Consider the following 95,077-nt stretch of genomic DNA (forward strand, 5'->3'; position numbering starts at 1 on the left):
CGAACGCCGCGGGACTGATCATCGACCCGTGCCGCTCGGTGAACAGGGCGGGCAGGTTGCCGCCCGGCGAGCTCAGGTTCAGCCGGACCGTGGTCGGGTCCGGGGTGTCGATCGAGGCGATCGCCCGCAGCGCGCCCTTGACCGCACTCGTCTCCAGGGTCTTGGCGCGTTCGAGGTTCGCCTTGACCGCGGCGGAGTCGAACTTCGTGCCGTCGTGGAAGGTCACGTCGTCGCGCAGGGTCAGCTGCAGGACCGTGCCGCCGTCGAGGAACTCGTACCCGGTGGCGAGCATCGGGACGATCTCGCCGTTCTGGTCCTCCTGCAGGAGCTGGTCGTAGACCAGCCGCAGGTTGACCATGTCCCAGGCGTTGCTGGAGCGGTGCGGGTCGAAGCTGGAGACGTTCTGCACGAACGCGTAGCGCAGGATCGCGTTCGGGTCCGGCTGCGCGGCGGCGCCGGAGCCCGCGCCACCGCCTCCGCACGCGGTGACCAGCAGCGCGAACACGGCGATCAGCCCGGCGATCAGCCGCCGGGACGAAGGAGCCCTCACCGGGCGCTCCTCTCGGGTCGGGGCGTCAGCCCGTGAACTGGCCACCGGCGGGGTGCAGGATCTGCCCGGTGGTGAACGACGACTCGTCGCTCGCGAGGTACAGGCACGCGTCGGCGGACTCGGTCGCGGTGCCGAGCCGGTTCATCGGCGTGATGCTCATGGCCATCGCGTAGGCGGGCTCGTCGTCCTCGAGCCCGGCGATCATCGGCGTCGCCGTGTAGCCGGGGCCGACGGCGTTGACCCGTACCCCGGTCTGCGCCAGCTCCAGGGCCATGACCTTGGTGAGCATCCAGACCCCGGCCTTCGACACGCAGTACGGCGACGCGCCGGCCAGTGGGATCTTCGCCGCGGTCGAGGCGATGTTGACGATCGACCCGCCCGTGCCCTGCTCCAGCATCTGCCGGGCCAGGGCCCGGTCGGTGAACAGCACGCCGAGGACGTTCACGTCGAGCACGCGGCGGAAGTTGTCCGGCTCGAGGTTGACGACGTGCGTGGCGTCGCCCCGCGCCGCGCGGGTCTGGATGTTGCTGGCCCCCTGTGCCGTGGCGACGCCCGCCGCGGCCACGCCGACGTCGACGCGCCCGAAGGCCTCGACCGCGGCGGCGACCAGCGCCTCGCAGTCGGTCTCCGAGGTCGTGTCGGTTCGCACGTACCGCGCGGAGCGGCCGGCCTTCTCCACCAGCGCGACCGTCTCGGCACCGTCCCGGAGATCGCCGACGACGACGTCGGCGCCCTCCTCGGCGAACCGCACCGCGGTCGCCTGCCCGATGCCGCTCGCGCCGCCGGTGATCACGGCGACCTTGCCCGTCAACCTCATCGAGGGTCCTTTCCGAAGGTGAGCACGAGTCGGCCGCGGGTGCCGCCCGCCTGCAGCCGGCGGTGCGCGGCGGCGGCCTCGGCGGCCGGGTAGGTGTCGGCGACGCGCAGGGTCAGCCGCCCGTCGAGCACGAGCTGGGCGAGCTTGGCGATCTCCGCGCCGTCGGTGAGGTGGTCGCGGACCATGACCGGGTGGACGCGGATGTCCCGCTCGGTCGGGCCCGCCCAGAACCGGACGGTGGTCAGGGCGCCGCCGTCGCGCACCATCGGCAGGGCCCCCGCGTCGAGGACCGCCGCGTCGATCAGCCCGTCCACCCCGTCGGGCACGGCGGCCCGGAACGCGGCGACCTCCTCCGCCACGTCGCGCGAGGCCGGCACCACCACGTCGGCGCCCAGGCCGCGGACGAGCTCCGCGTCCTGCGCGAACGCGTCGGCGACGACCCGCAGGCCGGCGATCCGGCCGAGCTCGATCGCGTACCCGCCGACGGCCCCGGCCGCGCCGGTCACGCCGAGCGTCTGCCCGGCGGTGAGCCCGAGGTGCAGCAGTGCGGAGTAGACGGTCAGGCCGTTCATCGGGAGCGTGGAGGCCTCGACGTCGCTGATGCCGTCCGGGATCGCCGCGGCCGCGTTGTCCGGCACCACGACGTACTCGGCCTGGGCCCCGCCCAGCGCGCGGCGCGGCATGACGATCGCCATCACCCGCTCGCCGACGGCCCAGGCGCTGTCGGGGCCGACGGCGTCGACCACGCCGGCCATCTCCATTCCCGGCACCCACGGGGCGGGCAGGCCCTCCGACTCCCGCGGGCCCCACTGTCGGAAGGCGGTGTCGGTCGGGTTGACCGCCGCGGCGGTGGTGCGGATCCGGATCTCCCGCGGACCGGGCTCGGGGGTGGGCAACTCGACGAGCCGCAGCACCTCGGGACCACCCGGGTGCGGGATGCCCACGGCGTACATGTCAGGACTCCTCGGGAGCGACGGGGTCGGGCAGGACGAGCACCTTCACCGAGCCGTCGACGGCGTGCTGGGTGTCGAAGGCGTCGGCGACCCGGCTCAGCGGGACGCGGTGGGACACGAGCGGGGCGACGTCGACCAGGCCGTCGGTGAGCAGCCGGAAGGCCTCGGTCGCGTCGGGTCCGGTGTAGGCGAAGCTGCCGAGCAGCCGGATCTCCTTCTGCACCACCGTGTCCAGGTCGACCGGCGGGCGCGCACCGACCAGGCCGGCGACCGAGACCGTCCCGCCCGCCCGCACGACCTCGGTGGCGAGCGCGGTCATCGCGGGGGCGCCGGAGCACTCGAAGAAGGTGCCGACGTTCCCCGCGACCTGGTACGGCGAGGTCGACGTGCCCCACCGGTCCAGCAGGTACGTCCGCGGGTCGTCGGTGCGCGCGTCGAGGACCGTGGCGCCGAGTCCCGTTGCCGCGGCGAGCCGCGCGGGGGAGACGTCGATCCCGACGACGTCCCGCGCGCCGTAGGCCAGCAGCACCCGCAGCACGCACTGCCCGATCGAGCCGAGCCCGGCCACGACGAGCGGCCCGTCGAGCTCGGGCGCGGCGGTCGCGACGGCCCGGGTCGCGACCGAGAGCGGCTCGAGGAAGGCGCCCTCCTCGACGCTCATCGAGTCGGGCATCCGGTGCAGCCGGGCGCCGGACTCCGCGTTCGGCACGAGGACCTTGTCCGAGAGCCCGCCGCGCGCGCTGGAGGCCGGCGCCGCACAGAGGTTGGTGCGGCCGAGGGAGCACTGGCGGCAGGAGCCGCAGGGGCCCATGGGGTTCACCGCGACCCGGTCCCCGACCTCCAGGCCGCGGATCCCGGACCCGGCCGCGGAGACCGTGCCCGAGAACTCGTGGCCCATCGGCGCGCCCGGCGTGATCCAGACGCCCTCGGCGAAGGCGTGCACGTCCGACCCGCAGATGCCGCAGGCGGCCACGTCCAGCACCACGTCCTCGGAGCCGGGGACGGGATCCTCGACCTCGACCAGCCCGATCCGCCCCACGCCCTCCCAGACCGCGCTCCTCATGCGGACACCCGGGCCAGGGTCCGGACCGATGCGCCCGCGAGGCGAGGACCGGCCGTGTGCAGGTGGCAGGCCACCTCGCCGGAGCCCTGGGCGGGCGTGAGCGGCGGGACCTCGGTGCGGCAGACGTCCATCGCGTAGGTGCACCGGGTGTGGAACCGGCAGCCCGGCGGCACCCGCGACGGGTCCGGCGGGTCGCCGGACAGCACGATCCGCTCGCGGCTGCGCTGGGTCCGGGGCGACGGCACGGGCACGGCGGACAGCAGCGCCTCGGTGTAGGGGTGGGCGGGGGCGTCGAACACCCGGGCGGCGTCGCCGTGCTCGACGATCTGCCCGAGGTACATCACCGCGACCCGGTGGGAGATGTGCCGGACGACGGACAGGTCGTGCGCGATGAACAGGTACGTCAGGCCGATCTCGGCCGAGAGCTCCTCCAGCAGCCCGATGACCTGGTTCTGGGTGGAGACGTCGAGGGCCGAGACGGCCTCGTCGAGCACCAGGATCTTCGGGTCCGCGGCGATCGCGCGGGCGATCGTGAGCCGCTGGCGCTGGCCGCCGGAGAACTCGTGGGGGTAGCGGGTCATGTACTCCGGCGGGAGTCCGACCCGGCGCAGCAGCTCCGCGACCCGCTCCACGCGCTCGGTGCGGCCCAGCTTGACGTGCACGTCGAGCGGCTCGCCGATCGAGTCCCGGACCAGCATCGACGGGTCCAGTGAGGAGTAGGGGTCCTGGAACACCATCTGGATGTCCCGGCGGGCGCTGCGCAGCTCCTTCGCGGGCAGGCCGAGGAGCTCGCGGCCCTCCAGCCGCACCGACCCGCCGGTCGGCTCGACCAGGCGCATCAGGCCGCGCGCCGTCGTCGACTTGCCGCAGCCGGACTCGCCGACCAGGCCGAGGGTCTCGCCCTCGGTCAGGTCGAAGCTCACCCCGTCGACGGCCTTCAGCTCGATCCGCTCGCGGAACAGCCGCTTGCGCGGGGCGAAGGTGACCTCCAGGTCGCGGACGGTCAGCAGCGGATCCGCCCTCCCGGGCAGGGACTGGGCGGTCACGGGTTCCCCTTCAGGGTCAGCTCGGCGTGGCGCAGGCAGCGGGTGGTGTGATGGGCGGCGACGAGCTCCAGCGGCGGCGTCGGCCCGCCCGTGCAGGCCTCGGCGGCGTACCGGCACCGCGGGTGGAAACGGCAGCCCTCCGGCATCGCGCCGACCCGGGGCGGGTGGCCCGGGATGCTCGCCAACGCCTCGGACGGGTTGTCCATCCGGGGCATGGCGGCGAGCAGCCCCTCCATGTAGGGATGCCGGGGGTCCTCGAAGAGCTCGTCGAGCCCGGCGCTCTCCACGATCTGCCCGGCGTACATCACCAGCACCCGGTCGCAGATGTCCGCGACGACGCCGAGGTCGTGGGTGATGAAGATGACCGACATCCCGTGCTCGCGCTGGATCTCCCGCAGCAGCTCCAGGATCTGGGCCTGCACGGTGACGTCGAGGGCCGTGGTCGGCTCGTCGGCCACGATGACGTCGGGGTTGCAGGCGAGCGCGATCGCGATCATCACGCGCTGACGCATGCCGCCCGAGAACTCGAAGGGGTACTGGGTGGCGCGCCGGGCCGGGCTGGGCACCCCGACCCGGTCCAGCAGCTCGACCGCCCGGCGCTTCGACTCCCGCCGGCTCGCGCCCTCGTGCCTGCGCAGCACCTCGGCGATCTGGTCGCCGACCGTGAACGCCGGGTTCAGGCTGCTCATCGGCTCCTGGAAGATCATCGAGATCGTCGGCCCGCGGACGTCGGACATCTCCTTCGGGGAGAGCCGGGTCAGGTCGTGGTCGAGCAGCCGCAGGGTGTCGGCGCGGACGCGGGTCTGCTTGGGCGGCATCAGTCCGGCGATCGACAGGCAGGTCACGCTCTTGCCGGAACCGGACTCGCCGACGATCCCGAGCGTCTCCCCGCGCCGGACGGAGAAGCTCACCCCGTCGACGACCGTCGCCCACCCGGACTCGGTGAGGACGTCGACGACGAGGTTGTCGACCTCGAGGGTGGTGTCGGTCAGGGTGGCTGCGTTCTGGGTCGCCGTCACGACTCGGTCCTTTCCTCGCGGCCGAGGGCGTCGCGGAGGCCGTCGCCGAGCGTCACGAACGTGAACACCGTCAGCGCGATCAGCACGCCCGGGAAGATGCCCAGCCACGGCGAGCGTCCGAAGTAGAGGAAGCCCTCGCGGATCATGGATCCCCAGCTCGCGTCGGGCGGCTGGACGCCGAGGCCGAGGAAGCTCAGGCCCGCCTCCGAGAGCATCGCGTAGCCGGCGGTCACGGCGATCGCGACGGTCAACGGGGACAGGGTGTTCGGCAGGATGTGCCGGAGGATGACCATCCAGGTCGGGGTGCCGATGCTGCGCGAGGCCTCGACGAAGGTCTCCTCCTTGAGCCCCAGGACCACGCCGCGGACCAGCCGGAGGAACCGCGGCGCCATCAGGATCCCGACGGCGAACATGGCGTTGCGCAGGCTCGGGCCGAGGACGCCGACCAGAGCGATCGCGAGCAGCAGCGGCGGGAAGCTCATCGCCGCGTCGTTGAGCCGCATGACGACCTGGTCGAAGCGGCCGGACAGGAAGCCGGAGAGGAAGCCCAGCGGCACCCCGATCGCCATCGCCACGGCCAGCGCCAGCGCGATGGCGAGCAGGGACACCCGGGTGCCGACGATCAGCCGGCTCAGGATGTCGCGGCCCAGCTGGTCGGTGCCCAGGAGGTGGCCGGGGGAGAAGGGGTCCAGCAGCACGGCGCGCAGGTTCTGCGCGTTCGGGTCCGCCGGGGTGATGAACGGTCCGATCAGGGCCACGACGACCAGCAGGGACAGGACCCCGAGCGCGATCATCGCGCCCCGGTTGCCGCCGACCCGGCGCCGGAAGTCCGCCCACGCCCCACCGCCGTGGGCCAGTGCCTCGGCCGAGACCGACGCGGGGGCGCCGGCCGGCATCGCCGAGGCCGCGGGTGCCTCCGGCGCGACCTGTGCCGACGGCTCCCGGGCGGCCTCCGACTTCTTCTCCACATTGGTCATCGGGGCCGCACCTTCGGGTTGAGGTAGCCGTACGTGAGGTCGACGAGCAGGTTCGAGAGCATCGCGACGAGCACCGCGACCAGCACGATCCCCTGGATCACCGGGATGTCGCGGGTGGTCACCGCGTTGAGCGCGACCTGGCCGAGGCCGGGGACGCCGAAGATCTGCTCCACGAGCACGGCGCCGCCGAGCAGCGCGGTGATCTGCAGGCCCAGGACCGTGACGAGCGGGACGCTCGCGTTCTTCATGACGTGCTTGCCGATCACCACCCGCCCCCGCAGGCCCTTCGCCCGCGCCGTGCGGACGTAGTCCTGCTGCAGCACACCGATGATCGAGCCGCGCAGCTGCCGGGCGCTCTCCGCGGCGCCGGCGATGCCGAGGGTCAGGGCCGGCAGCAGGATGTGCGAGGCCCAGGCGGCGGGATCCTTCTCGATGGGGACGTAGCCCGTCGCCGGCAGCCACCCGAGAGTGAGGCTGAACAGCAGCACGAACATCAGGCCGAGCCAGAAAGACGGCAGGGCGATGCCGAGCGACGAGCCGATGCTCGAGATGCGGTCCAGCCAGGTCCCGCGGCGCAGCGCCGACACGATCGCGGTCGGCACTGCGATCAGCAACGAGATGACCAGGGCGGACCCGGCGAGGGCGAGCGTGACGGGGAGCCCGTCCCCGATCGAGGTGGCGACCGGACGGCTGGTGAACAGCGAGGTGCCCAGATCGCCCGACAGGGCGGAGGTGATCCAGTCCCAGTACTGCACGACCATCGGGCGGTCGAGCCCCAGCCGTTCCCGCACGGCCGCCACCTGCTCGACCGTGGCCTCCGGGCCGGCGATCGTGACGGCCGGGTCGCCCGGGATCAGCAGCACGAGGCCGAAGACGACGAAGGTCACCAGCAGGAGTACGGGAACGGTGGTCGCCACGCGCGTCAGAAAGAACTTCAGCACGGGATGCTCAACCTCCTCGTTGAAGTCGGCGCATCGATTCTCGGGAAATTCCGGGCAGCACGCGGCCCCGTTCCGGGGGTCGCCCGGGAAGGGGCCGGCAGAACCCGTCGGCGGGTTCTTCGGGCCGGTCTCAGCAGGGGGATCGACGGTCGGCGTCGGCTTCGGACGCTAAGCGAGGCGGCCCGTGGCGGGCAATGGGCGGCGCGTCCGATTTCGCCGGGAAATCGTCCGGGCGCCGTTTCCCGCTCGATCCGGCCCGCGCATTGGGACGATGTCCACGACGGCGCCGGAACTGCTGTGCGGATCCCCATTGTCTCCCCCGCCGACGGCCGCCCACGCTGGCCCCGGGCCCGGCAGGTGCCGGGCGCCGCGGTGAGGTCAGGAGGCGGAACGGTGAAGTTCCACTGGTTCGCGGAGGTCACGTACGACGGACTGCCGCCCGGGTTCCCGGCGGCGGGGCAGGGCGGCTGGGTCGACAGCCCGATCGCGATGGCCGACGCCGAGCGGGTCGGCGCCAACTACCGGATGTTCATCCGGCTCATGCAGCAGGCCGACCGCGACGGCTTCGACGGGCTGGCCGTCAACGAGCACCACCAGACCCCGTTCGCCATGACGCCCTCGCCGAACCTGCTCGCGGCCAGCGTCGCGAGCAGCACCGAGAAGGCCGCGATCCTCGTGATCGGCGACTCCCTGGCCCTCTACAACCCGCCGACGCGCGTCGCCGAGGAGATGGCCTACCTGGACTGCCTGTCCGAGGGGCGGCTGATCGCGGGGTTCGTGTTCGGCACCCCGATGGACTCGACCCACGCCTACGGGCGGCCGCCGATCGAGCTGCGCGAGCGCTTCCACGAGGCGCGCGAGCTGATCCTGCGCGCCTGGGTGGAACCGGAGCCGTTCACCTTCAACGGCCGCTACACCCAGCTCCGCCAGGTCAACCTCTGGCCTCGGCCGATCCAGCGCCGCCCGCCGATCTGGGTCCCCGGCTCGACGAGCCCGGAGACCTGGGAGCTCGTGACCCGCGAGAACTACTGCTACGGCCACCTGTCCTTCTCCGGCCTGAAAGCCGCCAAGCCGCTGGTCGACGGCTACTGGGACTACGTGGCGGCGCACGACGGCGACATGAACCCGCACCGGATGGCGTTCACGCAGATCGTCTGTGTCGCCGACACGGACCGGGAGGCCGAGGAGAAGTACGCCGAGGCGGTGCGCTACTTCCAGCGCGTCCGGGATCCCGCCGTGCGGTGGGCGACGCCACCGGGCTACCACTCGTCCGCGGCCCTGCGCGGCATGCTCGGCCGGACGACGTCGCCGCAGGCCGTGGAGGACAAGCGGCGGGCGGTCACCGGCGAGATGGGCTTCTGGGAGTACGACGAGAAGGGCTACATCGTGGCCGGCACCCCGGACCGGGTGGCGCAGCGGCTGCGCGAGCTGGCGACCGAGCTGCGGGTCGGGCAGCTGATCGCGTCGCTGCACATGGGCAACCTGCCGGAGGAGACGGCCGCGATGAACACACACCTGTTCGGCACCAAGGTGATCCCGCAGCTGCGGGACCTGTGGGCGGACCAGCCGGACCACTGGACCCCGGCGGTCAGCCAGGCCCGGGTCGGGGCGCCCTCGCTGGTGGCGGGCGCATGAGCACCTCGACGGTCAACGGCGTCCGGCTCCGCTACGACGTCCAGGGCGACGGCCCGCCGCTGTTGCTGATCGCCGGACTCGGTCTGAGCTCCCTCGCGTGGGCCGCTGTCGTGCCGCGGCTCCGCGAGGACTTCACGGTGATCACCTTCGACAACCGGGGGACCGGGTTGTCGGAGGTGCCGCCCGGCCCGTACCCGATCGACACCCTGGGCGACGACGCAGCCGCGCTGGTCCGGCACCTCGGGCTCGGCCCGGTCGCGGCCGTCGGGTGGTCGCTGGGCGGTTCGGTGCTCCAGTCGATGCTGGTCCGGCACGGCGACGTGTTGTCGAAGGCGGTGCTGCTCAACGCCTTCCCCTCGTACACCGGCGTGCAGGACGCCTGGCTCGACGCCGGCCTCGCGCTGCGCCGGGCGGGCGTGGATCCGGTGTCCGTCGGGATCCACGGGATGCCCTGGGCGTTCACCCCGCGCCTGCTCGCCGACCACGCCGCCGCGCAGGCGCAGGCCGAGCTGGCCCGCAAGGACCCGCACCCGACCACGCTCGCCGGGTTCGAGGCGCAGGCCGCGGGCCTGCGGGTCTACGACTCCTGCGCCGACCTGCCCTCGGCGACCACCCCCACCTTGGTGCTCGCGGGCGCCGAGGACGTGCTGACGCCGGTCGCGCAGTCCGTGGAGATGGCCGAGCTGCTGCCGCACGGCACACTGCAGGTCCTGCCGCGGGGTGGGCACGGCATGGTCGTGGAGTACCTCGACGACACCCTCGCGGCGATCACCGCCTACCTCGGGGCCGACCGGTGAGCGCGCCGGCCCTCGGCCCGGTCAGTGCGGTCGATCGGGCCGTCGAGGCCATCGCGGCGGGGCGTCCGGTCGTCCTGCTCGACGACCTGGCGGCCACCCCGCAGGTCGTGCTCGTCGCCGCCGCGGAGCTCGCCGACACGTCCACTGTGGCGCTCGTCGTCCGGGAGTCCGGCGGGCTGCTGTGCGTCGCGTTGCCGGGGGAGCGGCTCGACGCGCTGCGGATCCCCCCGATGACGGCGGGCTGGTCGGCCGAGCGGCCCGCGGCGGCGGTGTCCGTGGACCTGGCCGTGGGCGTCTCCACCGGGATCTCGGCCCGGGACCGGGCCGCGACGGTCCGGGCCCTCGCGGACCCGGCCACCACGGCCGCGGACCTCGTGCTGCCGGGTCACGTGCTCCCGCTGCGCGCCCACCCGGACGGGCTCGCCGCCCGGACCCGGCCCGCCGAGGCGGCCGTCGACCTGTGCCTGCGGGCCGGGCTCGCACCGGCGGGCCTGGTCGCGGCGGCACCTGACCTCGGGCCGGGAGTCGCCGGGCCGGCGCGCGCCCTCGCCCGCCGGCTCGGGGTGCCGGCCCTGCCGATCTCGCGGCTCGCCGCCCTGTCGCTCCCGCGGCCCGCCGGGGTGGTCCCGGCGCCGCCCGCTCCGCCGGACCGTACGGCGGCCCGGGTCGCGCGGGCCGGCTGACGGGTGGGCCCGATCTCCGCGGCCCGGTCCGGCACGGCCCGATCCGCTGCTGCCCCGCCCGGCGCGACGCCGGTCGTCGCCCGGCGTGGCGCCTTCCTGGTCCTGATGTGCAGCGTGCAGTTCATGATGCTGGTCGGCGGCACCGTGGTGACGGTGTCGCTGCCCGTCATCCGCCGTGAGCTCGGGCTCGGGGCCGGCGAGCTGCAGTGGGTGCTGACCGCGTTCCCCCTGACTTTCGGCTGCCTGCTGTTGCTCGGCGGCCGGTGCGCGGACGTCTTCGGCAGGCGCCGGCTGTTCCTGACCGGGCTGCTGGTGTTCGGGGCGGGTTCGCTGCTGTGCGCGGTCGCGGACCGGTCCTGGGTGCTGATCGGGGCGCGGGCGATCGCGGGGCTCGGAGCCGCGATGGCCTCGCCCGCCGCGATGGCGCTGCTGACCTCGGTGTTCGTCGCGCCGCGCGACCGCAGCACCGCGCTCGGCGCGTGGGCCGCCGTCGGCGCGATCGGCGCCACCCTGGGCAACGTGCTCGGCGGCCTGCTGACCTCCGCGGGCGGCTGGCAGTGGATCTTCCTGGTGAACGTGCCGGTGTGCATCGTCGCGGCGGCCGCGGTGCTGCTCCTCGTCCCCGCCGGGGTCCCCGAGGGACGCCGGCCGCGGCTCGGCCTGCTCGGCGGGGCGACGTGCACTGCGGCCGTCGCTGCGCTGGTCCTGGGGCTCGGCGAGCTCCGCGTCCCCGGCGGGCTCCCGGTCGCGACGGTCCTGCTCGGGACGGCCGTCGCGCTCGCCGCCGCGTTCGTGGTCTCGCAGGTGCGCAGCCCCGAGCCGCTGCTGCCCCTCGGTCTGTTCCGCAGGCGGACCTCGTTCGCGTTCGCGCTGGTCCTGGTCACCGCGGGCACCGGGATCGGCGCCTACTTCACCACCTCGCTGTTCATGCAGGAGACGCTCGGCTGGTCGGCCTTGCGGGCGGGCCTGGCCTTCGTGCCGTGGGCCGCGCTGACCGCGGTGGTCGCCCAGGTCGCGTCGCGCACCCTGCACCTGATCGGCCCGCGGGTCCTGGTGCCGGTCGCGATGCTGGTCTCGGCGGCCGGTGCCCTGCTGCTGTCCCGCGCCTACGGCCCGTCGGTCGCGTTCGTGCCCGACCTGCTGGTGCCGTTCCTGATGCTCGGCGCGGGGACCGGGGCCGCGAGCGTGAGCTGCACGGTGACGGCGATGTCCGGCGTCCCGCGGTCCCGGCACGGTGTCGGCGCGGGCGCGTTGAACAGCACGCAGGCCATCGGCGCGGCGGTGACCATCGCCGTCGTCACCGTGCTGACGGCGACCGCGACGACACGCGCCCTCGCGGCGGGCAACACCCCGCTCGGCGCGTCGGTCGAGGGGCAGCGGTTCGCCGTGCTCGTGCTGGCCTTCCTCGCGCTCGGCGGTGCGGTCGCGGCGGCGGTCCTCCTCCCCGGCCGCACCCCGGCCCCCGACGGCCGCGACCTCGATCCGGGCGCCGCGCTGCCGGCCACCGGCCCTCTGCCCTGACACGGCACACCCGGCCGTGGCACTTGCCGCGCCCCGCCCGAACCATCAGGCTCGGGGCGTGAGCGACAAGTTGGTCGAACTGCAGCTCGACGACGCCGGCCTCTCCGGCGACCTGCCCCGGCCCCACGGCGGGGAACAGGACGAGATCCAGGACGTGCCCTTCCGGCCCGTGGTGTTCCGCGACGACGACCTCCCGTCGGCGCTGGCCCGCTCCGCGGAGTGGCTGCGCGGGGCGCAGGAGTGGCTCGGCGAGCCGCTCGACGTCATCGCGATCCACCTCGACTACGACGACCGCGCCGGGGCGCCGTACTACGAGGTCAAGCTGCTGTGCAACGAGGAGGACCTGGCGGGCGCCCCGCTCGCGCGACGACGGGAGGAGCGCGGCTGAGCGCGCCCGGCATGCCCGAGAAGGTCGCCCCGCCGCGCTGGCTCAGGCCCGTGAACGCGGTCCTGCTGGTGGCGCGCCGGTTCGGGCTGGGCTGGGCCCGTGAGCTGCCCGTGCTCGTCCTGCCCGGCCGGCGCACCGGCAAGCTCCGGCACACGCCGGTCTCGGTGCTGGAGTTCGAGGGCGGCCGGTACCTGCTCGCCGGCTTCCCCGGGGCGGACTGGGCGGCGAACGCGCGGGCGGCCGGGGTCGGGACGCTCGCCGTCGGGCGGCAGGAGGAGCGGGTCCGGCTCGTGGAGCTCTCCGCGGACGAGGCCGTCCCGGTCCTGCGCGCCTGGCCGGTCCGCATCCCGCAGGGCGCGAAGATCATGCGCGACGCCGGGGTCGTCCCCGACCTCGAGCCCGACACCTTCGCCGCGCTGGCAGGGCGCTGCGCCGCGTTCCGCCTCGAGCCCGCGTGACCGGGGCGGGCCCCGTGATCGCCGGCCGGCGTTAGGCTGCGCGGGTGCCCCGCCCCAGTCGCTGGTCGGAGATCCTCGCCGCCGCCGGCGAGGAGTTCCGCGACCGCGGCTACGAGAACGCGACCCTGGAGGGCATCGGCGCCCGGGTCGGGATCCTCAAGGGCAGCATCTACAACTACGTGGCCAGCAAGGAGGAGCTGCTCCTCGCGGTCGTCGAGCAGCCCGCCAAGCAGCTGCTCGCCGACCTCGAACGCCTGCAGGCCGACACCGGCCAGACGGTAGCGGTGCGGCTGCGCGAGCTGATCCGGATGCAGGTGCGGATCTTCGGCGACTTCTACCCGGCGGCCTTCGTGTACCTGCAGCACATCGGCCGGATGACGGCGCCGCTGTTCGCCGAGTTCCGCGAGATGGACGCGCGCTACATGGCCGCGATCGAGGCGCTCGTCGCCGAGGGCGCCCGGACGGGGGAGTTCTCGCTGGCCGGGAGCCCGCGGACGGTCGCGCGCGCGGTCGTCGGGATGCTGGACTGGATGCAGCACTGGTTCGTGCCGCGGGGACCCGAGGAGGATCGGGAGCTCGCCGACCAGCTGTTCGCGTTCGCGTTGGGCGGCCTGGTGTCCGGCGGCGGGATGCGCGGGATCGCCCGGTCCCTCCCGGAGCCCCGCCCGGAGTCCCGGTGAGGCTCGACGGCCGGGTCGCGGTCGTCACCGGCGCCTCGTCCGGGCTCGGGCTGCGGTTCGCCCGGGTCCTGGCGGAGGCCGGCGCGGACGTGGCCGTGGGTGCCCGGCGCGCCGAGGGGCTGGCCCGGGCCCGGGAGGCCGTCGAGGGAGCCGGACGGCGGTGCGCGGCGGTCCCCACGGACGTCTCGGACGACGCCCACTGCGCCGCCCTCGTCGCGGCCGCCGTCGAGGAGCTGGGCCGGGTGGACGTCCTGGTCAACAATGCCGGTATCGGCTACGCCGCCCGGTCGGAGAAGGACGACCCGGCGCGGGCGGCGGAGCTGTTCGCGGTCAACCTCCTCGGCGCCTACCAGATGGCGGTGCACATGGGCCGCGCGCTGATCGCGCAGGGCGAGGGCGGGTCGATCGTCAACATCGGGTCGGCGCTGGGCAGCACGACCGGGCCGCTCCCGGAGGCCGCGTACTCGGCGTCGAAAGCCGGGGTCGCGGGGATGACCCGGGACCTGGCCGCGCAGTGGGCGCGGCACGGGATCCGGGTGAACACCCTCGCGCCCGGGTGGTTCGCCTCGGAGATGACCGGACCGCTGCTGGAGCGCGAGCACCGGGCGGCGCAGCTCGCGGAGTCCGCCGCGCTCGGCCGGATCGGCCGCCCCGAGGAGCTCGACGGCCCCCTCCTGCTCCTCGCCTCCGACGCGGGCTCCTATATCACCGGCAGCACGCTCACGGTCGACGGCGGCTGGTCCATGAAGTAGGCGGTGTCCGATCCGGCGCGGTCCGTTCGTCGAAGGGATGACCGAAACGACCGATTCCGGGAGGATCCCCCGATGGCCCGCTACGTGTTCCTGATGTACGACGCCGAGGACTGGTACGACACCGCGGACGCGCAGTCCGTCGCGGACGAGATGCGGCTCCACGAGGAGTTCATGGAGGCCGTGAAGGCCGCGGGCGCGACCGTGCTCGGCGGCGAGGCCCTCGAACGCTCGTCGACGGCGAGCACGGTCCGCAAAGGTTCCGGCGAGCCGCTGGTGACGGACGGGCCGTTCGCGGACACCAAGGAGGCGCTCGGCGGCTTCTACGTCCTCGACGCCCCGGACCTGGACGTCGCGTTGCGGCTCGCGACGCTGTGCCCGGCCGGGAACGTCGAGGTCCGGCCGATCATGGACCTGCCGGAATGATGCCGGTGGAGACGGTGTACCGGGACACTGTGTTCCGGGAAGCCGTGTTCCGGGAAGCATGGCCGCTCGTCGTCGCCTCCACCGCCCGGCTCACCCGCGACCTCGACCTCGCCGAGGACTGCGTGCAGGACGCGGTCGAGCGCGCACTGCGGGCCCGGCCGGACAACCTCGCCGCCTGGCTGACGACGACGGCCCACCGGATCGCCCTGGACCGGCTGCGACGGGAGGCGACCCTGCGCCGCAAGCTCCCGCTGCTCGTCGTGCCGGAGGACCCGGACCCGGGGCCCGGACCGACCGACCCTCTCCGGCTCGTGTTCACCTGCTGTCATCCCGCGCTGGCCCGCGCGTCGCAGGTCGCGCTGACGCTCCGGCTGGTGTGCGGGGTGGAGGTCCGGACGGTCGCAGACGTGCTGCTGACCGGCGAGGCGGGCGTGGCGCGGCGGATCACGCGGGCCAAGCGCAAGATCGCCGCGGCCCGGATCCCGTACCGCGTGCCGCCGGACGACGAGCTGGCCGGCCGGCTCGACGTCGTGCTGACGGTGGTGCACCTGCTGCACACCGCCGGGCACGTCGGGCCGGGGACGGGACTGACCGACGCGGACCTGACCGCCCGGGCGTCGGGACTGGCCCGGATGCTGGTCCGGCTGCTGCCCACCGAGCCCGAGCCGCGGGCACTGCTCGGGCTGATCCTGCTCACCGAGGCCCGCGGACCCGCCCGCACGGACGCGGCGGGGGAGGCGGTGCTGCTCGCCGACCAGGACCGCACGCAGTGGGACCGCGATCTGATCCGTGAGGGACTGCAGCTGGTGACCGCGGCGCTGCGGGCCGGTCCGCAGGGGCGGTTCGCGCTCCAGGGCGCCGTCGCCGGCCTGCACGCCGTGGCGCCGAGCTGGGCGGAGACGGACTGGGCGCAGGTCGTGACCACCTACGACGCGCTCCTGCGCACCTGGCCGAGCCCGGTCGTGGCGCTCAACCGGGCCGCCGCCCGGAGCCGGCTCCCGGGCGCCGACCTGCGGGCGATCCTGCACGAGGTCGACACCCTGGACCTCGGTGACTACCGCTACCTTCCCGCGACCCGGGCCGATCTCCTCACCCGGCTGGGTCGCACCGCAGAGGCCGCCGCGGCGTACGAGGACGCCCTCGCCCTCACCACCAACCCGGTGGAGCGCGCCCTCCTCCTCCGACGCCGCAGTGAGATCGATCCCCGCGTCGTTCGATCATGAACCGACGACGATGCCGGCAGCCGCTCAGGTCGTGACGACCGGGAGGCGCAGGAGGCCGCGGGAGAGCAGGACCGGGTGCCAGGACAGCGGGTCCTCGGTCAGGCGGAGCTGCGGGAAGCGGTGCAGCGCAGCAGGTATCGCGATGGACGCCTCGAGCCGCGCCAGGGGTGCGCCGAGGCAGTAGTGCAGCCCGATCCCGAATCCGAGCTGCCGGCCGGGCCTGCGCGAGACGTCGAGCCGGTCCGGGTCCGGGAACACCGCCGGGTCGCGGTTGGCGGCGGCCGGGCAGAGGAACACCCGCTCGCCCCTGCCCAGGGTCCGCCCGCCCAGCTCGACGTCCGTGGCCATCAGCCGCGCGATCGTCTTCGCCGGGCCGTCCCAGCGCAGCAGCTCCTCGACGGTCCCGGGGGCGTCGGGCGCCTCCGCGGGGTGCCGGAGCAGCGCGAGGATCCCGTTGCCGATCAGGTTCGTGGTGGTCTCGTGCCCCGCGAAGAGCAGCAGCACCCCGGTCGCGACGACCTCGTCGTGGGACAGCGCGTCGCCCGCGTCCCGCGCCCGGATCAGGGCCGTGAGCAGATCGTCCGCGGGGTCACGCTCGTGCTGCTGCACCAGCGCGCCGAGGTACGCGGTCAGCTCCGCCATCCCGTCGGCGCCGTCCGCGTGCCGGTCCGGGTCGCCCATCCCGCCGAACACCAGTCCGGTGATCCGGTCCGACCAGTCCTTGAACCGCGACCGGTCCGCGCGCGGCACCCCGAGCAGCTCGGCCACCACGGACGAGGTCAGGGGGTAGGCGTACTCGCCGATCAGGTCCGCCTCCGGCCCCAGGTCGGCGAGGAGCCCGTCCGCGATCTCCGCGATCCGCGGGCGCATCCGCTCGACCGCCCGCGGCGTGAACGCCCGGCTCAGCAGCTTCCGCAGCCGGGTGTGGTCCGGCGGGTCCTTGAACACCATCCAGTCCTCGAGGACCCCGAACGCCGCCCGAACGCCGGGGTCGGCGTCCGGGCCGTCGAGCCGGGCACGCCGGTAGGGCGAGATCCGGTCGGAGGAGAAGCGGGGATCGCGCAGCGCGGCGTCGACGTCGGCGTACCGGGTGACGAACCAGGACCGGTAGCGCTCGCTCCAGTGCACGGGGTCGTGCTCGCGCAGCTCGGCGAGCAGCGGGTACGGGTCGGCGACGGCCTCGGGGGAGAGGAGGTCCGCCTGCGTGCCCGGTCCGAGCACGGTCACGGGGCCTCCAGGACGGCGACGACGCAGGCGTTCCCGTCGAGCACCGACACCCCGCCGCCCATCGTCTCCACCAGCCCGATCCGCGCCCCGTCGACCTGCCGGGCGCCGGCCTCGCCGCGCAGCTGCCACACGATCTCGGCGAGCTGGGCGAGGCCCGTCGCGCCGAGCGGATGACCGCGGGAGAGCAGCCCGCCGGAGGGGTTGACGGGCTGCTCCCCGCCGAGGGCGGTGCGACCGGCGGCGGCCGCCTTCCCACCCTCCCCGGGGCCCGCGAGCCCCAGCGCCTCGGTGGTGACGATCTCGCCGATGGTGAAGGCGTCGTGCACCTCGGCGACGTCGACGTCCTCGGGCCCGACACCCGCGGCCGCGAAGGCCGCCACCGCGGTGTCCCGGACGACGTCGTGGCCCCAGACGTGGGGTGACCGGTGGTTCCAGGGCGCTCCCGAGCGCAGCGCGACCGACCGCACGGTGACCTGCCCGGGCGCCGCGGGCCCGACGATCGCCGCGGCCGCGCCGTCGGAGGTCGGGCAGCACTGCAGGAGCGTGAGCGGATCGGCGATCATGCGGGACGCCTGCACCTCCTCGACCGTGTACCGGCCGGCGTACTGGGCGCGCGGGTTGTGCAGGGCGTGCGCGTGGTTCTTCACCGACACGGCGGCGAGCTGCTCGGGCGTCACGCGGCCCTCGTGCAGCCAGCGGGCGGCGGCCATCGCGTAGAGCGCGGGCAGGGCCAGGCCGGAACGGCCCTCGGGGTCGGTCGGCTCGGGCGTGATCGCGCCGTCGCCCATGCGCTCGATCCCGAGCGCGAGCACCCGCCCGTACCGCCCGGAGCGGACGGCCTCGCAGGCCTCGGCGAAGGCGGTGGTGCCGCTGGCGCAGGCGTTCTCGACGGTCAGCACCGGCATCCCGGTCAGACCCATCGCACGCAGCACCCGCTGCGCCACCCCGGCGGGGCCGAAGACCGTGCCGACCCACACCGCGTCGACGGACCGGGGTCCGCCGGCCGCGCGGAACGCCTCGTCGACGGCCGCGAACGCGAGATCGACCAGGTCGACGCCGGGCTGCCGGCCGAAGTGCGAGGTGCCGACGCCCTCGATCCCGACCCTCATCCGACGACCTCCACCCGCACGTCGCCGTCGTCCCCGCCCGGGACGAGGCGCACCCTGGCGCCGATCGGGACCGGCCCGCCGGTGTGGGCGAGGACGCGGGGCCCGTCGTCGAGATCGACGTAGGCCATCCCGTACGGCGGGGTCCGGCCGGGCACCGGGACGCGCACGACGGTCGCGCTCCACACGGTGCCCTCGGGCCCGAACCGGGCGGGCTCGACGGGGCCGCCGCACGCCGGGCAGGCGGGCCAGGCGAAGGCGACGACCTCGGCGCACGCCGTGCAGCGGCGGCCCTCGACCAGGCCGCCGCCCTCGGCTCCGGCGACGACCCGGGGACGCGGGTCGGGGGTGGTCACGCGGGTCATGAAACCAAACCTCGGTTCGGCTATCAACGGTTGCCGGGGAGTCCAACTCGGCCCGGGGACCGCCCTTGACACGGATCGTGGCCCGCGACACAGTGATTTCGCCTGCGATCAGCAAACCCGTGTTCGTCCTTGATGTCGTGTTCCGGGCGTCGTCGTGCCTGCGTGCGCCCGGTCCGCGGCCGGACCCCGAGAGGACCCGACCGATGAAGTTCGGCTTCTTCACCATGCCCGAGCACCCGCCGCGCGAGAACTGGACGTTGTCCTACGACCGCGACATCGCGGGCATCGTGGAGGCGGAGCGGCTGGGCTTCGACGAGTACTGGATCGGCGAGCACCACACCGGCGGCTACGAGAACGTGCCGGTGCCGGAGTACATGATCGCGAAGGCGTCGGCGGTCACGCACCGGATCCGGCTCGGCACCGGTGTGATCAACCTGCCGTACCAGGACCCGTTCATGGTCGCCGAGCGGATGGCGTTCCTCGACCACCTCACGCACGGCAGGCTGGAGTACGGGTTCGGCGGTGGCGGCCTGCCCACGGACAAGGCGCTGTTCGGGCTGGAGCCCTCCGAGGCCTCGCCGCGGACCAACGAGGCGCTGGAGATCATCTGGCAGCTGCTGACCTCGGAGGACCCGGTCACCTACGAGGGCGTGTACTGGAAGTACGAGAACCGCCAGCTGCAGGTCGGGCCGTACCAGGACGTCCCGCCGTTCGCGATCGCCGGCCTCACCGGCGTGCACAACTACGCCAAGTGCGGCGAGAAGGGCTGGAAGCCGCTCTCGGTGCACTTCGCGCCCACGGACAACGGCACCTACACCGACGCCCCGGACCTCAAGGCCATGGCCGCCGCGATGCTCCGGGCGGGGGCGTCGGCGGGCATCGACCCGGCCGTCACCAGGGACAACTGGCGGATCGTGCGCGAGGTCTACGTCACCGACGACAAGGACCAGGCGCTCCGCGACATCCGCGAGGGCGTCAAGCTCTCCTACGACTACCTCTTCGGCCTCGGCCTGGGCGCGCTGATGAAGATCGGCGACGGCATGACGGACGCCGACCTCACGCTCGACTGGATGGTCGAGAACATCCCGTGGATCATCGGCAGCCCCGAGGACTGCGTCTGGCAGATCAAGGAGCTGGAGGAGGAGGTCGGCGGCTTCGGCACGCTGCTGATCAACGTCCGGGACTGGGTGACCACGGACAAGTGGAACCGGTCGCTGGAGATGTTCGCCCGGTACGTCATGCCGCACTTCACGAAGCGGGAGCGGCTGGCCCGGCGCCAGAAGCTGGCGAACGTCGCGCTCGGGCTCGCCTGATGGCCGGGTCGACCTCCGCGGGGCTGTCCTCGCCGGTCCCGGAGCTCGCCGGCCGCACCGTGGTCGTCACGGGCGGCGGCAGCGGGATCGGCAAGGGGATCACCGCCGCGGTGCTCGAGAAGGGCGGCAACGTCGTCGTCCTGGAGATCGAGCCCACGAACATCAAGGCCGCCGCCGAGGAGCTCGGGGGCGGGGACCGGATCGCCTGGCGCGAGGGCTCGGTGTGCGTGGCCGCGGATGTCGAGGCGGCGTTCGCGCTGGCCGTCGAGCGGTTCGGCACGGTCGACCACCTGGTCAACAACGCCGGCACCGCGACGGTCGCGCTCGTCGAGGACACGACGGAGGAGGACTGGGACCTCATCGTCGACACGCTGCTCAAGGGGACCTTCCTGTGCACCCGTGAGTTCGCGCGGCGGCTGCCCGACGACGGGGCGCCCCGCTCGATCGTCAACATCTCCTCGCTCAACGCGATCGCCGCCACGGACGGGATGGGGAGCTACTGCGCGGCGAAGGCCGGGGTCAAGAGCTTCACCGAGGTCTGCGCGGGGGAGCTCGGGCGGCGGAACGTGCGGGTCAACGCGATCGGCCCCGGCCTGGTCAACACCCCGCTCGGCGAGGGCTTCTCCGTGGGGCAGATCGGGCAGGAGTTCACCGACCGGACCCTGGTCGCCGACAGGCGCAACCAGGAGCCGTCGGACATCGCCGACGTGGCGTTGTTCCTGATGTCCCGTGCGGCGCAACGGATCACGGGGCACTTCATCCCGGTCGACGGCGGCCAGCACGTCCGCGGGCTGCACTCGTACTGGGACGTCGCGTTCGCGCAGGGCCTGGTCGAGAGGCCGACCTGAGCGGTGCGCCGGAATCTCGGGGACGAGTTCGAGGCCGCGTTCGCCCGGTACCGGGAGCGGACCGCGGTCGAGGTGGGGGAGCGGAGCTGGAGCTTCGCCGACCTCGACCGCTGGTCCGCGGCCGTGGCCGCCCAGCTGCGCGGCCGCGGTGTCGGGGCGGGCGACGCCGTCGCGCTGCACCTGACCAACGGCGTCGAGTTCGTGGTGGCGGACGTGGCGGTGGCGCGGCTCGGGGCCGTGAAGGTCCCGGTCAACCCGCTGCTGCCCGAGGCCACGGTCGCACACATCCTGCGGGTGTCGCAGGCCCGCGCGGTGATCGGCGCGACCAGCCTCGGCGGGCGCGCCGACCTCTGGGTGTCCGACGACGGCCGTGACCCGTCCGGCGAGCCCCTGGCCGCTCCGCAGGACGCGGCCCCTCCCGAGCGGCCGGGTGTCGGGCAGGGGGACCGGGCCGCGATCTACTTCACCGGTGGCACCACCGGGCTGCCGAAGGGGGTCGTGCACACCCAGGCCTCCGCCGTCGCCGTGCACTACGCGCAGATCGTCGAGGCGGAGATCGCGCAGTCCGACCGGCTGCTGCTGTCCACGCCGCTCGCCCACGCGGCGGGCCTGTTCGCGCAGTCGGCGCTGATCCGGGGCGCGACGAGCGTGATCGAGCCCGGGTTCGACGCCGCCCGCACCCTGGAGCTGGTCCGCACCCGCGGCATCACGTGGACCTTCCTCGTGCCCACGATGATCTACCGGCTGCTGGACCTCGCCGCTGCGCCGACGGTCGGCTCCGCCGGGGACGTGGAGCTCCGGACCGTCGTCTACGGCGCCGCACCGACCGCGCCGTCCCGACTGGCCCAGGCCCTCGAGACGTTCGGCCCGGTCTTCGTGCAGCTCTACGGCCAGACCGAGTGCCCGAACTGGGGCACGCGGCTGGCGAACTCCGACCACGACCCCGCCCGGCCGGAGCTGCTCGGCTCCTGCGGGCGGGCGTCGATCATGGCGGACGTGCAGGTCGTCGCCGAGGACGGCACCCCGCTGCCGGTGGGGGAGACCGGCGAGATCTGCCTGCGCTCGCCCTACACCCTGGAGTCCTACCTGGACGATCCGGCGGCGACCGCGGCGAAGTTCGTGCCCGACGGCTGGATCCGCACCGGGGACGTCGGGTTCCTCGACGCGGCGGGCTACCTGCACCTGCGCGACCGCACCAAAGACATGGTCATCTCCGGCGGCATGAACGTCTACTGCCGGGAGGTGGAGGACGCGCTGGCCCGGCATCCCGCCGTCGCGCGAGTGGCGGTGATCGGGGTGCCGCACGAGGACTGGGGCGAGGCGGTGCACGCCGTCGTCGTCCCGCGGGCCGGCTTCGATGCCGACGAGCTGGTCGCCTGGTCGCGCGGCGAGCTGGCCGCCTACGCCCGGCCCAAGTCCGTCGAGGTCGTCGCCGACCTGCCGGAGACGCCGTTCGGGAAGATCGACAAGAAGGTCCTGCGCGCGCCGCACTGGGCGGGCCGGGACCGGGCCATCGGCTGAGGAGTGTCCATGACCGGCCCCCGTTCCGTACGGACCGACGCCCGCGGGTTCCCCCGGTTCTGGGACGAGGAGCGCGAGACCCTCGACCCGGCCAAGCGGGACGCGCTGATCCTCGACCGGGTCCAGCACCAGCTCCGCTACGCCTACGCCGAGCTGCCCTTCTACCGCCGCCACTACGACGCGCACGGCTTCCACCCCGACCAGGTCCGGTCGCTGGAGGACTTCACCACCAAGGTCCCGGTGATCACCAAGAAGATGCTCGTCGCGGACCAGGCCGCGCACCCGCCGTTCGGCAGCTACGCCCGCGACCTGCCCCCCGGCGGGATCGCGCGGATCCACGGGTCGTCCGGGACCTCCGGCGTCCCGACCATGTACGCGGTGTCCAAGGCGGACTGGGAACGCGCCGGCGAGGTGCACGCGATGGCGCAGTGGTGCGCGGGCGTGCGGCCGGACGACATCGTGCAGGTCGGATTCCCGTTCGGCCTGTTCTTCGGCGGCTGGGGCGTGGTGCAGGGCGCCGAGCGGATCGGCGCGACCCTGTTCCCGCTGGGCATCACCGAGTCGCAGAAGCACCTGGAGCTGATCAGCCGGCTCGGGTCCACGGTGTTCAGCGCGACGCCGTCCTACTGCATCCACCTGCTGTCCGTCGCCGAGCAGATCGGGATCGACCTGCGGGAGTCGACGATCCGGCACCTGCTGGTGGGCGGGGAGCCCGGCGGCTCGCTGCCCGGGACCGCCCGGATCATCGCCGAGGGCTGGGGCGCCACGGTGGCCGACGCCGGCTCCACCTCGGAGATGTACCCCTTCCAGACGAGCGTGGGGTGCGAGGAGGGGACCGGCACGCACCTCTACACCGACGAGGTGTTCACCGAGGTCGTCGCGCCGGCGGACCTCAACGCGCCGGTCCCGGCCGGCGAGCGCGGGGCCGTCGTCTACACGCACCTCTGGCGCGACTCGCAGCCCATGATCCGCTTCGCTCCCGGCGACGAGACCTACCTCGCCACCGATCCCTGCCCCTGCGGCCGGACCTACCCCCGGATGCCGGAGGGCGTGCTCGGGCGGCTCGACGACATGTTGGTGATCCGGGGCGCCAACGTCTTCCCCAGCGCCGTCGAGACCGCCCTCCGCTCCGTGCCCGGGCTCGGCCCGGAGTTCCGCATCCGGGTCCGCAAGGAGGGCGCCCTCGACGAGATGACGGTCGAGGCCGAGGGCGACCCCGCCCTGCGCGCACCCGCCGAGGAGGCGCTCAAGCGGGTGCTCGGGATCCGGGTCCCCGCGACGATCCTGGCCCCCGGCACCCTCCCGGAGACCACCTTCAAGGCCCGCCGGGTGGTGGACGAGCGCTGAGGGCCGTCCTCAGCCCTCCTCGGCCCGTCGCTGCGCGGAGGTGGTGGTGAGCAGCGGCTTCTCCTTGATGAACAGCACCGCGACCAGCGCGAGCAGCGCGATCGGGGTGGCGATCAGGAAGAGGGTGGCGGTGGCGTCGCCGTAGGCCGCCTGGACGGCGGCGAGGGCCGGGCCGGGCAGCGCGCCCAGGTCGGGGAGCGCGCCGTGGCCGCCGGCGGAGGCCCCGCCGCCGAGCGCCGAACCGACCAGGTTCGCGAGCACGGCGCCGAGCGCGCTGACCCCGATCGTGCCGCCCATGCTGCGGAAGAAGTTCAGCACCGAGGTGGCGGCGCCGATGCTGCGGGCCGGGGTGTCGTTCTGGGCGGCGAGCACGAGGTTCTGCATGAGCAGGCCGACCCCGACGCCGAGCACCAGCATCCCGGACCCGACGTGCAGGACGCCGCTGTGCGCGTCGATCGTGGCCAGCAGGCCGGTGCCGGCCGGCATGAGCACCGCGCCCGTCACCAGGAACACCTTCCAGCGACCGAAGCGGGTGATCAGCGCGCCGGCCACGGTGGAGGAGACCAGGGTGCCCGCGACCATCGGCAGGCTCATCAGGCCGGCGGCGGTGGGGGAGTAGCCCTGCGCGATCTGGAAGTACTGGGCCAGGAAGACCGCGCTGCCGAACAGCGCGATGCCGACGAACAGGCTGGCCAGGGTGGCGAGCGCAACCGTGCGGTTGCGGAAGATGCCGAGCGGGACGACCGGCTCGGGGTGCCGCGCCTCGACGACGATCGCGGCGGCGAGGGCGACCAGCGCGCCGCCGAGCAGCCCGTAGGTCCAGCCGGAGTTCCAGGGGAACGTGGAGCCGGCGAGCGAGGACCAGATCAGCACGACGCTGACCCCTGCGGTGATCAGGAAGGCGCCGAGCCAGTCGATCCGGACCTCGCGGCGCACCGACTCGAGGGTGAGCGTCCGCTGCAGCAGCACGATCGCGGCGAGGCTGAACGGCACGCCGATCAGGAAGCAGGCCCGCCAGCCGAGCGGGGAGTCGACCAGGAGCCCGCCGAGCAGCGGGCCGCCGACGGTGGCGACGGCGAACACGGCGCCCAGCAGGCCGGAGTACCGGCCGAGCTCGCGCGGCGGGATGATCGCGGCCAGCACGATCTGCACCAGCGCGGTGAGGCCACCGGCGCCGATGCCCTGGACCACCCGGCTGACCAGGAGGATCTCGACGTTCGGCGTGAGGCCCGCGACCAGCGAGCCCACCACGAAGAACGCGAGCGAGAGCTGCACGAGCACCTTGTTGTCGTAGAGGTCGGCGAGCTTGCCCCAGAGCGGGACGGTGGCGGTCATGGCCAGCAGCTCGGCGGTGACCACCCAGGTGTACACGGACTGGCTCGCGCCGAGGTCGGTGATGATCCGGGGCAGCGCGGTGGAGACGACGGTGCCGGCGAGGACGGCGACGAACATCCCCATCATCAGGCCGGACAGGGCCTGCAGGGTGCGCCCGCGGGAGGCGTCCGCCGGCGCGGCGGTCGGTGGCGTGGAGAGCGTGCTCATTCGGCGGCCTTCGGGGTCGGGTCGGTGTCGGACGGAGCGGCGCCGGGCCGGTCCACGCTGTCCAGGCCGGCGGCGAGGCGGTCGAGCGCGCGGTCGGCGAGCTCGCGCAGCGGAGGGTGCGGGGAGTCGGGCGGCAGCAGGCCCCACTCCTCGACGGCGATGCGCAGCGCGATGCCGGTCGCCGAGACGACGAGCAGGGCGTGCGGGTAGGAGATCCCGCGCAGCTCGGCGAGGAGGTCGGCGAGCCGGCGCTCGTCCTCGGCGCCGATGGCGACCAGTTCGCCGAGCAGCCGGGGCGAGCCGGCCAGCACGGTCGCGAGCCGGCCGAACGACTCCCGCTCGGACTCGAGCTGCTCGACGAGCCCGGCGAACGCGTACCGCACGGTGGCCAGCGGCGGCAGGTCCGGCGGGGCCGTCCGCAGTCGCTCCCGGACCCGCTCGGCGTGCTCGGGGTCGCGGCCGAGCACGGCCTCCTCCTTGCGGGAGAAGTAGTTGAAGAAGGTCCGGACCGAGACGTCCGCCGCCTCGGCGATGTCCTCCACGCTCACGTGGTCGACCCCGCGCTCCGCCGCCAGCCGCAGCGCCGCCGCGGACAACGCCGCCCGCGTCTGCTGCTTCTTCCGCTCCCGCCGCCCGGGTCCCGCCGTGCTCACGGAACTACGCTACGCACGATCTTGCAGAAAGTGCAACTTTGCTCAAGTGCAGGTTTCTCATGCCCTGCAGGGAGGCACGGACCGAATGGCCGTATCAGCCCCGAGATCGGACTGCTCCCCTCCCGGAACAGGTGGTTCGCCCGGAAATGACGGGCCGGAGCGGGACGGTGACGCGGTGGGGTCGATCGTGGTGTGCGGGGGCGGAGTGATCGGGCTGGCCGCCGCGGTGATGCTGGCCCGGGACGGGCACGCCGTCACGGTGCTGGAGGGCGACACCGAGCGGGCGCCGGCGACGGCCGAGGAGGCGTGGGGCAGCTGGAAGCGGGCCGGGGTGGCGCAGTTCCGGCAGCCGCACAACCTGTTCGCCCGCTTCCGGCAGGTGTGCGACGACGAGCTGCCCGAGGTGGCCGGGCTGCTGGAGAAGGCCGGCTGCGTGTGGGTCGACTACCTGGCCGCGGCCCCGCCCACGTTGCGCGACCGGACCCCGCGACCCGGCGACGGGGACCTGCGCTTCGTCACGGGGCGGCGGCCGGTGGTCGAGGCGGTCTTCGCCGAGCTCGCCGACCGTGAGCCGGGGGTGGAGGTGCGGCGCGGCACGAAGGTCGCGGCGGTGGCGAGCGGGGCGTCGGCCCTCGACGGGGTCCCGCACGTCACCGGCGTGGTCACGACCGGCGGGGAGACCCTGCCGGCCGACCTCGTCGTGGACGCGACGGGCCGCCGGACGCGGGCGGCGACGTGGCTGGAGGCGGTCGGGGCGCGGCCGCTGCGCGAGGAGTCCGAGGACCGCGGCTTCGTCTACTACACCCGCTTCTTCCACGGCGACTCCCCGCCGCAGCTGCGCGGCCGGGCGATCATGCCGATGGGCAGCATCTCGCTGCTGACGTTGCGCAGCGACAACGACACCTGGTCGGTGACCGTCTTCGGGGCGAGCGCGGACCACGCCCTGCGCGCCCTGCGCGAGCCGCGGGTCTTCGACCGGCTGGTCGCGGACTGCCCGTTGCAGGCGCACTGGCTCGACGGGACGCCGCTCGGCGGGGTCCGTCCCATGGCCGGGATCCTGGACTCGCACCGCCGCTACGTCGTGGACGGGCGGCCGGTGGTGACCGGGTTCGTCCCGGTCGGCGACGCCTGGGCCTGCACCAACCCGTCGGCGGGCCGGGGGTTGTCGGTCGGCGTGGTGCACGCGCAGCTCCTGCGGCACACCGTGCGCGCGAACCTCGGCGACCCCGCGGCGCTGGCCCGCGACTTCCACGAGCGGACCGACGCGGTGGTCGCGCCCTCCGTGCGGAACCAGGTCGCCGCGGACCGGATCCGGATCGCCGAGATGACCGCCGCGCGCGAGGGGACGGAGCCGCCGGCGCCGGACCCGGCGACCCGATCGCTGCTGGCCGCGGCCGCCGTCGATCCCGACGCCTTCCGCGGCGTGCTGGAGATCGTGCTCTGCACCGCCCAGTCGCAGGAGGTGTTTGCCCGCCCGGCCGTGCGGGCCGCCGTCGAGCGGCACGCCGGCGACGTCCCGCCGGCGCCGCCCGGCCCGGACCGCGCTCGCCTCCTCGAGCTGCTGGCGGCCTGAGCCTGAATCCACCGTCGTCCGAATTTGTTGATCTTTGGCGTGGGTCGGCTCGTGGTGATAGGCGCAGGGCGTGAGAGGTCCGCGGGCGGGCTCCGAGGTCCTGGTCGTGGGCGGGTAGCGGGCGGCGTGGGGTCAGCCGGAGGGCTCGGGCAGTGCGCGTAGGCGGGTCAGCGCGGTGAGCAGGCCGCTGGCCCAGGGCCAGCCGGTGGGCAGGCGCAGTCGCTGACCGCGGGCGTGGTGGACCAGCCGGGCCGGGACGGCCAGGTAGCGGCGGCGCAGCGTTTTGATCGTCTGTCGGGCGGTCGCGGCGATCCCGCCGAGCCGGGCGGTCCAGCGGGCGAGGTTGTGCGCGATGGTCTGCAGGACCAGCCAGGCTTGGTTGGTCCCGAACTGGCCCGAGGGCAGGTGGTTGAGCCCGAACCCGTACTTCAGATCACGGATGGCCAGCTCGACCTCGGCGTGGCCGCGGTGGAAGACGTCAAGCTCCACGAGGTCGCCGGGCTGGTCGGTGATGAACGGGTGGTATTCGAAGGTCGGGAACAACTCCTGCTGGGCGGGATCGACCCGGCCGGCCCGGCCGGCCCGGCCGGCCCGGCCGGCCCGGCCGGCCCCGCGTTCGCGGATGCCGGGCGGGGTCGGGGTGCGGCGCACGATCAGCCGCACCCGCAGCCCGTTGCCCCGCCAGTTCGAGTCGGGGGTGGGCCGATGCTGGTCGAACACGACCCAGTCCAGTTCGGTGACCGCGGCGCCGGGTTCGAAGTAGGGCACCGGGGTCCAGCGGTGTTCGGGGACCGCGGTGATCGCCGCGCGCATCCGGCCGAGCATGCGGGCACCGATGGAGAACCCGACCCCGCGGCGGCGGCACGCCGCGAGGACTTCGGCCAGGTAGAACCCCGAATCCGCGCGCAACACCACCGGCCCGGACCGGTCCGCGGCGGCCCGGGCCTGCTCGAGGCGGGCCAGGGTCTCGGCCACGAACGACCCGGCCCCGGTGGCGTCGTTGGACCGCCCGCGGCGCAGCCGGGCGTGCAGCACGTCCCCGGTGCCGGCGAGCACGGCCAACAGCGGGTGATAGCCGCGCCGCCCGGTGCGCATCACCTGCCGCGCCCCGGCTTTGGCCAGCCCGTAGGTCTCGACCAGGGTGGCGTCGATATCGACCACCACCGGCGCCGCCCCACCGGCCAGCGCCCCTGCAGCAGCGGCGCGCACGACCAGCCGGCGGGCGACCGCGTCGAGCTGGCGAGCATGGCCCCAACTCATCGACCGCAGAAACGTCCCCACGGTCGAAGGTGCCGCCACCCGATGTCCGAGCACCGCCGCGGTCGCTCCGGCCCGCAGCGCGTCGACATCGTCGATGCAGTCCCCACCCGCCAGCGCGGAATGGATCACCGTCAAACACTTCTCAGCCGCATGCGGACCCGCGCGGACCTGCGTGTCCAGCAGCTCAGGCAGGCCCAACCGCTGTCCCAGCGTCGCGGGCAACACCAGCCCGGCTCCTGCGATCAGCGACGCGTCGTCCGCGGTCACCGACAGGCGGTCGAGTACGTGCGATGCTGACACCAAGAGGGTGCTCCCTTGCTCCGGACCGACTGCTGGCGTGAGAACCGCAATCGTCCAGCTCAGGAGCACCCTCTACCTACGCACCACGCCGAACCCGCGCCGAGCCCGGTGGATTCAGGCTGAGGCGGACGGTGCCGCCGCACTCCGGGCCCGGATTCCTCCGGTTCTCTTGCCTGAACCTACAGCAGCTGCTACAAGTTTCTTCGATGCACGACGTTCGTTCGTGACCGGGAGAGGGAGCGCGAGGAGGGACGCGGGAGGTCGTGGCCAACCAGCTGAGCAGGCTCGACGACGAGGACTACCCGTCCGTGTCCATGGGTCAGGCGGCCGAGCTCCTCGGCGTCCAGCCCGCGTTCCTGCGCAGCCTGGACACCGCCGGGGTGCTGCACCCGCACCGCACCGGCGGCGGGCACCGCCGGTACTCGCGGCGTCAGCTCACGCTCGCCGGCCGGCTGCGGGAGCTGCTCGACGACGGCCACACCCTCGCCTCCGCGCAGACCATCGCCGACCTCGAGGACCGGCTGGTCGTCAGCGACCGGGCCCGCGAGCAGGCGGACGACGCCCGCCGCGAGGCCGAGAGCGCCCGCCGCGAGGCGGACGACGCCCGGGACCGCGCGGCCGAGGCGCTCGACACCGCCCGCTCGGACCTGCAGGATCGCGTCGACGAGCTGGCCCGCGCGCGGGCGCAGCTCGACGACGCCCGCGACGAGATCGAGGACCTCACCAGCAGGCTCAAGGCGGACCCGGGGGCGCTCTGACGCCGATGGTCAGGGCCGTCAGGTGCGCGGCCGGCGGCGTTGTGGCCGGGTGATCGCCAGCCGCTCGTGCTCGGAGAGCCCGCCCCACACGCCGTAGGGCTCGTCGACGCTGAGCGCGTGGCGGCGGCACTCGTCGAGCACCGGGCAGCCGCGGCAGATCTCCTTCGCCCGGGTCTCGCGGCGGGCCCGGGCCGGGCCGCGTTCGCGTTCCGGGTGGAAGAAGACCTCGCTGTCCATGCCGCGGCACGCCGCGGCCTTCTGCCAGTCCCACGTCTCGACCACGGGCAGGGGGAGACGGCGCGTGTCAGCCACGGCGCCACCCCCGGATGCCGCCGGGCGCACGATCGGGAGCGCCGGCACACCGCCGACGCTCGGGGGGTCGGGACCAGGGAGGGGTCCCGTGGGCGTCCCGGCGACGCGCGGCGCGCCGGGATTTTGTTGTGTCGTACATCGCTCACCAGCCTGGGAGGAGCCGGTAGCGGGGCGCTCGCAGACTAACCGCGCGGGGGCCGTCCCGCCGGACGGGCGGCCCGGCCGGGCCGCCCGTCCGGCGCGGGGGTCAGCGGCCGGCGGCCTTCGCCGCGTCGACCTCGGTGTCCGCGCTCGCCGAGCGCAGGGAGCCGTCGGCGTTCTCCAGGTGGGCGCGGACGAACCACTGGTACTGCTCGAGCTCGCCGGCCTGGGCGATGAGCATGTCCTGGGTGACCGGGTCCGGCTCCTCGGTCTTCTCGATCGCGGTGCGGTGGTCCTCGATCACGCCGGCGTAGACGAGGTCGAGGGCGCCGAGGTGGGCGATCGCGTCGCTCCGGCCGATCGAGTAGTCGTCCCAGCTGCGCTGCGCGACCAGGGCGCCCGGGGTCCCGCAGGGCGAGCCGCCGAGGGTGGCGATCCGCTCGGCGACGTCGTCGACCATCCCGCGGACGCCCTCCACCTGGGGGTCGAGCATGGTGTGCACCGCGATGAAGTTCGGCCCGACCACGTTCCAGTGCACGTGCTTGAGCGTCAGCGCCAGGTCGTTGAGGGCGTTCAGGCGGTCCTGCAGGAGGGTGACGACCTCGGCGGCCTGGTCGGTCTTCATGCCGGGGACGGTGTAGTGGATCTGCTGACGGGACTCGGTGCTGGTCATGGTGTCCTTCCTGTCGTCCCGGTTCAGGGGTCTCCTGTGGGATAGGTCCGGAACGCGCTCGTCAAACGTGGTGTCCAACGTGGTGTCCCGCGTGGTCCCGTGTGGCGTGGGCCCGCAGGGTCGCGAGGCTGCGGGCGAGCAGCCGCGAGACGTGCATCTGCGAGATCCCGACCCGGCGCGCGATCTCCGACTGGGTCAGCTGGTCGACGAACCGCAGGCCGACGATGGTCCGCTCGCGTTCGGGCAGGGCCGCGAGGAGCGGGCGCAGCGTGGCGCGGTCCTCGGCGCGGTCGAGGGCGGCGTCGAGGTCGCCGAGCCGGGCGTCGTCGGGCTCGCCGGGGCCGCGCCGTTCGTCGAGCGAGTCCGCGGCCTGGTAGCCCTGGGCGAGCAGGACCTCCAGCACGACCTCGCGGTCGACGCCGAGGGCCTCGGCGATCTCGCTGGGCCGCGGCGACCGGCCCAGGCGTTGGTGGAGGGCGGAGGTCTCGCGGTTGACCCGGGTGGCCATCTCCTTGACCCGGCGCGGCACCCGGACGACCCAGGTCCGGTCGCGGACGTGGTGCAGGAACTCGCCGCGGATGCACGGGACGAGGTAGCCGACGAAGTCCGTGCCGTCGCCGCGTTCGGGGTCCCACCGGTCGACGGCCGTGAGCAGGGCGAGCCGCGCGACCTGGAGCAGGTCGTCGTAGGCCGCCGGGGAGGCGCCGGCCTGCCCGCGGGCCATCCGCTCGGCGATGGGCAGGTAGGCCTCCGCGATCGAGTTGCGCAGCGCGCTCCGGCGCGGGTCGTCCGCCGCCATGGCGTGCAGGGTGCGCAGGCGCGGGAGCTGCGCGGAGTGCCGGCTGCCGGGGCGGGTGTCCGCGCGGGAATCCGTCCGGGAATCCATCCCGGTCTCGGTCCGGGTTTCTGCCGCCGGGGGCGCCACGGCCGTCATGTCCGCTCCGTCCGTCCGGGTCCGACCGCGGGCGCGTACCGCGCCACACGTTGTTCATGTCGAGCATGACCCGGGATCGGGCCCCGCGCGAGTCGACGCGGGGGAAGTCAGCCGCGCAGGACGTCGTCGGCCACGAGCGTGGCCCGGTAGCCCGCGAGCAGCAGGACGTGCAGCAGGTAGAGCCACAGCGCGAGCGCCGACACCGCGCCGACGATCGGGAGCCCGCCGAACGGCGCCGACCACTCGACGGGGATGGCGAGGAACAGCAGGAACCCCTGCAGGAACCCGGCGAGCACGGACCCGGTGCCGAACCCGCCGAGCAGTAGCGCCTTCCACCCGATCCGGCCGGGGCCGACCAGCCGGAACACCAGCACCAGGGCCACCGACACGGTGACCCACACGACGTGGAAGGCGACGACCACGCCCAGCACCAGCCACCACCCGCCGCGCAGGTAGAGGGGCGCGACGAGCGGGGCGGCGGCGAGCACGGCGAGCACCAGCACGGGGGCGACGACGGCGAGCGCGAGCAGGCCCAGCCGCCCCCGCCACCCGGTGAACCGGTCCCGGGCGGGGGAGAGCTGCAGGAACGCGCGGCGCAACCCCTCGCCGTAGAGGCTGGCCGGGAAGAGCACGACGAGCGTCTGCACCCACGACATGTCGAGCGCCGTCGCGGTCAGCGTGCGCAGCGCCGCGGGGGTCCCGTGCCCGCCCGGGAGCCCGGAGATCGCGGTGTCCATGCCGGCCCGCAGCGCGTCCGGCCCGACGAGCACCCCCGCGACCCGCAACGAGACCAGCGCGAGCGGGACCAGGCCGAGCAGCCCGAAGAACGTGGCACCGGCGGCCCACAGCGCGACGTCGCTGCCCGGGAAGGACCGGGCCGTCTCGCGCAGGAGGGCGCGTGGCGTGCGTTCCGAGGTCATCGGCCGCTCCCGTGGCGGGCGCGGACCGCACGGCGGTGCGAGGCTGGCGCCGTGGAGGAGCCACGGACAGGTGCCGCGGGGTGGTCCGCCCTGCACTCCGGCGTGCGGCCGTCGGCGGTGGTGCGCGGGTGGCTGCGCCTGGTGCAGGGGCTCGCCGCGGGTCCGGCCGGCCGCGTACCCCCGGACCTGCTGTCGCTGGCGGGGGTGCTGGTGCTGGCCGGCGCGTGGGGCGCCGCCGCCGCGGGTGGGCGCTGGCCCCTGCTCGCCGCCGCGCTGGTGGTGGCCGGCGGCATCCTCGACGGGCTCGACGGCGCCGTGGCCCTGCGCACCGGCCGGGCCCGGCCGCTCGGCGCGGTCGTCGACGCCGCGGCGGACCGCGTGGGCGACCTCCTGCTGGTCGCGGTGCTGGTGGCGCTCGCTGCGCCGGTGGCGTGGGCGGTGGCCGCCGCGGCGCTGGTGCTGCTGCACGAGTACCTGCGGGCGCGGGCGCAGTCCGTCGGGATGCCCGGGGTCGGCGCGGTGACGGTGGCCGAGCGGCCGACCCGGGTGATCGTCGTGGCGGTGGCCGCGCTGGGGGCGGGGGCGCTGCCCGCGGGCACGCCGCTCACCGGCTGGGACTGGGCCATGGTGCTCGTGGTCGCCTGGACGGTCGTGGGCGTGCTGGGACTCGTGCAGCTCGTGGCGGGGATCCTGCGCGCGATCCCGCCTGACTTCCCGCCGGACCGATGAGCCCGGCCGTGATCTCGGCGGAGAGCAGCACGAGCGGCAGCCCGCCGCCCGGGTGCGCCGAGCCGCCGACCAGGTAGAGCCCGGGGACGGGGGAGCGGTTGGCCGGGCGGCGCAGCGCGGCACGCGGCCCGTGCGAGGCGGTGCCGTAGATCGCCCCGCCGGGAGCGCCCGTGTTCCGTTCGAGATCGGCCGGCGTGCGGATCTCCCGGACGCGGATCCGGTCCCGGACGTCCGTGCCGCGCGCGGCCAGCGTGGCGAGGACGTGGTCGGCGTAGCGCTCCCGCAGCCCGGGCCCGTCCCAGTCCACGCCGCGGCCGGGGTCGTGCACGGGCGCGTTGACCAGCACGAACCAGCCCTCGCCCGCGTCGTCCGGCCGGAGGGCGGGGTCGTCCGGGGCGTGCACGTAGATCGTCGGGTCGGGGACGGGCCGGGGGCGCCGCGCGAAGATCGCGTCGAACTCGGCGGCGTGGTCCCGCGGGAACCAGACGCGGTGTGCGGGGCCGGGATCGCGGCCGTCGAGGCCCAGCAGCAGGACGAACCCGGCCAGCGAGCGCGGGGCGCGGCGGAGGTCGCGGCGAGCCCGCCGCGCGGTCCCGACGGGCAGCAGCCGTTCGTAGAGCACGGAGGCGTCGGCGTTGCACACGACGACGTCGGCCGGAACCTCGTGGCCGCCGACCCGGACGCCCCGCACGGCCCCGTCCGCGACGGTCACCGCCTCGACCTCGGACCCGAGGTGCACGGCGACGCCCAGCGCCCGACACCGCTCGAGGAGCACGTCTGCGATGCGGCGCAGCCCGCCGCGGACGTACCAGCCGCCGAACCGCTGCTCGACGTACGGCGTCACGGACAGCACCGCGGGCGTGCGGCGGAAGTCCGAGCCGGAGTAGGTCGCGTAGCGGGCGAACCAGGTGCGCAGCCGCGGGTCGGGCAGGAGCGCACGACCGAGCCCGTCGAGCGTCCGCCACGGCGCGACGGCCCGCAGGTCCTGCAGCCGCGCCGACATCCGCAGCAGCGTGCGCAGGTCGAGCGGGCGGCGCAGCACGGGCTCGCCGACGAGGTCCCAGAGCCGCCCGGACCGCTCGTACAGCGCCCGCCAGGCGGCGCCGGAGCCGGGGCCGAGCGCGGCGTCGAGGGCGGCCGGCACGGCGTCCGGATCGTGCGGCATCTCGAGCCGGGTGCCGTCGCCGAACGTGTAGGCGCACACCGGATCCACCGGCTCCACGACCAGCCCGGACGGTCCGCCGGTCGCCGCGAAGACGTCCTCGAGCACTGCGGGCAGGGTGAGCAGCGAGGGTCCGGTGTCGAACGTGAACCCGCCGACCTCGGCGACGCCGAGCTTGCCGCCGTGGGTGTCCGCACGCTCGTGCAGCGCCACCTCGTGCCCCAGGGCCGCCAGCCGGGCCGCCGCGGCCAGCCCCCCGACCCCGGCGCCGACGACCACCACCCGGCTCACAGTGTGCGGCCCTTCCAGCTCAGCGTGCCCGCCCGTCGCCCCGCCCACGAGGAGGCGAGCAGCCCGAGGAGCGCGGCGATCGAGACGGGGTGGGCGGCGGCGTCGGGCCAGGTGCGGGCGCCGGTCCGGCGGGCGGCGAGCACCCGGCTCGCGACGCCCGCGGCGTACCCCAGCGCGCCCGCCCGCGAGCCGCGCAGGGCCGCGACCGCGGGCAGGACGTAGACCAGTGCGAGCAGGGCGGCCACCGCGGCTGCGCCCGGGGCGGACCCGAACGCCGCCCACAGCGACTTGCGGTAGCCCGCGGCGAGCTGCAGCCCGTCGTCGTACATCCGGCAGGTGGCGAGCGCGGAGCCGTCGGCGACCCCCGTCCGCCCGCCGGCTCGCCGGACCGCGCGGGCCAGTGCGATGTCGTCGAGCACCGCGCCGGCCACTGCCTCCCAGCCGCCGGCCCGCGCGAGCGCGGCCGCCTCGACCAGGAGGAGCTGCCCGTTGGCAGCGACCATGGACGGCCGGCCCGACCGCTCGGCGACCCGCAGCGGCAGCGTGACCAGCCAGGACCAGGCCAGCAGCGGCTGGACGAGCCGGGCGGCGACCCCCTCGGCGACCTGCCGGGGCCAGGGGCAGAGCAGGTCGAGCGGGGCGGGCCCGCGGAGCACGGCGACCGCCGCGGCCACCGCGTGCGGGGCGAGGACGACGTCCGCGTCGACGAACACCAGCACCTCCCCCCGGGCCGCGGCGGCGAGCTGGGCGCAGGCGTGCGGCTTGCCGAGCCGGCCGGGCGGGGGCGAGGTACCGGTGAGCACCCGCAGCCGCGGATCGCCGCCGGCCGCCGCCCGGACGACCGCGGCGGTGCCGTCCGTGGAGCCGTCGTCGAGCACGAGGATCTCGGCCTCCGCCAGCCCGGTCTGCGCGCACAGCGACCGGATCGTCGGGCCGATGCGGTGGGCCTCGTCGCGGGCCGGCACCAGGAGCGAGACGGGCACGGTGACCGGCGGGGGAGCGGCGGGCGGGGTGCGCAGCAGCCGTTGGTTGCGCAGCTGGTGCAGGGTGCCGAGGACGGCGAGCGCGGAGCCGGCGGTGGCCGCGGCCCGGAGCGGTCCGGGAAGGCGCGCGGCGGTCACGGCCGAACCCTAGGAGCCACCGGCCGGGCCCGCGACTCGACCACCCGGCCGGGCGTTCGAGTCGCGGACCCGTCGCACACGCGGGAAGGTCGGGGGGCCCGGGTGGCCCCGCGCCCGGTCCCGTGCCCCTGGAAGGACGACGCGTGCTCCGAACCGCTCCCCTCGTGCGCGGGCGCACGCCCGGGTTGACCTGGATGCTCGTGGCGGGCGCGGTGCTGGTCCAGATCGCCTACCCGCTCACCCCGGAGGCGCTGCGCACGCAGGTGACCGTGCTCTCGGTCGTGGTGTTCGCCGCGGCCTCGCTGTGCGACGCCACCCGGCTGCACGGCGCCCGCGGCGGCCTGCTGCTCCTCGCCGTGGCCGGCGGGGGCGGGCTGGTGGCCGAGGCCGTCGGGCTGCGCACGGGCATCCCGTTCGGCGCCTACGCCTACACCGGCACCCTGGGGCCGGAGCTGCTCGACGTGCCCGTGGTCGTGCCGCTGGCGTGGACGATGATGGCCTGGCCCGCGCTCGTCGTCGGGCGGACGCTGGCGCGGTCGCGCGTCGGCGTCGTCGCGGTCGGAGCGGTCGCGCTGGCGGCCTGGGACGTCTTCCTCGACCCGCAGATGGTCGACGCGGGGCACTGGCGCTGGCTCGACCCCGGGCCCGGGTTGCCGCTGATCCCCGGGATCCCGTTGACCAACTACGCGGGTTGGCTGCTGGTCTCCGCGCTGGTCGTCGCGGCGCTGCACGCCGTCCTGCCCGCCCACGAGCGCCCGTCCGCCCCGGCCACGGCGCTCTACCTGTGGGTCTACGGCTCCTCGGTGCTCGCCCACCTGGCCTTCTTCGGCCTGCCGGGCTCGGCGCTCGTCGGCGGCGTGCTGATGGGGGCCGTCGCCGTCCCGTTCGCCCGCGCGGCCCTGCCGCGGTTCGCGGGAGCCCGGCGATGACCGATCCGCTGACGAGCCGGGCCGCCCCGCTGCGGATGCGCCGGCGCCGCCTCGTCGTGCCCGACCCGGCGCTGCCGCGGGAGGTGCCGCCCGGGACCGAGGCGGTGGTCGTCGGGGCGGGGGTGGCGGGCGTCAGCGCCGCGGTGGTGCTCGCGGAGCGCGGTGTGCGGGTGCGGCTGCTGGAGGCCGCCGAGCACCTCGGCGGTCGGCTCGGCGCGTGGCCCGAGGTGCTGCCGGACGGGACCGAGCAGGTCGTCGAGCACGGGTTCCACGCCTTCTTCCGGCACTACTACACCTGGCGGGCGGTGCTGGGCCGGATCGATCCCGGGCTGGGGTTCCTGGGGCCGGTCGACGGCTATCCGGTGATCTCGCGGCGGTGGCCGGACGAGGACCTCTCCGGCCTGCCCGCCGCGCCGCCGCTCAACCTGCTCACGCTGATCCTGCGCTCGAAGAGCCTGAGCTGGCGGGACATGGCGGGCGCCGACCCCGACGCCGGTCGTGCCCTCCTCGCCTACGACCGCGCGACGACGACCGCGGAGCTCGACGGCGTCGACGCCGCCGCCTTCCTCGACCGGCTCGGGATGTCCGAGCGCACCCGCGGGATGCTGTTCGAGGCCTTCGCCCGGTCCTTCTTCTGCGACCAGGACGGGCTCTCCGCGGGCGAGCTGGTCGCGATGTTCCACTACTACTTCCTGGGCAACCCGGAGGGCATCGGCTTCGACGCCCCGGTCACCGACCACCGGACCGCGATCTGGGACCCGCTCGCCGCGCACCTGCGCGCGCACGGGGCGGAGGTGCGGACCGGCAGCCGGGTCACCCGCCTCGAGCCCGACGGTCAGGGGTGGCGGCTGGCCACGGACGCCGGCGACCTGACCACCCGGCACGTCGTGCTCGCCCTGGACCCCGCCGGGCTGCGCGGGCTCCTCGGGGCCTCGCCCGCGGCGGCGGCATCGGCCCCGCGGCTCGCGGCCCACTGTGCGGGGCTGGGGACCGCACCGCCCTTCGCCGTGACGCGCCTGTGGCTCGACCGGGACGTCGCGCCGGCGCGGGCGGTGTTCAGCGCGGTCAGCGGGGAGCGCACCCTCGACTCGATCACGGTGTACTCGCGGCTGGAGGCGCCGTCGGCCGAGTGGGCGGCCCGGACCGGCGGGTCGGTCGTCGAGCTGCACTCCTACGCCTGCCCCGAGCCCGACGCCAAGGCGGCGACCGGGGCGATGTACGCCGAGCTCGTCGGGCTCTGGCCGGAGGTCGGCGGGGCCGAGGTGCTGCACACCCACCAGCGGCACGAGGCCACGGCCCCGGCCTTCCCGCCGGGGCGGGCCGGGACCCGCCCGGGGGTGCGCACCGACGCCCGCGGGGTGCGCGTCGCGGGGGACTTCGTGGAGCTGCCCTACCTCGCCGGGCTCATGGAGCGGGCGGCGATGTCCGGGGTCCTGGCCGCCAACGACGTGCTCGCCGAGGCGGGCGCCGCCGCCGAACCGGTCGACGGCGTCCCGCAGCGGGGGCTGCTGGCCGGGGTGCCGCGGATCCGCGGCCGCGCCTGACCGGGCCGGCTACCGGTTCGCCCCCTGCCGGTTCTCCTTCTGCGGCTCCGGCGGGTCGGCGATGGTGTCGGCCGCCGTCGCGCCGCGCTCGCCCATCGGCAGCGGCTCGCCCTTGGTGGTGTCCTGCTCGGTCTGCCGCTCGCTCTCGGCGTTGATCTCCGCGCCCAGCAGCACGATGTAGCTGGTCAGGTACAGCCACAGCATCAGGACGATGACGCCGGCCAGGGCGCCGTAGGTCTTGTTGTAGCTGCCGAAGTTGTTCACGTAGAAGCTGAAGGCGAGACTGCCGATGATCCACAGGAGCGTCGCGACCAGCGCGCCGGTGCTGACCCAGGCGAAGCGGGGTGCGTCGCGGTCCGGGGCGACCCGGTAGACGACCGCGAGGGCCACGACCACCAGCGCCACCAGCAGCGCCCAGCGGATGATCTGCGCGACGACGAGCGCGATGCCGCCGAGGCCGAGCGCGTCGAACACCGGGGGCACGACCGCCACGAGCGCCACCGCGAGCAGCACGAACACCACCGCGCCGAGGGTCAGGGCCAGCGCGGTGCCGCGGAGCTTGAGGAACCCGCGGGTCTCCTTCTCGTCGTAGGCCAGGTTCGTGGCCTTGATCAGGTTCATCGTGCCGCCCGAGGCGCTCCACAGGGCCGCCAGGATCGACACGACCAAGCCGATGCCCAGGGCGCGGTCGCTGCTGTTGGCGACGGCGTTGAGCTGGTCGGTGATGATCGGGCGGGCGGTCTCGGGCAGGGCGGCGGCGAGGTCGTTGACCTGGGCCGCGACCTGCGCCGGATCGGCGACCAGGCCGTAGAGCGTGAGCGCCGCGATCATCGCGGGGAAGAGCGCCAGGAAGGCGAAGAAGGCGACCCCGCCCGCCAGGATCGGGACGTTGTCGTCCTTGCCCTCGGCCCAGGCCCGCTTCACCACCTGCAGCCAGCCGCGGGGCGGGATCCGCACCGGGTTGTCGGCCTCGCGCCCCGGAGGTCCGTCGTTGCGCCGGTGGTCGACGTCCCAGCTCCCGCGGCCCGCGCGTGTCGTGTCGGTTCGGCTCCTCATGTCGGGCGGGATGCCCGGCGGACGGGCCGGTGAACCGTGTCTCCCGGCGGATCAGCCCGCCTTCGCCGGTGACGTGTCCAGCGGCACGTGCTGCCCCCGCACCACGCCGAGCGCGACGGCCTGGCGGGGGAGCACGGCGTCGAGCAGCCAGTCCGTGGCGACCCGGATCCGGTTGCCCGGCATGGAGAGCAGGTGGTAGCCGCGGGTGACCGCGGTCGCGGGCAGCCCGGACAGCGGCACGCCGAGCGGGTTCGCCGCCGCGTCCACGCCGCCCAGCTCGACCACGAACCCGAGGTCGCTGTGCTTGTAGGCCCGCGGCGCGCCGTGGCCCAGCGACGCGGCCACGTTGCGGGCGGCGAGCGCGCCCTGCCGGGTGGCGTGCTGGGCGGTCATGGCGGTGGCCGAGCCGGGCCGCGTGACGTCCGGGACGGCGGCCGCGTCGCCGCAGGCCACGATGTCCGGGTGCCCGGCCACGGCCAGGTCCGTCCCGACGACGAGCCGGCCGCGCTCGGCCGGCAGGCCCAGGTCCTCGACGATCGGGTCGGGCCGCACCCCCACGCACCAGATGAGGGTGTGGGTCGGCACCTCCTCGTCGGAGTCGGTGAGGCGCACGCACTTCGGCAGCGCCTCGGCCACGGACTGGCCCATGCGGACCTCGACGCCCCGTTCGCGCAGCACCGCGTCCGCCGTGTGCGAGAGCCGCTCGTCGAGCTCGGGCAGCACCCGCTTCGCGATGTCGAGCAGCATCCAGCGCACCGGGACGTCCCGCAGCGACGGGTGGTCCTTCGCCAGCTGCGCGGTGAACGACGCGCCCTGCGCGGCCACCTCGGTGCCGGTGTAGCCGGCCCCGACCACCACGAACGTGCAGCGCGACGCCTTCTCGGCCGGGTCGCTCGCGGTGGCCGCCAGCTCGATCTGCCGGGTCATGTGGTCGCGCAGGTAGAGGGCCTCGGGCAGCCCGCGGAAGCCGTGCGCGTACTCCGCGACGCCCGGCACCGGCAGCAGCTTGTTGACGCTGCCGACCGCGAGGACGAGCCGGTCGTAGGACACCTGCCCGGTGCCGCCCTCCTGGTCGGTCCAGGTCACGGTGCGGGCGTCGACGTCGATGTGCTTCACCTCGCCGACCACGATCTCCGCGCCGCGCAGCGACTGCACGAGCGGCACCGCGATCCTCCGCGGCTCGAGCGTGCCGACCGCGACCTCGGGCAGCAGCGGCAGGTAGAGGAAGTGGTCGTTCTGGTCGATCACGGTGATGCGGGCCCGGCCGCGCAGCCGGCGCAGCAGCCCCTTCGCGGCGGTGTGCCCGGCGAACCCGGCCCCGACCACCACGACGTGCGGCAGGTTGTCGCCGGACCCCGGCGGCGGCTGCCTCCGGACCTTGCGCACCACGTCCGCGATCGCCATCTGTGCTCCTCCGTCCGCCGTGTCCCCGATCACCTGACCCCTACCCGACCATCCCGGGTTCGACACGGCAAGCGGGTCCCGTCATCCGCCCGCGGCGCGGACCCCCTCGGCGAAGTGGACGTTCTCCATGATCCCGAGGACGTTGCCGAACGGGTCGACCACGGAGGCGGTGACGAAGCCGGGGCCGCGCTCGCGGACGTCGTCGTGCTCGGTGGCGCCGCGGGCGAGCAGGTCGTCGAGGGCGGCGGCGACGTCGTCGACGGCCCAGAAGGTGATCGATCCCGCGGGGGTACCGGTCGGGTGCGGGGCGTAGGCGGCGTTCACGATCCCGAACTCGTCCTCGCGCGGGCCGAGGCGCCACTCGATGTACCCGCCCTCCACCACGAAGTAGGGCTCGGCGCCGAAGAGGTCCGAGTACCAGGCGCGCGCGGCGCCGAGGTCGGCGGCGAAGAAGTTCTGGGTGGCCATTCCCTGGAGCATGTCGTCCTCCTCGATCCGGTGTCCGGAGCGAGCATGCGCCCGGGAAGTGCTCACCGAATGAGCACTTTCCGGAGGATACTTCCGGCCGTGCGTGCCGACCGACTCGTCGCGATCCTGCTGCTGATGCAGGCCCGCGGCCGCGTGACGGCCCGGCAGGTGGCCGAGGAGCTCGAGATCTCGGTCGCGACCGCCCGCCGGGACCTGGAGGCGCTCTCCGCCGCGGGCGTGCCGGTCTACCCGCAGCCCGGTCGCGGCGGCGGGTGGTCGCTGGTGGGCGGGGCGCGCACCGACCTGACCGGGCTGACGGCGGGGGAGGCCCGGGCGCTCTTCCTGCTCGCCGGCCCGGAGGCGCGGGCCGCGCCCGAGCTGCGCTCGGCGCTGCGGAAGCTCACCCGGGCCCTGCCCGAGACCTTCCGGGCCGAGGCGGAGGCGGCGGCCGGTGCCGTGCTCGTCGACCCGGCGCGGTGGGGCGAGCGGGAGGCGCCTCGCGACGCCCGGGTGGACCTGCTGCAGGAGGCGGTGGTGCGGCGGCGCAAGGTGCGGTTCGGCTACGGCGGGCGGGAGCGGCTCGTCGACCCGTGGGGCCTCGTCGACAAGTCGGCGACCTGGTACCTGCTCGCCGGCACGGCCGACGGGCGCCGCACCTTCCGCGTCGACCGGATCGCCGACGCCGAGCTCACCGACCTCGCCGCGGACCGGCCCGACGAGCTGTCCCTCACCGAGGCGTGGCGCGAGACCGTCGAGCTGCTGGAGCGCCGCCGCTCCTCGGCGACCGCCACGGTGCTGGTCGAGGCGCGGCTGGTCCCCGTGCTGCGCGACCGGTTCGGCCGCCACCTCGGCCCGGACGTCGCCGACGCCGGCGACGGCCGCGTGCGCGTCACGGTCACCGCGCACACCCCGGGCGCGCTGGCCGAGCAGCTGGCCGGGTGGGCGGGGTACGTGGAGGTGGAGTCCGACGGTGTGGACAACGTCGAGGTCCGTGCCGGGCTCGCGCGGATCGGGCGGCTGCTCGCCGAGCGGTACGGATGATCACCGTGCAGAGTGCGGGCATGAGCGAGCGCATCGAGGTCTCCCGCACGGTCGACGCCGATCCGGGCGAGGTGTTCGCCGTGCTGCGCGACCCGCAGGGCCACGTCGACGTCGACGCGTCGGGGATGCTGATGGACGCGACCGGCGAGCCGGTCTCGGCGGTGGGGGACACCTTCGTGGTCCACATGGACCGCGAGGCCCTCGGCGACATCCCGGAGCTGGGGAAGTACGACGTCACGGTCTCGATCACCCGCTACGAGCAGGACCGCGAGATCGCCTGGACGATCGTCGGCGTGGCCCGGCCGCCGATCGGGCACGTCTACGGCTACCGTCTCGAGCCGGCCGACGGCGGCACCCGCGTGGTCCAGTACTACGACTGGTCCGACATCGCCCCGGAGTGGCGGGAGAAGGACATCTTCCCGATCGTCTCCGAGGCCTCGCTCAAGGCGACGCTGGGCATCCTCGACCGGACCGTCCGCCGCCGGCGGGTGTGAGCGCGCCCACCCGCCGAAATACGGAGGCTCCTCCGCTCCTTGTGCGGGACGGCAGACTTGCCGATCCTCGAGAAGGTGGAGACATGAAGGTCTGGTTCGTCACCGGTTCGTCCCGCGGCTTCGGGCGCGAGTGGACGATCGCGGCGCTGGAGCGCGGCGACTCGGTCGCGGCCACCGCGCGCGACGCGTCCACGCTGGACGACCTGGTCGCGAAGTACGGCGACAGGATCCTGCCGCTGACGCTCGACGTCACCGACCGGGAGGCCGACTTCGCCGCCGTGGCGAAGGCGCACGAGCACTTCGGCCGGCTCGACGTCGTGGTGAACAACGCCGGGTACGGCCAGTTCGGGATGATCGAGGAGCTCTCCGAGCAGGAGGCCCGCGCGCAGATCGAGACGAACGTGTTCGGCGCCCTCTGGGTCACCCAGGCGGCGCTGCCGTACCTGCGCGCGCAGGGCTCGGGGCGCATCCTGCAGGTCAGTTCGATCGGCGGGATCTCGGCCTTCCCGAACATCGGGATCTACAACGCGTCCAAGTGGGCCCTCGAGGGCTTCAGCCAGGCCCTCGCCCAGGAAGTCGCGGACTTCGGCGTGCACGTGACGCTGATCGAGCCGGGCGGGTTCGACACGGACTGGGGCGGCGCCTCGGCGAAGCACGCCACCCCGGACCCGGCCTACGACGAGTTCCGCGAGAAGGCCGCGGAGCAGCGTCGCCGGCGCACGGCCGGGTCGGGCGACCCGGCGGCGTCGAGTGCCGCGGTGCTCAAGCTGGTCGACTCCGACAACCCGCCGCTGCGGGCCTTCTTCGGCGAGGCCCCGCTGGCCATCGCGGAGGCGGACTACGAGAGCCGGCTCGCCTCCTGGCGGGAGTACCAGCCGCTCGCGGTCGAGGCCGGCGGCCGGGCCTGACGATCGCGGCGGACGTACGGCGATCTCAGGGCGGGGTGCCGTCGGCGCCCCGCCCCGGGCCCGTCCGCAGCTCGCGCAGGTTCCACCGGCCCGGCTCCCCGGCCAGCACGGCCACCGACAGCGGATCGACGTCGACGCGCCAGACCGCCGTCGCCGGGGAGCCGAGCGCGTGGGTCAGAGCGGCCCGCACGACCGCCGGGTCGACGACGGCGAGCAGCCCGCCCGGCCGGTTCGGCACCGCCCGCAGCCACCCGCCGATCCGCCCCACGAACGCGGCCATCGACTCGCCGCCGTGGGGCACGGCGTCGGGTTCGGTGAGCCAGCGGGTGAGACCGTCCGGGTCGGCGGCCGCGACGTCGTCGAGCGCCCGGCCGGCCCAGCTGCCGTGGTCGAGGCCGGTCAGGCCGGCGTCGACGGCGGCGGGCAGGCCCAGCGCGTCGGCCGTCTGCCGGCAGCGCAGCGAGGGCGCGCAGCGGACCTCCTCGTAGCGGGGGAGGGCCGGGACGGGGAGCTCGTCGGCCTCGAGCCCTTCGTCGTCGGCGAACCCGGACCGCCGGGTGGCCTCGGTGGCGGCGTGGGCCAGCAGCACGAGTCGCACGGGTTCCAGTGTGGACCGACGCGTGCGGCGGCGCCCTCCGGGGGCGCTACAGTGCCGCATCCGCGGCCGTCCGGCCCGCGGGGCGCGAGGGGACCGGTGGACACGCCCGCGGAGCTGGTCGCCCAGCTGCGCGAGACCGCCCGCTCGGCACGCAGCCGCCGGACCCGCTGGTGGACATGCTCGTCCACGGCCAGGACATCGCGCGCCCGCTCGGCCGCCCGCGCGAGATGCCCGCGCCGGCGGTGGCCGCGGCCCTCGACCACGCCTGGGGCAGCTCGTTCTACGGCGCCCGGAAGCGGTTCGCCGGCCTGCGTCTGCGCGCCACCGACCCCGACTGGTCCGCGGGCGAGGGGGAGGAGGTCCGCGGGCCCGCAGCCGACCTGCTGCTGCTCGCCACCGGCCGCCCCGCCGGTCTCGACGCCCTCGACGGCCCGGGCGTGACGCAGGCCGCCGCACGCGTGGGTTGAGGCCGTTCCTGGCGTAGCGTGATCGCGTGCTGACGCGAGGCGCGGTGCTGCGCGAGGTCCCGGGCAGGTTCGAGGTCGTCGAGCTGGAGGTCGACGACCCGAGGCAAGGGGAGATCCGGGTCAAGATGGTCGCGAGCGGGCTCTGCCACTCGGACGACCACCACGCCACGGGGGACCAGAAGGTCGGGATCCTGCCGTTCGCCGGCGGGCACGAGGGGTCCGGGATCGTCGAGGCCGTCGGCCCCGGGACCACCGGGTTCGCCGAGGGCGACCACGTCGTGTTCTCGTTCCTGCCCGCGTGCGGCCGCTGCCGCTGGTGCGCGCACGGCATGCAGAACCTCTGCGACCTCGGGGCCTCGCTGGCGACGAACGCGCGCTGGGAGGACCCGACGTCGTTCCGGCTCGCCCTCGACGGCGAGCCGGTCGGGCAGATGTGCGGGCTGTCCACCTTCTGCGAGTACACGACCGTCTCCACGGCGTCGGCGGTGAAGGTCGACCCGTCGATCCCGCTGGAGATCGCCTGCCTGACCGGCTGCGGCGTGGGCACCGGGTGGGGTGCGGCCGTCAACTCGGCCGAGGTGCGGCCCGGCCAGGTCGTGATCGTGATGGGCATCGGCGGGATCGGGATCAACGCGGTGCAGGGCGCGGCGCACGCCGGCGCGTCCGCGGTGATCGCCGTCGACCCGGTCGCGTTCAAACGGGAGTCGGCGCTCGGCCTCGGCGCGACGCACGCCGTCGAGGACATCCGCGAGGCCACGGAGATCGGCCGCTCGCTGACCAACGGCCAGGGGGCGGACGCGTCGATCGTCTGCGTCGGGGTGACGAAGGGCGCCCATGTCGGGCAGGCGCTGCGGGCGGTGCGCAAGGGCGGGACGTGCGTGGTCGTCGGGCTGGGCGACGTGCGCACCCACGAGGGCGACATCCCGCTGATGGAGCTGACGCTCTACCAGAAGCGGCTGCAGGGCTCGCTGTTCGGCGCCAGCGCCCCGACCGCGGACATCCCGGCGCAGCTGGAGCTGTACCGGCAGGGCGCGCTCAAGCTCGACGAGCTGATCACCACCCGGTACACCCTCGACGAGGTCGCCACCGGCTTCGACGACATGCACGCCGGCCGCAACCTGCGGGGCGTGATCGTCTTCTGAACCGGGCCGCGGCCGGACGGGCCGCGGGTCAGGCCGCGGCGGGCAGGCCCGTCGCCTCGGCCATCCCGTCGAGCATCGCGATGTTCAGCTCGAATGCCCGGACCGCCTCGTCGGCCACCCGGCGCTGCTCGATCTCGTCCCACGGGGCGCCGTCGAGCAGCGCGCGGTAGCGGACGCGGAACTTCGACGGGCTGCCCAGCGCGGAGAAGTCGTAGAACAGCGCGCCGGGCCCGGTCACGCCGTAGGTGCGCTCCAGGAGCTTGCCGACGACCTGGCCGCCGGCGAGATCGCCCAGGTAGCGGGTGTAGTGGTGGGCCACGAAGACCGGCGCGTCGGTGGCCGCCTCGCGCAGCCGGGCCACGTAGGCCGCGGTCGCGGGCAGCACCCGGGGCGCGTCGACGGACCCGCCGAGGGCCTCGACGTCCCGCCGCAGCGCGGGCAGCCGGCGCAGCTCGTCGATCACGAAGGGCCCGGCGGCGGGGTCGGCGGCCAGCGCGTCGCCCGCGGCCTCGAGGGCGCCGTAGACCGCGAGGTACTGCTCGGCGAGCAGCGTGTACGCCGACAGGGGGAGGCGCCCGTCGAGCAGGGCGGCCATGTAGGTGGAGTGGTGGGCGCGCTCGTGGACCTCGGCCGTGGCCCGGCGCAGGCCGGTGGAGAGCTCGCCCATGGGTGTTCCTCCCGCAATCTTCCTGACGCCGTGTCAGAAAAGATGCTAGAGCACCCGGCGGACTGAGGCTAGCCTAAATTCGAGGGTCGGACCATGCCCAGCACGATCCGCACGGCCGCCTCGACCGAGCCCGCCAGCTCCTCCGGCGGCACGTCGACGATCTGCCGGGCGGACAGCGCCGCGCCGATCATCGCCACGAGGACGGCCGGGTCCTCGGCGGCCATCTCGCCCGACTCGATCCCCTCCCGCACGATCCGCGCCAGCCGGTCGCCGATCGGGTCCGCGTGCGCCGCGATCCGCCGGTACGCCTCGGGATCCAGGGTCCCGGCCAGGCCCTGGCCCGGGGGGAGGTGGAACTCCGCCAGCCGGTGCAGCTGCAGGCGCGCGAAGACGGCGAGCCGATCGGTGGGTGTGGCCGCGGCGGCCAGCGCCGACTCGAGGTCGGCGACGTACCGGTCCGCCTCGTGCTCCACGAACGCGACGAGCAGCGCCTGGCGGTCCGGGAAGTGGTTGTAGATCGACGTCCGGCCCACCCCGGCCGCGGCGGCGACGCCGGCCAGCGTGACGGCGTCGAAGCCCCGCTCGTAGAGCAGCTCGCGCAGCGCCGCGAACACGCGGGCCCGCACCTCGTCGCGGTGGGCGGCGAGCGACCCCCCGAGCACCTTCGGCACGCCGGCCTCCTCCCGCCGTCGCCGTCCAGCGTAGAGCCGGTGCGCCGACCGGGCACGGGTGTCACGTGTAGCTCGCCCCGACGTCGATCAAACGTGGTGATCGCGTCACCCACCCGTCGGTTGACCCCTCGCTGACCTGGCGGGAAGGTGAGGCCCGGCGGTGTGACGGCACGAGGAGGCCATCGGCGTGACGCGGGCACTGGAACGATCGCCCAGCTCCTTCACGGCGGAGAGCCGGACCCTGGACCACGGGGTGGTCGCGCTCCGGCTCGTCGGCGAGCTCGACGCGGACTCCGCGGCGCGGCTGCACGACGCCCTGCACGCGGCCGCGGTCGGCGCCCGCGCGATGGTGGTGGACCTGTCGGAGGTCACCTACCTCGGCTCGGTCGGCGTCAGCGCGCTGCTCGGCGTCTACACCCGCTCCGGTGGCCGGGTCCACCTGGCCGGGCTGCACGCGCACCCGGGCGTGAGCCGGGTCGCGGTGCTGCTCGGGCTGGACCGGCACTTCGTGGTGCACCGGGACGTCACGGCGTTCCTGGCGGCGATGCGCGGCTGAGGGCGCCTCGGCGTCCTCGGCAAGGTTCGCGAGCACGTTCTCGACGACCGCCTGCGGCCCGATGGAGGGCCCGCCGCGCCAGCACGGCGAGTGCTCGGCCCCGGGACTGCGATGCTGGCCGCATGGCGATGCGGATCAGCATGTTCGGGTACCTGGGCGACGGCGGCGGTCGCTCCGTCGTCGACACCTACGTCGAGGAGCTCGCGCGGCTGCGCGACGAGGGCTTCCGCCGGTACTGGACCGCGCAGCTGCCCTACGAGCCGGACCTGCTCACCGTCCTCGCCGTGGCCCTGCGCGAGGTGCCCGGGATCGAGGTGGGGACCGGCGTGGTCCCGATCCAGCCGCAGCACCCGATGGCGCTGGCCCAGCGCGCGCTCACCGTCAACCTGATCGGCGAGGGCAGGCTCACGCTCGGGCTCGGGCTCAGTCACCGGCCCGTCGTCGAGGGGGTGTGGGGGCTGCCGTTCGACCGCCCGGTCCGGCGGCTCTCCGAGTACCTCGACGGGCTGCTCCCGCTGCTGGCGGGGGAGAAGGCCGCGGCCGAGGGCGAGCTCGTCACCACGCGAGGGTCGTTGAAGGTCCCCGGCGCGCCCGCGCCGGACGTCTACCTCGCCGCACTCGGCCCGCAGATGCTGCGGCTCGCCGGCCGCCGCACCGCCGGCACGGTCACCTGGATGACCGGACCGCGGACCCTCGCCGAGCACGTGGTCCCGACGATCCGGGCGGCCGCCGAGGAGGCCGGCCGGACCGTGCGGGTGGTCGCCTCGCTGCCGATCACCGTGACCGACGACGTCGACGCCGCCCGCGCCGAGGCCGCCCGCCAGTTCGCGGTCTACGGCCGGCTGCCCTCCTACCGCGCGATGCTCGACCGCGAGGGCTACGCGGGCCCCGAGGACGCGGCGATCGTCGGCGGGGAGCAGGAGGTCGCCGAGCGGCTCGGGGAGCTGCGGGAGGCGGGGGTGGACGAGTACGTCGCCCTGCCCTTCTCGCCCGACCCCGAGGAGCGCTCCCGCACCCGCGCCCTGCTCCGGGCGCAGGGGGAGTAGCGCGCTACCGCAGGTGCCGGGCGAGGAACGCCGTGGTGTGGCCCCACGCCTCCACGGCGGCCTTCTCGTCGTACATCGAGGGGGCGTCCCAGTTGGAGAAGGCGTGGCCGGCGTCGTAGTGCCGCACCTCGACCTGCGGCTTCCCGCCCACCGCCGCCTCGACCTTCTCGATCTGCTCCTGCGGGATGAACGGGTCGCGGTCGCCGTAGTGGAACAGGGCGGGGCACTCGAGGGCGTCGGCGCGGTCGAGCATGTCCTGGATGCCGGAGCCGTAGTAGGGGACGGCGGCGTCGATGCCGGCGCCGTCGACCCGCGCGGTGGTGGCGCACAGCCAGGTGAGCGTGCCGCCGAGGCAGAAGCCGATGGCGCCGACCTTGCCGGTGCTCTCGGGCATCGCCCGCAGGTGGGCGAACGCGGCGGCGATGTCGCCCGCGGCGGCGGCGAAGTCCAGCCGCTGGACCATGCCCATGCACTCGGCCAGGGCGGACTCGTCCTTGCGTTCGAAGCGGCGCTCCAGCCGCCAGAACATGTCGGGCGCCAGGGCGACGTACCCCTCGCCGGCGAGCCGGTCGCAGATCCCGCGGATGTTGTCGTTGATCCCGAAGATCTCCTGGAACACGAGGACGCCGGGGCCGCGGCCGTCCTCCGGGAGGGCCAGGTAGGCGTCGAACTCGTCGCCGTCGGGGGCGGGCACGCGCTCGTAGCGGGTCATGGGGCTCCTTCTCGTCGCCGGGGCGCCGGGCCCGGTGATCCTGGCACGTCCTCACGCGGTGGCCCGCCGGTACCGGACCGGTGACACGCGGACGGCGGCCGCGTGAGGACTACCCCTGCACTCAGCGGGTACCGGACTCCCGCCCTTAGGCTGGCCTGAAGTCCGTCCCGCTCCGCCCCCGACACCACGAGGTGACCCGCTTGAGCGTCGAGGCCCCCGACCTCCCCGCCCCCGACCCCGCTCCCGACCCCGTCTCCGGTGCCGAGTCGGGCACGGCCCCGAAGGGCCCCAAGCCGATGATCGGCGAGTACCGCAGCACCTGGCAGCAGGGGCTGGTCTGGACGTTCGTGGTGCTCCCCGTGCTGGCCCTGCTGGCGACCGTCCCCGTGCTGTGGGGCTGGGGCCTGGGCTGGTGGGACGTCGTGATCGCCGCGGTCTTCTACACCGTCGGGATCCTGGGCGTGACCGTCGGCTACCACCGGCACTTCACGCACCGCTCGTTCAAGGCGCGGCCGTGGCTGCGGGTGGTCCTGGCGATCACCGGCTCGATGGCGATCCAGGGCTCGATGATGGCGTGGGTCGCCGACCACCGCCGCCACCACGCCTACTCCGACAAGGAGGGCGACCCGCACTCGCCGTGGCGCTACGGCACCACGCCGTGGGCCGTCGCCCGCGGGTTCTTCTGGGCGCACATCGGCTGGATCTTCGACCGCCGCAAGACGAACTGGGAGCGCTTCATCCCGGACCTGCTCGCCGACAAGGTGCTGCGCCGGGTGAGCGGGCTGTTCGGGCTGTGGGTCACGGTGAGCCTGGTCCTGCCCGCGGTGCTCGGCGGCCTGCTGACCTGGTCCTGGGCCGGCGCGCTGACCGGCTTCTTCTGGGGCGGCCTGGTGCGCATGGGCATCTGCCACCACGTGACCTGGTCGATCAACTCGATCTGCCACATGGTCGGGGCGCGGCCCTTCCGCTCGCGCGACCGCTCCCGCAACTTCTGGCCGCTGGCGATCCTGTCGATGGGCGAGAGCTGGCACAACCTGCACCACGCCGACCCGACCTGCGCGCGGCACGGCGTCCTCAAGGGGCAGATCGACATCTCGGCCCGGGTGATCTGGCTGTTCGAGCGGTTCGGCTGGGCGCACGACGTCCGCTGGCCCACCACCCGCCGCCTCACCCAGCTGCAGCAGGCCTGACGCTCACCCGCGGCTCAGACCCGGCCGCAGCGGCGCCGTCCGCCGCTCCGCCCGGTGCGCGGCAGCCGCATGACCTGGCGCCAGCGCACGAGGACACGGACGAGGGGGTCGGGGTCGTCGGCGGTCCGGCGCCCGGTCCTGATCTCCTCGATCAGGCGGTCGTCGGCGGCGACGGGGTCCGTGCAGTCCCCGGGGGCCGGACGCTGCGCGGGAACCGGGACGGCCGCGGCCCCGTGGTCGTTGCTGATCGCGTCCATGCCCACTCATCGCGGCGGCTACGGCGAACGTGTCCCTCCATCCGGGTGATGATCGGCACGTTTGCCACTCGTCAGGCCGAGCGGCGGATCCCGTGGCCGGCGCGCCGCCCGTAGACGCGGTCGGCCAGCGCGGCCTTCCGCTCCCGCAGGTCGGTCAGGACCGCGGGCGGGAAGCCGCCCGGGCCCGGCCGGTCCGGTGTCGCGCCGAGGTCGGTGACCAGCTCCCAGCCGCTGCCCAGCGCGGTCAGCGAGCGGTGCTTGGTGGGGTAGTAGTCGCCGTTCAGGCTCACCGCGATCCCGCCCGCGCCCACCGCCGCCCCGACGAGGTGCGGGTGGAAGCGGGTGGAGATCCACGTCTGGTCGGCCGCCACCGGCAGCCCGTCCCGCCACACGGCGTCGAACGGCACGAACCGCGCCCCGGGCAGCTCGTGCTCCAGCAGCGCGTAGACCACGCGGTCCTGCCCCGGACTCCCCTCGACGACGGCGACCTCCCCGGGGTCGACCTCCCACCGCCGCAGCGCCCCGAGCACGAACGTGGCCAGCGCCTCGGCGGGCCGGTCGCTGAGGTCGGACTGCAGGCAGAGCACGACCCGTGGCGCGTCGTCGACCGCCGGGACCGCGGCGGCGGGGAGGAAGGCGTCGTCGAGCCCGAGGGTGTCCGGCCGGTCGAGCAGCCGGGCCGAGGCCTCGTCGCGCACCTCGACCAGCGCGAACCGCTCCAGCAGCGAGCGGAGCAGCGGCCCGGCGCCGTCGGCCTCCGGCGTGAGGCCCTGTCCGGTCGCGACGGCGCGCCCGCCCGAGTGCTCGACGGCGGCGACCGCCGCGGCGAGCACCCCGGCGTGCCGGGGCCAGATCCCGTTGACGTACCCGCCGCCGACCACGTGCACCACGTCGGCCCGGCGCAGTAGCTCGACCCCTGCGACCCACCGGGGCGCGAGGCCCGGGTCGGCGACCGCGCTGCGCACCCACGCCGCCGTCTCCCACGGGCCGCCCTCCGGCGCCGCGTGGCACAGCCGCCAGATCGTGTCGGTGAAGCGCGCCCGCGGGTGCAGGCCGTCGAGCAGGACGGCGGCGGTGCCGGGGGAGGGGCAGTCGAGCCAGACGTCCGCCCCCGGCGCGGTGCGCGCCAGGTGCCGCAGCCAGCCGGCGGCGATCAGCTCGTCGCCGTAGTTCGGGAACCCCGCGGTCCCGACGAGGTGGTACAGGGGCCGCCGGTCGTCCGCCACGGCCCGAGTATCCCGGCCCGCGATCTCAGTAGAAGGTCACCCCCGGCTGCCCGCCGCCCGCGGCCACGGCGTCGCCGTTGATCGCCACGCTGCGCGGCGAGGCGAGGAAGGCGACGACGTCCGCGACCTCCTCGGCGGTGATCATCCGGCCGACCGTGGTCGTCCGGCCGAGGGCGCGCTCCGCCTCCTCCGCCGACGTGCCGTCGGCCTCGGCCTTGGCGGCGACCATGGCCGGGGTGCGCTCGGTGACGGTGAGCCCGGGGTGCACGACGGTGACGTTCACGCCCTGCGGCCCCAGCTCGTCGGCCAGCGCGGCGGTCATCGCGGAGACGGCGACGTTGCGCACCGAGCCGACCAGCGACGACGACCCGCGCGCGTTGAGCCCGCTGATGTTGACGATCCGGCCCCAGCCCTGCCCGGTCATCAGCGGGGCGACGGCGCGGGCGCACCGCAGGTAGCCCAGCACCTTGGTCTCGAACTGCTCGCGCATGAGGTCGTCGCCGGTGGTGGAGGCGCCGGCCTGGGCGCCCGCCGACGCGGGCCTGGCGGCCGCGTTGACCAGGATGTCGACGCCGCCGAGCGTGGTCACCACCTCGTCGACCATCGCGCGGACGGACGCGTCGTCCGTGGTGTCGGCGACGAGGGGCACGATCCGGGTGCCGTGCGCGGCGAGCCGGGCGGCGGCCTCGTCGAGCGCCTCCTTGCCCCGCGAGACGATCGCGACGTCGCAGCCCTCGGCGGCCAGGGCGGCCGCCACCGCGAGCCCGATGCCGCGGCTCCCGCCGGTCACGATCGCCCGCCTGCCGGTCAACTGGAGATCCATGTCCCCACCTCACACCAGGCGCGGCCCGGCGGCCAGACCGCGGTCAGCCCGGCAGGAGCCCCCGGACGTACTCGGCCTGCCCGAGGTGCTTCGCGTCGTCGTCGACCACGGAGACCAGCCGGACCCCGCGGGTGACCGGCGGGTCCCAGTTGTCGTCGATCACCTCGTCGAGCTGCTCCGGCGTGAGCTTCGCCAGCAGCTCGACGGTCCGCTGCGCAACGGCGGCGTGGTAGCCGGCCAGCAGGTCCGCGGGCGCGCGCACCGCGGCGACCTGGTCGCGGCCGTGCCCGTAACCGGTGTCGGCGGGCTCGAGGTCGAGGCCGAAGCGCTGCTGCCAGCCGTCGGCGAGCCAGACCTGCTCGGTGCCGAAGGCGTCGGCGAGGTGGTCGTCCTGCACCCGGGTCAGGTGCCACACGAGCCACGCGATCGAGTTGCCGTCGCCGTTGAGGCGCAGCGCGAGCTGCTCCTCGGACAGGCCGTCGACGACGGCGGGCACGCCCTCCGAGATCCGGCCGAAGGCGTCGGTGAGCAGCTCGGCGGGGGTCACGGCGTCCTCCAGGGTGGTCGGCGGTCCGGCTCCCGTCGACGCTAGGTGATCCCTGCCCCGCTGCGCATTCCGGCGATAGGCTGCCGCGGTGGCCCGGTACTTCGACGTGCACCCGGACAACCCGCAGCGCCGCGCGATCGGCCAGGCGGTGGACATCGTCCGCGGCGGCGGCCTGATCGTCTACCCCACCGACTCGGTCTTCGCCCTCGGCTGCCAGCTCGGCAACAAGGAGGGCCTCGACCGGATCCGCGCGATCCGCCGGCTCGACGACCGCCACCACTTCACCCTCGTCTGCAGCGACTTCGCGCAGCTGGGCCAGTTCGTGCAGGTCGGCAACGCGGTGTTCCGCGCGGTCAAGGCGGCGACGCCCGGGCCGTACACGTTCATCCTCCCGGCCACCAAGGAGGTGCCGCGGCGGCTGCTGCACCCGAAGAAGAAGACCGTCGGCGTGCGCATCCCGGACCACCTCGTCGCCCAGGCCCTGCTCGCCGAGCTCGGCGAGCCGCTGCTCTCGTCGACGCTGCTGCTGCCGGACTCGCCGGAGCCGGACGTCCCGCCCACCCAGGGCTGGGAGATCAAGGAGCGGCTCGACCACGCCGTCGACGCCGTCCTCGACTCGGGGGAGTGCGGCACCGAGCCGACCACCGTCGTCGATCTCTCCGGTCCGGAGCCCGAGATCGTCCGCAAGGGCGCCGGTGATCCGTCCCGTTTCGAGTGATCTCGGGAAATCGGTCCCCACCGGACCCTGGACGACCGGGCAGGTGCTGACCTAGCCTCTGTGACCGGGCGCACCGCCGCAGCGTCGCGGACGGGGCGCCTGTTCCGTTCTCGGCCCCCTCCTCCCGCCGGACCGCACCCGTGCCCGCACCCGTGCGACGACCGGCCGCCGGAGGAATCACTCCCTCCGGTCCGGCGTGTCGGCTTGCCGATCGCCGCCGGTCCACCTCCCGCCGACCGGTCATCGCACGCCCGCCGGACGGGCGGCCGGGCGCCGGACCGCCGGGTAATGTCCCGTGGACCTACAGATGTCGGGTCGCAGCTCCCCCGGCGGACGCGGGGCCCGAGGGCGCCCGCCTGCTTCGGCGGGCGGTCGCGGGCGGGCGGCCGGGTCCGTGCGGCGTCCCGGCCGGATCGGGGTACGAACCAGCGGAGGACAGCGTGGAGCGAGACGTCTCGTCCGCCTCCTGGCTCGACGAGCCGGGCGGGGGTGCGACCGGCACCGGCGGCGCCGTCGGCGCCCCCGACGACCGGCCCGACCTGCTGCTCGCGGGCCTCGCGCGGCGGATCTGCGGCCACGCCGAGCGGCAGCTCTCGGTCGCCGAGCGGCTCGGCCCGGACTCGCCCGAGGGTGCCGAGATCGCGGCCGGGGCTCGGCGCCTGCTGCGCGACGGCGAGAGCGTCCTCAGCCTCGTCGGCGGCCGCCCCGAGCGGCGCGGCCCCGTCCCCACCGGCATCGGCCGCATCCTCGCGGACACCGCGGCCGGCGCCGAGGAGCCGCAGCGCGTGTCGGTCCCGCCCGCCCCGTCGGCCTCGCTCGCCGCCGGCAGCGCCGTGGGCGCCGGGCAGGTGCTCGCCGAGCTGGTCGCGCACGCGGAGCGCACGGTGCCGCGGAGCAGCCGCATCGAGCTGGTCGGCCGCTGGGCGGGCGACGGCGGCGTCACGATCGAGCTGCAGGCCGAGGGCGTCGAGCTGCCGTGGCAAGAGGCCGCGGCGCTGGAGAACGAGATCGCCGGGGGCGCCAGCGCGCCCATCCCGCCGGAGCGGCTCGGCCTGCACCTGGCCGCGCGGCTGGCCCGCCGCTGCGGCGCCCGCCTGGAGCTGCAGGCCCCGCTCGGCGGCCCCGCCACCCCGGGCTTCGGCACGATCGCGCTGGTCCGCTTCCCGCGGGCGCTGGTCGAGCCGGCCGCGGGCGTCCAGGTCCCGCGCGAGGCCGCCCCGGCCCCCGTGCCCTCGCCCTCGCCCGCCCCCGCGCCCCGCGAGCCGCGCGAGGAGTCGTCGGAGATCACGTGGGAGCCGGTCCGCGCCGGGTCCGCCCCCGCGCCCGCCTCGGTCGACGAGCTGTTCGGCTCGTTCGACGCCGGGCTCTCCCGGACGGAGGACGACCTGGCCGGCACCCCGATTTTCGCCGCCGTGGCCTCGGCGTGGTTCCGCACGAACGACGACCCGGCCCCGGCCACCAACGGCTGGTCCCACGGCAACGGGCTGAACGGCCACAGTGGAAACGGGGTCAACGGGCACACGAACGGCCACAACGGCAACGGACGGGGGCTCGCGGACAGCTGGCTCGGCTCGAGCACCACGATCGGCGGGACCTCGACCGACGGTGACTCGGCCGGTGGGGGCTGGGCCGGCGGGGACCGGGCCGGCGGGGACTGGGCCGGCTCGGGGGACGACGAGTGGCGCGCGGCCGCCGAGCGCGCGGCGCGGGCCGAGACCGAGCTGCCGACCACCGGGAGCGGCCTCCCGCGGCGCCGGCCCGGCCGGCAGATGGTCACGCCGCCACTGCGCAGCCGCCGGGGCGCGGCCGGGGCCTCGGCCGGCGGCGGGGAGGCCTCCGCCGAGCGGCAGCCGGACCGCGTGCGCAACCGGCTGTCGACCTACCAGCGCGGGCTGGAGGCCGGCCGGCACCGCGCGGCCGATCCCGAGGACGAGCCGTCGTACCAGTCGGGCGAGCCGGGGTCCGATGCGGACTCGCCGGTGCAGGGCCCGGTGCCCGGCCCCACGCTGGAGCGCCGCTACGAGGAGTCGCGCGACCCGTGGACCGGCGAGGGCCTCTGGGGCGACGAGCGCTGACCGTCCGACGAGGGCCTGCGGGCTGTCCGTTCTGAGGACGTCTCAGGGCGGAGCGGCCTAGCGTGGGCCCCGGGCCGGGGCGAGCCCGGCCGGGGGAGGACGCGATGACGAACGCGGAGACCCAGGTCGTCGAACTGGACGGGAAGTTCTTCGACGACCCGGACGCGCTGTACCGGACGCTGCGGCGGGAGGCGCCGGTCGTGCGGGTGAACACCCCGATGGGCCTGCAGGCCTGGGTGGTCACCCGCTACGAGGACGCGCGGCCCGCGCTGAACGACCCGCGGCTGTCAAAGGACGGCGCGAAGTTCGGCGAGATCCTCGAGCGCCGCTCGGTGGCGCCGGAGCGGCGGATGCAGTTCGCCGACTCGCTCGCCGGGCACATGCTCAACACCGACCCGCCGGACCACACGCGGCTGCGCAAGCTGGTGAACCGGGCGTTCACCGTGCGGGCGATCGCGCGGATGCGGCCGCGGATCGAGGAGATCGCGCACGGGCTGGCGGACCGGATGGCCGCCAGGGCCGCCCGGGAGGGCACGGTCGACCTGCTCGACGAGTTCGCCTACCCACTGCCCATGACCGTCATCTGCGAGCTGCTCGGCGTGCCCGAGGGGGAGCGGGACGACTTCCGCGGCTGGACCACCACGCTGCTGTCGGCCGCCCCGCCGGAGGAGCGCGGCGCCGCGGCCGCGGCGATGGCGGAGTTCCTGGCCCGGCTCGTCGCGGACAAGGCCGCGAACCCGGGCGAGGACATGCTGTCGGCGATCGTGAAGGCGTCGGAGGACGGGGACACGCTCTCGGCGCGCGAGGCGACGTCGATGGCGTTCCTCCTGCTCGTCGCCGGGCACGAGACCACGGTCAACCTGATCGGCAACGGCACGCTCGCGCTGCTGCGCCACCCGGACCAGCTCGCCCTCCTGCGTGCCGACCCGGACCTGGTGCCCAACGCCGTCGAGGAGTTCCTGCGCTTCGACGGCCCGATCAACCTCGCGACCTTCCGCTACACCACCGAGCCGGTGGAGATCGGCGGCACCACGGTCCCCGAGGGCGAGGTCGTGCTGATCTCGCTCGTCTCGGCCAACCGGGACACCGAGCGGTACGGCGACGCCGCGACACTCGACGTCACCCGCGACGCGGGCGGGCACGTCGCCTTCGGGTACGGGGTGCACCACTGCCTGGGCGCCCCGCTGGCCCGGCTCGAGGGCGAGATCGCCTTCCGCACCCTGCTCGAGCGGTTCCCCGGCCTCGCCCTCGCCGACGACCCGGAGACGCTCGGCTGGCGGCAGTCCACGCTGATCCACGGCCTGGGCAGCCTCCCCGTCCACCTGTGAGCGGCAACTGCCCCTAGAGGGGCAGTCGCCACTCACGATCCCGGGTGACCTGCGGAGACGGTCAGGTGAGCCAGGCCGGCCGGGAGCTGCCGCGCGGCACGAGGACCGTGCGGTAGCGCCCGGGCGTGCCGGACATCCGGACCTGGTCGGTCATGCCCTGGTACAGCCCGAGCGGGGTGTCCGCGGTGAAGGTCTCGGGGTCGAGGTAGGCGTGCTCGTCCCCGGTCCCGGCGACCGACCGGGCGTAGCCGAGGTCGAACACGCCGAGCCCGAGGATCCACAGCGCCACCCGGGTCAGCGAGACGTGGACCTTCCAGCTGCCACCCTCCACCGCCCGCCGCCGCAGCGCCGCGACGATGCCCGCGGCCGTCAGCCAGGAGACGATGTAGTCGTTGACCACGAGGATCGGCGACAGCCGCGGCTCCACCCCGGGCGAGATCCCGCCGGCTTCCAGGTCGAACATGCCGGTGAGCGCGCCGGCCGTCTGGTCGAAGCCGACGCGGTCGCGCCACGGCCCCCGCTCCCCGTTCAGCGTGTTCGTGGCGTGGACGATGCCGGGCCGCACCGCCGCGGCCTCCTCCGCCGACAACCCGATCGACGCGAGGTAGCCCGGCCGGCGGTTGGCGTAGAAGACGTCCGCACCCGCGAGCAGCTCCCGCACGATCCGCGGGCCGTCGCCGCGGGCGGGGTGCACGGTCGCGGACCGGACCCCGACGTTCGCGGTCACGTACGTGGTGTCGTGCTCGAACTCCGTGGGGCGCCACAGGTTCAGCACGTCCGCGCCGTGCAGCGCGAGCGTCCGGCCCGTCCCGGCGCCGGCGATCACGTGCCCCATGCCGAGCGCCCGGACGCCGTCGAGCGGCTGCTCGGCGCCGCCCGGCAGCGGCTCGGGGGCGGCGTCGCCGATGCGCGTGATCTCGATCAGCGGGGTGTCCTCGAGGGCGGCGTGCTGCTCGGTGGCGAGGAACTCGGCGGTGGTGCGGACCAGCGGCATGACGACGCCGGCCTCGGCGCCCGCGCGTTCCAGGTCGGCGGCGTCCCACCGGGCGACCGCCCGCTCGACCGCCTCCGGGGTGTCGGCGCAGTCGAGCAGCCGCTGCGTGGCGACCTTCAGCGCCGGATAGCCGTTGAGCGGCATGACCCAGCGGCCGTCGCCGGTCCGGTAGAAGCGGAACCCGAACGCCGGCGACGGGTTCGCCGCCGACGCCGCCGGATAGCCGTTGAGCAGCTCCCAGCGCCGGTCGTAGAAGGGGCAGAGCCGGTGCGGGGCGCTGCGCAGGTCGGCCGTGACGTCCTGGCCCGCGCCGCCGCGGTCGCGGTGCAGCGCCGCGACGGCGACCGACTTCGCGGCCAGCGCCAGCGCCGCCGCCCCACCCAGCCGCAACGCACTGGGGACGACGGGGTCGGCGCCGAGGAACGTGACCCGCCCGCCGGTGTCCGACGCGGCCAGGCCGATCCCCCCGAGCAGGGCGTCGAGCGCGCCGTGGACGTCGAACGCGTCGTCGGTGGCCGGGTTCGCGACCGCCGCCCCGATCCGCTCGCCCAGCCCGAGCAGTGCCGTCACAGCAGCTCCTCCGGCACCGTGACGTGCTTGGACCGCAGGTACTCGCCCACGGACTTGCCGATCTGGTCCACCCGCAGGTTCGACGACCCGCCCGTGCCCAGCAGCCCCTTGAGCACCACGTGCACCGCGCGCAGGTACGGGAACTCGTGCCGGACGACGTCGCAGTCCTTGGCCTCGGGCAGCAGCTCGCGGATGGCCGAGGTGCTCAGCGTGGACCGCAGCCACTCCCAGTGCTCGGGGTCGGGCGCCCAGATGCCGACGTTGGAGTTGCCGCCCTTGTCGCCGGCGCGGGCGTAGGTGAGCTCGCCGAGCGGGATCCGGCGGCCCCCGGCCGTCGCGGCGGTCGACGCGGCGGGCGGCTCCGGCGAGCGCCCCTGCTCGAGCTCCTCGGGCGTCGCCCAGCGCGAGGAGACCGGCGCCTCGAGGCGCGTGCCGTCGGCGAGCACCGCGGTGTTCGGAACGAGCTCGGCGGGCAGCAGCGCGGGCCAGTAGTCGATGCGGGGCCACGGCTCGCGGACCGGCTGGGCGCCGCCGTCGTGGTGGAAGCCGGGGAAGCCCTGCAGGTAGAGGCTGCCGACGGCGGCGGGGAAGGGCTTCAGCGCCTCCGGCGCGCGGGCGGTCGCCATGACCCGGATCGGGACCGTGGCCTCCCACTGGGAGTGCGGGTCCTCCGCGGCCGTGCCGAGCGGGGTGACGTCGAGCTGGTCGACGTGTCCCTCCAGCTGGGCGCGGAGCTGGTCGCGCAGCAGTGCCACCTTCTCGGCGACGTTCGGCGAGGTGCAGAACAGCATCTGCGAGATCTGCCAGCCGATCTGCGCGAACACCGCCACCTTCGCCGTCGGCGGGGGCGGGGAGCCGGTGACGGGCGCGATCGCGACGCGGTCCTTGCCCACCTGGCTGAGCCGGACGGTGTCGAGGTGGACCGTGGCGTCGGGGTTGAGGTAGCGCGGCCCCTGGATCTCGTACACCAGCTGCGCGGTCACGGTGTCCACGGTGACCATGCCGCCGTCCCGGGCGTGCTTGGTGATCACCGACGAGCCGTCCGCCGCGATCTCGGCGATCGGGAAGCCGCACTTCACCATGCCCGGGACCTGCGTGAAGCCCGAGAAGTTGCCGCCCGTCGCGTGGGCACCGCACTCGATGATGTGCCCGGCGGTGATCGCGCCGGCGAGCGGGCCCCAGTCGTCGGGCGTCCAGCCGTGCCACCAGGCGGCCGGACCGGCGGTGAGCGAGGCGTCCGTGACCCGCCCCGTGACGACGATGTCGGCGCCGGCCCTCAGCGCCTCGGCGATCCCGAACCCGCCCAGGTAGGAGTTGGCCGCGATCGGGTCCACGCCCCAGTCCTTGAGCGGGGCGCCGGTGTCGAGGTGCTCCATGGCGTGCCCGTCGGTGTGGAACTCGCCGAGCCGGTCGAGGACGTTGTCGCCCTCGACGTGGGCGACGGTGAGGTCGACGCCGGCCTCGGCGAGGTCCTCGCGCAGGGCCGCGGCGAGCCCCTCGGGGTTGAACCCGCCGGCGTTGGTCACGATCCTGATGCCGCGCTCGGCGATCGTGGCCAGGTGCGGGCGGAGCTGTTTGCGGAAGTAGTCGACCCAGCCGCCGCCGCGCGCCGGGTCGTAGGTCACCGCGAGCGCGGCGAGCGTCACCTCGGCGAGGTAGTCGCCCATGAGGACGTCGACGGGGTCGCCCGCCATCGCCTCGTCGATGGCCGTGAACCGGTCACCGAGGTAGCCCGAGAAGTTCCCGATCCTCACCGATCGTTCGTTCATGAGGACCGACGATAGCCCTCTCGCGCGGATTCGAGGAGGGGCCGGTGATGCAGTCGCATGCGGACTGCGCCCCGGCCCCTCCCCGAGCCCCTTTCGATCAGCGGCCCGCCGCGGGTGCGGCCCCGGTCGTCACGGGGGCGCCGCCGGTCGTGGCGGCCTTGCCGGCCGGGCTCGTCACGCCCAGCGACCCGGCCGGGACGGCGGCCGGCGCGGCCGCCGGGCTCGCGCCCGGGCCGTTGGCGGCGGGGGTGCCGTTGACGCCCATCGCGGCCCAGGTCCCGCCGACGCCCTCGCCCTTCGAGTCACCGGGCCTGGTGTCACCGCTGTAGCGGTAGAGCGGCCAGCCGTTGAGCGTGAGCTGCTGGGTGCCGTCGGGACGACCGATCGTGCCGACCAGGCCGGACGGGATGCCCTGCAGCGCGGGCTGCCCGTCGCCCTGCACCGGCGGCCACTTCTTGGCGCAGTCGCCGGTGCACGTGGCGGCGGACGGGTCGTTGCGGTCGTTGGCGAAGCGGTAGACGGTGAAGCCGTCGGTGGTCACCACGGTGCCGACGGCGGTCACGCCGGTGCCGAGGCCGCCGGTCGGGGCGACGGTCGTGCCGTTCGCGCTGCCGTTGGCGCTGCCGGACGAGCTGCCGGACGAGCTGCCGGCGGGCAGCGCGTCGCTGGCGTCGACGAACCCGGACGATCCGCAGGCCGACAGCGCGGTCGCGGCGGTGAGGGCCGCGGCCGCCACGAGGACGGGGCGCAGGCGGGCGTGTCGGAGGAGACGGGGGAGCGTCATCTCGGTGGTTCCTTCAGTTCTTCGCGGGGAGCGAGTCGTGCGGTCCCCGCCCGCGGCGGCGGGGGGCGGTGCGCCGAGGACGGGAACCGCTGAGGGCGACCTTATGAAGTCGCGGGCGTCCCGAGTTGCCACGCTGAGAGACGATCACGGCACGCGACGCGACCGGCGCGCCGAGCGGCCGCCGTCTGCTGCCGACGCGCACCGGCGCTGCTCCGAACGCCGTAGGCCGTCCTCAGGAACGATGACGGCGCAGGCCCTGGCGGCCGCTCACCCGCCCACCGGACCGTTCTCCGGCCAGGCCCGCAGCGTCGAGCGGCTGTCGAACCGCCGCTCCTCGCCGCTCACCGGATCGGTGAACTCCAGGGTGCGGGCGAGCAGCTGCAGCGGCGAGGAGAAGTCGTCGAGCGGGGTCTCGTGCAGGTCGGGGTAGAAGTCGTCGCCGACGATCGGGATGCCGAGCCCGGCCAGGTGCAGCCGCAGCTGGTGGGTTCGCCCGGTGAGCGGCCGCAGGCGGTAGCGGCCGAGGTCGCCGCGGCGCTCGAGGAGCTCCACGCGGGTCTCGGCGTTCGGCTCGCCGGGCACCTCGTAGGCCCGGATCACGCCGCGCTCCTTGACGATCCGGCTGCGCACCGTGCGTGGCAGCTCGAGGCCCGGCCGGTACGGGGCGACCGCCTCGTAGGTCTTCCGGACGCGGCGGTCGCGGAACATCGTCTGGTAGCGGCCGCGCAGCTCGGGGCGCACCACGAACAGCACCAGCCCGGCGGTGACCCGGTCGAGCCGGTGGGCGGGGGAGAGCTGCGGCAGGTCGAGCCGGTGCCGCAGCCGCACGAGCGCGGTCTCCACGACGTGCCGCCCGCGCGGGATCGTGGCCAGGAAGTGGGGCTTGTCGACGACGAGGATGTCGTCGTCGCGGTGCACGATCCCGATCTCGAAGGGGACCGGCACCTCGTCGGGCAGGTCCCGGTGGAACCAGACGAACGACGCGGGCACGAACGGGGCGTCGACGGCGAGCGGCCCGTCGAGGTCGACGATCCGCTCCTCGCGCAGCATCTCCTCGATCCGGCCCGGATCCACCCGCGGCAGCCGCTCGACCAGGTGCTCGCGCATGGTCCGCCACGGGCCCTCGTCCGGCGTGCGCAGCCGGACCGGGTCGAGCCCGTGCCGCTGCGGGAGCGGGGCCGGGCGGCGTCGTCTCACCGGGCGAGGATACGGAGGCGACGCCGTCGGTCCGTGCCCGCGGGCGCCACGCCAACGGTTAACCTCACGTGCGGGTGCGCGTTCCTGCGCGTGGCCGTGTCGGGAGGGGAGCGCGATCATCCGCAGCAAGGACGCCGATGCGGGCCGGGTGACGGCGGGGATCGGCGGGGGATCCGTCGACAGCCCTGTCGACCCGACCGACCCGGTGACACCGGCGGTCGTCTCTCCGCGCACGCCCGCCCAGACCCTCGCCGACCGGCTGCTCGACGGTGCCGACTTCGGCGTCCTCGCCCTCGACGACCGCGGCCTCGTCCGCCGGGCCAACGCCGCCGCCCGCCGCCTGCTGCCGGGTGTGCGCGAGGCCGAGCTGCTGCCCGGGCCCGTCGCGGCCGGGCTCTGCGCCGGCCCGGGCGACGGTGCGGGCGACGGTGCGGCCGAGCTCGAGCTGGCAGGCCGCGCCCTGCGGGCCCGTCGCCAGGAGCTGCCCGACGGCTGGGTCGCCTGGCACGTCGAGGACGTCACCGAGCACCGCCGCCGGCTGGACAACCTGCTCGCCGAGCGCGCCCGCTCGCGCTTCCTCGCCACCGCCAGCCGCCGCCTCGGGCTGTCGCTGCACCCCGGGCGGACCGCGCGGGCGGTCGTGGAGCTGGCGTCGTCCGAGCTGGCGGACCTCGCGGTCGTCGTGCTGCCGGTCCGCGGCGGGGTGTCGGAGTGGTACGCCTGCACCGGCGACCGGGTCGCCAGCAGCGGCCGCACGGACGTCGCCGACATGCCCGCCGAGCTGCGGGACGCGCTGGCCGGCGTCGCCGGCGGGCCGCGCCCGCTGCTCGCCGAGGACCTCGCCGGGCAGCCCTGGGCGGCCGGCGCGCCGTCCGCTGCCGCGCTGATCTCGCTGCCCGGCAACGGCGTCCCCGCCGGCGCGCTGGTGCTGCTGCGCCACGAGGCCGACTCGGCCGCCGCCCCGGGCGCCGACGAGGCCCTCACCGAGGAGTTCGCCCAGCGCTCCGGGCTGGCGCTCGCGGCCGCCTCGCTCTACGCGGGCCAGGCCGGCACCGCCGCCGTGCTCAAGCGGAGCCTGCAGCAGCCCGCGCTGCCGCGGGTCCCCGGAATGGTCTTCGGTGCGGCGTACCGGCCGGCCGAGGAGGGCCTGCTCATCGGCGGTGACTTCTACGACGTGCTCGTCGGGCCGGACCGGTCGGCCATGTTCGTGCTCGGCGACGTGTGCGGCAAGGGCGTGCACGCGGCGGTCAGCACCGGGCAGCTGCGCCAGTCCGTCCAGGCCCTGCGCCGCCTCGACCACGATCCCGTCAGCCTGCTGCGGCTGCTCAACGAGACGATGCTCGAGGCCGCGGACCCCGAGGCCGACCCGGGCTTCGCGACCGTCGTGCTCGGCACCGCCACGCCGCTGACCGACGGCGGCCTCGAGCTGGAGCTGGCCGGCGGCGGGCACCTGCCCCCGCTCGTCGTGCGCCGCGACGGGGTGGAGGAGATCGGGATCGGCGGCATGCTGGTCGGCGCGGTGCCCTCCGCCCGGTTCGCCTCGCGCACCGTCCGGCTCGCGCCGGGCGAGGCCTGCGTGCTCTACACGGACGGGGTCAGCGAAGCCCGCGGCGGCGTCGACGGCCGCGAGACCCTCGGCGAGACGCGGCTGGCCGGGCTGCTGGCCGGCGCGCACGTGATGCCCGCGCCCGCGATCGCCGAGCGGGTGGAGCAGCACACCACCCGCTGGCTCGCGTCCGGCGCGCACGACGACATCGCCGTCCTCGTCGTCCAGGCGCCGCGGGTGCTCCCCGATCCGTCGGGCCCGGTCGCGGAGGAGCGCGCATGACCGCCGGGTCCGACCCGCGGGTCGCCGCCCGCCGCGCGGAGTTCATGGCCGCCCTCGGCCGGGCGGACGAGGACGCCGCCGTCGCACTGGCCCTCGGCCTGGTCGACGCGGGCGTGGCCGCCCGGGAGGTCCTCCTCGGGCTGGTCGCGGGCACGCAGGAGGAGGTCGGGCTGCGCTGGCAGCGCGGGGAGTGGAGCGTCGCGCGCGAGCACGCCGCCACCGCCGTCAACGAGCGGGTGGTCGCGGCCCTCGGCCGCCGGACCCGGCGGGGCTCGCGCGGGCACGTCGTCCTCGCCTGCCTCGACGGCGAGTGGCACGCCCTGCCCGGCCGGATCGTGGCGGAGGTGCTGCGGCTCGCGGGCTGGCACGTCACCTTCCTCGGCGCCAGCGTGCCCGCCGCCGAACTCGTGAGCTACCTGCACCAGGAGGGGCCGGACGTCGTGGCGGTGAGCTGCGCGCTGCCCGTGCACCTGCCCGCCGCGCACCGCACGATCGTCGCGGCGCAGCGCACCGGCACACCCGTGCTGGCCGGCGGGCCGGGCTTCGGGGCCGACGGCCGTTGGGCCCGCAGGCTGGGCGTCGACGCCTGGGCGCCCGACGCCGTCGAGGCCGTCCGGCTGCTCGACGAGCTCCCCTGGCCGGAGCCCGAACCCGACCAGGTCGGCGACGGCGGTCCCGGCCCCGAGTACGCAGGCCTGCGCGCGCGACGCGGCGACCTCGTCGTCGCCGCCACCCGGGTGCTCGACGGCCGCACCGCGCTCGGTGCGCCCGGCGGCGTCGTCGAGGCGGGGCTGGAGGACGACCTGACCCACGCCGTCGACTTCCTCACCGCCGCGGTCTACCTGTCCGATCCCGAGGTCTTCACCGGCTACCTGGGCTGGCTCGCCGACCTCCTCGACGCGCGGGGCGTGGACACCGGCTCGGCGCGTGCCGTGCTCGCCGAGTTCCACGCCGGCCTGCACGACTTCCCGTTCGCCCAGGAGTGCCTGCGCCGCGGTTCCGCGCAGCTGCAGGACCGTCCGGCCGTGCCCACCGACGGCGCGGCCACCGTCAGGGAGGCCACGGCATGAGCACCAGCTCCGGCGTGCACCGCGACCCCACCCGTCCCCAGCCGCTGCGCGTGGAGGCGCGGGCCGAGGCCCCGCGGGTCGTCCTGGTCCTCGTCGGCGACCTGACCTTCGGCACGGCACCCAGCCTGGAGGAGCACGTCCGCGAGGTCGCCGAGGCCGCCGGGCCGGACCTGCCCGCGGACCTCGTGATCGACGTCGCCGCCCTCGACTTCTGCGACTCCGCCGGTCTCGCCGCCCTCATCGGCCTGCAGCGCCGCGCCGCCCGCCGCGGCGGGACCGTCACCCTCGCCGGCGCCAGCGGCACGTTGCGCCGGGTGCTGCGGGTGACCGGTGCCGAGATCCTCTTCACCCTCCGCCCCGCCGACCCGGCCTCCGGGGTCGGGACTGAGGGGCAGGTGGGGTAGGGGCTCCGCCGCCGATCGATCGCGCCAAGCGCGCAGCAGCCTGAGCGAGGTGGTCACGGACGTGCTCGGGCCCCTGGACGAGTCCCCGGAGCGGACCTGATTCACGGACCGCCTGCCGTACTACTTCGTGAAGACCGGTCCCGGCTCTCAGGGCGACCGCATCCGCCAGGTGTACGACCCGGTCGCTGCCGCACTCGGCGTCGAGCCCCGCGGGCCTCCCTTGTCGGCCTCACTCCGCGGAGCTGGTCCGGCGCACCCTCGCCAATGAGCGTCGGGACCTGCTCGGGCAGATCGTTGAGTCGCGGGCGCCATGGATCGTCACGCTCGGGAGGAGGCCGCCGACATCCTTGCCGCGATCGCCGAGGAGGATCGTCTGCTCCTCGAGCGCGGGGACGGGTACGCGCGGCCGCGGGCCGTGACCGTCGACGGCCACGACCTGGAATGGATTTCGCTGACCCACCACGGGAACAGACCCGGGCTGGGCAGCGACGCACGTCGAGTGGGCGGCCGGCGGCCGCTGAACTACAGACGTGAAGGAGCCGGGGGAGCTGCGCCGACCGACTCCGCCCGTCACCCCGTCGGCTGGAGGAGCGGGGGTGGTCGTCGCCGTGGGGAGCGGCTCGGGTCCAGCCAGTACGGCGGGACGAACTCGGGGAGTCCGCCGGCGAGGCGCACCTCCCAGCCCGAGCAGTGGATCAGCCGGTGGTGGACCTTGCAGAGCATCACCAGGTTGCCGAGGGCGGTCGCGCCGCCGTGCTGCCACTCCTCGACGTGGTGGACCTCGCACCAGGAGGGTGGGCGGTCGCAGCCGGGGAACGCGCACCCGCGGTCGCGGATCGCGACCGCGCGGCGCAGTCCGTCCGGGACGGTGCGGGCGATCCGGCCGACGTCGAGAGGGACGCCCTCGCCGTCGAGGACGACCGGGAGCACGGAGGCGTCGCAGGCGAGCATGCGGAGCGACCCTGCGTTCAGCCGGCCGCCGAAGTCGAGCACGGCCGTACGGCAGCGGTTCTCCAGGTCGTCGAGCCTGATCACGACGTTGAGCAGCGGGCGCCGGCCGCCGGTCTCGGAGAGTCGGCCGCGCTCGAGGACCAGGCCGCACACCTCGGCGAGTGCCTCGGCCCGGCGTTCCGGGGTGGTGCGTTCGTCGTCCGCGTCGCGGGGTGCGGCGCCGGCGTCGACCGCGGCGGCGATCGCATCGAACATCGCGGCGTCGTCGAATCGGCACGTGAGGCTGCCACCGGGCTTCGTGCGGAAGCGACGCAGGCGCAGCTCGTTGACCTGCGGCGGCGGGTCGTCGTTCGGCTCGGCGCCGTCCTGGTCGAGGACCTCGACGAGCTGGGTGCCCCAGGCGAGGAGCTCGCTCGGCGTGTACACGCCGGTCTTGCTCGCGAGCTCCAGCTCGGCGCCCGCCCACACCTCGGGCGAGAGCCGCCGGGCCGCGCCACTGTCGAGCACCTTGGCGATCACCTCGACGTGCCGGAGGCCGGCCCTGCCGACAGCGAACGCCTCTGCGGTGGCCGGCACCCGGGCGGGCAGCTCCGTCCCGTCGAGGCCGATGCGCGTACGGACCGACTCGGCGGCGACCACCCGGCGGCGTGCCTCGAACCGCTCCCAGCCGAGCAGGTCGCCGAGTGCGCCGGCGGGGGAACGGTAGCCGCGTTCGGCGAAGACACCGCGGCGCTGAAGATCGGCCACGGCGTCGACCACGACGCGGTCGAGACTCCGCCTCACCTCCTCGGCCGCCACGAGGACTGCCACCAGCTCGTCGTCCGACGCGGCCGGACCCGCCGCGCCGCGCAGCTCGTCGACCCCCTCCGTGAGGCGGCCGTGCGCGGCGTCGACGGGGGCCCGATCCATGGCCACAGCATAGTCGAACATCAGTTCGAACAAATACCTCTCGCCGCAGGTCGGAGGCTGTTCGGCCTGCAGTGTGTGCAGCGGTGATCGCCAGCTCCGCGGGGGCCTTCGGGCTGCGACCGCTCGTCGCGCCGGCAGCCGCGCCGAACGGCGGTGCGGACGGAATGGGCAGCGTCGAGCGCGCAGGCCCTTCGGTCGACGACCTCCGGTGGTCGGCTGCAACCGCGCAAGGTGTCGAGCAACTGCTGCGTCGGCAAGGTCGAGCGCCGCGCCGGGGCAGATGGTCGTGCTGAATCCGGGACGGGGTGGTCGTCCGGTCCCGATCGCGCGCAGGGATTCCGGCGAGATATCGGCGGCGTGCGCGACTTCCGGCAAGTCTCCCTCGGGCCCGACGCGCAGAAGGACGCCTGACGACTGTGGTGTGCCCAGGCGTGAGCAGCGGGCAGACCCCGCCTGGGACTCGACTGGTATTACTATACCGCCACGCGTTAGGGTGTCGGTATAACTATACCGGCACCAGGGACGCGAGGTACTCGTGATCGAGCTGAAGACGCCTGCGGAGATCGACCGCATGCGCGTGGCCGGGCGCTTCGTCGCCGAGGTGCTCTCCGAGGTCGGCCGGCTCGCCGACGTGGGCGTCAACCTCCTGGACCTGGAGCACCACGCGCGCGGGATGATCGGGCGGCGTGGGGCGGACTCGTGCTACTGGGACTACGCGCCGTCGTTCGGGCGCGGCCCGTTCCGCAACGTCATCTGCCTGGCGGTCAACGACGCCGTCCTGCACGGCCTGCCCCACGACTACACGCTGCGCGACGGGGACGTGCTCACCGCGGACCTCGCGGTCGGCATCGGCGGCTGGGTGGCGGACTCGGCGCGCACGGTCGTCGTCGGCACCGCCGCCGAGGAGGACCTGCGCCTCGTCCGCGCCACCGAGGAGGCCCTGGAGGCGGCGATCGAGGTGGCGCGTCCGGGCAATCGCCTGGGTGACATCTCGGCGGCGATCTCGGCGGTGGCCCAGGACCACGGCTACCCGGTCAACGACGAGTTCGGGGGGCACGGCATCGGCCGCACCATGCACGAGGACCCCCACGTCTCCAACAAGGGCCGGGCGGGCCGCGGCCTGACGCTCCGGCCGGGGCTGACCCTCGCGATCGAGCCCTGGTTCGCCCGCACCACCGACAAGATCGTCCACGACCCTGACGGGTGGACCATCCGGTCGGCCGACGGCTCCCGCGCGGCCCACTCCGAGCACACCGTCGCCATCACCGAGGACGGCCCCCTGGTGCTCACCCGACGGGACTCGGAGGAGCCGGTCAGGAGGGGGCGGCCCGCCGGTCGCCTCTCCGCCCGCGACGCCTAGCAGCCGAGATGCGTCGTCCGCACCGGATCCACGGGCAGACTGTGAGGGCGGCGACGGAGCCGTCGGCGAGGGTGAAGCGGTGGTGCATCAGCACCGGAGTACCGGGAAAGTCCCTGGGACCTGAGCCCGGTCCGGTTCACACCCCGATCATGATTCGGGCACCGACAGGAACCAGGACCGCAGCTCCTACCCTCCCGGCCCGTTCACAGGTGCGAACACCTCGGCGCCCCCGGGACCCGCATCGTCACCATCCCCGTCCAACCCGGCATGACGACGATCGACGCCCACCTCCCCTTCGACCTCCACGACCTGCCGAACCCGGACGTCTACGAGGAGCTGCTCCGCGCGGCCCCGACGACCGGGCGGTGTCCGGTGTGGATCACCAACTGGACCGTCGGCCGCGTCGCGCCGCTCACGAGCGCCGAGCGCACGGCCCGGCTGCTCGACGTGGCGCGGGCAGACGCGGCCCGGCTCCTCGAGCGGGCGTGGCCCGGGCCCTGCCCGCCGGCCTGCTCCTGCTCGGCACCGCTGCCGGCCTGGCCCGGACTGCTGCCGGTACCGGACCGGAACGCCACGGCCCTGGAGGGCGACCTCGCCGTCGTCGCCGCCGCGCGGTGGGCCCGCGAACGGGCGTGGCACTCGGCGCTCGCCGTGGTCGACGCCGCGCGCCCGGCGGACGTCCCGGCCGTGGTCGACTGGAGCGGCGCGTGCAACCACGACCAGCACGTCACGGAGATCTCCGCCGTGCTGCGCAGCTGGGAGGAGCGCTTCGGCGCCGTCCTCGTGGAGCTCGACGCCGACACGCTGCTCCTGTCGGTCGCCGCCCCGCCGATGACCCGCCCGGAGTGCGAGACGGTCGCGGCCGAGCACTTCGCCTTCTGCCCCGACCAGCAGGACCCGCAGGACGGCCGGATCTTCACCCTCCGCAGCTACGCCGACCTGATCCGCGGCGCGCGGCAGTGGCGGTTCTGGTGGGACTGACTCCTCACGCCTCCCGCCGGCGCCCCCACCGGCGCCGCGGCTCCTCCGGCTCGGGCTCGGCGGGCGCGGGCCCGAGCGCCAGCTCGGACGCCTGCTGGGCCAGCACCTCGAGCTGGGCGGTGACGTCGGCGTGCGCCGGGTCGAGCGCGGCCTGCTCGGCGATGGTCGCCGCCTGGGCGACGGCGTCGGCGAAGGAGGACCGGGCCTCGTCGAGCCGCTGCGAGATCCGCTTCGCCGGCGCCTCGCTCACCCACCACCACGCCGGCTCGATCGAGTCGCCCACCGTGGCCAGCCTGCGGACGGCGCCGAGCTCGGTGTCGAGCTGGGTCGCGATCCGGGCGAGCCACTCCCGTGCGGGCGAGGCCGGGATGGCGGACACGATGCGCCGGAATCGTGCGACGGAGTCCTCGCACGCCGACACGTAGCCGTTCCAGTAGCGGGACAGCCGGGGCGGCGGCGGTTCGGGCTGCGAGCGGGGCACGCGACCAGGGTGCCCCACGACCGCACCCGGCTCGCGTGCCGGCCGGTGCCTCACCGGAAGGTGGGGAGCCCGCAACTCACCCGACGACGAGGTCCGGTCCGGCGCTAGCGTGGGGTGTCCGCATCTTCCCTGACAGCGAGGAGCTCGGCGTGACCCTCTCGATCGGCGACACCGTCCCGGACGTCACCCTCATCACCGTCCGCGACGGCGCTCCGACGCCGGTGCAGAGCTCGGACGTCCTGGGCTCGGGCACCGTGGTGCTCTTCGGCGTGCCCGGCGCGTTCACCCCCGCCTGCTCGGACCAGCACCTGCCCGAGTACGTGCTGCGTGCCGACGAGCTGAAGGAGAAGGGCGTCGACACGATCGCCTGCGTGGCGGTCAACGACGCCTTCGTGATGGACGCGTGGGGGAGGTCGCGCGAGGTCGGGGACAAGGTCCTCATGCTCGGCGACGGCAACGGCGACTTCGCCAAGGCGGTCGGCCTGACGCTCGACGGCACCGGCTTCGGCCTGGGCCTGCGCTCGCAGCGCTACGCCGCGGTGCTGAAGGACGGCGTGGTCGAGAGCGTCTGGGTGGAGGAGAAGCCCACCGACGTGACCGTCAGCTCGGCCGACGCGGTGCTGAAGAGCCTCTGACGCACGACCGCGGCGTGGCCGTGCTCACGGCCGGGGGACACCGACCGGACGATCGGCCAGGGTGGACCGATGCTGCGCGTCGTCTGCACCGAGTTCGGCGATCCGGAACTGCTCACCGTGGTCGAGGAGCCCACCCAAGCCCCCGGGCCGGGTGAGGTCCTGATCGAGGTCGGCGCGGCCGGCGTCAGCTTCGTGGACGGCCTGATCGTCCGTGGCGGCTACCAGGTGAGACCGCCGCTGCCGTTCACGCCCGGGATGGCGGTCGCGGGGCGGGTCGTCGCGGTCGGCGAGGGCGTGGAGACCTGCCCGGTGGGGACGGCCGTGGCCGCCTCGGCGACCGGGTTCGGCGGCTTCGCCTCACACGTCACCGTCCCCGCCCCGCTCGCGGTCCCGCTTCCTGCGGGCGTCGACGCCACCGTCGCCGCCTGCGCGATGGAGAGCTACGCGACGCTCGTCTTCGCCGTCACGCGGCGGGTCACGATCGAGCCCGGCGAGCAGGTCGTGGTGCTCGGCGCGGGCGGCGGGATCGGGCTGGCCGCCGTCGACGTGGCCCGCGGCCTGGGCGCGCGGGTGGTGGCCGTGGCGTCGTCGGAGGAGAAGCGGGCGGCGGCGAAGGCCGCGGGCGCCGAGGTGACGATCGACTACACCGACCTGAAGGACGCGATCCGCGCGGCGACGGACGGCGGCGCGGACGTCGTGATCGACCCCGTCGGCGGCCCGGCCGCCGAGTCGTCGTTGCGGGCGCTGCGCGCGGGCGGCCGGTTCTGCGTGCTCGGCTTCGCGTCCGGTGAGATCCCGCGCCTGCCCGCGAACATCGTGCTGCTACGCAACCGCTCGGTGATCGGGGTGGACTGGGGCGACTGGGCCCGCGAGGTCGGCGGGCCGGAGGGCAACGCCGCGCTGCTGGCCGACGTCCTGGGCCGGATCGGGCGCGACGAGCTGCACCCGCCGCGTCCCACGACCGCGCCGCTCGAGGAGGCCGGGGCGGTGCTGCGGCTCTACGCCGAGCGCCGGGTCACCGGGAAGTACGTCCTGGTCCCGTGAGCAGGTAGACCGCCTCGCCGTCGACGTGCGCGGCCCGCGGCGCGACCGGGCCGAACGGGGTGTCGACGGTGAAGGCGCGCGGCAGCACGACCGGCTCGCCCCGCGCCCCGTCGGCGGACCGGAGCTCCCCGCCGACGATCTCCAGCACCGGCGGGAGCTGCGCCCGGAGGCCGCTGAGCAGCGCGGACGCCGCGCGGTCGAGCACGGCGGTCGGGTTGGCGCCCACGCAGCCGAGCAGGCCGGCGTCGCCGAGCACCCGGCACACGGTCGCGCGGGTCAGCCCGGTCCGGGCCTGCACCTCGGCGACCACCTCCGCCTCGGTGAGGCCGGCACCCGGCTCGAGCGCGTAGGCCGGCCCCGCCTCGGACCGGCCGGTGGCGTGGTCCGTCGTCCGCACCCGGACGAGGGGCGGGGTGATCGGCCGCGCCGCCCGGAGTGCCCGGACGGCGTGCCGGACCAGGTCCTCGGTCGACAGCGGCAGCCGGGCCCGGAGGCCCAGCCCGACCCGCGCCCACAGCGCCGCGAACTCGGCCCCGCGCACCGCCGTGTCGGGGTCGCCGGCCCGCCGCACCACGATCTCGCGCCCGGTGTCCGCGCGGTACTCCTCCTGCAGGGTGCGGGCGAACTCGTCGTAGGCCTCGTTGGCGACCACGGTTAGCCGCGCCACCCGCGGGTCCCGGACCCGCCGGCCCGCGGCGTCGACGGGCAGCCGCAGGCCGCGGCCGATCTCCTGGCGCTTCCGGTCGGGGGAGCGGGTCTCGTTGAGCGTGCAGATCTGGAAGACGTTCGGGTTGTCCCAGCCCTCGCGCAGGGCGGAGTGGCTGAACAGGAACCGCATCGGTTCGGCGGCCGAGAGCAGCCGCTCGCGGTCCCGCATGATCAGGTCGAACGCCGAGGCGTCCGTCTCCCCGCCGTCGACGTACCCGGTCCGCGGGTCGCCGGCGAAGTAGCCGCCGTGCGCCGCCCCGACGGGCGGCAGGTCCAGCTCGGGATAGCCGGGTGCGAGCCGCGTGTAGGCCTCCTCGAACCAGCGCCCGGCCTCGCCGAGCCCGCCGTCGGGCGCCCGGTAGCTCGCCACCCGGTCGACGAAGAACAGCGACAGCACCTTCACCCCGCGCGGCGCGAGCGCGCGCTCCCGGTCGAGGTGCCGGCGGACCGTCTCGATCACCTGCGCCCGGCGCACGCCGGCGTCGTAGGTCCCGGCCGGGGTCGACGGCGTCACGACCAGGGCACCGGAGAAGTGCACCGCCGGCTCCCGGAACCCGATGTCGGCGACGACGAACCCGCGCGCGTACTCCCGCCGCCCGCCGGAGAGCGTGGCGAGATCGTCGCCGAGCCGCACCCAGAGCGTGCGTTCGCGCTGCTCGTGGTGGATCGTCAGCCGCGCGCGGGAGCGGCCGGCGTCGACCGCGAGCAGCCGGACCAGGGGTTCCGACGCCCGCCCGTCCGGCACGACCGAGGCCACCTCGATGCCCTTGACGAGGCCCTGCTCCCGCGCCTCGACCGGGTCCAGCCGGTACACCAGCTCGTGCGGGTTCCGGTGCGTGGCCGAGTAGCGCAGCGTGCAGAAGGGGTTCAGCTTGGCGATGGCCGCGGCCGCGCCGTCGGACTCCATGTTCTGCGGCTCGTCGAGGATCACGACCGGCCGGGTCGACGCGACGACCTCGATCGGCCGCCGTCCGGCCATCTGGTCCTGCGCGCGGTGGACGACGTTCCCGCCCCGGCCCGCGACGTCGCGGCGGAAGGCCTGCAGCGTCATCACCAGGAACTGGACGCTGCCCGAGGTGGCGAAGCGGCGGACGCGGCCGAGCCGGCGGGCGTCGTAGGCCACGGCGTCGAAGGGCTCGGCGTAGAGCGCGGTGAGGTGCTCGCGCAGGGCCTCGATGCTCGCGAGCACGCCCTCCCGCACGGCCACGCTCGGTACCACGACCACGAACTTCCGGAAGCCGTGGGCGCGGTGCAGTTCGAACGCCGTCCGCAGGTAGACGTAGGTCTTGCCGGTCCCGGTCTCCATCTCGACGGCGAAGTCGCGGGTGCGACCGCCGGTCGCCGGCAGCTCGTGGCGCCCCTGGACGGCACGGAGGTTGGCCGGGAGCCGGGCGTCGAAGCCGGGACCGGGCGGGTTGGCGACCCCGGTCTCGGTGAAGGCCGGGTGCGGCGCGCGGGGCAGCCCGGCGAAGAGGTCGACGACGGCGGCGACGGCCGCGGCCTGGTGGGGGAGCGTTGCGTCGAAGCGGAGCACTCACACCACCTGGAGCGCGAGGTCGACGCCCCGCCGGTTGCGTTCGCGGACGGCGTGCAGGGTGTGCAGGCGCAGGGCGTCGTCGCCGCCGAAGCCCTCCTCGGTCACGGCCAGCACTGCGGGCTCGCGCGCCAGCATCGCCTCGACGACGGCCTCGGTGAGCGGGGCGAAGCACGCGAGCAGGGCGCCGTCGGCGACCGACCAGCCTGCGACGCCGGCGAGGTCGACCTCCTCGACGGGCGCGGTGAGCGGGTGCCCGGCGGCCAGCATCAGGCCGGTGAGGTCGGTGCCGCCCCCGGCGACGAGCCGGTAGGCCCGGAAGCCGAGGTCCGCGTCGGGCTCCGCCTCCGGCCGCAGCGCCGCCCCGGCCCGCCGCACCCGCTCCCGCGTGACGTCGGCGATCGACGAGTACGCGGTGCCCGGCGTCGGCTCCGGCAGCTGGACCAGCAGGAACCGCCGCTCCTCGCCACTGGCCAGGTTCTCGGCGAACACGGCGTGCCCGAGCGTCCCGGAGCCGGCGAAGAAGTCGAGCACGAGATCGCCCGGGCCTGTGCCGATCTGCAGCATCCGGCGGACCAGCCGGGTCGGCTTGGGCGTGGTGAACGGCTCGTCCGCCCCGAACAGCGCGACCACCTCGCGCTTGGCCTCCTGGTTGTGCCCGGTCTCGTCGTGCCGCCACCACGTGTCCGGCACGATCCCCGCCTGCACCTCGCTGCGGAAGCCCTTGACCCGCGGCGGGTGGTCGCCGTCCCGGCCGAACCAGATCCGGCCGTCGGCGCGCAGCTCCTCGTAGCGGACCCGGTCGCCGTTCCAGTGCCGGCCCGCGGGCGGCCACACCTCCCGGCCCGACGGCAGCGTGACCGGGTACCGGTAGGTACCGGCCCGTTCCACGCCCTCCGAGCGGACCGAGAAGGAGACGCTCTGCCACGGCCCGCGCGGGTCGGCGTCGGGATTGCCGAAGGCCTTCTCCTGCGCCGCGCCGCGGGGGAGGAGCCGCCGGTCCCACGCCTCGACGTCCCGGGCGTAGACGAGCACGTGGTCGTGGCTGCCGGAGATCAACGCCCGGTTCTTCTTGGCGAACACCTTCTGCCAGGCCACCGTGGCGACGAAGTTCTCCTCGCCCCAGATCTCGTCCATGATCAGCCGCAGGTGCGCGACCTCCGTGTCGTCGATCGTCACGAAGATCGCGCCGTCCGGCCGCAGCAGCTCGCGGGCCAGCACCAGCCGCGGGTACATCATCGACAGCCAGCGCGAGTGCCGGCGCCCCGCGGTCTCGACGGCCGCGTTCGCCCGCCGCCCGAGGTCGTCGACCTGGCCGGAGAAGCGCAGGTAGGCGGCCATGGGGTCGGCGAAGTCGTCCGGGTACAGGAACTCCCGGCCGGTGTTGTACGGCGGGTCGATCGTGATCAGCTTGACCGCGCCGTGGTAGGCGCGGGACAGCAGCTTGAGGACCTCGAGGTTGTCCCCCTCGACGATCACGTTGCCGGTGGTGTCCCAGTCGACGGACTCCGCCGGCATCGGCTCGAGCGCGCCGGTGGGCGGCTCGCCGATCACCCGCAGGCACTCCGCCCGGCCGGGCCAGGTGAGGCCGAAGCGCTCACCCGGCCCGTCGGTCACGGTCACGCGCGGCTCACCAGATGCGCACGCGCGCCTCGGGAGCGGTGAACAGCGCGTCCGACTCCCGGACGTCGAACGCCTCGTGGAAGGCGTCGAGGTTGGTGACGACGGCGTTGCAGCGCAGGTCCGGCGGCGAGTGCGGGTCGATCGTGAGCCGCCGGATCGCCTCCGCGTCCCGGGTCACGGCCCGCCACACCTGCGCCCAGCCGATCAGCACCCGCTGCAGCCCGGTGAACCCGTCGATCACCGGCGGCTCCGTGCCCTCGGTCGCGATCCGGTACGCCTTGATCGCGATCGTGAGCCCGCCGAGGTCGCCGATGTTCTCGCCGACGGTGAGCGCGCCGTTGACCTTGTGCTCCGGCAGTCCGGCGGGGGAGAGCCCGTCGTACTGGTCGATCAGGGCCTTGCTGCGCCGGTCGAACTCCGCCCGGTCGGCGGCCTCCCACCAGTCGGTCATGTTGCCGTCGCCGTCGTAGCGCGAGCCCTGGTCGTCGAAGCCGTGGCCGATCTCGTGCCCGATCACCGCGCCGATGCCGCCGTAGTTGGCGGCGTCGTCCGCCTCGGGGTCGAAGAAGGGCGGCTGCAGGATCGCGGCCGGGAAGACGATCTCGTTCATCCGCGGGTGGTAGTAGGCGTTGACCGTCTGCGGGGTCATCAGCCACTCGTCCCGGTCGACCGGGCCGCCGATGCGGTTCAGGTCGTAGTCGAAGTCCCACTCGGCGGCGCGCAGGACGTTGCCGAGCAGGTCGTCGCCCTTGACCTCGAGCGCCGAGTAGTCCTTCCACTTGTCCGGGTAGCCGATCTTCGGCGTGAACTTCCCGAGCTTCTCCAGCGCCCGCTCGCGGGTGGCCGGGCTCATCCAGTCCAGCGCCGAGATGCTCTGCCGGTACGCCTCGACGAGGTTCGCGACCAGCTCGACCATCCGCTCCTTGGACGAGGCCGGGAAGTGCCGCTCCACGTAGAGCTTGCCGACGGCCTCGCCGATCGCGCTCTCGACCACCGAGACGCCGCGCTTCCAGCGCTCGCGCAGGGCCGGGGTGCCGGAGAGGGTGCGGCCGTAGAAGTCGAAGTCCTCGTCGACGACGGCTCCGGTCAGGTAGTCCGCGGACGCCGATGCGGTGCGGATCGACAGCCACGCCTGCCACTGCTCGAGCGGGAGCTCCGCCCAGAGCTTCGCCGCGGCCAGCACGAACGACGGCTGCCGGACGACGACCTCGGCGAACGCCGCATCGCCGTCGCCCGCCCGCCCGGCCCGCAGCGCCGCGTGCCAGGACTCCCAGGGGAACTCCGGGGCGTTGGCCTGCACCGCGGGCCACGTCATCAGGGTGTAGGTCTTCTCCGCGTCCCGGTTGGTCACCCGGTCCCAGGACACGGCGGCGAGCGCGGTCTCCAGCTCCATGACCGTCGCCGCGAGCCCCGCCGGGTCCTCGAGCCCGACCAGGCCGGCGAGCCGCTCCAGGTGGGTCACGTACTTGGCGCGGATCTCCGCGTAGGCGTCCTCGCGGTAGTAGGACTCGTCGGGCAGCCCGAGGCCGGACTGCGAGAGGTGCACCAGGTAGCGGTCCGAGTCCTTCGCGTCCGTCGCGACGTAGACGCCGAACAGGGAGGCCCGGCCGTGCCGCTGCCGGCGGCCCAGCACCGCGGCGAGCTCGGCCTTGTCCGCGGCCTGCGCGATCTCCGCCAGCAGCGGGCGCAGCGGCTCGACGCCCCGGGCCTCGATCCCGTCCGTGTCCATGAAGGAGGCGTAGAGGTCGGCGATCTGCCGGGCCTCGGGTCCCTCGAGGTCGCCCGCGCCCTCGACGATCGCCCGCACGTCCTCCTCGGCCCGGTCCCGCAGGTCGCGGAACGCGCCGTCCTGCGCGCGGTCGTCCGGGATCACGTGGCTGGTCAGCCAGGCGCCGTTGACGTGGCCGAACAGGTCGTCCTGGGGGCGGGTGCCGGTGTCGACCCACCGCAGGTCCAGACCGCTGCGGCGGGTCCCGTTCGCTGTCTCGGGGGAGGTCGTCACGCCGTCCATCCTGCCGTCCGCCGCGGCCCGGCCGCCACGGGTTCGCGCACGGCGGAGACGGCGGCGGAGACGGCATCGGCGGCGACGGCGAGTGTGCGCAGGTGGCCGGCCAGGTCGGTACGGGTCGGCTGGGTCTGCAGCAGCAGTGCGCTCGCCCACGGCAGCGCGGCGTCGGCCCGCAGGCGGGCGGCGACCTCGGCGGCGGGCTCGCCCGCCCGGATCAGCCGGGACACCGCGACCCGCGGCTCGGCGGCCGCCCGCGCCCAGTAGCGCTCGAGGTCCGGGGCCGCGCCCTGCGGCCGGCCGCTGATCACGCCGATCCCGCGGGCCGCGGCCGCGTCGACCCCGCGGCGCGAGCCCGTGGCCCACCACATCCGGTCGAGCAGGCCGGGCGCGTCGGGCACGAGCGTGGCGCCGCCGAGGATCTCCCGCAGCTCGTCGACGGCCGCGGCGCAGTCGGCGTGCCGCCGCTCGTGGTCGCGGCCGAACAGGGCCGACGCCGCCGGGTCCGAGCCCGCGCCGACGCCCAGCTCCAGGCGCTCGCCGGACAGCGCGTCGAGCACCGCGGCGTCCTCGGCCACCCGCCGCGGGTCCTCCAGTGCCGCCGCGATCACCCCCGTTCCGAGCCGGATCCGACTCGTGGCCTGTGCGACCGCGGCGAGCAGGACGAAGGGGGAGGGCAGGTAGCCCTGGGCCTCGCTCGCGTGGTGCTGGGCGACCCAGAAGGAGGCGAACCCGGCGGCCTCGGCCGCGACGGCCAGCTCGACGGTGTCGCGGTAGGCGTCGCGCGGGGAGCCCAGGCCCCCGACGTGCGTGAGGTAGCCGAGCTCCATGCACGGAACGTACCGACGGGTTGACGTTGTGTGACGATCGGCAGGGGTGACGGCGGACACTCGGCGGATCGCCTTGCGCACCAGGGGCGAGTGACGCGAGTATCCGATCGTGACCCCGGAACTCCGACTCGTGGCTCGGCTCTACGTCGACCTGTGTCGGACCAACGTGGACCTCTGTCCGGTGGACCTCGACCTCTTCTGGACGGGGTCGGCGACGCGCTGCTGGTTCGGTTGAGCGCGGCGGGCACCTGCCCGCCCTCACCGCACGTCCGCCTGCACGAACCGTGTCGCGGACGTCCCGTGCCCGTCGACGACGTCGTCACCCTCCCGATCTCCCCGGTCGCGGCGTGCGCACGCCGCGCAGACGTTCCCGGAGCCACTCATGTCGCCTGCGTCCCTGTCCGCCCTGCCCACCCCGGCCGCCGCGGTCCTGAACCTCGAGCCGCTCGGCCCGCGCTTCGGCGCGATCGTGCACGACGTCGACCTCGCCACCGCCTCCGACGAGCAGGTCGCCGCGATCCGGGCCGAGCTCACCGCCCGCAAGGTGCTGTTCTTCCGCGGCCAGCACGACCTCGACCCGAGCGGCCAGGTCCGGCTCGGCAACCGGATCGGCGAGCTCACGGCGTCGCACCCGGTCGTCCCGGGCATCGACGAGAACCACACCGAGATCTACGCGCTCGACTCCGCCGACGACGGGTACGCCGACGTCTGGCACACCGACGTCACCTTCATGAAGCGCCCGCCGCTGGGCTCGATCCTGCGTGCGGTCACCCTGCCCCCGGCCGGCGGCGACACGAACTGGGCGGACCTGGAGCTGGCGTTCGAGTCGCTGGCCCCGCCAGTGCAGCGGCTCGCCGAGCAGCTCGACGCCGTGCACGACGGCACCAAGGACTTCGGCTACTACCTCGCCCAGCGCCGGCAGGGCCGGGGCAGCGAGTGGGACGGCGAGACGGTCACCAGCCTCGACCCGGTGGTCCACCCCGTCGTGCGGGTGCACCCGGAGACCGGGCGGAGGTCGCTGTTCGTGAACCCCGGCTTCACGGTGCGGATCGACGGCGTGTCCGACGCCGAGAGCCGATCCCTGCTCGACCTGTTCTTCGCGCACCTCACCAAGCCCGAGCACGTCGTGCGGCACCGCTGGGCCGAGGGCGACGTCGCTATGTGGGACAACCGGGCCACCGCCCACTACGCCAACCGGGACTACGGCGACGCCCGCCGCGTCATGCACCGCGTGACCCTGCGCGGCGACGCGCCGGTGGGCGTCGAGGTGCTGCGGAACGCCGGCTGAGACCCCGGCACCCGTTCGGGGTCCCGGGCGCGCCGCCGCGACGCGCGGATGGGAGTCTCGGGGCATGCGCGCGATCGGGGTGAACCAGTACGGCGGGCCTGAGGCCCTCGAGGTCGTCGAGCTGCCGGAGCCGCACGCCGGGCCGGGGCAGATCCGGATCCGGGTGCACGCGGCGGCGGTCAACCCCACCGACACCTACGTCCGGGACGGGTCGCGGGCCGAGCGGCAGCGCAAGGACCCGCCGCCGTACGTGCCGGGGATGGACGCCGCCGGCGTCGTCGACGAGATCGGTGAGGGCGCGGAGGGCGGGCTCGCCCTCGGCGACGCCGTCATGGCGGTCGTGGTGCCGGACGGCGCGCACGGCGCCTACGCGGAGTACGTCGTGGTGCCGGTCGGCTCGGTCGTGCGCGCGCCCGCCGGGGCCGACCACGCCCACGCGGCCACGCTGCCGATGAACGGGATGACCGCGCGCCGGACCCTGGACCTGCTCGACCCCGAGCCCGGGGCCACCCTCGCCGTCACCGGTGCGGCCGGGGCCTACGGCGGGTACGTGGTGCAGCTGGCGAAGGCGGCCGGGCTGCGGGTGGTCGCCGACGCCGCCGACGCCGACGTCGAGCTGCTCCGCAAGCTCGGCGCCGACGTCGTCGTCCCGCGCGGCGACGCCGTGGCCGAGCGGATCCGCGAGGCGGTCCCCGGGGGCGTCGACGCGCTGGCCGACGGGTCGGTGCAGGGCGACCTGCTGCTGCCCGCGGTCCGGGACGGCGGCCGGATCGCCACCGTCCGCGGGTACCGCGGGCCGGAGGAGCGGGGCATCACCTGGCATCCGGTGTGGGTGCGGGACATCGCCGAGGACCGCGAGCGGCTCGACGCGCTGCGCGTGCTCGCCGAGTCCGGCGCCGTCACGCTGCGGGTCGCCGCGACCTACCCGGCCGAGCGCGCCCCCGAGGCCCACGCCCGCCTGCAGGAGGGCGGGACCCGGGGGCGGCTCGTGCTGGAGTTCTAGGACGCCGCAGCGGCCGCCTCCTCGGCCAGCTCGGTGTACCGGGCCCGCGCGATCCCGCTGAACCTGCCGTTCGTGGCCGCTCCGCTCTTGCCGCGGGCGAACCCGTCGTAGTCACGCGCGGCGACCTCGTCGCACAGCAGCCGGTACACCCCCACCCCGCCCGCGTACGGGTACAGCCGGCGCGGCTTGCCCGGGATGTTCGCGCCCACCCACCAGGAGTTCGCCCGCGGCAGCAACGTCGTCGCGGTGACCTCGTCGTGGTGGGAGACCCAGTCGTCCTCCGCCTCGGGCAGGGCCTCGATGGTGTCGTACCCCTGCTCCTCCAGCCGGCGGAGGCAGTCGGTGATCCAGTCCACGTGCTGCTCGATGGACACCGGCATGTTGCTGAGCACCGACGGGCTCTGCGGACCGGTGATCATGAACAGGTTCGGGAACCCGTGGGTGGCGATGCCGAGGTAGGTGTGGGGTCCGTCGGCCCACTTCTCCTCGAGCCCGAGCCCGTCCCGCCCGCGGATGCCGAGCTTGAACAGCGTTCCGGTCATCGCGTCGAACCCCGTGGCGTACACGATGACGTCGACCTCGTACTCGGCCTCGGCGGTCCGCACCCCGGCGGGTGTGATCTCCTGGATCGGCGCCTCCCGGACGTTCACCAACGTGACGTTCTCGCGGTTGAACGTCTCGTAGTACCCGTTCTCCAGCGGCGGTCGCTTGGTGAAGAACGGGTGGTCGCGGGGCGAGAGCAGTTCCGCGACCTCCGGGTCCTGCACGCGCTCGCGGATCCGGGCCCGCAGGAACTCCGCGGCGGTCTCGTTCGCCTGTTCGTCGAGCAGCAGGTCGTTGAAGGTCGTGCCGAGCCGGAACCCGCCGCGTTCCCAGGCCTCCGCGAAGATCCGCTGCCGCTCCTCGTCCGAGACCGACAGCGCGGTGCGCTGCGCGACGTCGTAGGGGAAGCCGAACGCCGTCTCGCGCGTCGCCTTCCAGATGTCGCGGTACTCCGCCTTGATCTTCCGGCCGTCCTCGGCGTCCATCGGCCGGTTGCCGCCCGCGATGTCGTAGTTCGCGGTCCGCTGCAGCACATACACGTTTGCCGCCTGCTCGGCGATCTCCGGGACGGCCTGCACCGCGGTCGCCCCCGTGCCGATCACCGCGACCCGCTTGCCGGTGAAGTCGACGCCCTCGTGCGGCCACACGCCGGTGTGGTAGGACTCGCCGCGGAAGCTGTCCCGGCCCGGGAACTCGGGCAGGTTCGTCGTCGACAGGCAGCCGACCGCGGTGATCAGGAAGGTCGCCGTCACCTGGGTGCCGTCGTCGGTGCGGACCGTCCACCGCCCGGTGGCGTCGTCGTACTCCGCGCCGACGACCCGGGTGCCGAACCGGATGTCCTTCCGCAGGTCGTACCGGTCGGCGACGTGGCGCAGGTAGCTCAGGATCTCCGGCTGGGCCGCGAAGCGCTCGCTCCAGGTCCACTCCTGCAGCAGATCCTCCGAGAGCCGGTCGGAGAAGCTGTAGAAGTAGCTCTCCGAGTCGCACCGGGCGCCCGGGTACCGGTTCCAGTACCAGGTTCCGCCGACGTCGTCGCCGGCCTCGAACACCCGGGCGGAGAGGCCGAGGGTGTCGCGGAGCCGGTGCAGCATGTAGAGCCCCGAGAATCCGGCGCCGACGACGACGGCGTCGAACTCCTCCGGGACCTGGTCCGTGTGCGCGTGGGACATGGTTCTCCTCGTCCGGTTGGTCTCCGTTGACCCGACACGGCGCCGCCGACGTGACGACGGCGTCACATGACCGGACTAACGATCGTAAGGTCGGGCACAAGGGCCCGTGACCGCCGAACGGTTGCTCAGTCGGATCCTCCGGGGAGGTCCTCCTCGTCGCCCCGCCACGTCCAGCGGGGCACCTCGCGGAGCGGGTGCAGCTCGTCGTCCGTGGTGGCGTGGGAGTTCTGCTGGGCCACCCGGGTGCCGAACTCGAGGTGCTCCCGCACGGCCCGGCGGAAGTCGGGATCGGTCGGCATGTCCGCCGCGTCGAGCGCTGCGAGGTACAGCTCGACGAAGCGTTCGCGCTGCCGGTCGGTGATCCGCAGGCCGCGGTGGACGTCGATCAGGTGCGCGAAGCCGAGCTCCCGGGAGAAGCGGTCCGGACCGCCGAAGGACTCGGCGGTGAACGCGGTCAGGTGGTCGACGTGCGACGCCCGGCCGGCTCCGAAGAGCGGCTGGAGCACCGGGTCGGCGAGCACGCTGTCGTAGAAGATCTGCTCGAGCCGGTGCAGGGCGGCTTCACCGCCGGCGAACTCGTAGAGCGAGGGCATGACACCTCCCGAAGGACGCGCAGGTGTGAGTGTTGCAGTGTAATCACGACACTGCAGCGACGCCTCACGCCCGGTCGAGTGCCGCCTCCGCGGGCGGGAAGCCGACCTTCCCCTTGTCCCAGCCCCCGGCGAGCGGGGTCCAGTAGAAGAACGTGACCACCCGCTCCGCGAACCGCCAGGACCCGTCGGCGCCGCGGGTGATCCGGTCCCGGTAGCGGCCGGCGGCGATCTGCGCCTCGCCGTCGACCACGCACGGCTGCCAGAGCCAGGTCTCGCCGGTGGCCGTGTCGCCGTCGATCTCCACGGTCTCGTTGGCGCTGTAGTGCCACCACGCCGTCAGCGGGCCCTCCTGCAGCGCGCCGAAGAAGGACTCGAGCTCGGCGGTGCCGCGCGCGGTGGCGAGGCCGGTGAACACGCCGTCGGGGGTGAAGAGGGCGGCCAGCTCGGGCCAGCGGCCGTCGTCGAGGTACTGGCAGTAGCGGGCGCGCAGCTGGGCGATCTCGTGCGCGTCCTCCAGGCGGCGCAGGCGGGCTTCGAGGGCGTCGGGGACCGGCACGGCTGACCTCCACGATGAGGGTACGAACGATCGTTCGTACGATAGGCGGGTCCTGCGCCCGGAGTCCACGGGAGGCAGGATCTCGAGCGAGCGCGAGTCGGGGAGGAACGAGATGAACCGTCCGCTGGAGGGCCTGCAGGTCGTGGAGTGCGCGAGCTTCGTGGCCGGCCCGACGGGTGGCATGACGCTGGCGCAGCTGGGCGCGAGCGTGATCCGGATCGACCCGATCGGCGGCAACACCGACCACCGGCGCTGGCCGGTCGTGGGCAACGGGACCGGCCCGGCCGACGCGGAGTCGTACTACTGGGCCTCGCTGAACAAGGGCAAGCGCTCGGTCACCGTGGACATGCGCTCCGACGAGGGCCGCGAGCTGGTGACCGCGCTGATCACCGCGCCGGGCACGGACCGCGGGGTGCTGGTGGACAACGTCGTCGGGCGCCGCTGGATGGCCAACGACGTGCTGGTCGCGCGCCGTCCAGACCTGATCCACCTGCGTGTGCAGGGCTACCCGGACGGCCGCCCGGCGGTGGACTACACGGTCAACGCCGAGGTCGGGATCCCGCAGATCACCGGCTCGGAGGAGGGCGGCGCGCCGGTCAACCACGTGCTCCCGGCGTGGGACCTCGTGACCGGGCTGAGCGTCTCGACGGGCGTGCTCGCGGCGCTGTACGACCGCTCGCGCACCGGCCGCGGCACGTACGTGGAGCTGGCGCTGGCGGACGTCGCACTGGCCGGCGTGGCGAACCTCGGCTGGCTGTCGGAGGCCGCGGAACGGGGCCGGGAGCGGCCGCGGCACGGCAACCACGTCTACGGCTCCTTCGGCGTCGACTTCGCCTGCTCGGACGGGGCGCGGGTGATGGTGGTGGCGCTGACCGAGGGGCAGTGGGCGGCGCTGCGGAAGGTGACCGGCACCGGGGAGGTGTTCGCGGCGCTGGAGCAGGCCCTCGACGCCGACCTGACCAAGGAGTCGGAGCGCTACCGGCTGCGCGAGACCATCGCCGCGGTGCTGCGGCCCTGGTTCGCCGCGCGCGACCTCAAGACCGTGTCCGACGAGCTCGACGCTGCCCGCGTGTTGTGGGGCCGCTACCGCGGGATGACCGAGGTGGTGGGCGCGCACCGGCAGGGGCGGCACCCGGTGCTGGCCGACCTGACCCTGCCGGACGGCACGGCGTCGATCACGGCGCGCTCGCCGCTGCGGTGGGGCGGGGAGCACGGCCCGGCGGGGGAGGCCCCGGAGCTGGGCCGCGACACCGACGAGGTGCTGGCCGAGGTCCTGGGCCTGGGCGCGGCGGAGATCGGCGGCCTGCACGACCGGGGCGTGGTCGGCTGACGCCGGGCGGCCGAGCCGGGCCGGTCGCAGACTGAGACACCTGCATGTGACCGGCGCCACTAACGTCCTCCTGCGGCGGTACCGACCGAGGGAGGGCACGGATGAAGGCGCTCGTCTACCACGGACCGGGGTCCAAGGCGTGGGAGGAGGTCCCCGACGCGGCGGTCCAGGAACCGACGGACGTCGTGGTCAGAGTGGACACCACCACGATCTGCGGAACGGACCTGCACATCCTCAAGGGCGACGTCCCGGCGGTGACCGACGGCCGCATCCTCGGCCACGAGGCCGTCGGCACGGTCACCGAGGTGGGCTCGGCCGTGACCGGGTTCCGGGAGGGCGACCGGGTGCTGGTCCCGGCGATCACCCGTTGCGGCCGGTGCGAGTACTGCCAGCGCGGCATGCCGTCGCACTGCCAGACCGTCGGCGGCATCGGGTGGATCTTCGGGCACCTGGTCGACGGCACGCAGGCCGAGTCGGTCCGCGTGCCCTACGCCGACACGTCGATCTACGCCGTGCCGAACGACGTCACGGACGAGCAGGCGATCTTCCTCGCCGACTCGCTGCCGACGGGGTACGAGGTCGGCGTGCTGGCCGGTCAGGTCCGGCCCGGGGACACGGTCGCGGTGGTGGGCGCCGGTGCGGTGGGGCTCGCCGCCATCCTGACCACCGGTCTCTGGGGCGCGTCCCGGGTCATCGCCGTGGACACCAACAAGTTCCGGCTGGGCAAGGCCGTCGAGTTCGGGGCGACGGACACCGTCGAGGCCGGCCCGGACGTCGTCGACGCGGTCAAGGCGCTGACGGACGGCCTGGGCGTCGACGTCTCGATCGAGGCGGTCGGCTATCCGGAGACGCTGCGGACCGCGGCCGCGCTGGTGCGCCCCGGCGGTCACATCGCCAACATCGGCGTGCACGGCGTGCCGGTCGAGCTGCCCCTCGAGCAGCTGTGGATCCACAACGTCACGCTGACCATGGGCCTGGTCGACACCGTCTCCATCCCGACGCTGCTCAAGATGGTCGCGAGCGGCAAGATCCCCGCCGAGAAGATGGGCACGCACACCTTCGGCCTCGACGAGATCGACCGCGCCTACGAGGTGTTCGCCGACGCCGCCGCCAACGAGGCGCTCAAGGTGGTGATCAAGCGGAGCTGACCTGTGAGTGGCGATAGTCGCCATGGCGACTATCGCCACTCACAGGGTGGGCCAGGGGCGCTGGGGCGGGCGGAGCTCCTCGTACGCCATCGCGAGGGCGAGGACGCCCGCGTCGTCGAACCGCCGGCCCACGATCTGCAACCCGATCGGCAGCCCGCCCGCGGTGTAGCCGCAGTTCACCGAGAGCGCGGGCTGGCCGGACATGTTGAACGGCAGGCTCGTCGCGATGTGCTCGAAGGGCCGGGCCGGGTCGTCGAAGGCCGAGGCGTACTCGACCGGGAAGGGTGGGATCGGCGCGGTCGGGAGCAGCAGGAAGTCCAGGTCGGCAAGGGCGCGGTGGGCGGCGACGGCCATCGCGTCCATCTGGCTGTAGCCGTGGAAGACCTCGGCGCCGGTCAGGTCCGCCCCGGGAGCCGCCCACTCGAGGATCGCCGGCAGGACCTTCGCGCGGCGCTCCTCGGGCAGGGCGCCGAGGTCCGACCAGGCGCGGGCCCGCCAGAAGCGGTCCATGCCGTCGAGCATGTCGCGGGTCAGGAAGGGCGCCACCGGTTCGACGACCGCGCCGGCGGCCTCGAGCGTGCGCGCCGCCTCCTCGACGGCGTCGCGCACCGCGTGCTCGGTGGCCAGCCCGACGCCGACGTCGGGGAGCAGGCCGATCCGCAGCCCCCGCACCGCGCCCGGCGCCGCCGGCCAGGCGATGTCGGCGGCGGGCAGGGCGGTGTGGTCCTGCGCGTCCGGCGCGGCGACGACCGACATGAGCAGGGCGACGTCGCCGACCGTCCGGCACATCGGTCCGACCACCCGGCCCGCGTACGGCGGCACCACCGGCACCCGCCCGAACGTCGGCTTGAGCCCCGCGATCCCGTTCCAGCCCGCGGGCTGGCGCACCGAGCCGCCGATGTCCGTGCCCAGGTGGAGCGGTCCGTAGCCGGCCGCGGCGGCCGCGGCGGCACCGGAGCTCGACCCGCCGGGCGTCCGGGTCAGGTCCCACGGGTTGCGGGTCACCGGGTGGAAGCTCGACTGCGACGACCCGAGCATCCCCAGGTCCGGCATGGTCGTCTTACCGAGGATCACCGCCCCGGCTTCGCGGACCCGGGCCGCCGCCGGGGCGTCCCGCTCGGCCGGCACCAGCTCGGTCGCGGCCGTGCCGACCGGGGTGGGCACCCCGCGCGTCGCGATGTTGTCCTTCACCGTGATCGGCACGCCGTCGAGCGGGCGCGGCTCACCGGCCCGCCAACGCCCGACCGACTCCGCGGCGGCGGCCCGCGCCCCGTCTGGATCAAGGGCGTAGGTGGCGTGCAGCCGGGGTTCGTCGGCCTCGATCCGGGCCAGGACGTCGTCGACGACGTCGGCGGGGGAGAAGGTGCCGGCGCGGTAGCCCGCGAGCAGCTCGCGGGCGGTCAGGTCGGCGAGCCGGGTGGTGCTGCGGGTCAACGGTGGTCCTCCTCGGTGCCGGAGCGGGCGGGGACGGGCTCGGGTGCGGCCAGCCGGCCGTCGGGCGCCGAGCCGGGGCGGGCGAGCGACACCGCCGCCGCGACCAGGAGGTTGAGCACCAGCCCGATCGCGCCCGCGTTGACCCCGCCCCAGGGGTCGTTGCCCGTCGCCATCAACACCACCACGACGAGCAGCCCGGCCACCAGCCCCGCGACGCCCCCGGAAAGGGACATCCGGCGCCAGACGAGCGCGATCACCACGAGCGGCAGGAGCTGCGCGAGCCCCTCGTAGGAGATCACGGAGAGCCGGACCAGGGCGTTGGGGAACACGTAGGTCATCCCGAGCGCGAGCCCGCCGGCCACGAGCGTGACGACCTGGGCCAGCTGCCGCTGCCGGCCGCGGGTGCGCTCGTGCAGGCCCAGCACGGAGCGGCTCCACATCGTGCCGATGGCCAGCATGAACACCGCCATCGGCACGATCGCCGACAGCGCGCCCGCCGCGCCCACGAGCCCGAACAGCCACTCCGGCAGGGCGGTGCCGAGCATCTCGAACAGCGCGAGGTTCGAGTCCTTCAGCCCCGGCACCACGAGCGTCGCGGCCAGCCCGAGGATCACCGGCACGAACAGCAGCACCTGGTAGAGCGGCAGGAGCAGCGCGTTGCGGCGCAGGGTCTGCGGGCTCGCGGCGCCGAGGAAGCCCGCGACGGTCGTGGGTATGACGCTGTAGACCGCGCCGTTGAGCAGCGCGGTGGAGAGGAACCAGGCGAGCCCGTAGGTCGACGAGCCCGGGCCGGGCATGGTCAGCCACGCGGCCCGCTCGGCGCCGATCTGCGCGAACATCGCGCCGTAGCCGCCGAAGAAGTGCAGCGGCACGAACACGAAGACCACCGCGAGCGTCACGACGACCGTGACGTCCTTCAGCACCGACACCCAGGCGCTCCCGCGCAGGCCGCTGGCCAGCACGAACACCTCGGACACCGCGAACGCCACGAGGTAGGACAGGCCCAGCCCGACCGCCCCGTAGCTCACGCTCGCCACCACCGTGCCCATGCCGGTGATCTGCAGCTGCACGTACGGGAGCAGGAACACGGTCGCGGCGACGGTGAGCACCACACCGAGCCACGGCGCGCCGAAGCGGTGCGCCGCGATGTCGGTGATGTTGTGCAGCCCGTGCCGGTGCGCATAGCTCCACAGCAGCGGGCCGACGACGTAGCTCGCCGCCATCCCGATGCTCAGGTAGGCCACGACGTAGAGCGCGGAGACGCCGTGGGTGTACGACCAGCCGGCGGCGCCGAGGTAGCTGAAGGTCGTGTAGGTCTCGCCGGCCATCAGCACGAGCGTCATCAGCAGCCCGAGGCTGCGCCCGCCCACCGACCACGCGGCCAGGTCGACCTTGTCCTGTCCCCGGGCGGCCCGGATCCCGAGTACGCACGCCGCGACCAGGAAGAGGGCGACGATCGCGATGCTCACCGGCGGTGCGCCTTCCACACGGGGTCGCCGCGGGCCGCGAGCCACACGCAGACCGGCGAGAGCAGCGTGGCGAGCAGCAGCCAGAAGACCAGGAACGGCATCCCGAGCACCCACGGCTCGACCCGGTTCGCGGGCACGACCGCCACGCAGAACAGGACCGGCGGTCCGAGGAGCCACCACAGCGAGCGGCGCGACGGGCGCGGCTCCGGATCACGCATGGCAGCACGGTCCGTCGTGGACCGGCGCACCGCAACCGCTGGCCGTGAGTGCCGATGGTCGCGATGGCGACCATCGCCACTCCCGGCTCAGCACTCGACGACGGTGAGGGCCAGCCCGCCCCGGCTCGTCTCCTTGTACTTGGTCTTCATGTCCGCACCGGTGATCCGCATCGTCCGGATCGCCTTGTCCAGGCTGACGTGGTGCTGCCCGTCGCCGCGCACGGCCATCCGGGCCGCGGTGATCGCCTTCATCGACGCCACGGCGTTGCGCTCGATGCACGGGATCTGCACGAGCCCGCCGATCGGGTCGCAGGTCAGGCCGAGGTTGTGCTCGATGCCGATCTCCGCGGCGTTCTCCACCTGCTCCGGGGTGCCGCCCATGACCTCGGCCAGGCCCGCGGCGGCCATCGAGCAGGCCGAGCCGACCTCGCCCTGGCAGCCGACCTCGGCACCGGAGAGGGAGGCGTTCTCCTTGAACAGCGAGCCCACGGCGGCGGCCGTGAGCAGGAACCGGACCACGCCGTCGTCGGAGGAGGCCTTGCAGAACCGGCGGTAGTAGTGCAGGACGGCGGGCACGATCCCGGCCGCGCCGTTGGTCGGGGCGGTGACGATCCGCCCGCCGGCCGCGTTCTCCTCGTTCACCGCGAGGGCGAAGAGGGTGACCCACTCGCCGGACTCCACGGTGGGCTCGGCCTCCAGCGCCTCCCGCAGGGCGGCCGCGCGGCGCCGGACCTTCAGCCCGCCCGGGAGCACGCCGCCCGTCGTCGAGCCCCGCTCCACGCACTCCTGCATGACCGCCCAGAGCGCGAGCAGCCCGCGCCGGACCTCGGCCTCGGGGTCGACGTCGGGGCGCAGGCGCCGCATCCGCGCGCACTCGTTGGCCAGCACGATCCCGCTGACCGGCAGCCCCGTCTCGCGGCAGCGGGCGAGCAGCTCGGCGCCGGCCGCGAAGGGGTACGGAACCTCGGGCTCGGGCGGCAGGAGCGCCTGCTGCGCCTCGTCGAGCACGAAGCCCCCGCCGACGGAGAAGTACTCCGCGGTGAGCAGCGCCGTGCCGGTCCCGCCGTGCGCGGTGAACCGCATACCGTTGGGGTGGAAGGGCAACGTCCGCCGCCGGTGCAGCACCACGTCCTCGACCCGGAAGCCGATCTCGTGCCGGCCGAGCAGCCGTAGCCGTCCGGTCCCCCAGACGTCGTCGACGGTGGGGCTGCCCGGGTCGACGGTCTCGGGCGCCTCCCCGGCCAGCCCGCGCACCACCGCCCCGACGCTGCCGTGGCCCTTCCCGGTGGCGCCGAGCGAGCCGAACAGCTCCGCCTTCACGTGCGCGACGCGGGGGAGCAGGCCCTCGCGGTCGAGCCGCCCGGCGAACCGCAGCGCCGCCCGCATCGGGCCGACGGTGTGCGAGCTCGAGGGGCCGATGCCGACGCTGAACAGGTCGAACGCGGAGACCGTCACGGTTCTCGTCACCGCCCCCTCATCGGAATTCGCTCGCGGCGTCGAGCAGCCACTCCGCGAGATAGGTCGCGAAGGAGGACCGCACGAGGAGGCGGTAGTCGGACGGCCCGAGGCCGAGCAGCACGACCCCGGCCTGGCCCAGCAGCGTGACGGCCGCCGATCCGGTGCCGAAGGCGCGCGGGTGCTGGTCGACCGCGCAGCCCGTCTCCAGGACGTCCCGGGCGTGGGCGCCGCGGAGCCGGACCGTGGTGCGCTGCGCAGAGACGTCCACCCCGGTCGCCCCGGCCGTCCGGACCGCCGCCTCCAGCTCGGCCGGCGCGAGGAAGGGGCTGGTCAGCAGCCACTCGTCCGGCCCGAGCCAGATCGCGGTGACGCGCTCGCCGCCGCTCCACGCGTTCGGCCCGGGCAGCGGGGCGCCGACCAGCTCCTCCAGCGCGGCGGGGTCCGCGGTGCGGACGTCGACCATCGCGTGGAACGGCTCGGCCAGCAGCGCCACCGAGTCCGGCAGCTCGGCGAACCGGCCGGCCCAGCCGTCGAGCGCCCCCACCGGGCGCAGTACATCAGTGGACACTCGGCTCACCATCCCGACGGGACCCCTCGGGGTCGAACAGCACGGAACCGGTCACCTCGACGGGCACCAGCGCCCCGTCGACCGGCACGGTCAGGCGCTCGCCGATCCGCGCGTGCCCGCCCTTGACCAGGGCGAGCGCGAAGGTCCGGCCGAGCGCGGCACTGCGGTAGCTCGACGTGACGTGGCCGAGCATGGGCACCGGGGGCGGCGGTAGCACGTCGGCCGGCTCGACGATCTGCGAGCCCTCCGGCAGCTTCAGGTCGGGATCGACCGGCAGCAGGCCCACGAGCTGCTTGCGCAGCGGGTCGGCGTTGGCCGGGCGGGCGAAGGACCGCTTGCCCACGAAGTCCGGCTTCTTCTTCGACACGACCCAGTCCATGCCGAGGTCCTGCGGGGTGACGGTGCCGTCCGTGTCCTGCCCGATGATCGGGTAGCCCTTCTCGGCGCGCAGGACGTGCATGGTCTCGGTGCCGTAGGGGGTGATCCCGTACGGTGCGCCGAGGTCCAGCAGGCGCCGCCAGACGGCCGCCGCGTGCCAGCCGTCGACGCTCACCTCCCAGGCCAGCTCTCCGGAGAAGCTGATGCGCGCCAACCGGATCGGCACGCCGTCGACCTCGGTGTCGAGCCAGCTCATGAACGGGAAGGCCTCGTTCGCGACGTCGACGTGCGGGGCCAGGGCACCGACCACGTCCCGAGACCGCGGCCCGACGACCGGGAAGGTCGCCCACTGCTCGGTCACCGAGGTCAGGGAGACCCGCAGCTCGGGCCACTCGGTCTGCAGCCACTCCTCGAGGTGGTCGAGGATCGGTGCCGCGCCGCCCGTGGTGGTCATGACGAGGAACCGGTCGTCCGCGATGCGGAGCACGGTGCCGTCGTCGATCACCATGCCGTCGAGCCCGCACATCACGCCGTAGCGGACCCGGCCGGGCTTCAGGCTCGACATCATGTTCGTGTAGATCCGGTCCAGAAAGACGCCGGCGTCGGGCCCCTGGACGTCGATCTTGCCGAGGGTGGAGCCGTCGAGGATGCCGACGCCGGTGCGGGCCGCCGCGCACTCGCGCAGCACCGCGGCCTCCATGTCCTCGCCCGGCTGCGGGTAGTACCGCGGCCGCTTCCACTGGCCGACGTCCTCGAACACCGCGCCGGCCTCCACGTGCCAGCCGTGCAGCGCGGTCGTGCGCTCGGGGTCGAACAGCCGGCCGCGGTCGCGCCCGGCCAGCGCCGCGAAGGCGACCGGGGTGTACGGCGGGCGGAAGGTGGTGGTGCCCAGGGACTCCACCGGCACGCCCAGCAACTCGGCGGTGATCCCGGAGGCGATCACGCCGGAGGTCTTGCCCTGGTCGTGCGCGGTGCCGATCGTCGTGTAGCGCTTGACGTGCTCGACCGAGCGGATACCCGCGCCGACGGCCCGCGCGATGTCGGCGACCGTCGAGTCGCGCTGGAGGTCGACGAACTGCCTCGTCCGGTCGCCCTCGGTGCGCCACAGGACCATCCCGGTGCGCGGCGGCGTTGAGGCGGAGCCTGCGGGGCCGACCGTCGGCGCCGCCGGGGTCTCGCCCTTGCCCTCGGCCAGGCAGCCGGCGAGGTCGAACGTCCCGTTCGCCGCGCCGACGACGGTGACGCCGTCGAGGGGCTCGCCCGGCCGGAACGCGCCCAGCTCGGCGTCGTACCGCAGCGCGCCGCGGACGTGCGAGAACAGGTGGACGGTGGGGTTCCAGCCGCCGGAGAGCAGGAGGGTGTCGCAGGGGAGTTCCTCGCCCGTGTCGAGCAGTGCGGCGCACACCTGCCCGGAGGCGTCACCCCTCGTCCCCACCAGCTGTGAGTGGCGATAGTCGCCATGGCGACTATCCGCACTCACAGGGCGAGGGTCGACGACCGTCACGCGCGCGCCGGCGGCCTCGAGGTCGGCGGCGGCGCCGTACGCGGCGTCGTCGGTCGTGAAGACCACGATCTTCCGGCCGACCAGCACGCCGTACCGGTGCAGGAGGTCGCGGGCCGAGGCGGCCAGCATGATCCCGGGACGGTCGTTGTCCTCGATCACGATCGGCCGCTCGTGCGCCCCGGTCGCGACGACGACCCGGGCGGCCCGGATGCGCCAGACCCGCTGGCGCGAGACGTTGCGCGGAGGCTCGGCCAGGTGGTCGGTGCGGCGCTCCAGGGCGAGGACGAAGCCGTCGTCGTACTGGCCGAACGCCGTGGTGCGCGACAGGATCCGGACGTCCGGGTCCGCCCGCAGCTCGGCCATCGTGTCGGCGACGAACTCGTAGGCACTCCGCCCGCAGATCCGCTCGGTACCGAGCAGCGACCCACCGGCGGCGGGCCGGTCGTCGACGAGGACCACGCGGTCGCCCCGGCGTGCGGCGGTCCGGGCGGCGAGCAGGCCGGCGGGGCCCGCGCCGATCACCAGCGTCTCGCAGTGCGCGTACCGGCGGTCGTAGCGGGCGGTGTCGGGGACCTCCGCGAGCCGGCCGCGGCCGCCGAGGCCCCGGGCGACCAGGCCGTCGACCAGTTCGATGGTGGTGGCCAGCAGCATGGGCTCGGGGAAGGGCTCCTCGATCTGGACGAGCCCGGTGGGGTCCTCGCTCCAGGCGGCGGTGATGCCGCGCGGGCGGCCCAGCTTCACGCTGGTCGCGACGTGGCGGACCCCGTTCGCCAGCAGCGCCGACGCCAGGGTGTCGCCGGGGTGGCCGGTGTACTGCTCGCCGTCGAAGGTGAAGGTCAGGGTGCGGGTGCG

90 protein-coding genes and 1 pseudogene (1 of these 91 cut by a window edge) are annotated in these 95,077 nt (G+C 74.7%); 41 read left to right on the forward strand and 50 right to left on the reverse strand.

Annotation, left to right across the window (positions count from 1 at the left end):
* The 8 genes in view from PKE99_RS19320 to PKE99_RS19355 are tightly spaced (at most 25 nt apart) and all read right to left on the reverse strand, a layout consistent with a single transcriptional unit that may run on beyond the window.
* Window positions 1–550: the 5' end (the start) of an ABC transporter substrate-binding protein gene (locus PKE99_RS19320; RefSeq protein ID WP_037047314.1), read on the reverse strand. Its footprint begins 1,004 nt before the window's first position; 550 of the gene's 1,554 nt are visible here — the first part of the coding sequence; its start codon is at window positions 548–550; its stop codon lies beyond the left edge, outside the window.
* A gap of 25 nt (window positions 551–575) precedes the next feature.
* Window positions 576–1,367: an SDR family NAD(P)-dependent oxidoreductase gene (locus PKE99_RS19325; protein ID WP_037047312.1), complete on the reverse strand. Its 792-nt coding sequence runs from the start codon at window positions 1,365–1,367 to the stop codon at window positions 576–578.
* The gene (locus PKE99_RS19330) at window positions 1,364–2,320 is read right to left on the reverse strand and encodes an NADP-dependent oxidoreductase (RefSeq protein ID WP_037047309.1); all 957 of its coding nucleotides are present in this window, start codon (window positions 2,318–2,320) and stop codon (window positions 1,364–1,366) included. The genes PKE99_RS19325 and PKE99_RS19330 overlap by 4 nt, the downstream gene beginning before the upstream one ends.
* A gap of 1 nt (window position 2,321) precedes the next feature.
* Complete coding sequence (locus PKE99_RS19335; protein WP_081924229.1) at window positions 2,322–3,383, reverse strand: zinc-dependent alcohol dehydrogenase; 1,062 nt, start codon at window positions 3,381–3,383, stop codon at window positions 2,322–2,324.
* Window positions 3,380–4,429, reverse strand: coding sequence for an ABC transporter ATP-binding protein (locus tag PKE99_RS19340; protein ID WP_051737613.1), 1,050 nt, complete (start codon window positions 4,427–4,429; stop codon window positions 3,380–3,382). The genes PKE99_RS19335 and PKE99_RS19340 overlap by 4 nt, the downstream gene beginning before the upstream one ends.
* Window positions 4,426–5,448 carry an ABC transporter ATP-binding protein gene (locus tag PKE99_RS19345; protein WP_231498260.1) on the reverse strand — a complete coding sequence of 341 codons (1,023 nt, stop codon included), beginning with the start codon at window positions 5,446–5,448 and terminating at the stop codon, window positions 4,426–4,428. The genes PKE99_RS19340 and PKE99_RS19345 overlap by 4 nt, the downstream gene beginning before the upstream one ends.
* Window positions 5,445–6,425, reverse strand: coding sequence for an ABC transporter permease (locus PKE99_RS19350; RefSeq protein ID WP_081924227.1), 981 nt, complete (start codon window positions 6,423–6,425; stop codon window positions 5,445–5,447). The genes PKE99_RS19345 and PKE99_RS19350 overlap by 4 nt, the downstream gene beginning before the upstream one ends.
* On the reverse strand, window positions 6,422–7,366 hold the full coding sequence (locus tag PKE99_RS19355; RefSeq protein ID WP_037047303.1) for an ABC transporter permease: 945 nt from the start codon (window positions 7,364–7,366) through the stop codon (window positions 6,422–6,424). Before PKE99_RS19355 ends, PKE99_RS19350 begins: the two co-directional genes overlap by 4 nt.
* Window positions 7,367–7,759: 393 nt before the next feature.
* On the opposite strand from PKE99_RS19355, the gene PKE99_RS19360 reads away from it, so the two are divergent.
* The 10 genes from PKE99_RS19360 to PKE99_RS19405 all read left to right on the forward strand — a co-directional run bounded on the left by PKE99_RS19360 (window position 7,760) and on the right by PKE99_RS19405 (window position 15,926).
* Window positions 7,760–9,001 carry an LLM class flavin-dependent oxidoreductase gene (locus tag PKE99_RS19360; protein WP_037047301.1) on the forward strand — a complete coding sequence of 414 codons (1,242 nt, stop codon included), beginning with the start codon at window positions 7,760–7,762 and terminating at the stop codon, window positions 8,999–9,001.
* The gene (locus PKE99_RS19365; RefSeq protein ID WP_037047299.1) at window positions 8,998–9,798 is read left to right on the forward strand and encodes an alpha/beta fold hydrolase; all 801 of its coding nucleotides are present in this window, start codon (window positions 8,998–9,000) and stop codon (window positions 9,796–9,798) included. Before PKE99_RS19360 ends, PKE99_RS19365 begins: the two co-directional genes overlap by 4 nt.
* Window positions 9,795–10,481 (forward strand): 3,4-dihydroxy-2-butanone-4-phosphate synthase, encoded by a 687-nt coding sequence (locus PKE99_RS19370; RefSeq protein ID WP_051737611.1) that lies wholly within the window; start codon window positions 9,795–9,797, stop codon window positions 10,479–10,481. Before PKE99_RS19365 ends, PKE99_RS19370 begins: the two co-directional genes overlap by 4 nt.
* A 105-nt stretch (window positions 10,482–10,586) precedes the next feature.
* Window positions 10,587–12,002 carry an MFS transporter gene (locus PKE99_RS19375; protein ID WP_156067684.1) on the forward strand — a complete coding sequence of 472 codons (1,416 nt, stop codon included), beginning with the start codon at window positions 10,587–10,589 and terminating at the stop codon, window positions 12,000–12,002.
* A 58-nt stretch (window positions 12,003–12,060) separates the two neighbouring features.
* Window positions 12,061–12,390, forward strand: coding sequence for a hypothetical protein (locus PKE99_RS19380; RefSeq protein WP_037047297.1), 330 nt, complete (start codon window positions 12,061–12,063; stop codon window positions 12,388–12,390).
* Window positions 12,391–12,401: 11 nt separating this feature from the next.
* Window positions 12,402–12,848 carry a deazaflavin-dependent nitroreductase gene (locus tag PKE99_RS19385; protein ID WP_037047295.1) on the forward strand — a complete coding sequence of 149 codons (447 nt, stop codon included), beginning with the start codon at window positions 12,402–12,404 and terminating at the stop codon, window positions 12,846–12,848.
* A gap of 44 nt (window positions 12,849–12,892) precedes the next feature.
* The gene (locus tag PKE99_RS19390) at window positions 12,893–13,528 is read left to right on the forward strand and encodes a TetR/AcrR family transcriptional regulator (RefSeq protein ID WP_037047292.1); all 636 of its coding nucleotides are present in this window, start codon (window positions 12,893–12,895) and stop codon (window positions 13,526–13,528) included.
* A complete protein-coding gene (locus PKE99_RS19395; protein ID WP_037047289.1) occupies window positions 13,525–14,280 on the forward strand; it encodes an SDR family NAD(P)-dependent oxidoreductase in 756 nt (251 codons plus the stop codon). Before PKE99_RS19390 ends, PKE99_RS19395 begins: the two co-directional genes overlap by 4 nt.
* A 72-nt stretch (window positions 14,281–14,352) precedes the next feature.
* Window positions 14,353–14,703, forward strand: a complete 351-nt coding sequence (locus tag PKE99_RS19400; protein ID WP_037047287.1) for a YciI family protein — start codon at window positions 14,353–14,355, stop codon at window positions 14,701–14,703.
* Window positions 14,703–15,926, forward strand: coding sequence for an RNA polymerase sigma factor (locus PKE99_RS19405; protein WP_081924242.1), 1,224 nt, complete (start codon window positions 14,703–14,705; stop codon window positions 15,924–15,926). The genes PKE99_RS19400 and PKE99_RS19405 overlap by 1 nt, the downstream gene beginning before the upstream one ends.
* Before the next feature lie 24 nt (window positions 15,927–15,950).
* Here PKE99_RS19405 and PKE99_RS19410 read toward each other — a convergent pair whose 3' ends face one another.
* Genes PKE99_RS19410 through PKE99_RS19420 form a run of 3 tightly spaced genes read right to left on the reverse strand, consistent with a single transcriptional unit; the run spans window position 15,951 to window position 18,624 of the window.
* Window positions 15,951–17,153 carry a cytochrome P450 gene (locus tag PKE99_RS19410; RefSeq protein ID WP_231498258.1) on the reverse strand — a complete coding sequence of 401 codons (1,203 nt, stop codon included), beginning with the start codon at window positions 17,151–17,153 and terminating at the stop codon, window positions 15,951–15,953.
* Entirely contained in the window at window positions 17,150–18,262 is a 1,113-nt protein-coding gene (locus PKE99_RS19415; protein WP_037047285.1) for a thiolase family protein, read from the reverse strand. The genes PKE99_RS19410 and PKE99_RS19415 overlap by 4 nt, the downstream gene beginning before the upstream one ends.
* Window positions 18,259–18,624 (reverse strand): Zn-ribbon domain-containing OB-fold protein, encoded by a 366-nt coding sequence (locus PKE99_RS19420; RefSeq protein WP_051737609.1) that lies wholly within the window; start codon window positions 18,622–18,624, stop codon window positions 18,259–18,261. Before PKE99_RS19420 ends, PKE99_RS19415 begins: the two co-directional genes overlap by 4 nt.
* A gap of 203 nt (window positions 18,625–18,827) precedes the next feature.
* On the opposite strand from PKE99_RS19420, the gene PKE99_RS19425 reads away from it, so the two are divergent.
* The 4 genes from PKE99_RS19425 to PKE99_RS19440 are packed head-to-tail and all read left to right on the forward strand — an operon-like array spanning window position 18,828 to window position 23,653.
* Window positions 18,828–19,937 (forward strand): LLM class flavin-dependent oxidoreductase, encoded by a 1,110-nt coding sequence (locus tag PKE99_RS19425; RefSeq protein WP_037047283.1) that lies wholly within the window; start codon window positions 18,828–18,830, stop codon window positions 19,935–19,937.
* The gene (locus PKE99_RS19430) at window positions 19,937–20,785 is read left to right on the forward strand and encodes an SDR family NAD(P)-dependent oxidoreductase (protein WP_051737608.1); all 849 of its coding nucleotides are present in this window, start codon (window positions 19,937–19,939) and stop codon (window positions 20,783–20,785) included. Before PKE99_RS19425 ends, PKE99_RS19430 begins: the two co-directional genes overlap by 1 nt.
* A gap of 3 nt (window positions 20,786–20,788) precedes the next feature.
* Entirely contained in the window at window positions 20,789–22,306 is a 1,518-nt protein-coding gene (locus tag PKE99_RS19435) for a class I adenylate-forming enzyme family protein (RefSeq protein WP_037047281.1), read from the forward strand.
* Between the two features lie 9 nt (window positions 22,307–22,315).
* Window positions 22,316–23,653 carry a phenylacetate--CoA ligase family protein gene (locus PKE99_RS19440; RefSeq protein ID WP_037047278.1) on the forward strand — a complete coding sequence of 446 codons (1,338 nt, stop codon included), beginning with the start codon at window positions 22,316–22,318 and terminating at the stop codon, window positions 23,651–23,653.
* Window positions 23,654–23,662: 9 nt separating this feature from the next.
* Here PKE99_RS19440 and PKE99_RS19445 read toward each other — a convergent pair whose 3' ends face one another.
* On the reverse strand, window positions 23,663–25,195 hold the full coding sequence (locus tag PKE99_RS19445; RefSeq protein ID WP_037047275.1) for an MFS transporter: 1,533 nt from the start codon (window positions 25,193–25,195) through the stop codon (window positions 23,663–23,665).
* A complete protein-coding gene (locus tag PKE99_RS19450; RefSeq protein ID WP_051737607.1) occupies window positions 25,192–25,848 on the reverse strand; it encodes a TetR/AcrR family transcriptional regulator in 657 nt (218 codons plus the stop codon). Before PKE99_RS19450 ends, PKE99_RS19445 begins: the two co-directional genes overlap by 4 nt.
* A 175-nt stretch (window positions 25,849–26,023) precedes the next feature.
* On the opposite strand from PKE99_RS19450, the gene PKE99_RS19455 reads away from it, so the two are divergent.
* Window positions 26,024–27,421: an NAD(P)/FAD-dependent oxidoreductase gene (locus PKE99_RS19455; RefSeq protein ID WP_037047272.1), complete on the forward strand. Its 1,398-nt coding sequence runs from the start codon at window positions 26,024–26,026 to the stop codon at window positions 27,419–27,421.
* Window positions 27,422–27,553: 132 nt separating this feature from the next.
* On the opposite strand, the gene PKE99_RS19460 is transcribed toward PKE99_RS19455, so the two are convergent.
* Complete coding sequence (locus PKE99_RS19460) at window positions 27,554–28,981, reverse strand: IS1380 family transposase (protein ID WP_037047270.1); 1,428 nt, start codon at window positions 28,979–28,981, stop codon at window positions 27,554–27,556.
* Between the two features lie 263 nt (window positions 28,982–29,244).
* Here PKE99_RS19460 and PKE99_RS39610 point away from each other — a divergent pair, with 263 nt between their 5' ends.
* Complete coding sequence (locus PKE99_RS39610) at window positions 29,245–29,739, forward strand: MerR family transcriptional regulator (protein ID WP_425566520.1); 495 nt, start codon at window positions 29,245–29,247, stop codon at window positions 29,737–29,739.
* Window positions 29,740–29,757: 18 nt separating this feature from the next.
* Here PKE99_RS39610 and PKE99_RS19470 read toward each other — a convergent pair whose 3' ends face one another.
* The 4 genes from PKE99_RS19470 to PKE99_RS19485 form a co-directional block, all read right to left on the reverse strand.
* Window positions 29,758–30,051 (reverse strand): WhiB family transcriptional regulator, encoded by a 294-nt coding sequence (locus PKE99_RS19470; protein ID WP_037047439.1) that lies wholly within the window; start codon window positions 30,049–30,051, stop codon window positions 29,758–29,760.
* A gap of 247 nt (window positions 30,052–30,298) precedes the next feature.
* A complete protein-coding gene (locus tag PKE99_RS19475) occupies window positions 30,299–30,865 on the reverse strand; it encodes a Dps family protein (RefSeq protein ID WP_037047268.1) in 567 nt (188 codons plus the stop codon).
* Window positions 30,866–30,926: 61 nt separating this feature from the next.
* A complete protein-coding gene (locus PKE99_RS19480) occupies window positions 30,927–31,751 on the reverse strand; it encodes a sigma-70 family RNA polymerase sigma factor (protein ID WP_051737628.1) in 825 nt (274 codons plus the stop codon).
* A 155-nt stretch (window positions 31,752–31,906) separates the two neighbouring features.
* Window positions 31,907–32,719 (reverse strand): YhjD/YihY/BrkB family envelope integrity protein, encoded by an 813-nt coding sequence (locus PKE99_RS19485; protein ID WP_037047436.1) that lies wholly within the window; start codon window positions 32,717–32,719, stop codon window positions 31,907–31,909.
* Between the two features lie 210 nt (window positions 32,720–32,929).
* Between PKE99_RS19485 and PKE99_RS38845 the strand changes: the two are divergent.
* Window positions 32,930–33,286: pseudogene (locus PKE99_RS38845) on the forward strand (CDP-alcohol phosphatidyltransferase family protein); the annotation flags it as partial.
* A 37-nt stretch (window positions 33,287–33,323) separates the two neighbouring features.
* Here PKE99_RS38845 and PKE99_RS19495 read toward each other — a convergent pair.
* Both PKE99_RS19495 and PKE99_RS19500 read right to left on the reverse strand, forming a co-directional pair.
* Window positions 33,324–34,892: a phytoene desaturase family protein gene (locus PKE99_RS19495; protein ID WP_231498256.1), complete on the reverse strand. Its 1,569-nt coding sequence runs from the start codon at window positions 34,890–34,892 to the stop codon at window positions 33,324–33,326.
* Window positions 34,893–34,897: 5 nt separating this feature from the next.
* On the reverse strand, window positions 34,898–36,022 hold the full coding sequence (locus PKE99_RS19500) for a glycosyltransferase family 2 protein (RefSeq protein WP_037047266.1): 1,125 nt from the start codon (window positions 36,020–36,022) through the stop codon (window positions 34,898–34,900).
* A gap of 143 nt (window positions 36,023–36,165) precedes the next feature.
* Here PKE99_RS19500 and PKE99_RS19505 point away from each other — a divergent pair, with 143 nt between their 5' ends.
* The gene (locus tag PKE99_RS19505) at window positions 36,166–36,951 is read left to right on the forward strand and encodes a carotenoid biosynthesis protein (RefSeq protein WP_231498255.1); all 786 of its coding nucleotides are present in this window, start codon (window positions 36,166–36,168) and stop codon (window positions 36,949–36,951) included.
* Window positions 36,948–38,495, forward strand: coding sequence for an FAD-dependent oxidoreductase (locus PKE99_RS19510; RefSeq protein WP_037047265.1), 1,548 nt, complete (start codon window positions 36,948–36,950; stop codon window positions 38,493–38,495). Before PKE99_RS19505 ends, PKE99_RS19510 begins: the two co-directional genes overlap by 4 nt.
* A 9-nt stretch (window positions 38,496–38,504) precedes the next feature.
* Here PKE99_RS19510 and PKE99_RS19515 read toward each other — a convergent pair whose 3' ends face one another.
* The 3 genes from PKE99_RS19515 to PKE99_RS19525 all read right to left on the reverse strand — a co-directional run bounded on the left by PKE99_RS19515 (window position 38,505) and on the right by PKE99_RS19525 (window position 41,435).
* Window positions 38,505–39,551 (reverse strand): YihY/virulence factor BrkB family protein, encoded by a 1,047-nt coding sequence (locus tag PKE99_RS19515; protein ID WP_051737605.1) that lies wholly within the window; start codon window positions 39,549–39,551, stop codon window positions 38,505–38,507.
* Window positions 39,552–39,602: 51 nt separating this feature from the next.
* Window positions 39,603–40,955, reverse strand: coding sequence for an NAD(P)/FAD-dependent oxidoreductase (locus tag PKE99_RS19520; protein ID WP_081924225.1), 1,353 nt, complete (start codon window positions 40,953–40,955; stop codon window positions 39,603–39,605).
* Window positions 40,956–41,036: 81 nt separating this feature from the next.
* On the reverse strand, window positions 41,037–41,435 hold the full coding sequence (locus PKE99_RS19525) for a VOC family protein (protein ID WP_037047263.1): 399 nt from the start codon (window positions 41,433–41,435) through the stop codon (window positions 41,037–41,039).
* A gap of 87 nt (window positions 41,436–41,522) precedes the next feature.
* Here PKE99_RS19525 and PKE99_RS19530 point away from each other — a divergent pair, with 87 nt between their 5' ends.
* The 3 genes from PKE99_RS19530 (at window position 41,523) to PKE99_RS19540 (ending at window position 43,866) form a co-directional block, all read left to right on the forward strand.
* The gene (locus PKE99_RS19530; RefSeq protein WP_037047262.1) at window positions 41,523–42,464 is read left to right on the forward strand and encodes a helix-turn-helix transcriptional regulator; all 942 of its coding nucleotides are present in this window, start codon (window positions 41,523–41,525) and stop codon (window positions 42,462–42,464) included.
* Window positions 42,465–42,484: 20 nt separating this feature from the next.
* The gene (locus PKE99_RS19535; protein WP_037047426.1) at window positions 42,485–42,958 is read left to right on the forward strand and encodes an SRPBCC family protein; all 474 of its coding nucleotides are present in this window, start codon (window positions 42,485–42,487) and stop codon (window positions 42,956–42,958) included.
* An 83-nt stretch (window positions 42,959–43,041) separates the two neighbouring features.
* Window positions 43,042–43,866 carry an SDR family oxidoreductase gene (locus PKE99_RS19540; RefSeq protein WP_037047259.1) on the forward strand — a complete coding sequence of 275 codons (825 nt, stop codon included), beginning with the start codon at window positions 43,042–43,044 and terminating at the stop codon, window positions 43,864–43,866.
* Between the two features lie 25 nt (window positions 43,867–43,891).
* Here the strand turns inward: PKE99_RS19540 and PKE99_RS19545 are convergent, their stop codons facing one another.
* A complete protein-coding gene (locus tag PKE99_RS19545) occupies window positions 43,892–44,464 on the reverse strand; it encodes a histidine phosphatase family protein (RefSeq protein ID WP_037047257.1) in 573 nt (190 codons plus the stop codon).
* A 170-nt stretch (window positions 44,465–44,634) separates the two neighbouring features.
* On the opposite strand from PKE99_RS19545, the gene PKE99_RS19550 reads away from it, so the two are divergent.
* Window positions 44,635–44,931 carry a maleylpyruvate isomerase family mycothiol-dependent enzyme gene (locus tag PKE99_RS19550; protein WP_051737603.1) on the forward strand — a complete coding sequence of 99 codons (297 nt, stop codon included), beginning with the start codon at window positions 44,635–44,637 and terminating at the stop codon, window positions 44,929–44,931.
* Between the two features lie 26 nt (window positions 44,932–44,957).
* The gene (locus tag PKE99_RS19555) at window positions 44,958–46,073 is read left to right on the forward strand and encodes an NDMA-dependent alcohol dehydrogenase (RefSeq protein WP_037047256.1); all 1,116 of its coding nucleotides are present in this window, start codon (window positions 44,958–44,960) and stop codon (window positions 46,071–46,073) included.
* A gap of 28 nt (window positions 46,074–46,101) precedes the next feature.
* Here PKE99_RS19555 and PKE99_RS19560 read toward each other — a convergent pair whose 3' ends face one another.
* The gene (locus PKE99_RS19560; protein WP_037047254.1) at window positions 46,102–46,740 is read right to left on the reverse strand and encodes a biliverdin-producing heme oxygenase; all 639 of its coding nucleotides are present in this window, start codon (window positions 46,738–46,740) and stop codon (window positions 46,102–46,104) included.
* 68 nt (window positions 46,741–46,808) lie between these two features.
* Window positions 46,809–47,411 carry a TetR/AcrR family transcriptional regulator gene (locus tag PKE99_RS19565; protein WP_037047251.1) on the reverse strand — a complete coding sequence of 201 codons (603 nt, stop codon included), beginning with the start codon at window positions 47,409–47,411 and terminating at the stop codon, window positions 46,809–46,811.
* Between the two features lie 187 nt (window positions 47,412–47,598).
* On the opposite strand from PKE99_RS19565, the gene PKE99_RS19570 reads away from it, so the two are divergent.
* Entirely contained in the window at window positions 47,599–47,967 is a 369-nt protein-coding gene (locus tag PKE99_RS19570; RefSeq protein ID WP_051737602.1) for an STAS domain-containing protein, read from the forward strand.
* Between the two features lie 122 nt (window positions 47,968–48,089).
* Complete coding sequence (locus PKE99_RS19575) at window positions 48,090–49,013, forward strand: TIGR03564 family F420-dependent LLM class oxidoreductase (RefSeq protein WP_037047248.1); 924 nt, start codon at window positions 48,090–48,092, stop codon at window positions 49,011–49,013.
* A 4-nt stretch (window positions 49,014–49,017) separates the two neighbouring features.
* Here PKE99_RS19575 and PKE99_RS19580 read toward each other — a convergent pair whose 3' ends face one another.
* A complete protein-coding gene (locus tag PKE99_RS19580) occupies window positions 49,018–49,725 on the reverse strand; it encodes a dienelactone hydrolase family protein (RefSeq protein ID WP_037047245.1) in 708 nt (235 codons plus the stop codon).
* 296 nt (window positions 49,726–50,021) lie between these two features.
* Here PKE99_RS19580 and PKE99_RS19585 point away from each other — a divergent pair, with 296 nt between their 5' ends.
* Complete coding sequence (locus tag PKE99_RS19585) at window positions 50,022–50,915, forward strand: acyl-CoA desaturase (RefSeq protein WP_051737627.1); 894 nt, start codon at window positions 50,022–50,024, stop codon at window positions 50,913–50,915.
* Window positions 50,916–50,929: 14 nt separating this feature from the next.
* On the opposite strand, the gene PKE99_RS19590 is transcribed toward PKE99_RS19585, so the two are convergent.
* The 4 genes from PKE99_RS19590 to PKE99_RS19605 form a co-directional block, all read right to left on the reverse strand.
* Window positions 50,930–51,172 carry a hypothetical protein gene (locus tag PKE99_RS19590; RefSeq protein ID WP_037047243.1) on the reverse strand — a complete coding sequence of 81 codons (243 nt, stop codon included), beginning with the start codon at window positions 51,170–51,172 and terminating at the stop codon, window positions 50,930–50,932.
* A 71-nt stretch (window positions 51,173–51,243) separates the two neighbouring features.
* On the reverse strand, window positions 51,244–52,398 hold the full coding sequence (locus tag PKE99_RS19595) for a polysaccharide pyruvyl transferase family protein (RefSeq protein ID WP_081924223.1): 1,155 nt from the start codon (window positions 52,396–52,398) through the stop codon (window positions 51,244–51,246).
* A 25-nt stretch (window positions 52,399–52,423) separates the two neighbouring features.
* Entirely contained in the window at window positions 52,424–53,221 is a 798-nt protein-coding gene (locus tag PKE99_RS19600; protein WP_037047240.1) for an SDR family NAD(P)-dependent oxidoreductase, read from the reverse strand.
* A gap of 43 nt (window positions 53,222–53,264) precedes the next feature.
* Window positions 53,265–53,768, reverse strand: coding sequence for a mycothiol transferase (locus tag PKE99_RS19605; protein WP_156067682.1), 504 nt, complete (start codon window positions 53,766–53,768; stop codon window positions 53,265–53,267).
* An 88-nt stretch (window positions 53,769–53,856) separates the two neighbouring features.
* On the opposite strand from PKE99_RS19605, the gene PKE99_RS19610 reads away from it, so the two are divergent.
* The 3 genes from PKE99_RS19610 to PKE99_RS19620 all read left to right on the forward strand — a co-directional run bounded on the left by PKE99_RS19610 (window position 53,857) and on the right by PKE99_RS19620 (window position 57,889).
* Window positions 53,857–54,486: an L-threonylcarbamoyladenylate synthase gene (locus PKE99_RS19610; RefSeq protein ID WP_037047238.1), complete on the forward strand. Its 630-nt coding sequence runs from the start codon at window positions 53,857–53,859 to the stop codon at window positions 54,484–54,486.
* Window positions 54,487–54,926: 440 nt separating this feature from the next.
* Complete coding sequence (locus PKE99_RS19615) at window positions 54,927–56,561, forward strand: ATP-binding protein (protein ID WP_037047236.1); 1,635 nt, start codon at window positions 54,927–54,929, stop codon at window positions 56,559–56,561.
* A gap of 104 nt (window positions 56,562–56,665) precedes the next feature.
* Entirely contained in the window at window positions 56,666–57,889 is a 1,224-nt protein-coding gene (locus PKE99_RS19620; protein WP_037047233.1) for a cytochrome P450 family protein, read from the forward strand.
* 61 nt (window positions 57,890–57,950) lie between these two features.
* Here PKE99_RS19620 and PKE99_RS19625 read toward each other — a convergent pair whose 3' ends face one another.
* From PKE99_RS19625 to PKE99_RS19640, 4 genes are all read right to left on the reverse strand, one after another.
* A complete protein-coding gene (locus PKE99_RS19625; RefSeq protein WP_231498254.1) occupies window positions 57,951–59,453 on the reverse strand; it encodes a CoA transferase in 1,503 nt (500 codons plus the stop codon).
* Window positions 59,450–61,222: an acyclic terpene utilization AtuA family protein gene (locus PKE99_RS19630; RefSeq protein ID WP_037047232.1), complete on the reverse strand. Its 1,773-nt coding sequence runs from the start codon at window positions 61,220–61,222 to the stop codon at window positions 59,450–59,452. The genes PKE99_RS19625 and PKE99_RS19630 overlap by 4 nt, the downstream gene beginning before the upstream one ends.
* 97 nt (window positions 61,223–61,319) lie before the next feature.
* On the reverse strand, window positions 61,320–62,006 hold the full coding sequence (locus PKE99_RS19635) for a COG4315 family predicted lipoprotein (protein WP_051737601.1): 687 nt from the start codon (window positions 62,004–62,006) through the stop codon (window positions 61,320–61,322).
* Between the two features lie 267 nt (window positions 62,007–62,273).
* Entirely contained in the window at window positions 62,274–63,203 is a 930-nt protein-coding gene (locus PKE99_RS19640; RefSeq protein WP_037047229.1) for an RluA family pseudouridine synthase, read from the reverse strand.
* 148 nt (window positions 63,204–63,351) lie between these two features.
* Here PKE99_RS19640 and PKE99_RS19645 point away from each other — a divergent pair, with 148 nt between their 5' ends.
* From PKE99_RS19645 to PKE99_RS19655, 3 genes are read left to right on the forward strand one after another with little or no spacing between them, the layout of a single operon-like run.
* Window positions 63,352–65,031: a PP2C family protein-serine/threonine phosphatase gene (locus PKE99_RS19645; protein ID WP_051737600.1), complete on the forward strand. Its 1,680-nt coding sequence runs from the start codon at window positions 63,352–63,354 to the stop codon at window positions 65,029–65,031.
* On the forward strand, window positions 65,028–66,101 hold the full coding sequence (locus tag PKE99_RS19650; RefSeq protein ID WP_051737599.1) for a cobalamin B12-binding domain-containing protein: 1,074 nt from the start codon (window positions 65,028–65,030) through the stop codon (window positions 66,099–66,101). Before PKE99_RS19645 ends, PKE99_RS19650 begins: the two co-directional genes overlap by 4 nt.
* Complete coding sequence (locus tag PKE99_RS19655) at window positions 66,098–66,505, forward strand: STAS domain-containing protein (RefSeq protein ID WP_081924221.1); 408 nt, start codon at window positions 66,098–66,100, stop codon at window positions 66,503–66,505. Before PKE99_RS19650 ends, PKE99_RS19655 begins: the two co-directional genes overlap by 4 nt.
* Before the next feature lie 570 nt (window positions 66,506–67,075).
* Here the strand turns inward: PKE99_RS19655 and PKE99_RS19660 are convergent.
* The gene (locus PKE99_RS19660) at window positions 67,076–68,365 is read right to left on the reverse strand and encodes an HNH endonuclease signature motif containing protein (RefSeq protein ID WP_051737598.1); all 1,290 of its coding nucleotides are present in this window, start codon (window positions 68,363–68,365) and stop codon (window positions 67,076–67,078) included.
* 535 nt (window positions 68,366–68,900) lie between these two features.
* Here PKE99_RS19660 and map point away from each other — a divergent pair.
* Both map and PKE99_RS19670 read left to right on the forward strand, forming a co-directional pair.
* Window positions 68,901–69,725 carry a type I methionyl aminopeptidase gene (gene map, locus PKE99_RS19665; RefSeq protein WP_037047225.1) on the forward strand — a complete coding sequence of 275 codons (825 nt, stop codon included), beginning with the start codon at window positions 68,901–68,903 and terminating at the stop codon, window positions 69,723–69,725.
* Window positions 69,726–69,992: 267 nt separating this feature from the next.
* The gene (locus tag PKE99_RS19670) at window positions 69,993–70,706 is read left to right on the forward strand and encodes a DUF4253 domain-containing protein (protein ID WP_051737597.1); all 714 of its coding nucleotides are present in this window, start codon (window positions 69,993–69,995) and stop codon (window positions 70,704–70,706) included.
* A gap of 4 nt (window positions 70,707–70,710) precedes the next feature.
* Here the strand turns inward: PKE99_RS19670 and PKE99_RS19675 are convergent, their stop codons facing one another.
* Window positions 70,711–71,187, reverse strand: a complete 477-nt coding sequence (locus PKE99_RS19675) for a hypothetical protein (RefSeq protein WP_037047223.1) — start codon at window positions 71,185–71,187, stop codon at window positions 70,711–70,713.
* A 149-nt stretch (window positions 71,188–71,336) separates the two neighbouring features.
* Here PKE99_RS19675 and PKE99_RS19680 point away from each other — a divergent pair, with 149 nt between their 5' ends.
* Window positions 71,337–71,822 carry a peroxiredoxin gene (locus PKE99_RS19680; protein WP_037047222.1) on the forward strand — a complete coding sequence of 162 codons (486 nt, stop codon included), beginning with the start codon at window positions 71,337–71,339 and terminating at the stop codon, window positions 71,820–71,822.
* A 69-nt stretch (window positions 71,823–71,891) separates the two neighbouring features.
* Window positions 71,892–72,866 (forward strand): NADPH:quinone oxidoreductase family protein, encoded by a 975-nt coding sequence (locus PKE99_RS19685; RefSeq protein ID WP_037047220.1) that lies wholly within the window; start codon window positions 71,892–71,894, stop codon window positions 72,864–72,866.
* Here the strand turns inward: PKE99_RS19685 and PKE99_RS19690 are convergent.
* Genes PKE99_RS19690 through PKE99_RS19705 form a run of 4 tightly spaced genes read right to left on the reverse strand, consistent with a single transcriptional unit; the run spans window position 72,838 to window position 79,566 of the window.
* Window positions 72,838–75,108, reverse strand: a complete 2,271-nt coding sequence (locus PKE99_RS19690; protein ID WP_051737596.1) for a DEAD/DEAH box helicase family protein — start codon at window positions 75,106–75,108, stop codon at window positions 72,838–72,840. The two genes, PKE99_RS19685 and PKE99_RS19690, sit on opposite strands and share 29 nt — an antisense overlap.
* On the reverse strand, window positions 75,109–76,731 hold the full coding sequence (locus tag PKE99_RS19695; RefSeq protein WP_051737595.1) for a site-specific DNA-methyltransferase: 1,623 nt from the start codon (window positions 76,729–76,731) through the stop codon (window positions 75,109–75,111). It abuts the gene before it with no gap.
* A gap of 7 nt (window positions 76,732–76,738) precedes the next feature.
* Entirely contained in the window at window positions 76,739–78,733 is a 1,995-nt protein-coding gene (locus PKE99_RS19700; RefSeq protein WP_231498253.1) for a M13 family metallopeptidase, read from the reverse strand.
* Window positions 78,730–79,566, reverse strand: coding sequence for an LLM class flavin-dependent oxidoreductase (locus PKE99_RS19705; RefSeq protein ID WP_051737594.1), 837 nt, complete (start codon window positions 79,564–79,566; stop codon window positions 78,730–78,732). Before PKE99_RS19705 ends, PKE99_RS19700 begins: the two co-directional genes overlap by 4 nt.
* Before the next feature lie 382 nt (window positions 79,567–79,948).
* Between PKE99_RS19705 and PKE99_RS19710 the strand changes: the two genes are divergently transcribed.
* Together PKE99_RS19710 and PKE99_RS19715 are read left to right on the forward strand one after the other, a co-directional pair.
* Window positions 79,949–80,854 (forward strand): TauD/TfdA dioxygenase family protein, encoded by a 906-nt coding sequence (locus tag PKE99_RS19710; RefSeq protein ID WP_037047216.1) that lies wholly within the window; start codon window positions 79,949–79,951, stop codon window positions 80,852–80,854.
* A 64-nt stretch (window positions 80,855–80,918) separates the two neighbouring features.
* Window positions 80,919–81,857, forward strand: a complete 939-nt coding sequence (locus PKE99_RS19715; RefSeq protein WP_037047215.1) for an NADP-dependent oxidoreductase — start codon at window positions 80,919–80,921, stop codon at window positions 81,855–81,857.
* Here the strand turns inward: PKE99_RS19715 and PKE99_RS19720 are convergent.
* The 3 genes from PKE99_RS19720 to PKE99_RS19730 all read right to left on the reverse strand — a co-directional run bounded on the left by PKE99_RS19720 (window position 81,854) and on the right by PKE99_RS19730 (window position 84,718).
* On the reverse strand, window positions 81,854–83,569 hold the full coding sequence (locus tag PKE99_RS19720) for a flavin-containing monooxygenase (RefSeq protein ID WP_081924219.1): 1,716 nt from the start codon (window positions 83,567–83,569) through the stop codon (window positions 81,854–81,856). The two genes, PKE99_RS19715 and PKE99_RS19720, sit on opposite strands and share 4 nt — an antisense overlap.
* A 125-nt stretch (window positions 83,570–83,694) precedes the next feature.
* Window positions 83,695–84,162 (reverse strand): group II truncated hemoglobin, encoded by a 468-nt coding sequence (locus tag PKE99_RS19725; protein ID WP_037047213.1) that lies wholly within the window; start codon window positions 84,160–84,162, stop codon window positions 83,695–83,697.
* A 64-nt stretch (window positions 84,163–84,226) separates the two neighbouring features.
* Window positions 84,227–84,718: a nuclear transport factor 2 family protein gene (locus PKE99_RS19730; protein ID WP_037047212.1), complete on the reverse strand. Its 492-nt coding sequence runs from the start codon at window positions 84,716–84,718 to the stop codon at window positions 84,227–84,229.
* A 112-nt stretch (window positions 84,719–84,830) separates the two neighbouring features.
* Between PKE99_RS19730 and PKE99_RS19735 the strand changes: the two genes are divergently transcribed.
* Together PKE99_RS19735 and PKE99_RS19740 are read left to right on the forward strand one after the other, a co-directional pair.
* Window positions 84,831–86,048 (forward strand): CoA transferase, encoded by a 1,218-nt coding sequence (locus tag PKE99_RS19735; protein ID WP_037047211.1) that lies wholly within the window; start codon window positions 84,831–84,833, stop codon window positions 86,046–86,048.
* Between the two features lie 101 nt (window positions 86,049–86,149).
* Entirely contained in the window at window positions 86,150–87,196 is a 1,047-nt protein-coding gene (locus PKE99_RS19740; RefSeq protein ID WP_037047210.1) for an alcohol dehydrogenase catalytic domain-containing protein, read from the forward strand.
* A gap of 39 nt (window positions 87,197–87,235) precedes the next feature.
* Here PKE99_RS19740 and PKE99_RS19745 read toward each other — a convergent pair whose 3' ends face one another.
* The 6 genes from PKE99_RS19745 to PKE99_RS19770 all read right to left on the reverse strand — a co-directional run.
* Window positions 87,236–88,630, reverse strand: coding sequence for an amidase (locus tag PKE99_RS19745; protein ID WP_037047209.1), 1,395 nt, complete (start codon window positions 88,628–88,630; stop codon window positions 87,236–87,238).
* Window positions 88,627–90,099, reverse strand: coding sequence for a sodium:solute symporter family protein (locus PKE99_RS19750; RefSeq protein ID WP_231498252.1), 1,473 nt, complete (start codon window positions 90,097–90,099; stop codon window positions 88,627–88,629). The genes PKE99_RS19745 and PKE99_RS19750 overlap by 4 nt, the downstream gene beginning before the upstream one ends.
* Window positions 90,096–90,317 (reverse strand): DUF3311 domain-containing protein, encoded by a 222-nt coding sequence (locus PKE99_RS19755; RefSeq protein ID WP_037047206.1) that lies wholly within the window; start codon window positions 90,315–90,317, stop codon window positions 90,096–90,098. Before PKE99_RS19755 ends, PKE99_RS19750 begins: the two co-directional genes overlap by 4 nt.
* 87 nt (window positions 90,318–90,404) lie before the next feature.
* Window positions 90,405–91,772: an L-serine ammonia-lyase gene (locus tag PKE99_RS19760; protein ID WP_037047205.1), complete on the reverse strand. Its 1,368-nt coding sequence runs from the start codon at window positions 91,770–91,772 to the stop codon at window positions 90,405–90,407.
* 19 nt (window positions 91,773–91,791) lie between these two features.
* On the reverse strand, window positions 91,792–92,343 hold the full coding sequence (locus tag PKE99_RS19765; RefSeq protein WP_231498251.1) for a sarcosine oxidase subunit gamma: 552 nt from the start codon (window positions 92,341–92,343) through the stop codon (window positions 91,792–91,794).
* Window positions 92,333–95,077 (reverse strand): 2Fe-2S iron-sulfur cluster-binding protein (locus PKE99_RS19770; protein ID WP_037047203.1); only part of this gene is annotated, 2,745 nt, incomplete at its 5' end. The genes PKE99_RS19765 and PKE99_RS19770, both read right to left, overlap by 11 nt.

It is taken from the genome of Pseudonocardia halophobica, from assembly GCF_027922425.1.
GTDB classification, from domain to species: Bacteria; Actinomycetota; Actinomycetes; order Mycobacteriales; family Pseudonocardiaceae; genus Pseudonocardia; species Pseudonocardia halophobica.

Coding starts and splice junctions, on each gene's coding strand:
- PKE99_RS19325 (WP_037047312.1), bottom strand. CDS start 1,367: ATGAGGTTGACGGGCAAGGTCGCCGTGATCACCGGCGGCGCGAGCGGC.
- PKE99_RS19330 (WP_037047309.1), bottom strand. CDS start 2,320: ATGTACGCCGTGGGCATCCCGCACCCGGGTGGTCCCGAGGTGCTGCGG.
- PKE99_RS19335 (WP_081924229.1), bottom strand. CDS start 3,383: ATGAGGAGCGCGGTCTGGGAGGGCGTGGGGCGGATCGGGCTGGTCGAG.
- PKE99_RS19350 (WP_081924227.1), bottom strand. CDS start 6,425: ATGACCAATGTGGAGAAGAAGTCGGAGGCCGCCCGGGAGCCGTCGGCA.
- PKE99_RS19365 (WP_037047299.1), top strand. CDS start 8,998: ATGAGCACCTCGACGGTCAACGGCGTCCGGCTCCGCTACGACGTCCAG.
- PKE99_RS19375 (WP_156067684.1), top strand. CDS start 10,587: ATGTGCAGCGTGCAGTTCATGATGCTGGTCGGCGGCACCGTGGTGACG.
- PKE99_RS19385 (WP_037047295.1), top strand. CDS start 12,402: ATGCCCGAGAAGGTCGCCCCGCCGCGCTGGCTCAGGCCCGTGAACGCG.
- PKE99_RS19400 (WP_037047287.1), top strand. CDS start 14,353: ATGGCCCGCTACGTGTTCCTGATGTACGACGCCGAGGACTGGTACGAC.
- PKE99_RS19405 (WP_081924242.1), top strand. CDS start 14,703: ATGCCGGTGGAGACGGTGTACCGGGACACTGTGTTCCGGGAAGCCGTG.
- PKE99_RS19415 (WP_037047285.1), bottom strand. CDS start 18,262: ATGAGGGTCGGGATCGAGGGCGTCGGCACCTCGCACTTCGGCCGGCAG.
- PKE99_RS19420 (WP_051737609.1), bottom strand. CDS start 18,624: ATGACCCGCGTGACCACCCCCGACCCGCGTCCCCGGGTCGTCGCCGGA.
- PKE99_RS19425 (WP_037047283.1), top strand. CDS start 18,828: ATGAAGTTCGGCTTCTTCACCATGCCCGAGCACCCGCCGCGCGAGAAC.
- PKE99_RS19430 (WP_051737608.1), top strand. CDS start 19,937: ATGGCCGGGTCGACCTCCGCGGGGCTGTCCTCGCCGGTCCCGGAGCTC.
- PKE99_RS19440 (WP_037047278.1), top strand. CDS start 22,316: ATGACCGGCCCCCGTTCCGTACGGACCGACGCCCGCGGGTTCCCCCGG.
- PKE99_RS19445 (WP_037047275.1), bottom strand. CDS start 25,195: ATGAGCACGCTCTCCACGCCACCGACCGCCGCGCCGGCGGACGCCTCC.
- PKE99_RS19475 (WP_037047268.1), bottom strand. CDS start 30,865: ATGACCAGCACCGAGTCCCGTCAGCAGATCCACTACACCGTCCCCGGC.
- PKE99_RS19480 (WP_051737628.1), bottom strand. CDS start 31,751: ATGGATTCCCGGACGGATTCCCGCGCGGACACCCGCCCCGGCAGCCGG.
- PKE99_RS19485 (WP_037047436.1), bottom strand. CDS start 32,719: ATGACCTCGGAACGCACGCCACGCGCCCTCCTGCGCGAGACGGCCCGG.
- PKE99_RS19510 (WP_037047265.1), top strand. CDS start 36,948: ATGACCGATCCGCTGACGAGCCGGGCCGCCCCGCTGCGGATGCGCCGG.
- PKE99_RS19515 (WP_051737605.1), bottom strand. CDS start 39,551: ATGAGGAGCCGAACCGACACGACACGCGCGGGCCGCGGGAGCTGGGAC.
- PKE99_RS19520 (WP_081924225.1), bottom strand. CDS start 40,955: ATGGCGATCGCGGACGTGGTGCGCAAGGTCCGGAGGCAGCCGCCGCCG.
- PKE99_RS19525 (WP_037047263.1), bottom strand. CDS start 41,435: ATGCTCCAGGGAATGGCCACCCAGAACTTCTTCGCCGCCGACCTCGGC.
- PKE99_RS19535 (WP_037047426.1), top strand. CDS start 42,485: ATGAGCGAGCGCATCGAGGTCTCCCGCACGGTCGACGCCGATCCGGGC.
- PKE99_RS19540 (WP_037047259.1), top strand. CDS start 43,042: ATGAAGGTCTGGTTCGTCACCGGTTCGTCCCGCGGCTTCGGGCGCGAG.
- PKE99_RS19560 (WP_037047254.1), bottom strand. CDS start 46,740: ATGGGCGAGCTCTCCACCGGCCTGCGCCGGGCCACGGCCGAGGTCCAC.
- PKE99_RS19575 (WP_037047248.1), top strand. CDS start 48,090: ATGGCGATGCGGATCAGCATGTTCGGGTACCTGGGCGACGGCGGCGGT.
- PKE99_RS19580 (WP_037047245.1), bottom strand. CDS start 49,725: ATGACCCGCTACGAGCGCGTGCCCGCCCCCGACGGCGACGAGTTCGAC.
- PKE99_RS19585 (WP_051737627.1), top strand. CDS start 50,022: ATGATCGGCGAGTACCGCAGCACCTGGCAGCAGGGGCTGGTCTGGACG.
- PKE99_RS19590 (WP_037047243.1), bottom strand. CDS start 51,172: ATGGACGCGATCAGCAACGACCACGGGGCCGCGGCCGTCCCGGTTCCC.
- PKE99_RS19600 (WP_037047240.1), bottom strand. CDS start 53,221: ATGGATCTCCAGTTGACCGGCAGGCGGGCGATCGTGACCGGCGGGAGC.
- PKE99_RS19620 (WP_037047233.1), top strand. CDS start 56,666: ATGACGAACGCGGAGACCCAGGTCGTCGAACTGGACGGGAAGTTCTTC.
- PKE99_RS19630 (WP_037047232.1), bottom strand. CDS start 61,222: ATGAACGAACGATCGGTGAGGATCGGGAACTTCTCGGGCTACCTCGGT.
- PKE99_RS19635 (WP_051737601.1), bottom strand. CDS start 62,006: ATGACGCTCCCCCGTCTCCTCCGACACGCCCGCCTGCGCCCCGTCCTC.
- PKE99_RS19650 (WP_051737599.1), top strand. CDS start 65,028: ATGACCGCCGGGTCCGACCCGCGGGTCGCCGCCCGCCGCGCGGAGTTC.
- PKE99_RS19655 (WP_081924221.1), top strand. CDS start 66,098: ATGAGCACCAGCTCCGGCGTGCACCGCGACCCCACCCGTCCCCAGCCG.
- PKE99_RS19660 (WP_051737598.1), bottom strand. CDS start 68,365: ATGGATCGGGCCCCCGTCGACGCCGCGCACGGCCGCCTCACGGAGGGG.
- PKE99_RS19670 (WP_051737597.1), top strand. CDS start 69,993: ATGACGACGATCGACGCCCACCTCCCCTTCGACCTCCACGACCTGCCG.
- PKE99_RS19685 (WP_037047220.1), top strand. CDS start 71,892: ATGCTGCGCGTCGTCTGCACCGAGTTCGGCGATCCGGAACTGCTCACC.
- PKE99_RS19705 (WP_051737594.1), bottom strand. CDS start 79,566: ATGGAGCTCGGCTACCTCACGCACGTCGGGGGCCTGGGCTCCCCGCGC.
- PKE99_RS19710 (WP_037047216.1), top strand. CDS start 79,949: ATGTCGCCTGCGTCCCTGTCCGCCCTGCCCACCCCGGCCGCCGCGGTC.
- PKE99_RS19715 (WP_037047215.1), top strand. CDS start 80,919: ATGCGCGCGATCGGGGTGAACCAGTACGGCGGGCCTGAGGCCCTCGAG.
- PKE99_RS19720 (WP_081924219.1), bottom strand. CDS start 83,569: ATGTCCCACGCGCACACGGACCAGGTCCCGGAGGAGTTCGACGCCGTC.
- PKE99_RS19725 (WP_037047213.1), bottom strand. CDS start 84,162: ATGCCCTCGCTCTACGAGTTCGCCGGCGGTGAAGCCGCCCTGCACCGG.
- PKE99_RS19735 (WP_037047211.1), top strand. CDS start 84,831: ATGAACCGTCCGCTGGAGGGCCTGCAGGTCGTGGAGTGCGCGAGCTTC.
- PKE99_RS19740 (WP_037047210.1), top strand. CDS start 86,150: ATGAAGGCGCTCGTCTACCACGGACCGGGGTCCAAGGCGTGGGAGGAG.
- PKE99_RS19755 (WP_037047206.1), bottom strand. CDS start 90,317: ATGCGTGATCCGGAGCCGCGCCCGTCGCGCCGCTCGCTGTGGTGGCTC.